Source organism: Streptomyces sp. NPDC004721 (assembly GCF_053601495.1).
In genome coordinates this window covers 52,232-135,993 of the sequence record NZ_JBSGBZ010000024.1, presented here as the reverse complement: position 1 = coordinate 135,993, position 83,762 = coordinate 52,232, and the positions used below count along the sequence as shown (strand labels likewise).

The following is an 83,762-nucleotide window of genomic DNA, read 5'->3' as shown; positions in this document are numbered from 1 at the left end:
CGCCAACTTCGCCCGAGCACGGTTCACTTCATGTGCGTCCACAACGTCCAACATGCCCCAAACAGGGCCGAGAAGACCTAACGGAGCCCTACTAGTGCTGTGACCGGAGACCTGGGGCTAGATCACCGGGACGGTGACCGGGGCCGGCTGCGCCGGGCAACCGGCGCCGCTGGCCGGGGTGGTCGTGCAGGTCGTTTCGTCGAAGGCGATCTACACCCTCAAGACCGACAGGAACGGCCACTACCAATACTGGCTCGACACTCGAAACAGCCCACTCACCGTGATCGCGGCCAAGGAGGGATGGGCGTCGCAGGCCACATCGGCCAAGATAAGCCCACAGAAGACGACCACGGTCGACTTCACCCTCGTACCCGACCACACCTGTAGCTGACCCACGGCCACCTCCCGCCACATGCCCAGCTGAGCGGCCAGCAGCCGCTGCGGCTGTTGCGCCTCAAAACAGGGTGACGGACAACTGCCCGTCCGAGATCATCGCGGCATTACCGGCAGACGCATCACCCACCGCATGGCGGACGGCACTCGCATACCTGGCACCTGGCGCCCCGTGTTCATCCGCAATGGCGACTACTTCCTCACCGATCTCTTCATCTATGCCGACGGCCTCATCGACTGCTGGGGCCTGGTCACCCTGGAGGAATTCGAGGAGAAGCTGCGCTGCGGCTGGGTGGCGACGACCCTGCCGGAGGGTGCATGGGCGTCGGCGCACGACCTGGCCGCCTGGAAGTTCAGCGAACCCCGCGTATGGCACACGCCCGAGCAGTTCCTTGCCGAGGTACGCGACACCATCGACGAGTTGAACGGCCGACCCGACTCCACCGGCCGCTGCCTGGCCGCCGTGGACGCCTTCCTCGCCGACCGTACGGAGCCCAACCGTGCCGCTGCCCGCGAGGCGTACCTCGCCATACCGGCGACCCAGCGGCGCTATGCCCTCGGCGACATGGACCGCAAGGACTGGCCCCTCAAGGTACTGGTTGCCGGCCCCGGCGGCACTGTCGAGGGCCTGCCCGAGCCCGTCACCCAGGACGCCTACGACAGTGCCGTCGCCTACTTCGAGGAACGGAACCGCCTGCACGCCGAATACGCCCAGCGGGTGCCGGCGGACGGCCCCGACAGCCCGTACTCGCCGGCGATCCACCTGTACGAGTCGTATCCGCAGAACGCGTCGGACGATCCGGGCACACGCGCGCTGCGCAACGAATACCCGTCGCCGATCACCGTGGGCCAGGACGACGCCGTCCATCCGACCGTCATCCACGCCTACTTGGCCTTGTCCGTCGCCGAGCCGCACGCCCGGGAGGCCGTGCGCACGGCGGAGTCCGTCTTCGACGCCCGCACCATCGCCGCCCAGGCGTCACGCCGGCCCGACTGGGAACACATCCGTACCGCTGTCATGACCGACCTGCTCCGAGCCAAATTCGGCAGGCACTCCGATCTCGCCGCCGTCCTGCTGGCCACCGGCGACGCCACCTTGGTCTACGACGAAGGCTCTTACTTCTGGGGCGATCGGGGCGGCCGTGGCCGCAACTGGACCGGCCGCCTCCTGGAACTGGTCCGCTCCGAACTCCGAGCCCACCAGGCGGGATGGGAACCCAGCAGACCCTGACGGCAGGCCGGAGGCGGTCGGCCACCATGGCACCGAGCCCCGACGGCCACTCGAAGCTGGCACGCGAGCCTTCGCCGTGGCCCCTTGGCCGACGGTTGGCGATCCGGGTGGCGGCCTGCGGCGGTGCGGATGCCGAGAGTTGGTCGTCGCTGCGATCTGCCCTTTGTCCATCCACGATTTAGGACAGAATCTGACCGCAATGGCTCGTAGTGTGGTCCTTGACCGACGGAACAAACACTGGAAGGCGGAAACCATGACCGTTAACGAGCTGACCAGCCGCGACCTGGCCGGAACCCCGGCCGTCACCGGTGAGCGCGCCGACTTGCTGGAGATGCTGGCCAAGCACCGGCACTTCCTGCGCTTCACCACACGTGACCTCACCGACGAGCAGGCCGGGCTGCGGACCACCGCCAGCGAGCTTTGCCTGGGCGGCCTGATCAAGCACGTCACCGCGGTCGAGCGGACCTGGGTGGACTTCATCCTGAACGGCCCATCGGCGATGGGAGACTTCACGGCCATGACCGAGGCCGACTGGGCCCGGCGGGCCGACGATTTCCGGCTGCTGCCCGGTGAGACGCTGACTGGTGTATTGGCCGACTACGCTGAGGTGGCCCGCCGGACCGACGACCTGGTCGCCACTCTGCCCGACCTGGGGGTCACGCGGCCGCTGCCGAAAGCTCCGTGGTTCGAGTCCGGCGCGCAGTGGTCAGCCCGCCGGGTGCTGATGCACATCATCGCCGAGACCGCTCAGCACGCCGGCCACGCCGACATCATCCGCGAGTCCCTGGACGGCGCCAAAAGCATGGGCTGACCGGAGGCGTCAGGTGGGCCGGCCACTCGCCGGCCCACCTGCAGCATCTGGGCCGTTGCCCTGGCCGAGCTGAACAGTTGCCCCATCGCTGTCACCGGCGATGACGTCTCCGTACGGGTGTGGGACCTGTGCGTCCGGGGCTGTCTGGACCCTGCCCGGCCCACAGGCCATGACGCCCCGCCGGTGGGCCACAGATGCGCCTCTCACAGTGAGAACTCGTCTCATGCCACCAGCCACGTCGACAGCAAACTGATGAACAGGGCCAGTTATAGGCTGTCGGGCCGGCCGGTGCTGGACCGGCCGAAGTTGGATCGGGACGACTGGAGTTGGCATGTCTCGGGAATCAGCGGCGTCGGTGCATGTCCCTCGGCGCAGTCTGCCCGCGGATCAGGCGCTTTTGGGCCTGGATGACGATGCGCGCGCACTCTATGTGCGACTGGCCACCGCTGGTCGGCTGCCGCTGGCCGAGGTGGACGATCGCGTCCTCGAGCCGTTGCTGTGTTCGGGCCTCGTCGCGCGAGCCGAAGGGATGGTCGAAGCGCGGGCGCCGCGTGCCCCGCTCGAGGCAGCCGCGCAGTCGTACACACAGCTGGCAGCGCGCATACGAGAGATCGGCGATGAGCTGACGGATGTGTGGAACGCGTCTCAGCGAGCAGACGTAGGCGTCGACATCTCGACCGGTGCGATCGCGTTGCAGGAGTACGCGGACCTCGTCAGCTCCGCGACGAACCGGATCGACGCGCTGACCATGGCTCCGCGCAACGATCGACCGATCGCGACGGCGGACGGTGTCTTCGAGGTGCTGGCACGCGGGGTCGAGGTCAGGGTCGTGTACGACAGTCGACTGCTCGAGTCTCCCGAGGCGATCGAGGTGGTGGAGACGTGCATGGCGGCCGGCGAACAGGCAAGGGTGTTTCCCGGCGTTCCGATCAATCTCGTCATCGTCGACGACGCAGTGTCCGCCAATGTCACCTCTGATGGCGATGAGGAGGTGCACGTCGCCAACATTCGGAATCGTCGGCTCGTCGCGGGGCTGCGCAGCGTGTTCGAGTCCTACTGGCAGCTGTCGATGCCGCTCGCCGACGAGAGACTCGTGCTGGATGGCTCGAAGGAATTCCGGCATCTCGTGCGCTTGCTGAGCATCGGGCTGACCGACCGGTCGATCGCGCGGGAGCTCGGAGTGTCCGAACGCACCGTGGGCCGCCGGGTCACTCGCCTGCAGGAGCTGCTCGGAGCGGATACCCGCTTCCAGCTGGGACTGCAGATCGCCAGACATGGCTGGGTGTGACCCGACGGCCGACGTACCGTGCCAGAGGTTCCGTCAGCGCGCGTCGGGAGCGACGATCTCGGGCAGCACCTTCTCGAAGGAGTCGGCGACCGTCAGGCTCGGGAGGATGTGCCCTTGGTCGCCGGCACTCTTGACCAGGTCGACAGCCCAGGCGGAGCTGCGGTAGCGCTGGTTGGGCGTGCCGTGGTGCCCGGGATTGGAGAAGCTGCAGTCGCCGACGTTGTAGAACGTCTGGAGATCCTGCAGGGTGTACGCCTTGTTGAGCGACTCGCCGCGCTTGTGGACCGTGAAGTACGTGCCGAGGGCATCGGCCATCAGCTCCGTACGGCGGGTGGCCTCAGCCTCGTCGGTGATGCTGGTCTCGAAGAGATTGTCCGAGTACTGGACCTGATGTCCGAACTCGTGGGCCATCACCGCACGTCCGCCGACCCGGCCGAGGCCGAGTTCGTTCCACATCTGGAGGATGCCCTGTCCCATCGCCACACGGCGGGTGATGCCGAGCGTCTCGAGGGTCGCCTGCGAGTCGCCGGCGTGGGCGGGGTCGATCGCGAACGCGTTGAGCGAGAACATCGGGTTCTCGACGCCGCCCGGGAACCCGTTGAGCTTGCCCGAACTGAGACCGCCCTCGACGCCCCACTGAAGGAAGAGCGCGCCGAGCGGGCTGATCTTGCTGAGGCCGTCGTACACGTACTGACGGTCGGCCGAGGCGTCGGGGCCGAGGACCTTGGCATCGAGCGAGACGAGCCCAACGTTGCTGGTGTCGACGTCCCAGAACCGCTGGAGGTTCGTGAACGTGCGAGCGAGCTCGTCGGTGTTCGCTCCGTTGGGTCCGAGAGCGGTGTTCTGGGGGTTGGTGGGCGTCTTCATCAGGGTCCAGTACTGGATCAGAAGGTCGGGCGACAGACCCAGGAAGCCGTTCTGATACCAGTCCCACGACGCAGGGTCGATCTGCGCGATCTGACCGCGGGCCCACTCGCGGAAGTCCGTGGTCGAGCACTTGTAGTCGTCGGGGTTGATGGCCCCGGAGGTCCACTCGTTGTCGACGCCGGCATCGGTGAGCGCTGCCTTGACCCGGGTCAGGGACTTCGCAGCGGCCGCGACGAGTGCGTCGTCGGATGAGGCCGCCTCCTCGGCGGCCGCTCGAGTGTCGGCATCGAGATCGAGGCCGGCGATGTAGTCGTTGAACTCCTGGCGCAATTGCGAGATATCTGCGGACTCGGCTGCCGCGTTGGGCGCGGCCACGGCGACGGTGGTCGCGGTGGGGGAGATCGCGTTGGCTGTACCTGCGCAGGTGAGTGACATGGTCGCAAGCGAGGCGACGGCCAGGGTTGCCAGGAAGGGGGGCTTCATCAGTACTGACTCCTCAATGTCGCCAGGCTGGGTGTGCGCCTGGGCCTGATCGGCATTCAAACGACGCTGAGCAGGTCAGTGGAAGGCTTTCGGAGTGGCAGGTACCGGACATGTCCGGTCCCGGACATGTCCGGGACCGGACATGTCCGGTCCCGGACAGGGCATGTGGTGGTTCGCGCGAACTGCCTGGCCTTGACGCCGCTTTGCGTGGAGCGCGGTCACGGAGCGGCCGACCGACGGACGATCGGTGCCGCTGTAGGTCAGCGTCGGCCGGGTGCGCACCGGCCCGGCGGCTACTGCCAGAACGGTCCGCACCCGGGGAGCCGTCCGGGCCGCCGGGGTGCCCTCGGTCGACCAGGAGCACCACGTTGCGACGTGGGTTGCGCCCACTGTTGCGCGACCCGAAGAGCCGGTTCCGCATCTATGCGGGCTGAGCCCGCGGCAGTTCGGCAAGTTGGTCACTGCGGTGCGGCGCGAGGGTGCGGACCCGGTGCGCAAGGGCCGGCTGTGGTGCCTGCCCCTGGAGGACCGGATCCCGCTGGGAGCGGGGACGGCACTCTGGTCCCCACGCGGGATCACACGGTTGCCGAGCAGTCGAAGAGCTACCGGTACTCGACCAACCACCAGGTCGTCATCGGCGCCGACCCTCGACTCGTCGTCGCCGTCGGCCGGCCGGTCACCGGTAACCGAAACGACTCCAACGCGTGGGAACTGTCCGATGAGAAAAGCCGCCGTCGGCCGGACCACGGTCATCGCGGACGGCGGCTACCGGGGCACCGGGCCTGAGGGGAAGATCCTTCGCGACTGCCGTCTGCAGGGCGACGGCTCCCCACCTCGCCCTCTCGGAGGATGCTCAGTCGAGACAGAACTCGTTGCCCTCGATGTCCTGCATCACGATGCACGACTCATTGTCGTCATCGGCAAGCAGCAGTCGCACGCGTACCGCGCCGAGCGCGACCAGCCGTGCGCACTCGGCCTCGAGCGTGGCGAGGCGCTCTCCACCCACGAGCCCGGTGCCGACCCGCACGTCAAGATGCAGTCGATTCTTGACGACCTTGCCTTCGGGAACGCGCTGGAAGTACAGCCGCGGGCCCACGCCTGAGGGATCACTGCAGGCGAACGCTGAACCCTGCCGCTCAGGCGGCAGAGAGCGATCGAAATCGTCCCACGTGGCAAACCCCTCCGGTGGCGGCGGTACGACGTACCCCAACACCTCGCACCAAAAGCGAGCGACGCGCTCAGGTTCAGCGCAGTCGAAGGTGACCTGGAACTTCTTGATCGATGACATCGGCGCACCATAGCAGGGGGAGTCTTTTGGCTCATTTCCCGGTGTGAGTCCGCATGTTGTTGGGAGGACGGCCTCTGCGGGCCGCTGCCGTGCCGTACGGTCGCAGGGGGTGAACCGATGTAGAGAAGGCGCCTCCCGAGTGAGGACCGGAACCCCTGAGCCGGCATGGACGTAGTTTCCACGCGCATGAGCCGAGGAGAGCAGGTGCAACCAAATCGAACCGGCCCCCGGCACGCCTTCGAAGGGACGCGCCGGGGGCCGGCCGGATCGCCGGCACCTCTATCGGCGGGCGCCGGCGGAAGTTGCGGGGTCAGCGGCGGCAGTCCCGGTGGGCGGGGTGCCCGACGCGGGTCCAGGTGCCGGCGTGCGAGTGGTGGTGCCGGTCCCGGTATCCCGGGTGTCGCAGCCGTGTCCAGTGGCCCGCCGCCTCCATGCAGTGGCGCGACGCCGTCGGCGCCTGGTGGTGTTGCGGCGTGGCCGATGCGGTGCCGACCGTGCCGACGACCGCGCCCGCAGCCAGGGCCACCGTCGCTGCCCCCAGGGCCGCAGCCCTCTTCAACCCGTTGATCATGTTCAGACCTTTCCGTACGAGTCGGGGCTGATGCCCCGCCATTCCCCGGACCGGTTCGGTCGGGGACGCACTGATCGTCCACCTTGTGACACCCCCAAATACTGAAAAAACTCTGCCTGTCATGAAATGCAAATGGATTTCTCACTCGTTTCAAATATTCATATACATGCGCCAGGTGTAGTGCGTCATGAGCGGACTCCATGGCGATCAGCGAGCGCCCGTGCGCGTGAGGGAGTGGTTGCGACGGCCGACCAGGTCTGCGAGGACGAGGGACCAACTCGGTTGGGTGCTCGGCGTCGACGACTTCGCGCTCAAGCGTCGCCACCGCTACGCCATGATCCTGACCGATGCCGACCCCGGCGAACGGGTCGACGTGCTTCCGGAGCAGCGCGTGGGTCGGCCTCCGGTGCGGGGCGCCGTACGGCTGGAGCGGGTGGAGTTGCCCGGCGTCGGGATGCTGGTGCACAACTGCGGTCACGGCGGCGCCGGAGTCACCGTGGTGTGGCGTTGCGCCCGGGAGGCGGCCCGGCTGGTGCTCGGGGGCCGGGCCGCCTCGGTCTAGTCGAGCGGGTCCCTGTCCTCGTCGTGCGCCCGAAGGGCAAGCACGACGAGGACCCGGCTGCGGTGGGACGTCAGCACTTGTCCACGGGCGTGCCCGCCACGAGCTCGTACTGGGCACGCGCGTCGAGCAGCAGCGGCACCAGCGCGCGCATCGACTGCCGCAGAGGCACGAACGCGCCGTCGCCCTCGGGCCGCACCGTCACGCCGTGCAGGGCGAGTTCGTCCTTGACGTCGGCGTACTGGGCTGCGGTGAGCCGGTAGCCGCAGGGCGCCTTGTCCAGTACCTCGGACGGCTGTGCGGGCTCGTTGTCCGCGCCGCCGAGGTAGACCGGGCCGCGGTCGCTGTAGCCCGCCGCCCTGGCGGAGTGGGTGGCCGACACGATCTGGCCGTGCCGCTCCCTGGTGTAGTCGAACAGGCCGCCGAGAGCGGAGAGGTGGGATTGCACGCGACGACGGCGGTTCAGCGCCGGGTCGGCCTTCTCGGCGTCACTGAGCGCGTCGACGCGGCTTTCGATGAGCAGGCCGACGGAGTGCTTGACCCCCGACATATTGCGCAGGATGCGTTCCTGCCCGTCACCGGCAGTCTGCTTGAGGGGCTCATCGGTGACCGGGTCGGTCCAGATGCCGTACGTGCCGGTCGAGTACCCGGCACCGTTCGCGGCCGGCCGTACATACGAACCCGACAGGGCTTCGGCCGTCTCGTGCACCTTGGGGTCGGTGTTGAGATTGCGCGGCCACAGGTCGAAGAGGTCCTTGTCGTAGTACTTGGGCGTGGCGCCGTACTCGTGCAGGTCGTAGACGACGTCGGGCTTCTGGTCGCGGATCACGGCGGCCATGGCCCGGCCTTCGGCGGTCTGCAGGGCAAGGTGGTCGCGGTTGATGTCGACGCCGTCGGAGTTGCCCCGGGTGTTGGCGGCGCGGCCGTCCGGGTTGGCGGTGGGCACGACGAGGAGAGTGCTGTGGGCGAGCCAGTTGCGGGTCCGCGCGTCCTGCGCGAAGGAGAGGTCGCGGATGGTGGTCAGACAGGCCTCACGTCCGGAGGGCTCGTTGCCGTGCTGAGAACAGACCAGCAACACCGTTTCGGCGGTGCGGTGTTCGCCGATTCGTACGAGCTGGAGCGGGCGCCCCTGCTTGGTGGTGCCGATTTGGGACACGGACATCCGGTCGCTGGCCTTGTCGACGGCGGCGAGGAAGTCCTGCTCCTCGGGCTGGGTCGTCCAGCGCGCACCGCCGGAGGTTTCGAATCCGGTACGGGGCGGGGAGTCGGCGGCCTGCGCGGGCGCCGTCACCAGGGGTGCGGCAAGTGCGGCCGTCGCGATGGCCAGGGCGAGGGTGCGGCTACGCGGTGTCATCAGAGACTACCTCCCGGGATGCGGTGGGCCGGGCGCGGCGGGGCCACGCCCTCGGAACGGGACGCGTGGGGGGTGACGGACGCGGACGGCACGGAGGTGCCCCCTGCTCGAGCGGAGCCGAGAGCTTGGGGGACCTCGGTGGCGCGTACGAAGGCTTCGGCGCCGCCGACGAACGGCACCCGGGCCGAGGTACGGGCCAGGTCGAGGGTGAGGGTCGGGGTGCTGGACGGCGGGTCGATGAGGTCCTGGTCGGTGCCGGCGACGATCAGGGCGAGACGGTGTCCGGCCGGGACGACGTGGTCGCTCGCCGCGAGGGACAGGGTGATCGTGTAGGGCTTGCCGGGGGTGAGGGGCCGGCCCTTTCCGGGGTCGGCGTAGGTGCCGAGGTCGGCCCAGCCGCGGCTGAAGACGGTGTGGTTGACGTCGGTCGTCTTCGTCTTGGTCTCCTTGAAGCAGGAGCTGTCGCCGCTGGTGCTCGCGCCCCAGCAAGTCCGGTCGGCGAGGGTGGTGATGCCTTCGCCGGAGCCCGCGTAGTCGCGGATGGTGGCGGGTCCGAGGTCGACGAGGACGGCCGACAGGTGAGCGGTCGTGGTCGTGGGGGTCGCGGTCAAGGTCACCGTGGACGAGCCGGACAGGCGCAGGTCGTGGGCGAGCGGCGGCGTCACGAATCCGGCCTTGGCGGCGGTCCGTTGGTCGATCCCGGCGGCCCAGTCGTCCTCGCTCAGCTTCGGGTCGTCGGTGAAGGTCTCGGTGGCGCCTGCGGGGGCGCGGTGCAGGCCGAGGGTGCCGACGCCCGGTGTGCTGCCGTTGCCGGGGCGCAGGGTGGTCGCGGCGGTGGAGCGGGGCGGCCAGACGCGGTCGGTGGACCAGTGGTCCGGGGTGCGCTCGATGTCGGCCATGGGTTCGCGGTCGACGCCGTTGTCGTAGCCGAGGAGTTCATGGTCGAACCAGCGGTGCAGGGTGCGGACCCACTCCGCGCGCCGGAAGTCGAAGGGGTCGACATGGCCGGTCTGCGACAGCCAGATCTTGCGCTCGACGCCTGCCTTCGCCAGGGCGTCCCACCACTGTCCGAAGTGCTTGGTGCGCACGTTCAGGTCCTGCATGCCGTGGACGACGAAGACGCTGGCCTTCACCTTGTGAGCGTCCTTGACGTAGTCGCGCTCGTTCCACAGCCGGGTCCAGTCGCCGGTGCGCGGCGCCTCGTCGACCAGGCGCTTCTGCACGGCGGCGCAGCGGGCGCGGGCGGCCGGGCTCTCCACGTAGTCGGACAGCCACTCGGGTCCTGAGTCGTAGAGCGGGGCGCCCTGCGCGAAGTAGTAGTCGTACCAGGAGGAGATGCCGCCGATCGGGACGATCGTCTTGAGGCCCTTGACGCCGGTGGCGGCGACGCCGTTGGCGATGGTGCCGTCGTAGCTCTTGCCGATCATTCCCGTGGCGCCATTGGTCCAGGAGGCGCGGACGCGGTCGCCGCCGGTGCGGGTGGCGTAGCCGTGGGCGCGGCCGCCGAGCCAGTCGACGACGGCCTTCGCGGACTGGATGTCGGAGCGGCCGCCGACGTCGACGCAGCCGTCGGAACGGTTCGTGCCGGCCAGGTCCACCGCGACGAAGGCGTAGCCGCGGGGCACGAAGTAGTTGTCGTAGAAGAGCGGGAACTGGACCGGGTTGCCGTGCGCGTCGTAGGTCTTCTTCTGGCTTTCGTTGCCGCGCCCGCAGCAGGAGTAGTAGGGGCTCGCGTCCATGATCACGGGTATCTTGCGGCCCTGGGCGGCGGGTTCGCGGGGGCGGACGATGTCGACGGCGACGCGGTCGGTGCGGCCGTCGCCGTCGCCGTCGAGCCCGGTGTCGACCCAGACGGTTTCGCGGATCGCGTCGGCGTACGAGTAGACGGGCCGGCTCTCGCGCGGAGCCGCGGCAGCGGGTGCTGCGACTCGCTCGGTACCGGGGGCGCCGTGTGCGGCACCCGGGAACAGGAACACGGTCATTAAGGCGGCGGTGGCCGCGGACGCCAGTGAGCTGCCTCTGAGGCGCGTGCGGCGGGCAAATTTCGGCATGCGGGGAAGGTACATCGGTCAACTGCTGTGCAAAAGAGGGCAATGTGCGATTGCGAAAGGTCCGTGGGGTGGATTTACGCATGTCGGCCGAATGGCGATCGTGTGACGCGTGCGGCCATGGACACGCCAGCGGCGGCCGAGGCTGCAGGGAGTCAAAGGACCACATGTGCCTACGACTTGAAGCTTCAGTGCACCGCAGTCTCATCGCCGCGAGCGTGCTCGTGGCCTGCTTCCTGCCGACGATCCCGGCGTCGGCCGCCGACTGCTCGCCCGGGGCCCTGGGCATCGGGGATCCCCACTACCCGGCCAGCGGCAACGGCGGCACGACGGCTCGCACTACGACCTGCGGCTGAAGGGGCAGCTGAAAACCGACCTGTTGGAGGCCGTCCTATCGCTGACGACAGCCGGAGCGAACTTAAAGAGGAGTGTGCCCACCCGCTGGTCACCGAATCTCATGTTTGTGTCGAAGCAGCGCGGTGAGTGTGCGTGGCCAGTCTGGTGTCACCCAGATCAAGCGGCTGGGGAAGTGCGAGTCGTCCAGCTGACGCCGCCGGGGTGGAGGACATGGGCGCGCCGGGCCGGCCGACCGTCTCCTACGCGGCATTCACCGACCTGGACGGCAACGGCTGGACCTTGCAGCGGTTCCCTCCCATGACAGATCACTGAACCGCCTTGCGGCGGGCGGCGACGCAGAACACCGCGGGCATCCAGCTGACCGTGTGCGGGGCTCAATGGCCGCCGGCCTTGCCGGTGTGCTGCTTCTCCAGCCCGTCAAGGAGGGCGTGGAGGCCGAGTTCGAAGGTCCCGTCGGGGGCGGCGGCGTAGCCGGTCGCCGCAGGGGTCTCCAGGCGGGCGCGCAGGCGCGGGTAGCGCATCGCGATCTCTTGGGCTTGGGTCATGGCGGCCTGGACCTGCTCTTCCGCGGTGGTGCTGCCGTCCCCGAGTTTGCGGGTGAGTGCAGCGGTCGCGGCGGTGCCGGCGGCGTTGCCGAGGACGTAGGTGAAGACGGCGGCCGCGGCCTGGTCGGCCTGGGTGGCGGTGAAGCCGGCGGTCTCGTAGACGGCGAGATGGTGGTCGTCGTGGCGGGCTTTGCCCTCGCCGTAGACGACGTGGGCAGCGAGGACCTGCACCAGCCAGGGGTGCCTGGTGAACATCGCGTACAGGTCGGTGGCCATCGTGGTGGCCGCGGTGCGCCAGTCGACCGTTGCCAGGTCGGGTAGTTCGAGCTCGCTCCAGACCTGGTCGGTGGCGAGCAGCACGAGGTTGTCCTTGTTCTTGACGTGCCAGTACACGGCGGTAGCAGCGGAGTTGAGCCGTTTGCCCAGGGCGCGCATGTTCAGGCCTTCGAGGCCGTCAGTGTCCAGATGCTCGATGGCGGCATGGACGATCTGGTCGCGGGTGAGGGTGTTGCGTGCCATGTCCTCAACGGTACGCGCCGTCTTGCACTAAGTTCAACTTTTCGGCTACGTCCTAGGCGGACTCGATGGTCTCGGCGCGTGTGGAGTGTGAAGCCTGTGAGGCCGGGCAGTTGGCCGGCATCGACAGCGTCAATCCATGTGGGGAGCCTGGGGCCGAGGCGGTCGGTGGGGGTCTCGCCGAAGTCGCGCACGTGCTGGGCGGCGGCATCCATACGCCTCCGGTCCCACCCCGCGTCCCTCTCATGTCCGGCAGCGGTCACCCGCAGTCGGGAGCCTCCTCCAGGGCCGCACCGTCGAGCGCCTTGGTGAGCCGGTCGAGGCGGGCGCGCAGCTCGCGGATCTCGTCGACGGTGAAGCCGGTCGCCGTGCCGATCCGGTGCGGCACCCGGAGCGCCCGCTCGCGCAGTGCCGCGCCCTCCTCGGTGAGCCGCGCCTCGACCGACCGTTCGTCGCGCGCGCTGCGCTCCCGATGCACCAGGCCGGCCGCCTCGAGCCGCTTGAGCAGCGGGGACAGGGTGCCGGAGTCCAGCCGCAGATGCTCCCCGAGCCGCTTCACGGGCGTGTCGCCGTGCTCCCAGAGCACCAGCATCACCAGATATTGCGGGTAGGTCAGCCCGAGCTCCTTGAGGACCACGCGGTAGACGCCGTTGAAGGCACGCGAGGCGGCATGCAGTGAGAAGCAGATCTGGCGGTCCAGACGCAGCCACTCCTCGTCCGGCGGGGCGCTGGGTGGAACCTCGGTAGTCATACGGCCAGGATAACCGGACACCGCGCCATTTGATTGTGCACAACTCAATTGTGTGCTCTACTTACGTCCGCAACCGATACTCGTATCGCTTCGAGAGGACTTGGTCCCCATGGACACGCTCTACACCGCCGTCGCCACCGCCACTCACGGCCGGGACGGCCGCGCAGTCAGCTCCGACGGCAAGCTCGACCTGCAGCTGGCGATCCCGGTGGAGATGGGCGGCAGCGGGCAGGGCACCAACCCCGAGCAACTGTTCGCCGCGGGGTACGCCGCCTGCTTCGCCGGCGCCCTCGGCGTGGTCGGCCGGCAGGCGAAGGTGGATGTCAGTGATGCCGCGGTCACCGGTGAGGTCGGCATCGGCAAGCAGGGCGAGGGTTTCGCGCTCGCCGTCACCCTCCGCATCGAACTGCCCGACAGCATCGACAAGGCCACCGGCCGCAAGCTGGTCGAGCAGGCCCACCAGGTCTGCCCGTACTCCAACGCCACCCGCGGCAACATCCCGGTGGACCTCGTCGTCGAGTAAGAGGTCCTGAAAAAGGCGTTGGACGTGTCGGCGGGTGATCAGCCAGGAATGGCAGGAACAGCCGAAACGGTCCGCCGGACAAACGGACGGACCGTCACGAAACATCGAATTCAAAGAAAGGTTAAAGACCAGAATCGCCCTGCTAACCTTCCCCACGCGAAACGTCAATCCCGCTTTCGACAAGGGACGTGCCTCCATGATGCCCACCGGTTCGGTCTCGGGAAAGGAACACGGGGCCATCGCGGCGGACATCGAGCGGCGCATAGCCGACGGGGTCTACCTCGCCGGGCAGAGGCTGCCCAGCGAGCAGGCCCTTGCGGAGGAGTACGCCACAACCCGGGCCCGGGTCCGCACCGCTCTGGCGTCCCTGGCCCGTCGAGGTGTGCTGGTCTCGCGGCCCAACTCAGGTTGGCTCGTCCAAGTCGGGCATCAGACGCAGACGGTGGGGGAGATGCGCTCGTTCTCGCAGTGGGCCGCGGAGCACGGGCGTGAATTCGGCGGGCGGATTGTGCGCCGCGAGCGCGGTGGCGCGACTGCGCGGGAAGCCTGTCTGCTCGGCATCGGGCTGGGCGAGGAGATCCTGCGTTTCGCCCGGGTGCGCACGCTCGGCGATCGTGCAGTCATGGTCGAACGGTCGACGTGGGCGCCGTGGGTGCTACCGGTGATCGACGCGCTTCCCGACGACGTGCCTTCCCTCTTCGGCGCGCTGGACTTCGCCGGCGTTCGAGCCGTCCTCGGAGACCACCGGATCGAGGCGGTCGCGGCCTCCAGTGAGGATGCCCGGCTGTTGAACCTTCGGCGCTCCAGCCCGTTGTTGCAGGTCAGCCGCACTACCGCGACCTGCGACGGGCAGATGGTCGAAGTCGCGGTCGATCGCTACGTGTCTGATTTGATGGCCGTCGACGTTCGGGCCGGGGACGTCGCGCGGACGTTGCTGTCTCCGCGCGAGTGAGCGCACAAGGCACCGGACGCGGCCCACTGCGCGCAGTCGGCGATCGAATCCGACCGTTTGAGCACCGAACTCACTGGTCGTCGTGACATGTTCATTAGGCATTAATCCGCGGCGCTTCCGATCAGAACTGCATTCACCAGTCAGTTCATGCGTATCAGGAGCGTCCGATGGCCACCGACCCCGAGCTTTCTCAGTCCGATTACTCGCAGCAGGAAGTGATTGTCCCCGACTCGATCCTGCGATCGGGACTCTCGCGGCGAGGCATGCTCAAGGCCATGGGCCTTTTCGGCGGCGCGACCGCGCTCGTCGGTGGCGGCGCTCTCGGTCTGACTGCCACCGGCGGACGCGGGAAGCCGGCAGCCTACGTCCTGCCCGAGGGCTTCACCGGCACGATGGCCGACCTCAAGCACGTGGTGATCCTGATGCAGGAGAACCGTTCCTTCGATCACTACTACGGGGCGATGCCCGGGCTCCGCGGCTTCAACGACAAGCAGGCACTGCGGTTCCAGAACGGCACCACCGTCTTCTCACAGCCCAGCGGCTCGAGCACGGTCAAGCCGAAACACTCACGACCGTTGCCCAATCGACGACCGGCCTCGCCCACGACTACGGCACGGGCGCCTCGGCATGGAACGGCGGCCGGTACAACAACTGGGTGCCGGCCAAGGGCAGCGCGACCATGAACTACCTCACCGGCGACGAGATCCCGTGGCAGTGGTCGCTGGCCAGCAACTACACCGTGTGCGACAACTACCACTGCTCGCTCATGGGGCCGACCACGCCCAACCGGCTCTACCTGTGGACCGGCACGTCCAACGGCGTCACCGGCAACGGCGGCGAGACCTCCGGCAACCGAGCCTGGCAGACCTACCCCGAGGCGCTCCAGGCGGCCGGTGTCTCGTGGCGCGTCTACGTCGACAACAACAACGGCGACGGATGGCGGGGCGATTACCAGGACAACCCGATCCGCGGCTTCGCCACCTTCACCCCGAGTGCGGCGAACCTCGCCGACACCACCAAGACCGCTCCCGGCACCGGCCTGGTGTGGCGCGCCAACTCCTTCCCGTACGCTCCCGACGGCCTGCCCGACAACGACAGCGACACCAACCTCAACGGCGTCCTGGGTGACTTCATCGCCGCCTGCGCCCCCGACGCCGAGTTCCCGCTGCCGCAGGTCTCCTGGATCGTCTCGCCGTACAGGTGGTCCGAGCACCCCTCCGCCAACCCGGAGCACGGCGCTCACTACACGAACCGCGTGATCCAGGCCCTGCAGAGCAACCCGGACATCTGGAACCACACCCTGCTCATCCTGAACTTCGACGAGAACGACGGCTACTTCGACCACGTCCTGCCGCCGTTCCCGGAGCCGGGAACAGCCAACGAGTACTCCGGCGGCACCCCGCTCGGCTACGGCGCCCGCGTCCCGATGACTCTGATCTCGCCGTGGAGCCGGGGCGGCTGGGTCAACTCCGAGGTCATGGACCACACCTCGATCATCCGCTTCCTCGAAGTGTGGACCACCTCGATGGGCACCCCGGCGCTGAGCACCATGATCACACCGTGGCGGCGCACCATCAGTGGCGACCTGACCAGCACAATCGACTTCTCCCGTCCGGTCCTTGACTCCCCGTCGCTGCCGGACACCGCCGCCCTGGTCGCGATCGCCCGAGCCGGCGGCACGATCGCGACGCAGGTGCCCGCCGAGGACCAGTGGAGCGACTACCCGCCGCTGCGCCCGCGTCCGCTGTCCTTCCACGCGCACAGCACCTTCTCCGAAGACCGCGGCACCGGGAAGGTGACCGCGAAGATGAGCCTCTTCGGCGGGCCGGACGGCAAGGGTGTCAGCCTGCAGGCGTTCCCCGACAAGTACAAGGCGTTCACCAACACGCCGTTCACGGTGACCACCGCCGCGCCGCGCTCCTACACCTGGGACGCCTCGGGGTATCAAGGCCGGTACGCGTTCTCGATCTACGGTCCCGACGGATTCGTCCGCTCCCACGCCGGCACGGTCCTGCCCGCCGGGCAGAACAACGCCGGCGTACCGCGCGTCGACGTCGACCTGGTCGCCGGCGCCAAGCCGACCGTCACGATCATGCTGCACAACGACGGCCTCCAGCAGGTCCGCTACACCCTGACCGCGAACGACCACGTCGGCGGCACCCAGGACTACTGGGTCGCGCCGGGCCGGTCGAAGAAGGTCACGTGGCCTACCGCCGACGGCTACTACGACATCGTCATGACCGCCGACACGGGCACCGGCTGGAACCACCGCTACGCCGGGCGCATCGCCCAGATCACCGCTTGATTCCGCTTCCCTTTCTCCGACCCGACCTCTCCCGACCTCGTCTTTCGGAGCACTTTATGGCCGTTTGGCTCCATATACCCCGTCATGCGTCGCGCCGTCTCATGGCTGCCGGTGTCTCGGCAGTCCTTGTGATCCCTGGCCTGGCCTTGTGCCAAGCCCAGCCGGCGGCGGCTGACCCGACCTTCGACCCGAGTGATTCCGTCGTGCCGGTGGTGTCGTACAACTTCGACAACGACTCGGGCACGACTGCCGTCGACAGCTCGGACCGGAAGAACAACGGCACCTGGAGTGGCACGCCTGCCTACGGGGCCGGGGTGTCGGGCAAGGCGCTGCATGTGAGTGCCGGAAAGAACTTCGTGACGTTGCCGAGGGTGGCCGGCCAGACCGACGGCTCGGGCAGCTTCGCCATCGAAACCTGGTGGTACGACAACTCGGAGACAAGTGACGCTCCGATGATCGCCAACCAGAACTTCGCCTCGTGCAGCAACCCCGATTCACGTACTACCACCTCAGCGGCACCTACCAGCAGCGCTCGTGCTTCGGCATCAACGGCACGAAGACCTACACCACCACCCGCACCTCGTCGATCCAGAACGGGTGGCACCACCTCGCGTTGGTGGTGGACAGCACGGAGCACACCTACGACTACTACGTCGACGGCATCCTCTTCTCGTCCACACCGACGATCTCCGGCAGCAGCGTCGCAAACTTCAACTCGGGCCTTCCCATCCGCATCGGCCAGGACGGAACCGGCACCTACAGCGCCACCGACGACGCACTCGTCGACGACTTCAACTTCTACAACCAGGCCATCAGCGCCGATCAGATCGCGGCCGACTACGCGGCGACCAACCCGGCCACCCACTTCCCGGTAACCGTCACCAACGATGGCCACGGCACCGGCACGGCGTCCGTGCTCGCGCCGGCCGCGGGCGAGACCGACAAGCTGACCGCAAAGCCCGACACCGGCTACACGTTCGACTCGTGGGTCCCGGTGACGCCGTCCACGCTGGAGATCAACAGCGACGGCACGTTCACCGCGCCTGCCAGCCCTGTCACCGTCAAAGCCACGTTCAGACCGAACACCTACACAGTCACCTATGACGGCAACGGGGCGGACGGCGGGGCGATGAGCGCGCAGACGCTGGCCTACGACCAGTCCGCCACGCTGACTGCGAACCACTTCACCAACGTGGGCAAGCACTTCATGGGCTGGAGCCTCACCCCGAACGGTGCACTGGCCTACACCGACCAGGACACCGTCAAGAACCTCACCTCCACTGACAACGGCAACGTCACCCTTTACGCCCAGTGGGTGCCGGCAGGCACCTTTCAGGTGACCGAGACCGGCGACAGCCACGTCAAGGTGAGCTCATCCTCCGACTCGACCGGGGGCTGGGTGGTTCCCGGCTCGAAGGTCACACTGACCGCCACCCCTGCGACGGGCTACTCCTCCACCTGGCAGGCCGACTCCCCGGCCGACCTGACGATCGCGGACGACGGCACCTTCACGATGCCCTCGCAGAACGTCGTCATCAAGGCGGTGTCATCGGCCAACAAGTACACGGTCGTCTTCGATGGCAACGGCGCCACCGGCGGGGCCACCGCCACACAGCCGTTCACCTATGACCGGTCCGCCGCGCTGACCGCGAACGGCTTCAAGCACGACGGCTACGGCTTCCTCGGCTGGGCGACCAGCCCGACCGGTAAGCCGGCCTACACCGACGGCCGGAACGTCACCAACCTGACCGCGACCGCCGACGGAAAGGTCACCCTGTACGCAGTCTGGGGTCGCTACCGCGCGGCCGGCGACACCGTCGCGCCGGTGGCCTCCTACGACTTCGACGCCGACAAGAACGGTGCGGTCAGCGACGGCTCCGGCCAGGGCAACAACGCCGTATGGAAGGGCACCCCCGCCTACGCGAAGGGCCTCTCGGGCCGCGCTGCCCACGTCAGCGCCGGAACCAACGTCCTCCAACTGCCGAAGGTGGCCGGCCAGACGGACGGCTCGGGCAGCTTCTCGTTCTCCACATGGTGGGGCGAGTACGGCGAGACCTCCGACTCCCCGCTGGTGAGCAATCAGAACTTCGGCTCGTGCTCCAACGCCGGTGTCTCGCTGCACCACCTCTCCGGCACGTCGACGACCCGGGCCTGCTGGGGCCAGCCGACCGGCAGCACGCGCCAGTACTCGGAGACGAACCCGACCGCGTTGAAGGGCAAGTGGCACTACCTCACCGTGGTGGTCGACCGTAGCGCGCAGAAGATGAGCTACTACGTCGACGGTGCGCTGTTCACCACCTCCTCCGCCTCCCAGATCACCTCGGCGACCAACTTCAACTCCGGCCTTCCGTTCACGATCGGCCAGGACGGCACGGGCACCTACACCGCCTCCGTCGACGCCCTGGTCGACCACTTCGACTTCTACAACCAGCCGCTCACGGCGGCCCAGGTCGCCAACGACTACAACGCCACCAGGCCCGCCGACGCCGCGCTGCCGGACGAGTCGACGGTCGACGTGCCGACCACCCCCGTCGCCACCGTGCCCGAGGGCTTCGTCACCGACACCTTCCACGCCCCGCAGGCCCAAGTGAAGGCCGCGGTCTCGCAGTCGGTGGCTGGCCTGTGGAACGGCAACACCGTCACCTCCTACAAGAAGACCAGCGGTGATTCCTGGCTCAGCGTCGATGCTCACGGCGTCGTGAGCGGTACCGCACCGAGCACAGCGCCCCAGCACCCGGGCACGATCACCGTGCAGGCCACCGACGGGACCACGACCTCCCAGATCACCGTCGAGGTTCCGGTCATCGCCGACGATGACGCCCCACAGGCCGCTGCCGCGACCTGGAACCTCTGGGACGCCGGCAAGCATGTGGACGACTCGCTGCTGAAGAACCTCGCCGTCATCGCCAACAACGGCCTCGACGTCATCGGCGTCCAGGAGGACGGCGGAACCGGCGCGCACCAGCTCGCGAAGGCACTCGGTTGGTACGACTACGAGGGCGCAGGCGGTATCGGCATCGTTTCGGCCTGGCCCATCTCTTCGACCGGGGTTGTCCCCGCGACCGACTCGGCCCCCGCCGTCGGTGTGACCGTCAACGTGGGCGGCCGGAACGTCCGGGTGTGGTCTGCTGCTCTCGACGAGACTGCCTACGGGCCGGAGCAGGCTTGCGCCAAGGCCGGAACCGACGCGTCGGCCGTTGTCGCCGCGGAGAAGGCGGGCACCCGCTACGCCCAGGCTCAGGCCATCGCCGCCGCGATCAAGCCCGAGGTCGACTCGGCCGAGACCACGCCCGTGGTGTTCCTCGGCGACCTCGCCTCCCCGTCGGCCGCCGACTGGACCGAGGCCACCGCTGCCAAGCACTGCAACGTCGGCGCCGTCCACTGGCCGGTGCCCGATGCCCTCACCGGCACGGGCCTGACGGACTCCTTCCGCAAGGCCCACCCCGATCCGACGGCCGATCCCGGGAACACATGGTCGCCCGTCGTGACGACCAATCCGACGACCGGCGCCGCGGAGCCGCACGACCGGGTCGACTACGTCGACTACGCCGGCAGCGACCTCCATATGCTCGGCTCCAACACCCTCGTCGCCGGCTGGCCGTCGGACACCGATGGCAACGCCAACGCCTGGACCAGCGACCACACCGCGGTCGTGACCACCTTCACGCTGGGCACCCCGCTTCCGCCCGCGCCGGCCTCGACCGTCACCGTGGACAAGGACGCGCTGGTCTACCAAGTCGGCCACGGACCGGCCGACGACGCGGCCCTGCGCAGCGCCGTCGGCGTCACGTCCGACTCCGCCGGCGCGACCATCACCGTCGACTCCAGTGACGTCGACTACGGCACGGCGGGCTACTACACCGTGCTGGTCACCGCGAAGAAGGACGGCTACGTCTCCGACCCGGTCGCGGTGACCGTGCACGTGGTGCCAGTCGTCAAGATCACGCTGGTCAAGGACTCCGTCTCCCTCGCCGGCCCCGGCATGACCCGAGCGGAGGTGCTCGACGGTCTCGGCGGGAGGCTCAACGTCCCTGGCTCGATCGACGTCGATCTCTCCCATGTCAACACGTCCATGCCCGGCAGCTACCCGGTGACGGTGACCGGGACCGACGACTACGGGTTCACCGCGACGAAGCAGGCAACGGTCGTGATCATACCAGGGCAAGATGTACATGGCCTCTTGGAGCACGCAGAACCAGAACCCAGGGGACCCGCAAGGCCCGTGGCAGGAGATCGCCATGACGGAGGACGGGACCGCCATCTGGACGGCCTCGCGGATCTTCAACGCGGGCGACGTGGCCGTCCACCAAGGCAAGACCTTCAAGGCGGACTGGCGCACCCGGAATGAGGCCCCCGGTGACCCGACCGGTTCGTGGGAGGAGCAGGCGCCCCCCGGACCGAACGGAATCGCGGCCTGGACACCGACCACGATCTACAACTCCGGCGACCGGGTCACCTATCAGGGCAGCACTTACCAGGCTCAGTGGTACACCCGCAACCAAACCCCGGGTACCCCGAACGGGCCCTGGAAGAAGATCGGCTAGCACCGCGGCAGGCCATGTTTGCCGGCCGGAAGTCCTCGTACTGGACGTACTTGGACTTTCGGCCGGTGCGGTGATGGGAGGACACCGCCCGCTCGAGCGAAGCCGAGCGTGGGAGGCGTAGTTGTAGACGATGCGCGCGTACTTGTCGGACAGCTCTACGAAGACTGCGCCCGCGGCATCAAACGCCACGAAACCGTCGCCCGCCAACTGGACGCCCCGCTGGCTACATCGCCACCTCCGTAGGCTTCCCTCCCGTTGACTGAGGGGAGTTGCAGCGTGGCTCGGTTGCATGGACCTGTTTTGCGCACCCAGCGGCTGGTGGTGGAGCCGATCCGCCGCGAGGACAGCAACGATCTGTTCGAAGCTGTGGTCAGTCAGGACAGCGTGATGCGGTGGCTGGCGACCGGCCGGGCGGACAGCCAATCCGCAGCCGAGGCCATGTGCGACGATCACGTCGCGCATTGGGCCAGGAACGGCTACGGCGACTTCGCGGTCAGGGACGCGACAAGCCATGCTTTCCTCGGACGGGTGGGACTGCGCAATCGAGCCGAGTACGGGGTCGACCTCGGCTTCGCCATCCATCCGCGGGCACAGGGCCGCGGTATCGCGGCGGAGGCAGGCCGTGCCTGCCTGGACCTGGCATTTCGTCGGCTCAAGTTCCCGGCCATCTTCGCGTTCGTCCTGCCTGGCAACATGGCCTCGATCGCGGTGCTGCGCCGCCTGGGTGCCCAGGAGGCCGGGACCGTCCGGTCCAGTGGCCTGCACTGTGTGCGGTACCGGTTCGATCCCACCGTGTACCCGGCCGCGGAAGCGCCTGCGGTGCAGGGCGGTGATGCAGACCTCCGACTGCACTACGCGCCCGGCCCCGGCGACCGGGAGGACACGGCCGCACTCTGCGATGGTCGGCCCGACCCCTTCGGGATCAACGGGCTCGGTCTGGTCTGGTCGGACAAGGAACACACGCTCACGGCTTTCCGTGACAGCCGACTGGTTGCTTCCACGGGGTTGCTGCTGCGGGAGATGGAATTCGACGGGGCACCGCGTCGCGTCGCTGGGCTGGGCAGTGTGCTGGTGCACCCTGCTCATCGGAGCCGGGGCATCGCCAGGACCATGATCAGCGTCGCGATCGAACACGCACGGGAGGCCGGGGCCGAAACGGTGATGCTGCTCTGCCGCCCGGAGCTGGTTCCGCTCTGCACGCAGCTCGGATGGCGCCACATGTTTGTGCCGGTCACCCTCCGACAGCCTGCCGGCCCCCGACCCTGCCCGCTGAGCACCATGACGTACGACCTGGCGGACCTGCCCCAGCCCACCGTCAGCGTGGACCTCCAGGGCCTGCCCTTCTGACGCGCCGGGCAGAGGCTCACCGGCGGCTTCAGACCGCCCCGGCAGCAGGGCGTCCGCCCCAGCGGATGTCGGTCCGGGAAGCGCTGGAGAACCTCCTCGACGCGGTCGAGTTTGGCGTCGTAGACGGGGTCGGAGGATTCCTTCCAGGTCTTGGTGCGTTGGAAGGTGACGCCGCGTCGGGCGAGCAGGCAGCGCAGGGCCTCGCAGCCGATGCGGATGACGCGAGCGTGGACGCGGCGCAGGTAGGCGGCGAGCTTGCGCAGGGACTAGCGGGTGAAGGGCTCGCCGAGCTTGGTCGCTCGGGTGATGGCCGTCTGGATGACGAACTCCTCGTCGTCAGGGCTGAGTCGGCGGGGACGGCCTCCCGCCCAGCGAGGGTCCAGACAGGCCAGGCCGATCTCGTTGAACCGGTGGATCACATCGCTCACCGTGTCCTCGTCGGCGAGATCGTCGGCTGGGCAACGGCGTTCCTCTCATCTCCAGCAGACTTTGGCTTGTTTGAGCAGAAGTTCAGGTCTTTTGCAAAAAACTTTCGCGCATCAGACTCTATCTTTGGCGGATTCGCGCCTATACGATCCGCGCAAGAACTTGGACCGCGTCAGTCGCTCACCAGCGATCCCGGTGAGCGACTGACGCGCAACTCGGCGTAGCCCACGCACTTGCCGTCACTCCATCCCACTCGCACTGCAGCGACCGACCACCCGTTTGCATTTTCCTCTGGACATACCGGCGCATACCACACCCTTCCCGGCCGGACCGTCTCCGCGCGACGGCCCGTTGGTCGGGCGTACCCCCGAGGAGGTTTCATGCGCATAGCCCTCCGCCGCCGCCTCACCGCGTTCGGCGTGCTGCTCGCGCTCGTGGCCAGCGCGCTCATCGGCCTGGCATCGGCGTCCGCCCCGGAGGCGGCCGCGGCCGCGCCGGACAGCCGCGGCATGCAATACAGAGTCTTGGTCTTCACGAAATCCACGGGCGGAGACCCGGCGGCGACCGCCGCAGGTGTCGGCGCCATCAGGCAACTCGGCGATCAACTCCGGTTCGCGGTCCAGGTGACCGACGACGCCCGCAAGTTCGACGAGGAGCACCTCAAGCAGTACCGCGCCGTCGTCTTCCTCAACACCAGCGGCGACTTGCTCACCACCGCCCAGCAGGACGCCTTCGAGGCGTACTACCGTGCGGGCGGCGGCTTCGTCGGCATCGGCTCGGCGATCGAGGCCCAGCCCGGTTGGGACTTCCTGTCCGACGCCCTCGGCACCCGCGCGTCCGGCCGGACCGGCGTGCAGCCCGGCACCATCAAGGTCGCCGACCGCGTCCACGACGCGTCGAAGAACCTGCCGGAGTACTGGACCCGCACCGACGCCTGGTACAACTTCAAGTCCAACGTGCGCGGCAAGAGCCATGTCATCGCCACCGTCGTCGAGGACGCGTTCAAGCAGCAGTCGTGGGGTGGGACGCTCACCGGCATCAGCGGCGGCACGATGGGGCACGACCACCCGGTCACCTGGTGCAAGGACTGGCAGGGCGGCCGCTCGTTCTACACCGCGCTCGGCAACACCGCCGCCAGCTTCGGCGAGACCGACCTGCGCTCGCACCTCGGTGGCGCGATCAAGTGGGCGGCCGGGCAGGCCGACCCGGTGTACTCCGACTGCGGCGCGACGGTGCTGGCCAACTACCAGCAGACGACCGTCGCGGCGCCGCCGAACCTGGGCGAGCCGATCGGCTTCGACGTCTTTCCCGACGGCCGGGTCATCCAGACCGACCGCCGCGGCAGCGTCCGGCTGCACGACCCCAAGTCGAACAAGACCACCGTGCTGGCCCAGATCCCGGTCTACCAGGCCAGCGAGGACGGCATGTACGGGCCGGGGATCGACAACGACTTCAAGACCAACCACTGGGTCTACCTCTACTACGCGCCCCCCACCGTGAAGGACGTGAAGCTGTCCACCGGCGAGATCGTCACGCAGACGACTCCGGAGGCGAACGCGCCGAACACCGGGGACTCACCGGCGGCATGGGACCCCTGGGTCGGGTACTTCCAGCTCTCCCGCTTCAAGTTCGTCGATGCCACCGCGGACAAGCCGGCACACCTCGACGTCGCGTCCGAGCAGGAGATCATGCGCGTTCCGGTCAACCGCGGCGCCTGCTGCCATGTCGCGGGCGACATCGACTTCGACAAGCACAACAACCTGTGGATGGTCACCGGCGATGACACCCCGGCCGGCGGCGGCAACTCCGGGGGCTTCAGTCCCTTCAACGACATGCTGACCACGAACGGACAGTTCAACGCCCCGCACGTCGACGCTCGCCGCTCGGCGCAGAACACCAACGACCTGCGCGGCAAGATCCTGCGCATCACGGTCAAGGACGGCGCCATCGCCGCCGGTGATCAGAACAAGTTCGGCGGCGCCTACACGGTCCCCTCGGGCAACCTCTTCCCCGTCGGCAAGGACAAGACCCGTCCGGAGATCTACGCGATGGGCTTCCGGAACCCGTTCCGGATCCAGGTCGACGAGAACGACGTCGCCTACGTCACCGACTACTCGCCCGACTCGCAGACCCCGCAGAACTTCCGCGGGCCGGCTGGGACCGGCCGGGTCGAGATCGTTCGCAAGCCGGCGAACTACGGCTGGCCGCTGTGCTACCGGACGGACCTGCCGTACTACCGCTGGGACTTCAACACCTCCACGCCGCAGGACAGTCCGCCGCAGCCGTTCGAGTGCGACAACCCCAACCGCGGGCCGCAGAACGACTCCCGGTGGAACCTCTCCGGTGGGCCCACCGTCGAGCCCGGCCTCGAATACGGCCCGCCGATCACCAACCCGGACATCTGGTACTCGTTCACACCCGAGAACCGGGCGGACAACCCGATCGGTACGCCGTGCCTCGCCTACTACAACGGCTCCGGCGCCACCACCTGCCCGCGGCTGTTCCCCGAGCTCGGCACCGGTGGTGTCGGCCCGCACGGCGCGGCCAAGTACCACTTCGACCCGGACAACTCCGATCCGACGAAACTGCCGCCGTACTACGACAACGCGGTCTTCTTCGGTGAGTTCACCCGGGACACCCTGCGAGAGATCCGCCTGGACTCGAAGAACCGGGTGTTCAAGATCAACAACTTGCTCGACTGCGGCGGCCTCTCTGCAAAGCGGGTCCCGGACACGAACAACCCGTTCGAGTGCGACAACCCGATGGACATGCAGTTCGACGGGAACGGTCACTTCTACATGCTCGCCTACGGCGACGGCTTCTTCACCAGCAACAACGATGCCGGCATGTACCGGTGGGACTACGTCAAGGGGCAGCGCGCACCGATCCCGAAGCTCGCGGCGACGCCGACGAACGGCTCCGCACCGCTGACCGTGCAGTTCTCCAGCGACGGTTCGCGGGATCCCGACCCGGGCGACTCGATCCGGTTCGAGTGGGACTTCAACGGTGACGGAGTCGTCGACTCGATCGACCCCGACCCCAAGTACACCTATACGACGCCGGGGCAGTACACCGCGCGACTGACGGTGTTCGACTCGAGCGGCAAGTCCGCCTCGGCCAACACGACCATCACGGTCGGCAACACCGCGCCCACCGTGACCGTCAGTACGCCGGTCGAGGGCGGCCTGTTCTCCTTCGGCGAGAGCATCCCGTTCTCGGTGACGGTCACCGACCCCGAGGACAAGACGATCGACTGCAGCCGGGTCGAGGTGACGTTCGTCCTCGGCCACGACAGTCACGGCCACGCCGAGCAGACCGTCCACGGCTGCACGGGTGTGCTGCCGACCGACCCTGACGACGTGTCCCACGGGGGCAACGTGTTCGGTGTCATCAGCGCCTCATACACCGATCGCGGCGGTGCCGGCGGCGTTCCGGCGCTGACGACGGTCGCTCAGAACGAGATCCGGCAAAAGCGCCAGGAGGTCGAGTTCGCCCTCGAGGAGTCCGGTACCAACGTCGCCACGACGAACGACCCGGACGGCGGCAGCCAGCACCGGGGCAGCCTCGGCAGCGGCGACTGGATCGCCTTGAACGGACCGTTCAACCTGCTGAACAGCGACTCGATGACGTTCCGGGTGGCGAGCACGTCGACGCAGGTGCCGGCGGGTAGCCCGATGGCCGCCGTCGAGGTCCACCTCGACTCGGTCGGCGGGCCGATTCTCACCACGGCGAAGCTCACATCGACCGGTGACACGGCGAAGTGGCAGAGCCAGACGTTCCCGATCACCAACCCGGGCGGCAAGCACAAGGTCTACCTCGTGTTCCGGTCGGTCACGGGCGGCCAGACCGGCGCCAACCTGTTCAACCTCAACTGGGTCGAGTTCGGCGGACGAGGGGTGAGCGCGCCGTAGCACGACCCCGCGGCCGGGCGCCGTGCGATCGGCACGGCGCCCCGGCCCTGGTTTGGTTCAGCCACTTCGAAAGAGGGACCACAATGGCCTTCAACAGCAAGTTCAACCGGCGCCGGTTCATGGTCGGCACGGGCGCGGCGGTGGCCGCGACGTTCAGCCCACTCGGCCCCGCATCCGTGTTCACGCCGGCCCAGGCGAGCGCGGCCAACGGGCGGCTCATCCCTGGCGGCAAGCTGGGCACGATCACCTACAGCCAGCGCGACGTGCCCACGCGGGTCGGCATCGCGGCGAGCGCGGCGCGCGGCGTCTCACCCACCATGGGTCGCCTGGGTGGCCCGAACTTCCCGCAGGACCCCACCGACCTCGGCCCGCTCGTGCCGCTGCCCGGCGGCTGGCTGGAGCTGTTCGAGTTCCTGGCGAACTGCGGCTTCAAGCAGATCGAGTTCGCCGGCTACGGCCAGAACGCCGCGAACCCCGGCGGCGACGTGCCCAACCCGGCCCCCGGCGGCGTCACCACACCGCAGTCGCGAGCGGCGTACCTGGCATACGCCCGTACGCTGCGCGGCTTCCTCGACGCGTACGGTCTGGAGGCGATCGGCAACCACGGGTTCGTACCGAACACGTGGAACGGCCCGAACAGCCCCGGCGGCGCAATGTCCACACAGGACTACGAGCGGCTGCAGACCGAGCTCGAATTCGCGGCAATCCTGGGGATGCCGTACATGGGCACCGGCAACGACCCGACGAACGCGGGCAACCGCAACATCGAGCCGTGGACCGTCGCCGGCGAGAAATGGGAGGCGCTGAACACGATCAGCCTGCAGTCGGGCATCCACATGTACACCCACAACCACTCGCCGGCGTACAACTTCCTGCAGGACGGTCCCATGGTCACCGTGACCGAGGACCGCGTGACAGGTAGGCCGATTCCGCCCACGCAGGTGCGGGGAGAGTCGGGTAAGCGCCTCATGCAGCACTATCTCGACGTCACCGACCCGGCCCTGTGCGTCATCGAGCTGGACGTGTACTGGGCGCACGTCGCCCAGCACCAGTGGCGGTGGCGCTACGACTGGGAGGGCAACCGCGTCGAGGACATCTTCGACCCGGCCGCCCAGGTCGCGAAGCAGCGACAGCGGTACCAGCTGTTCCACGCCAAGGACGGCGACGCCACCGGCGAGGCACCCGGTGTCGGCAACGGCTACAACTTCATCCCGTTCGGCGACCCCCGCAGCGACATCGACTACAAGACCTTCTACAAGTCCATCGGCGCCAAGGGTCACTACAACTCGAACTACGAGCAGGACAACGCCCCGGGCGGCAGCTCGGATCCGGGCCAGTCCCTGCGGTTCGCCAGGATCAGTGCGACCAACATGGCGGCACTCCGCGGCTGACGCCTGGCAGCTCCCCGTCCTGCTTGCGCCGCGGTGGCCACGCGACACGGTGGCGACCGCGGCGCGAGCGGGGTGCGTGCCGGCGAATCCTGTCTGAGACTTTTACGTAGAAGAACAAAAGTTCTAGAGGTAAGGCCCGACGATATAGAACACTCCTGGCAAAAGTCACTATTGTGGTTGAGCGCAGCATGTTGCGCTGATATGAACGCGTCAGAGGTGAACCCGGTGCGAAGCCCAGAACCGCTGCATGTTGAGCTGCTGCGGCTGCTGCGCGATGAAGGCGCGTTGTCGCGTGCTGAGCTGGCCGACCGCCTTGAGGTACCCCGGCGGCGGCTGCTCGCCGAGCTGGAGCGTCTGATCGCGGCAGGCTACGCCGTCGAGGCCGGGCCCGCCACGTCCCGAGGCGGCCGCCGGTCGACGCTCGTCGAGCTGAACCCGGATCTGCGCTTCGCCGCCATCGACCTGGACGCCACCTCGATCGACGTCGAGGTGACCAATGGTCGTCTGGAGCAGATCGCGACGTACCAGGAGTCCGCCGACCTCCGGTCGGGGCCGAAAGCGATCCTCCACCGCGTCGACGAGTTGCTCGCAAAAGCCCGCGCGGAGGGGGCGTACGAGCGGCTGACCGCGGTCGGCATCGGGGTGCCTGGCCCGGTGAGCTTCCGCGACGGTATGCCGGTGTCGCCGCCGATCATGCCGGGCTGGGATCGGTTCCCAGTGCGGGAGTACCTCACCCGTGAGTACAACTGTCCCGCGATCGTCGACAACGACGTGAACATCATGGCGATAGGCGAGCGGCATGGCGGCGCTGCGCACTCGGTCAACGACTTCCTGTTCATCAAGATCGGAACCGGGGTCGGGTGCGGCATCTATCAGGACGGGCACGTCTACCGCGGGACTGACGGCTGCGCCGGCGACATCGGGCACATCCAGGTCGACGCGCATGGGCCGGTCTGTTCCTGCGGCAACGTCGGCTGCCTCGAGGCGCTGTTCAGCGGCGCCGTACTCGCCCGTGAGGCGACCGCGGCGGCGCGCTCGAATGGGTCCCCGGCACTGGCTGAGCGGCTTGCCGCCTCCGGCGCGGTCGGCGCGAAGGATGTGGCCGAGGGCGCGTCCGAGGGCGACGTGACGTGCATCCGGCTCATCCGCGACGGCGGGCGCCACGTCGGCGGCGTGCTCGCCGGCTTGGTCAGCTTCGCCAACCCCTCGATGATCGTGATCGGTGGCGGGCTCGCCCAGCTCGGCAACATCCTGCTCGCCGAGATCCGCAGCGTTGTGTACCACCGGTCGCTGCCGCTTGCGACCAGGAACCTGCCCGTTGTGCTGTCCGACCTGGGGCCGCGAGCCGGTGTGACCGGCGCCGCGGTGCTGGCCAGCGACCTTGCCTTCAAGCAGGCGTCTGCGTGACCTTGGCTGGTGCCGGTGAACCTTTCCGGTCGCAGCACTAGCTCGTCCAGAGGTCGGGGCCGCCGTCTCCCGTGGCCAGTTCCGCCCAGATGGTTTTCCCGTCGTAGCGGTGTCGCGTTCCCCAGCGGCGGGCCAGCTGAGCGACGATGAACAGGCCGCGGCCGCCTTCGTCGAAGGTCCGTGCCCGCCGCAGGTGTGGGGTGGTGGTGCTGCTGTCCGATACTTCGCAGGTGAGGTGGTCGGCTTCGAGGATGAGGCGGAGCTGGATCGGAGGTTGCGCGTAGCGGATGGCGTTGGTCACCAGCTCGCTGACCACGAGCTCAGTGGTGAATTGCGCGTCCTGCACGTGCCAGGCAGCCAGTTGGCGGGATGCGTGTTCGCGGGCGTCGGCCACGGCGGCGGGGTCCGGCGGCAGGTCCCAGGTAGCGACGTGGTCGGCGTCCAGGATCCGGGTGCGTGCCATGAGGAGCGCCACGTCGTCGGTGGGCCGGCCGTCGAGGAGGGCGCCGAGGACAGCCTGGCAGTGCTCCTCCAACGAGGGCTCCGGCCTGCTCAGTGCGTGAAGGAGTTCCCGCAGTCCGCTGTCGGGGGCGCTATGGTGCTCACGCAGGAGGCCGTTGGTGTAAAGGGCCAGCAGGCTGCCCTGTGGTACGTGCACGTCCACCGCCTCGAAGGGCAGATTCCCCAGGCCGAGGAGAGGGCCCGGGGGGACGTCGATGACCCGGGTGCTCCCATCCGGTGCCACCATGACGGGTGACGGGTGGCCTGCGCTGGCGAGCACGCAGCGGCTTGTGACGGGATCGTAGATTGTGTACAGGCAGGTTGCTCCGACCTCGCCCGCCGAGTCGGCGGCGTCGAAGGAATCCTCGGCGTCGCGCGTGGGTGCGTTCTCGGTGCTGAGCCGCAGGACGACATCGTCGAGGTGGGTGAGGAGTTCGTCCGGTTGCAGGTCGATGTCGGCAAGCGTGCGCACGGCCGCCCGCAGCCGGGTCATGGTGGCCGAGGCGTGCAGCCCGTGCCCGACCACGTCACCGACGACCAGCGCGACCCGAGCGCCGGACAGCGGTATCACGTCGAACCAGTCACCACCCACCCCGGCTCCGTGGTTCGCCGGCACGTAACGGCTCGCCACTTCCACCGCCGCGAGTTCGGGCAGGTGTCTGGGCAGAAGGCTGTGCTGCAGGATCAGGGACGTTTCGCGTTCACGGGTATAGAGGCGGGCGTTGTCGAGGCACTCGGCCGCCCGTGCCCCCAACTCCGCGGCCAGGAAGAGATCGTCAGCGTCGAACGAGTAGCGGCGCCCTTGCCGCAGGAGCATCACCGCCCCGAGGACGCTGCCCCGGGCGCACAGCGGGACCGTGATCGCCGCGTACCCGCCGCCGTCGTCCGTCGGGGTGGCGAGACTTCCATCCTGGGCGATCCAGTGCCTCACGTCGACGTCATCCACGGAGCAGGCCTGCACAGGCGGGCACGCGTTCAGGTAACGGGCGGGGAGCGACACCTGCAGGTGTTCCCCCGCACTGCTCCCGTTGCGTCCTGGGCATACGGGCTGCTGCGCGATGAGGCGCAGCGCGACGGGTTCCGCGAATGGTCCGGTCGGGGGCTCCTTGCCCCTCAGCACGCCGTCGAACACACCCACACTGACGAAGTCGGCGAACCGGGGGACGGCGACCTCCGTGATTCCCCGGGCTGTCTGCGTCACGTCCAGGGTGTTGCCGAAGCACTTGCTCGCCTCGCTCAGCAAAGCCAGCCGACGCCGGGAGATCATGAGTCGCAGCCGGATTCGGCAGACGGCGACGCTCAAAACGCACGCCAGCACCGTACCCACGATGACCACGACGCGACCGCCTGGAAGAACGTGGGGCAGTGCGAGGCCGTAGACGATGCCGGCCGCCACGGCGGAGAGCACCCCGATCGCCAGGGTGAGCTTGAACGGCAGCAACGCGGCTGCCACCAGGGGAGCGAACACCGCATAAAGGGCCCACCTGAGGCGGCCACCGCCCGACATCTCGAGCACGAGGGCGGAGAACAACGCGATGTAGCCGACGAGCAGCGTGAAAAGACGTTCGTCCAGTCGATGGGTAGCTGCCATGCCATCTCCCGTGGACAGTCCGGAGATGCTCCGGGTATCGCCCAGGCCAAGCTGCACGGATATCCCGGCAGAACCACCGGAAGGGCGCGTTCGAAACACACACGACAGGCCGCGCTACCGTCGGATCGGTCACTTCTCACAACGTAACAGGCGCCCAACCTGCCGTCCTGCGAGACAGGACTCGGCGACTGGGCGCCGGCCGCCGAGCGGTTCCCGCAGGGGCTGGGTCCCCTCATCGAGGAGATCCACCGGCTCGGCATGCGCTTCGGCCTGTGGGTGGAGCCCGAGATGGTCACCCCGGACAGCGGCCTCTACCGGGCGCACCCGGAGTGGGTTTGCACTTCCCGCGCCGCACCCGCACCGAACTGCGCGACCAACTGGTGCTCAACTTCGCCCGCGACGACGTCGCCGAGTGGGCGTACACATGGCTGACCCGGCTGGTCGCGGACAACGCGATCGACTTCCTCAAGTGGGACATGAACCGAGCCTTCAGCGAGGCCGGCTGGCCCGACCGGGAGGACGGGCAGGACCTGCTGTGGACCCGGTACGTGCACAATCTCTACAGCGTCATCGACCGGCTGCGTGCCGACCACCCCGGGCTGCGCATCGAGACGTGCAGCGGCGGCGACCCAGGGCGCGGAGCTGGTGGCGCAGTACAAGAAGGTCCGCCACATCGTTCAGCACGGCATCCAGCACCGGCTGCGCGGTCCCGTCGACGACGGGCCGACCGCTGTCCAGTACACCACCCCGGACCGCCAGGAGGTCTTCGTGCTCGTGTGGCAGCGGGTACCCCGCTACGGCATGCCGCGCCCTGCCCTCAGGCTCGCCGGGCTGGATCCCGCCGCCTGCTACCGGAACGCCGCCACCGGCGCCGTGCACCACGCGTCCGTACCGACGGGGTACGGGATCACACCCGAGCTGCCGGCCGGTGGCTGGTCCAGCGCGTCCCTGCACCTGATCAGGGCGGACGACGAGGTGGTGGACGACGGCAGCCCATCCGGATCATGAGTCCTGGACAAGAAGCCGTATCCGGTCCGGCCGGTCCCGCGCGGGGGTCTGTCAAGCAAACGGCTCTGTCCGGTGGATCAGGAGCATGGCGATGTCATCGCTGCGCGGTATGCCGTGAGAAGCGTACTGGAGGAGGGCATCGGTGAGGGTGTCCATGTCGTCGTCCCGGGCCTGGGCAAGCTGGTGGGCGAGTTCGGCGATGGCATGGTCGATGTCGATGCCGGGGGCTTCGACGAGGCCGTCGGTGTACAGGACGAGGGTGGTGCCCGGGGGCAGCGGAATCTCCACGCTGGCGTAATCGGCGTCCGGGTTGATCCCGAGCAGGAGGCCGGGAGGCACCTGGAGGATCTCGGTGCGGCCGTCCGGGCGGCGTAGCAGGGGTGGGGGATGTCCGGCGGTGGCCAGGCGGGCGCGGTGCCGGGCCAAGTCGAGGTGGACGTAGAGGCAGCTGGCGAACAGTCCCGGGTTGAGGTCGCACATCAGTCGGTTGGTGCGGGCCAGGAGTTCGCTGGGAGGAGCGCCGGCGGCGGCGTGGGCGTGTACAGCGGTGCGGAGTTGGCCCATGAGGGCGGCGGCCTGCACGTTGTGTCCTTGGACGTCGCCGATGGCCGCGGCGGCGCTGGTGGCGTCGCAGTGGATGAGGTCGTAGAAGTCGCCGCCGATGTCCATGCCGCGGCCTGCGGGCAAGTAGCGGGCGGCGACGTGCAGGCCGGGGATGGCGGGCAGTCTTCGCGGCAGCAGGCCGTTCTGCAGGGTGCGGGCAAGATTGTGCTTGGCGTCGTACAGGCGGGCCCTGTCCAAGGCCTGGGCGATCAGACCGGCCACCGAGATGAGGAGGTTCCGCTCGGTCGGCGGGAAGCGGCGGGCCTCGTTGTAGGACAGCACCAGGAGCCCGACGGGACGGCCGCGGATGACCAGCGGCAGGAAGGCCCATGCGTTCCTGCCGCCATAGCGGACAACGTTCGGGTAGGCGTGCTCGAACTCGTCGAAGCTGGCGAAGAAGAGGGGTCTCTGCATGGTCAGCGCCCGTGCGGGTGGGGCACTGGAGCTCAGGGACTCGCCGTCGAAGCGGGCCATGAAGGCCGGAGGGTACCCGCGGTGACCGACGACCCGCAGCCGTCCGTCGTCCGCCGTCATCAGGGCCAGGCCCGAAACCCCGAAGGCAGGCACGAGTTGGTCGGCGACCCTGTCGGCCACGTCGTCCATCCGCACCATCTCGGTGAGGCTCGCCGCCAGGTGCATCAGGTGGTAGAGCGTCGTGGCCCCGGTCGGCTCCGCAGGAGGCGGGTTGGGTCGCTCAGGCTCGGCGGGCGGTGCGTGCGGGAGTGGAACGATGTGGATGCTGACACCGGAGGCGTCGGGGTAGAGCTGGAAGGAAAGCCGCAGATCCAGTGGGCGCACAGCAGTGAAGTGAGCGGGCCGGCGGCTGATGACCGCGGCACGGAATCGGTCCTCGAAGGTGGGGTCGCCGAGCCACTGCAGGCGCTCCCACGGGCGGGCGCCCAGCAAGTCGGCGGCGCGAGCCCCGAGCAGGTCGGCCGCCGCATCGTTGAGAAAAGTGATCCGGCCTTCCAGATCCAGTGACAGCGCCCCCGGCAGGCGGGCGGCGAAGTCATAGGCGGCCAGGGCTTCGTCTCGGCACAGAGTGTGAGAACGCACCGGTTCCAGCACCCGCGGACGGCCCTCGGGTAAGAGCGGGTGACCGCCTGCCACAGCGCGCTTGAGCACCAGGCCCGCCTGGTGGCAGAAGGTGTCGATTGCCTCACGCTCACCTGGGTCCAGACTCGTGGGATGCCAGGAGGGCCACAGCAGGCAGACCGTACCCCGCACGGCACCACTGGCGATGATCGGGGCGGCTGCCACGGCGTGGTCCGGCACCACGAGAGCGAGCCTTGGGTAGTGCAAGGCCAGCTCCTCTGGGCTGCCGACCCAGACCAGGCGCCTCTCCCGTGTCGCTTCAGCCACCGGGACTGCCTCCTCCACCCTGATCCGGGCCCACGGGGCGACGATGTGCCAGGAAGTCCCATACACCATCGACAACTGCAACGCAGACTCCCGCGGCGGCAGGAGGAACAGCATGCCGCCCGAAGCACCAGCGTCCTGCATCAGGCGGCGGACGAGAGTGGCCAGGTCTTCCCAACCCGAGGCGGGGCCAGGGGCGGTAGACTGCACGCCTTTTCACCGACCTTCTGGAACTGGAGCGAGGCCTCGCATGCGGTGGGCCCGGGACGCCTCGGCCTTGGTAGCGGGGACCACCTCGGTGCGCCTTCGCCCGGTCCCCGGCGCCGGCGTCACTTCCGCGAAAGGCTGCACTCGCCGGTGTAATGCGAGCACCTGATGGACCGCAGCCCGTACCTGTGGCACCGGATCTGCACCCGTCGACGCTGTGGTCGTTCTGCCCACCGGCTGCGGCAACGCAACACCGCACCAGCCGCATCGCGCGTGACCCATACAGGCACCATAGCCTTCCGAACAGGCATAGGCATCCAAAGTCACGCTCACCGCCCAACCGCGGCCGCGGCGCCGGCTTGAAGCCCACTCCGGGGGCTACCGTCGGCGGTCGCCGCCTCGTCCCGGCTCGGACGTGCGGCGGTAGCCTTCGGACAGTCTTGGACAGACCAGGAGGGTGAAGTGGTCCGTCAGGAGGTGGTCGCAAATCGAACATGAGGTCTAATGACGGGCCTGGGCCGCTGACCCTCGCTCAAGATCATCGGTGACATCCTGTCCGTAGCCGTACACGCACCGCCTGCGGCAATCGCCGGTTCGGTGACAGTTCACGTCTGTGGCCGGAGCGTGGTCCCCTGACTTCGCTGCTGGAGTGCCTTCGCACACCGGGCCAAGAAGTTGCACACTGTGGAAGTCATGCGCGTGAGGAATCAACGTGTCGCGGGCCTGGGGCAGCCGTGGTCGAGCCACCTGTTGCTGCTGATACCGGTTGCGCTCATCGTGCTGATCACTGTCCTGGACATCGTGACCCCGGCCGACATTGTCCTCGGCCCCCTGCTGGTGATCGCGCCCGCGCTAACCGCGTGGTTCGCGGGCCCCTGGGTGACCAGCGGGATCGGGGCCCTGGTTGTTATGGCCCAGGGCTTTGCCGGCTGGCGTGATGGCCTGCTGTTGTCTCGGAACGTACTGGTTGAGATGGCCGCTCTGGCGGTGCTGTCGACGGTGGTGGTCGCCTTCTGTGTGGTGCGTGACCGGCACAGGCGTCAGCTGGCCCAGGTGAGGACGGTGGCGGAGGCCGCCCAGCACGTCCTGCTGTGGCCGCTTCCCACCCGGCTGGGACCGCTGCAGCTTGCCTGCCTCTACCTGGCCGCTGAGGAGGAGGCCGAGATCGGCGGCGACCTCTATGCCGCCGCCCGCACCGACAGCGGGGCCCGCGTGATGATCGGTGACGTGCGCGGCAAGGGCCTGCCCGCCGTCGGTGAGGCCGCCCTCCTGCTCGGCGCCTTCCGCGAGGTCGCCCACCAACACGCCTCCCTACCCCAGCTCGCTGCCGCCCTGGAACGCAGCATCGCCCGCTACCTCATCGACTTCGAGCCGCAGGACGAGGCGGGCGAGCGCTTCGTCACCGCTCTTCTGCTGGAGATCCCCGACGACGAGCCCGTGGTCCGGATCACCAACTGCGGCCACCCGGCACCCCTGCTCCTCGGCCCGGACAGCAGGGTGACCGTGCCCGGCCTCGACCCCGCACCGCCGCTTGGTATCGGCTTGACGGACCCCGACGACCACACCCTGGGCGTCCTGCCCTTCGGCCCGGGCGACACCCTGCTTCTGTACACCGACGGTGTCATCGAGGCCCGCGACCAGCACGGCGCCTTCTACCCTTTCGCGGAACGCGCCGCCCAGTGGGCCGACCACGATCCAGACGACCTGCTGCACCAGATCCGTCGTGACCTGATCGCCCACACCGGCGGGCGCCTCGGCGACGATGTCGCCCTCATCGCCATCCGCCGTACCCTCATTCCCCGTCCTGGCCACGAACTGGGATACGCCATCCAGTCCCATCGTGGTCCGCTGCCTCTCCGAACCACCGAACCGAGTCGCCCTCCGGCGGCCGACTGACCCCCTGCAGGTCGGCTGTGATGCCGCGCCTCTCGGGTACTGGAATGGCCTCCAGCACCAGCACGGCCAGGTCGTCGTCCATCGGCTCGGTGCTGAAGTCGTGCACGGCCCGCCGGACCCGCTCCGCCACGGCCTTCGCGCCCAGTCCGACGCATCCGCGCAGTACCTCCGTCAGGCCGTCGTCGTCGTCCAACTGCCGTGTGCCTCTGCGGCGTTCGGTGACGCCATCGGTCACGCACAGCAGTGTCTCACCCGGCGCGAGGGTGAAGGTGTTGGCGTGAAACTCCTCAAGCTTGTCGATTCCGAGGAGCATCTGCGGGGCTGCGGCGGGAGTCACCGAGCCGTTGGTCGACAGCCGCAACGGGAGCGGATGGCCCGCGCTGGCTATCGTGCATCGCGCGCCGCCGGCGACCACATCCGGCTCCAACTCCCCGTACAGCAGGCTCAGGAAGCGGGAGTTTTCGTGCTCGCCACGGAATGCCATGGCCTCGGCGGCCTCCTCCGCCATCGCGAGGTTCAGCCGGTTGAGCAGGGACTCGACGCCGTGGCCCTCCCGTGCCAGCAGCCGTACGAGGTGCCGGGCCAGGCCGGTGACGGACATGGCCTCCAGGTCGTGGCCGCACACGTCGCCGAGCAGGAAGCACCAGCGGTGGTCTCCCATCGGGAACAGGTCGTAGAAGTCTCCGCCGACGGTCTGGCCCTCACCGCAGGGCTCGTAGACGATCGCCGTGTCGACGCCCGGAATGGTGGCGAGGGACGTGGGGAGCTGGCCGCGCTGGAGTGTGCGGCTGATGCTCGCCTGCCGGGTGTAGCGGCGGACGGTGACCACCGCCTGGGCCACCCGCCGGGCCACATCCTCCGCGAGCCGTACGACGGCGTCGGTCATGTGGGGGAGTCCTGCTCGGCCGATCAGGAGCGTGCCGTGGTACTGCCCGCCCGCGATGAGCGGGAACGCCAGCGCGGAGCCGCCCTGCTCGGCTCCTCCAAGCGCGGGCCAGGGCCACGGGGCACTGGTCATCCCCGGCCCGGCAGGCGGACGGTTTCTCTCCAGCGCCAGGCGGAGTGTGCGGATCCGCCGCTCGTCCATGTGCCAGACATGGGAAAGCCGCAACTCGGTGCTGTCGGTGGTCAGCCATACGCCGCACCAGTCGGCGAGCCTGGGGACCAGGAGCTGTCCGGCGAGCGCTGCGACCATGTCCTCGTCCAGCTGTCCGACGAGCAGCTCGCCGGCCTCGGCGAGGAACGACCGTCCTTCACGCTCGGCCCACTCCACGCTGCGGCCCCGGCCGTCGCGCGGCGGCGCGGCCGTATCGGGCTCGGGGGTCGCCGGCTCGCGGGGAATGGATTCGGTGAGGCCCTGCGGTCCGGTATCGAGCGGGGTCTCCATGGCGCACTCCACGCGGAACCAGTCGGCCTTCTCGGTATGCCGGTAGGTCACACCCCACGACTGGGCCAGCGCGCGCATCAGTTGCCGACCGTAGCCGCGTACGTCGCTGTGTATGCCGTTTTCGTCACGGAGGGTGCCGGATGGGCTGTGGTCCAGCACTTCGACCACGACCCCCAGCCGTGCGGCCTCACCCTGCATGGCATCGGCCGGCGAGCCTCGACCGACGTCGAGGCGGCAGACCACTTCGATTTCGAACGCGGCCTGTGTGGCGACGCTGGTGACCAGTTCGCTGACGAGGAGTGCTGCGTCGTCGAGGAGCCGCTCGCTGATCGCCGGCGCTCCCGGGAACTGCAGAGCGGACCGTTCGACGAGCGCGGCGCGCAGGAACTTGCGCGCCGTCGAGGCAGCGAGTTCGTTTGCGGGTACGCGCATCCGCGACACGGATTCACGCGGATCAAGGGATGAGCCCATTGGCGACTCCCGGCCGGTCCGACACACATGGTGAATGTAGCCTAAAAGGGAAGTAATCGGATCCTTTTGCTTGCCGGGAATGGGTTGCCATGGAATCTGTCACCCAGCCTGATCGCGCTTCCCGTGAGCCAGAACTCCGGGACCGGGGGCCCGCTGACACCGGCCCCGAGGCCGCAGGCCGACCCGGCCCCGCGCCGGACGGCGAGTGGATACGCGTCGCCGATCTGCGTCCGCTGCTCGCGGCCATGAACGCGTTCTGCGACGGCGACTTCACCGTACGCACAGAGGGACTGTCCGCAGGGGTCCTCGCCGAGATGGCGGGGGTGCTCAACCAGATCATCGTGCGGAACGCGCATCTGGCCTCGGAGCTCGACCGAGTACGCCGCGAAGTGGTGCGGCGAGGACGGCTGGACGAGCGGCTCGCAGCGAGTCCCGGGCAGGGCGCGTGGACCACGAGCGTGGAAGCGGCCAACACCCTGCTGGAGGCGTTGGCCGTCCCGGCCGTGAACGCCACCCGCGTCCTGACCGCCGTAGCGGACGGTGATCTGACTCAGCGCGTCGAGTTGCACGACGGCAAGCGCCAACTCCGCGGCGATCTGCGACGCCTGGGGCATGGGGTGAACCGAATGGTGGAGCAGTTGTCGCTGTTCACCGGCGAGCTGACCCGCGTCGCCCGGGAGGTCGGTACCGAGGGCCGTCTCGGAGGGCAGGCCACGGTGCAGGGGCTGGTCGGCGACTGGCGTAACGCGACCGAGGCCGTCAACACGATGGCCTCGCGGCTGACCGCACAGGTGCGCGACATCGCGGTAGTGACCACGTCGGTCGCGCGCGGCGATCTGACACGCCAGGTCACGGTCGAGGCGAACGGCGAGCTGCTGGAGCTGAAGCTCACCGTGAACACGATGGTCGATCAGCTGCGCGCGTTCGCCGACGAGGTGACGCGGGTGTCCCGTGAGGTGGGTACGGAGGGCCAACTGGGCGGGCGGGCTCATGTACCGGGCGTCTCGGGGGTGTGGAAGGACCTCACGGACAACGTCAACTTCATGGCGTCGAATCTGACCTCGCAGGTCCGCAACATCGCCCAGGTGACCACGGCGGTCGCCAACGGCGATCTGAGCCAGAAGATCACGGTGGACGCGCGAGGCGAGATCCTGCAGCTGAAGAGCACCGTGAACACGATGGTCGACCAGCTGTCCGCGTTCGCGGACGAGGTCACCCGCGTCGCCCGCGAGGTCGGCACCGAAGGCCGGCTCGGTGGCCGGGCAAAGGTGCGCGGCGTCTCCGGGGTGTGGAAGGACCTCACGGACAACGTCAACTTCATGGCGGAGAACCTCACCTCGCAGGTGCGCAACATCGCCCAGGTCGCCACCGCCGTCGCCCAGGGCGACCTCGGCAAGACGATCACCGTGGAGGCGAAGGGGGAGATCCTGGAGCTGAAGTCGACGATCAACACGATGGTCGACCAGCTGTCGGCGTTCGCCGACGAGGTCACGCGCGTCGCCCGCGAGGTCGGCACCGAGGGCAACCTGGGTGGCCAGGCGCAGGTCCGCGGCGTCTCGGGCGTGTGGAAAGAGCTGACCGACAATGTCAACTTCATGGCGCTGAACCTGACCTCGCAGGTCCGCAACATCGCCCAGGTGACCACGTCCGTAGCCAACGGCGACCTGTCGAAGAAGATCACGGTGGACGCGCGGGGCGAGATCCTGCAGCTGAAGAGCACCGTGAACACGATGGTCGACCAGCTGCGTGCGTTCGCGGACGAGGTCACCCGCGTCGCCCGCGAGGTCGGCACCGAAGGCCGGCTCGGTGGCCGGGCAAAGGTGCGCGGCGTCTCCGGGGTGTGGAAGGACCTCACGGACAACGTCAACTTCATGGCGGAGAACCTCACCTCGCAGGTGCGCAACATCGCCCAGGTCGCCACCGCCGTCGCCCAGGGCGACCTGTCGAAGAAGATCGATGTGGACGCGCGCGGCGAGATCCTGGAGCTGAAGACGACCATCAACACGATGGTCAACACGCTCTCCTCGTTCTCGTCCGAGGTCACCCGCGTCGCCCGCGAGGTCGGCAGTGAGGGGCAGCTGGGCGGTCAGGCCCGGGTGGAGGGCGTCTACGGAACGTGGAAGCGGCTGACCACCAACGTCAACGAGCTCGCCCTGAACCTCACCACCCAGGTGCGGGCGATCGCGGAGGTGGCCAGCGCCGTCACCCAGGGCGACATGTCCCGCGCCATCACGGTCGAAGCCCAGGGCGAGGTCGCCGAACTGAAGAACAACATCAACCTCATGGTCTCCAACCTCCGCGAGACCACCCGCGCCAAGGACTGGCTGGAGTCCAACCTCACCCGTATGGCCGCCCTCATGCAGGGCCACCGCGACCTCGTGGAGGTCGCCGACCTGATCCTGCGCGAGCTGACCCCGCTGGTGAACGCGCAGTTCGGTGCGTTCTTCCTGGCCGAGGCAGGCGCGCCGCACGCCGAGGGCCTGCAGTTCATCGCCGGGTACGGTACCGACCGGGCCGGCGAGAGCAGCCCGCTCCCCGGCGCCGGCACCCTGGGCCGCGGCCTGATCGCACAGGCCGCGCAGGAGAAGCAGCGCATCCTCATCGCCGACGTCCCGCCGGACTACATCACCATCAGCTCCGGGCTCGGCATGGCGTACCCCGCCAGCATCGTCATCCTGCCGATCCTCTTCGAGGATCAGGTGCTCGGCGTGATCGAGTTGGCCTCGCTCAGCAAGTTCAGCGATGTGCACCTGGCCTTCATGGACCAGTTCGCCAACACGATCGGCGTCTCGATCAACACGATCATCGCCAACTCCCGAACGGAGTCCCTGCTCTCGCAGTCCCAGCGCCTCACCTCCGAATTGCGCGAGCGGTCGGACGAACTTCAGCGCTCCAACGCCGAGTTGGAGGAGAAGGCCGCCCTCCTCGCGACCGCCTCGCGGTACAAGTCGGAGTTCCTGGCGAACATGTCCCATGAGCTGCGCACCCCGCTCAACTCGCTGCTGATCCTGGCCAGGCTGCTCGCCGACAACCCCGACGGGAACCTGTCCGAACAGGAGGTGCAGTTCGCGACCACCATCCACCGATCGGGCTCGGACCTGCTCCAGCTGATCAGCGACATCCTCGATCTGTCGAAGATCGAAGCCGGCCGGATGGACGTGCGCCCGAACATACTGCCGCTGGTCAAGCTGCTTGACTACGTCCACGCCACGTTCCGGCCGCTCACCATCGACCGAGGCCTGGGCTTCGATATCGCTGTCGGGGAGAACGTACCGGCCGAGCTGTACTCCGATGAGCAGCGCCTCCAGCAGGTGCTGCGCAACCTGCTGTCCAACGCCCTGAAATTCACCCACGCCGGCAGCGTGGAGCTGCGCGTCGAGCGGGTGCCGGGGGAACAGTTCCAGGAGGCGACACTCAAAAACGCCGAAGCCATCATCGCTTTCTCGGTCAAGGACACCGGGATCGGCATCGCCCCCGAGAAGCTGCCGATGATCTTCGAGGCGTTCCAGCAGGCCGAGGGCACCACCAACCGCAAGTACGGCGGCACCGGGCTCGGCCTGTCCATCAGCCGGGAGATCGCCGGGATGCTCGGCGGCAAAATCGTCGCGGAGAGTGAGCCGGGTGTGGGCTCCCGCTTCACCCTCTACATTCCCTCGCACTACCCAGGCTCCACCACCGGGCAGGGCCCGGCGGAGCTGCGCACCGTCGGCGCCCCGCCCGCGGAGAACCGGGCGCCGGCAACCGCCGCCGAGGACGCAACACCTGAGCGCGTGTTGGACCGGGGGGTGAGCGCCGACATCCTGGATCCGGGCAGCCTGAGCCCGGACGATCTGATGGGCAGGCGAGCCACGGGGACGGCTGACGGCCGCGAGGACGCCTGGCCGGAGACGACTCGGCTCAAGGAATGGCTCATCGGGCGTCCCGGTCGCGTACTGGCAGGCCGTCACATCCTCATCATCGACGACGACATCCGCAATGTTTTCGCCCTCACGCACGTACTGGGCCGCGTCGGCATCACCGTGAAGTACGCGGAGAACGGCCGAGAGGGCCTTGAGGTCCTGGAACGGTCCCCTGACGTGTCCCTGGTCCTGATGGACATCATGATGCCGGAGATCGACGGATATGAGACCACCCGCATCATCCGGGACACCCCCCGCCTCGCGCACCTTCCGATCATCGCGCTCACTGCCAAAGCGATGCCCGGAGACCGCGAGAAAGCGATAGACAGCGGCGCCTCCGACTATGTGCCCAAGCCGGTGAATGTCGACCACCTGCTGTCGGTCATCTGCGATCTGCTCGACCCGCAGAACGGCTCCCCTGAGCCGGCGCAGGATGGGGGCACCGCCGATGAACCGTCCGACGCAGAGGACGGCGCCGACGATCCGCCCAGGGAAGCGCCATGAATACCAGCCCGGCCGACCCATGCAGCATCCTGATCGTGGACGACATGGAGGAGAACCTCATCGCGTTCGAGGCCGTACTCGGCCCGCTCCACCAGCACTTGGTCCACGCGCGTTCGGGGGAGCAAGCGCTGAAGGCGATGCTGCGACAGGAGTTCGCCGTCGTCCTCCTGGACGTCCGGATGCCCGGCATGGACGGCTTCGAGACCGCCGCCAACATCAAGCGCCTCGACCAGACCAAGGACGTGCCCGTCATTCTGGTGACGGGGACCGAGCCGGGCGCTGACTACACCTACCGGGGATACGCGATCGGCGCCGCCGACTTCATCACAAAGCCCATCGACCCGTGGGTGCTGCGCACCAAAGTCAACGTCTTTCTCGATCTGTACCGCAAGAACCGCCAGTTGGCGACACGCGCACAGCCCGCGGACGCAGACCGGCTTGCGGAGATCACCGAGCAACTCACCCAGATCGAGCTACTGCTGCGCAACAAGCCGGAAGCCGAGACGGCCCATCTCGCCGACCGCATCGCGGAGGTGGAACGCGCGGTGGGTACCCTCCTCCCAGGCCGCACCGGCCACTATTCAGCTTGATCGGCGGCTGACCACGTCCCGCACCCCGGGCGCACGATGACCTCGCAGCCTTCGCCGTGCCCGTCGTCCAGAGCGGCCGACGTCCGGCGATGAACGTGGCGCACCCGCTCCATGAGTCCTGGGGGTACGAGTGGTTCGGTGAGGTTGCGCCATTCCCCCCGGCGTGCGCGAGAACGACAACGACTGCTGGCGCTGGCAGTTGCCGGGGCCCCATGGCGGTCAGGGCGCGGTGGGCACGGCGTGGGTCAGAGGTCACTGCCCTCCTTGGGAGGGGCCCCGATGATCTGGTGGTCAGGACTGGGCGGGCAGATCCGGGCGATGAGTAGGGCAACGTCGTCGTGGTCGCCGGGGTCCCGCAGGGCGTGCAGGAGCAGGTCACAGGTTTCTCCCACGGGGCGGCCCTCGGAGCCGTCCAGCAGGCCGAGGAGGGTGTCGAGGCGGTCGTCGATGGGATGGTGGCGCGTTTCGACCAGGCCGTCGGTGTAGAGGACCAGATCGTCACCCGGACCGAGATCGAGCGTGCTGCTGTGGAAGGTGACGCCGCCGACACCCAGCGGCGCGCCGGGGCACAGGTCGAGCAGCTCGGGGGGGCGGCCGGGGTGGACCAGGACGGGGGGCAGGTGTCCGGCGTTGGCGATGTGGCACTCGCCGTGGTGGGGGTCGTAGACGGCGTAGAGGCAGGTGGCGATGTAATGCTCCAGGCCGCTGGTGATCCTGTCCAGGTGCTGGAGCACCTGGGCGGGGTCGAAGTCGAGTTCGGCCAGGGTGCAGGTGGCGGTGCGCAGGCGGCCCATGGTGGCGGCGGCGTCGATGCCGCTGCCCATCACGTCCCCCACGACCAGGGCGGTCTTGTCGTCGGTCAAGGGGATGATGTCGAACCAGTCTCCGCCGACTTCGCTGGTGGCCTGGGCGGGTTGGTAGCGGGAGGCGATCTCCAGGCCTACCAGGTGCGGTGGGTGCTCCGGCAGCAGGCTGCGCTGGAGGGTGACGGCGGCGTTGCGCACGCTCTGGTACCAGCGGGCGTTGTCGATGCTGACCGCGGCACGGTTGGCCAGCTCGCCTGCCAGTACGGCGTCGTCATGGTTGAAGGGCAGGGGGTTGCGTGCGCGTTTGAGGTCCAGGGCGCCGAGCACTATGCCGCGGGCGCTCAGCGGCACCGCCAGGTAGGAGTGGATGCCGGCGCGGGCCAGGAGCGTGGCCGCCTCGGGATTGCGCGCTATACGGGACAGGTCGCGGTCGTTCACGTGCGGTACCAGAACCGGTTTGCCGGTGCGGACGCACTGGGTGACCAGGCGGTCGGCGGCGTAGGCGGCCAAGTCGCCTACCTGGTCGGCGGCGCGGGTGGCCTCGGTGGGGTAGGCGGAGGCCAGGGCGAGGGCGCGGAAGAGTTCTGGGCCGCTGCCCGGCGCGGCGGTGCGGTGGCAGGCCAGGACCGTGTCGAGGACGTCCACCGCCGCGATGTCGGCGAGCTCGGGCACGGTGACCCCAGCCAGCTCGCGGGCGGTCTGGTCCACGTCCAGCACGGTGCCGATGAGAGCCGAGGCATCAGCAATCAGGGTCAGGCGCCGTCGGGCCCGGGCGGCTTCGGTCGCCAGGCGGTGCCGCTCGGTGACGTCCGCGATCGAGGCGGCCACCCCCCGCGCCCGGCCGACGGAGTCCTGCAGCCGGTAGAGGGAAACCGACCATGCATGGTCGTGATCCGCATCGGCCCAGGTGCGGCCGACGACGTTCTGGTCGAGCAGTGGGACTCCCGTCTCCAGAACCCGCCACTGCGCGGACTCGATGGCCGCGGTGTCCACATGCGGCAGGACCTCCGAGACATGGCGGCCGACGTGCTCCTCAGTCGACAGGCCATTGATGCGCTCCAGCGCCGGATTCACGGCCACGTACCGCAGATCTGTGTCCATGACGGCCAGCCCGACCGGGGACTGCGAGACCAGCCTCCCGGACAGCTCATTCAGCAGCCTGCGGGGCTGGGACGTCCTGGGGACATCGTCTTCGGCCCGAAAGGATTCGGATGTGTTCATCCCGGCCATCCCCTCTTGCAACCGTCACCCCAGTTGCCTCCGGGCGCCGTCCTGGGCCGGAGACGCTGGTCCTTCGCAACCTCCATGATGTCCACGAAGCAGCCCGTCATGCATCCCCCCTCGGCCCCAGAAGATCCTGCCTTCCGCGGCCTTGATCGTGCGCCGGCACGGCTGGAGCCCCCGATGAGCGAACAGCCGACCTCCTCCGGTACCGCCCGGCAGCAGCTGGAGCCCCCAGCCGCCGACGCGGTCCGCGCGTACGCAGCCAAGACCCGTGAGAACGCCGGCCAGCTCGCCGCCGTCCTGGAGGACATCGCCACCAACGGCCTGCCGCCGGTGGAGGACTGCACGTCGTGGGGGGAGCTGCGCAGGTGCACCCGCACGGTGCTGCTCGTGCCTCTGGTCCTGCTGCTCGGCTGCTGAGCCGAAGCGCGACGCGTCTTGCACTTAGTTCAACTTGTCGGCTACGGTCTCACTTCATCAGCAAGTTGAACTAAGTGCAAGTCGAGGGAGGGTCCCATGAACATGCTCGCCGCTGTCATGCAGCTGCTCGTCGCCGCCGCCTTCGTCAGCATTCCGATGGTTCGCCACCGCTTCGGTCCCGCCGCGAAGGCCGCCGCCGTGGCCGAGCTCCGCCGCCAGGACGTCCGCCCGGAGGTGCTGGAGGAGAACGGGCTCCGCTTCGACGCCGGCGGCCACGAGACCGCGGCACCGGCGGCCGTCGCCGCGGTGATGACCGCCACCGCCGCCTTCAACTTCGCCGGCGCCGACCTGGCGCAACTACTGACCTGGATCTTCTCCTCCCTGGTCGTGCTGATGAACGCAGGCATCGTCTACAGCAACCTCACCGCGGTGAGGTCGGTGGAGGCCGCTTTCCGTCGCAAGAGCGACCCGGAACTGGCCCGGATCAAGGTCGCGCCCTTCCTCCAGGCCGCCGAGAACGCCTTCCCTCACTGGGTGCGCGCCCAGACCTACCTCCGCAACACCACGGTCTTCGCCGGCTCCGCCGTCGCCCTGATCGCCGTTTCCCTCGGCTGACAGCGACGGTGTCTCCCAAACTCGGTTCTGGCACAGATCTCGGGGCGCGGACGCGGAGGGTCACTGAAGCAGGATCATCTTGCGGAGTAGTTCGAATCCCGCCCGCAGAGTTGCCTTTTGAGCTTCTTGATGTGGTTCACGGCGCTTTCGGTGCCGCCGGAGTGCAGGGTGAGGCCGGCGGTCACGGCGTCGAGGTCTCGGAGCGTGTGGAGTGCGAAGCCTGTGAGGCCGGGACGGGACCAGACACGTACCCGACGGAGCGTCATTCCCGCCCGCCAGACGGGAGGGCGCACGGGGTCTCACGCGACACGTAGCCTCGCAATCGAACACCAACGTTGCCAAGAGGCCGTCCGTCCTCGCCGACGAACGGCGCACGTTCTTCGCCTTCCTGAACTGAGAGGTCAGATGGCCACCACCTCGCCCCAGCCCGCCGACGTACTCGAGCGGCGGGCTCTCAACCGGGCCTTCCTGGCACGCCAGTTGCTACTGACACGACGAACGATGCCGGCGGAGGAGGCGCTCGAGCACCTCGTGGGTCTGCAGGCACAGGCACCCATTCCGCCTTACTACGGCCTGTGGACCCGGCTGGAGGACTTCCGCCCCGCGGAACTGGCCGGCCTGCTCACCGAACGGCGGGCCGTGCGCATCGCATTGATGCGAGGCACCGTCCATCTGGTCACCTCCGCCGACTGCCGCAGGCTTCGGCCCTGTCTCCAGCCGTTCATGGAACGAAGCCTGACCACCACCTTCGGCAAGGACCTGAACGGGCTGGATCCGGCCAAGGTCGCGGCGGCCGGCCGGGAGCTCCTGGAACAGTCTCCTCTCACCGTCGGCGACCTGAGCGCCTCCTTGCGGACGACCTGGCCCGACTACCCCGCCTCCGCACTAGGCAACGTCGTACGCAATCTGCTGCCGGTCGTCCAGGTCCCGCCCCGCGGAGTGTGGGGTCAGAGCGGCCAGACGACGTACGTCACGGCGGAGGACTGGCTCGGCGCCCCGCTGGACCCAGAGCCCGACGTCGACGCCCTGGTCCTGCGCTATCTGGCGGCGTTCGGCCCTGCCACCGTCAAGGACATCCAGGCGTGGTCGGGGCTCACCCGGCTGCGCGTGGTGACCGAGCGCCTGCGCCCGCAGCTGGTCTCCTTCCGTGACGAGGACGGCCGAGAGCTGTGGGATCTGCCCGGCGCACCGCGTCCGGACCCCGACACGCCCGCGCCGGTGCGCTACCTGGCCCCGTACGACAACGCGATCCTCTCCCACGCGGACCGCACCCGGATCATCAGCGACGAGCACCGCAAGGCCATCGCGACGAAGAATGCCGTGATTCCTGGGACGATTCTGGTCGACGGGTTCGTCGCCGGGACGTGGCGGACCGACCGTGCGCGCGGGGTGACGACTCTCAACGTCCAGCTCTTCCACCCGGTGAGCAAGCGCCGGCGCGCCGAACTCGCGGAAGAAGGGGAACGTCTCCTGCTCTTCGCGTCGGACGGCGCGGCAGGGTGTGAACTGCGCATCGCCGACGCCTGACCACGATGCGCCAAGGGGCGGGCCGGCCGGGCCACTCCCACCACTCCACCCGCGAGGGCGGCAGTACACCGTCGACCAGGTCTCTCGCAGTGGGCATTCATCCGCGGCGCTTGCGGCGTGCTCTTGAGGATCTCCATCTTCGGCTGCGAAGACCGCGTCGAAGGTCTCGCCGTACATGTCATCGCGGTCGCGCAGCAGGAAGCGCAGTGAATCCAAGTGCGTGCCCAGGTCGGCGGCGAGATTTCACGCCTGTTGAACAGCTGCGGCCTGGGTCGGGTGGGCGGTGACGCCGGTTATGTGCGACCGGCGGGGGCCGTGCTCGAGGAATGTCGGCGCACCGGCCAGTGGGCCGACCCGGTCGGCGCCCGCGTGACGAGCCCGGTCAGGGACGCCGGTCCGGTCGTGGGCTCGGGCCCGTGCCTGGAGGCGGTGATGAGGCCTCAGCTCGGCGATCGGACGCCGGTGGTGTGGTCTCGGACGCCGCCCCCGCCGTCGGCGGGCTGGTAACCCGCCTACCGCCAGTCGAGGCGCCCATCGATCACGCGCGGCGCGGTATCGTCCCCGAAGCCCCGCCCCTCGCACAGCGCGTCCGCGACCTTGGTCAGGTAGGCGGCGAACGTCGCTTCCCCCGGGCTCGGAAGTTCCGCCTCGGCGTAGTCGCCGAGCAGCCCGTACCCCCGGCCGGGGGTACAGTCGACAAAGCTGCCGTAGAAGCCGTCCGGGTCGATGGTGGTGATCGGCAGGTACCGCTGCCCGGGCTCGTCATCCAGGCGCGCGGCCGCGACCGGACCCTCGAACCACGCTCCCAGGTTCTCCAGGGGGCCGACCCCCTCACCATTGGGCAGGAAGTACCCGGTCGGCTCGGGGGCATCGCGGGATGTGGGCCAGTCGAAATCCGAGGCTGGCCCGGTGCCATGGCGCACCAGGTAGAAGGCGCGTACATCGGCCGGGACGGCCAAGTCGAGATCCTGCTCCAGCGAGCGGAGCTCGCCCTCCGTCGCGGGCGCGGGCAACCTCTGGAAGGTGCGGGGCGCATTCTCCTTCAACCACGTCTCGATCCGCGCCCAGGCGACGAGGGTCTGTTCAGCCCGTATCTGATCATCGGTCATAGCCCGGACCATAGCCCTGAGCGATGACACCGGACCCCTGGCCGTTGACGAGGTCCCACCTGGACCACCTATTGAGCACGACCTCATACGCGCCTTGGACGCGTAGCCGTCGAGGCTGCCGACGGTTCAGCCGAACGGTGCACTCCACGAGCCAGCGCTGGAGACGAGCGCGTCGAATCACCTCAGTTACCTCGAATGCGGCGACGCAGTCGGTGCTGGCTTGTTCGGGCGTCCGGTCGAGGCTGGGTGCCGCCGGCCCAGCCGGGGTGGTGTGGGGCAGCGGGATCTCGTAGTGGGTCGGCCGCAGTGGCATCAGGGGCCCCGACCGCTTCGCGGCCCTCGCCGCGGCGCGCGGCTTGAGCGTGCGCGCGTAGTGAGGGGTGAACCCGGAGTCCGAGTCCACCGCAGGGCAGGTCACGTCTGGGCGATGAACTCCTTCAGGACGGCGGACAGCCGCTCCGGCCGGTCCTCGGCGATCAGGGTCCTCGAATCCTCGATCTCCACCAGCCGTCCCTGCGGGAGGAGTTCGGCCAGGCGCCGACCGTGGGCGCGGGGCATCATCAGGTCCTCGGTGGCCCAGACGACGAGCGCAGGCTTGTCGAACTTCCGCAGCCCTTCGGCCGCTTCGAGCAGTTCGCTCCTGCGGATGTTCGTGTTGTAGTGGCGGAAGTCGCGCCGGATCGCCGGGTCGGTGCGCAGGGGACGCAGCCAGCGGTCGACGATCTCGTCCGGTACGGGGCGCTTGGTGAGGGCGCCGATACCGACGGGCAACCGGCGCAGTGGTTTGAAACCCAGGACGCGGACCATGAGCGGCAGGATGCCGGGCACCCGGCAGGCCGCGCCGATCATCTTGCCGGGCAGGCCGGGCGGATAGTTGTCGAAGGCCTCGCAAGAGATCAGTACCAGCCGGGCCAGCCGCTCGGGGTGTTGGGCGGCGACCGTCTGAGCCCGGCCGCAGTCGCTCTCCACCAGGGTGACGTCCCTCAGGTCGAGCCGGTCGAGGAACTCCACGATCAGGTCGATGACGAGGTCGGGGGTGGGCGGCCGGTCCATGGGGGTGCGGTGGGAGCCGTAGGGCAGCGTGGGCGCGATCACCCGGTTGCCGGCCCGGAGTCCGGCGGTGACGTCGCGCCAGACGGTGGCGTCGTGGACGAGGCCGTGCAGGAGGACTACGACCGGGCCCTCACCACCGGTGTCGTCGTAGGAGATGGTTCCCGCGGTGAGCTCTATCTCCGGCATGGGCAGATCCTAGTGCCGCATCAGACACCTCAGGCGATTAGCAGGTCAAGCGGCGACTGGGAGTTCGGTGGGGAAGGCCGTGCTCTCATCGAACAGTGTGTGGTTCTGAAGGCAGTGGTAGAGCTGGCCGATCATGCGGTTGAACAGGTTGCGCTGTGCGGCGGCATGCCAGTCTCCGTGGTCGTCGCGCCGCCTGCGGTAGTGGGCCTTGGCGCCGGGTGAGGCAGTGATCGCAGAAAAGGCCCACAGGTAGCCGGCGTGGTTGAGTCGGTCGTTCTTCACCCACCGGCGGGTGATGGACGACTTCTTGCCGGAGGCGCGGGTGATGGGTGAGGAGTCGGCGTACGCCTTCAGACCGCGGGCGTCGGCGAACCGCTGTCGGTCGTCTCCGATCTCGGCCAGCACCCGGGCGCCGAGCTGGACGCCGAGACCAGGGAAGCTGAGGATCACGTCAGCGTCCGGGTGCTGAGGGAAAGCCTCCTCGACCGCCTCGGCGAGGTCGTCGGCTGCGGTGCAGGCAGCCTCCAGCTGGATCAGCAGGGCCAGCATCTGCTTGCCGAGCGCGTCCTCGACGAGCGGCGGCTGGTGGGCCCACTCGGCGCGGAAGACCTCGCGAAGCCGTTCGGCCTCGGCTTCGATACCTCGCTTGCGGCCAGCGCGTTTGAGCGCGGCCTGGATCTGCGTGCGGGTCAGCCGGGCGGCCCTGGTGGGGGTGGGGGCGGTCTTGAGGAGTTCGCGGGCCTCGGGTCGGCACAGGCCGTTGTTCCACTTGGCGAAGGCGTCCAGAGCGGCCGGGTAGTACTCACGGAGCAAGGACCGGAGCTGGTTGGCGCACTGTTGCTTGTTCCACGTCGCGTCCTGCTGGGCGCGGGCGAGGACGGCGAGGGCCTGGGCCAGATCGCTGTCCTGGGGCAGGGGGCGGTGGGCGTGCATGTCGGTGCGGAGGATGTTCGCCAGCACGAGGGCGTTGCCGGGGTCCGACTTCTTGCGGGAGACGCTGTGGCGGTCGCGGTAGCGGGCGGCGGCCGTCGGGTTGATCGCGAAGACCCGTCGCTTGCCGGTCCGTAGCACCGCCACCAGCAGGCCCCGGGAAGTCTCGATCGCTTCCGGAATGGGGTTGTCCTCGGTGTCGCCGTATTCGGCGAGCAGGTCCAGCAGGATTTGGTAGCCGGCCGCGTCATCGGTGATGTGCCGCTTGGCCAGCAGCTGGCCGGAGTCGTCGACGAGGGCGACGTCGTGAGTTCGTTCGGCCCAGTCGATTCCGCAGTAGATCAAGTTGCTCCTCCCCTGAGCGTTGACTGTTTGCGCTGGTCACGAGCGCATGCGGGCCACGCAGCGACCTAATTCAAGGACTCGACCCCATGGCCGGTCCGCCACCTCAGCAGCCGTTCGTGGCGCCGGCTCACCCCACGGGCCTCGGTCTAAGCCGGAGCTCGAACGGCTCGGGCGTATCAAGAGGTCACCGTGCGACGGGCTCGCACCACCAACACCAACGAGCGATCACGCGACGGGTGTTGACGTGGTGGCGGCCGCGAAGGCACCGAGCGTCACCGCTCTATGCAGAGGCATCAACGCCGTGTTCGCCGAAGGTATCCGCCCGGTGCCCACGCGACCGTCACCACGAGACCCGCCGGACCGTCCGCCGCTCTGATGCGAGGCGTCAGTCGCCAGGCAACGTTTAGACATCACGGTCCAGTTCGAACAGCACCGCAAGGCTCACGGCTCGTGGCACCGTTAACAAGGAATTAGGCAACGTTCGCCCTGCGGCTGGCCGCCCTCAGCCATGCCTTGCCGAAGCCACCTGGGCTGCGTGGTGGCGTCGACAGCCCTGTCGACGCTGGGCGCGCAGACCTACCGCATCGACCGTGAGCAACTCCTGATGACGGCCACCCGCGCTTACGGCGCCGCCGCGGCCGATGAGCTCGCCCCCGGCCCTGGACGGAACGTCATGACTGCATCCGGCGGTGGTTGTGACCTGTCCTCGACACCGGCTTTTGCGCAGTAGACGCAAGTTGGCGTGTACGCCCCTGTGTTGCCGGTCATGGCCGGCACAGGGGTGCACACGCCCGCGACGTCGCCCGCCGTCCCGTGGTCAGGACGCCTTGCGCTGCCGTCTGATGGGTTCCCCCGCCCGGTGCAGGTGGGTGAGTGCCTCGCGGTAGGAATGGATCAGCCCGGTCTCGTAATAGGGCACGCCGATGTCCGCGCAGTACGCGCGTACGACGACCTGGGCTCGCCGTAGATGAGGAGTGGGCATGCTCGGGAACAGGTGGTGCTCGATCTGGTAGTTGAGCCCGCCGAGCATCAGGTCGGTGAGCCGGCCGCCCCGCACATTGCGGGAGGTGAGCACCTGGCGGCGCAGGAAGTCGGGGCGGTCGTCGCCGGTGAAGGTGGGCATGCCCTTGTGGTTCGGGGCGAAGATGCTGCCGAGATACACACCGAAAAGGCACTGGTGCACGGCGAGGAACGCCACGGCCTTGCCGGGGGAGAGCACCAGGAACAGCGCGGACAAGTATGCCGCCATGTGCAGGAACAGCAGGCCGCCCTCCAGCAGGCGGCTCTTCATGGACGGCGAGCGCAGCGCCCGTACGCTCGCCACGTGCAGGTTGAAGCCCTCCAGTGTCAGCAGCGGGAAGAACAAGAACGCCTGGTGGCCGCCGATGAAGCGGGCCAGACCGCTGCTGTTGCGGGCCTGCTCGGTGGACCACACCAGGATGTCCGGGGCGACATCGGGGTCGAGTTCCTCGTGATTGGGGTTGGCGTGGTGGCGCGTGTGTTTGTTCATCCACCATCCGTAGCTCATGCCGATGCCGAGGTTGCCGAAGAGCCGGCCCGAGATCTCGCTCGCACGGCGTTTCCGAAACACCTGCCGGTGCGCCAGGTCGTGTGCCACAAGCGCGACTTGGCCGAACAACAGGGCCATGATGGCGGCGACCGCCAACTGCCACCAGGTGTCGCCCAGCGCGACGAAGGCCGCCCAGCCCGCCGCCAGCAGTGCGGTCACCAGTCCGAGCCGCACCGTGTAGTAGCCGGGACGTTGCCGCAGCAGACCCGCCTCGGTGATGCGGTGGGACAGCCGGGCGAAGTCGCTGGCGGCGTCGGGGCGGGGTCTGCGGGGACGCACGGCGGCCGGTGCGATCGTGACCGAGGCGTCGGAGGAAGTCGTCATGCAGGCGAGTCTGGCTACGGCCGCCCCACCGTCACCAGCCTGTCAGCCGTAGGCCTCCTGGAGGGCCGAGCCCCCCACCGCCCCATGGGGTTGTCCCCACCCCTATACCCCCTGAACTGGGCCTTCTCCGGGCGGTGAGGTCCGTGGCCGGAGCGCCGGGCCGAGCCGCCTTTGCCCAGAGACTGGGCCGCACAACCTCGGTGGCCGGTCGCTGTCGCCGGCCGTTGGCCCCACCGGGTACCAGGCGCCCCGCCTCGTGAGGGACGATCGGCAGCCACAGCGCGCCCGCCGACGGTGTCGGCGCCGCGCCTGCTCAACACCGCTCCTCCGCAGCCGGCCGGGGCGGGGGGAGACTCAGTGGCGAGCGGTGCCAACTGCGGTGCTCAGTCACACCCGAACGACGTGGACGATGTCGAGCGCCACCCATGCCCGCCGTGCGCGGCCCAGCCCGGATCGCCGTGCCGCTCACGCTCCGGCGCCGTCACCGGCGTTGGGGACCAACGGCTGTACCGCTGGTCCCCAACGCCGGAACAGATGCTTCGAGCACGGGACATCCGGCAGTATGACCCCGTGCCCTCCCTGCCCGGAACCCAGGACCGCGCCGCAGGCGCCGCCGCCCCGGCGCGGATCCGCCTGGCGGCGGCCGCGGCCGCGGTGCTGACCGTCGCCGCGGGGCTGGGACTCAGGGCTGTGACGGCGGGGAGCGCGGGCAAGTACGGCGGAGACGTGCTGTACACCGTCCTGCTTGTGATCCTCGTCGTTCTGGTGGCGCCCAGGGTGACGCCCCTGACGGCCGCCGCAAGCGCGTTGGCCGTCAGTTGGGGGATCGAGTTCCTGCAGCTCAGCGAGGTGCCGGCGGAGCTCTCCCGGCGCAGTGCCGTCGCCCGCCTCGTACTCGGTTCCACCTTCAACCCGCCCGACCTGCTCTGGTACGCGGTTGGCGCGGCAGCGGGCTGGCTCGTCCTCACCGCTGTGAGGAGGGAGGCGTAGGGCCTGCTGGCCTACCGGAGGCTCCGTCGATCGGCCACGGCCCAGGAGGCGAACGCGACCGCCCCCGCGACCGTGAACACGGACGGCCAGGCGCCCATGCTGCCGCGATGCGGCTGAGTCCGTCGTGCCTGGGAGACTCGGGCCGTGATCACCGCCGCCCCTTGGGCACCGGTCTTCGATCCGCTGCCGTGGGCGGCGGCGTCACGGTAGGCGAGCGTGGCGAGCATCGCGCCGACTGCCGCAAGAAGCCCACGGGAGAACGGGGCAGTCCAGATCCCCGTCGCCGAGCCGGTTCAGACCGTGGTGACGACCTGGTCGAACTCCAGACGAGGGGAACGCGGGTACCAGGCGTCCTCGCCCGGCTTGCCGATGTTGACGACCATCAGCGGGGTGTGGTCGTCGTCCAGGAACTCCTTGCGGACGCCCTCGAAGTCCAGACCGGTCATCGGACCGGCGGCGAGGCCCGCGGCCCGGATGCCGATGATGAAGTACGCGGCCTGGAGGGCGGAGTTGAGGGCGGCCTGGCTCTCCCGCACTCCGCGGTCACCGAAGACGGCGTCCTTGGCCTGGGGGAAGTGCGGGAAGAGGTGGGGCAGTTCCTCGTGGAACTCGTTGTCCGCGGAGAGGATCGCGACCAGGGGGGCGGTGGCGGTCTTCGCCTGGTTGCCCTCCGCCATGTGCTGGACGAGACGCTCGCGGGCCTCGGCGGAGCGGACCAGGGTGATGCGCAGCGGCGACTGGTTCATTGAGGTCGGGCCGTACTTGACCAGGTCGTAGATCGCCTGGACCTGCTCCTCGGACACCGGTTCGTCGGTGAAGGTGTTTGCGGTGCGGGCCTCACGGAAGAGAAGGTCCTGGGCGGCGGGGTCAAGAGCGAGCGACATGGGGGAACTTCCTCACAATGGGTGGTTGATCCCAGGGGATCGACTTGCGGCACCGACACTATGCCTTAGAAGTTCAAGCTTCAACCAAAACCGGGCTGACGGTGATCAACTTCACAGGGTGACAGGGCGCCGCGGCCGCCTTGGCTGTCCCGTGCATTGACAGCGCGCGGCCCTGGTCGCTGTCATAAATGGGAGCGCTCCCACATTCCGCGTCCTTCCCTCGGAGGCATACGTGCGCACCCCCCGAATGCGATTACTGCGCCGGTCCTGGACGGCGGCCCTCACGGCTGCCGGCTCCGTCGCCCTGCTGGTGTCCGGATTCATCGCGACACCCACCAGTGCCGCGGAGGCCGGCTGCCGGGTCGACTACACCGTGAACCAGTGGGCCGGCGGCTACACGGCCCAGGTCAAGGTCACCAATCTCGGCCCGGCGGTCAACGGCTGGCGTCTGACCTGGACCCACGCCGACGGTCAGCGGGTGACATCGGCGTGGAACGCGACCGTCACCCAGGCCGGCGCCTCCGTCGTCGCCGTCAACACGGGCTGGAACGGATCGCTGGCCACCGGCGGCTCCGCCGAGTTCGGTGTCCAGGGCACCTGGAGCTCGGCCAACCCCGCCCCGACCGACTTCGCCCTCAACGGTGTGGTTTGCGGCGGAACCGGCACCACCCCGCCGCCCACGACCCCGCCGACCACCCCGCCGCCCACGACCCCGCCGCCCTCCGCCGACTGCGGCAGCGCCGTGGTCTGCTCGGGCTTCGAGGACCAGACCGGAACCACCCCCTCCGGCGCCTGGCAGTTCGCCGCGCCCGACTGCCAGGGCGCACCGGAACCGCAGCCGTCGACACCTCGGTCGCGCACAGCGGCGGCAGGTCGCTGCGGATCGACGGCAGGGCCGGTTACTGCAACCACGCCTTCGTCGCCTCCACGGCGAACCTGTCGTCGGTGGGGCCGGTGATGTATGTGCGCATGTGGGTGCGGCACACCACCGCGCTCCCCGCGGCCCATGTCACCTTCGTCTCCCTGCCCGACAGCTCCCAGGGCGGCCGGGCGCTGCGCGTCGGCGGCCAGAACGGCGCCCTCCAGTGGAACCGGGAGACCGACGACGCCACCCTGCCCGCGCAGAGCCCGGTGGGCGCGGCGCAGAGCAGGCCACTGCCGACCGGGAGCTGGCAGTGCCTGCGCTTCGCGATCGACACGACGGTGCCCAGGCTCGACACCTGGCTCGGCGACGAACAGATCCCGGGCCTGCACGCGGACGGCGTCCCCACCCAGGACATCGACCAGCAGTGGCTTGCCCGCACCACCCCGCCCCGGCCCACCACCCTGCGCCTGGGCTGGGAGAGCTATGGGACGGGCGACGACACACTCTGGTTCGACGATGTGGCCGTCGGCTCGTCCCCCATCGGCTGCTGACGGCCTGCGCGAGACCACCAGCGCGGACGGCGCGCCGGACGGAACCCCCTTCCGCCCCGATGCGCCGTCAGCGCCTTGCGCGGGGAGCCCCGATCACTGCGGCGATCGGCGAGGGCAGAGGACGGGTGCGCTGCCCGGCTGCTCCCGCCCCGGGGAGTTCAGGCCAAAGATGTGGGGGAGTGGGTGCCAGTCTCACTGTGCGGGGCCGGATGGGGCACGACGATCCGCAGTGCGCGATTGTCCGTGTGGGCTCGGGCCGACGGCCCCCTGTCACAACCATCCGTTGCGCTGGGCCTGCAGGGCCAGTTGGAAGCGGTTCGCGGCGCCCAGCCGGGCCATCAGGACCTGCAGGCGGCGGAACAGCGTGCGGCGGCTGATTCCCAGCTCGCGGGCGATGACGTCGTCGCTCGTGCCGCTGGCCAGGAGCCACAGCAGACGGCGGTCGGTGGGAGGCAGACCGCCTGGGCGGGTCGTGCCACCGTGGAAGGGCAGAGCGTGCTGCCACGACTGTTCGAACAGCGCGATGAGGGCGGAGAGCAGACCGCACGGCTGCACGACCAGCATGGTGTTGTGCACGTCGACCTCTTTGATCGACAGTGACACCAGAGCGTATGCCTCGTCGATGATCAGGAGTTTGACGGGGACGGACGGCAGCACTCTGGCCTGTTCACCGGCATTGATGCACGGTTCGATGACTTGTTCGAGGTGGTCCGGGCGTTCCAGCGACTCGCGGGAGTACACGACGCGTTGTGTGACCCCGCGGGCCAGCGTGGCCAGTGCGTCGTCGGCGGCACTGGCCACAGGGAAGTAGGGGGGCGACTCGAACTGCCGGATCTGGTGGCGGGCGCTGGCCCAGGCTTGCCGCATCCTGGGGCCGATGGCGTCGCCGGTGACGATCTCGACGAGGTGGTCGTTGTGGGCCGCGAGCCGCTGGCGCCGGAACGAATCGAAGGCGCCCGCGACCGCGATGCGGGATTTCTCGACCTCGGCGGCACGGCGCCGGGCGAGGACCTCGAGACCGGCCGCCGGAGCCACCGGCGCCACCACGTCCTCGTCCCTCTCGGCGGCACCGGTCAGGCCGGCGTCGACGAGCTCGCCGTACGCCGTGGCCAGGCCCGGGCTGTCCAGACCGGTCGCGGCGGCGATGTCGCTCAGCGGCGCAGGGGCCAGCTCCAGCAGGGTGAGATAGACCCGGGCCGCCGTCTGACCGATGCCCAGGAGCCCCAGTGCATCGCCGAGATTCGCGTTCGTCATGAGCGACATTATCGACGGCCGTGGCGGGCCAGACGTGGCCGATCTGTGCCAGTGGCACCACTGGGCACCATACGTGGGCGCCGCGGGATAACGTCGCCGAGCCGTCGGCAGGTGGCGGCGCTCGACTCCCAGGAAGGCGGACGCAGTGGCGAAAGGCCGCAAGAACGGTTTGTACTCAGGGATCTCCGAGGAACTGTCCGCGTTGATGCGGACGGGGTGGGCGGAGACCGAGAGGCGTGAGCTGACGCTCGAGGAGCAGGCCCCGTACGCGGCCGCGCGCCGGGCCGCGCTCTCCGCGCGCTTCCCGGGTGAACGGCTCGTGATCCCTTCGGGGAACCTCAAAGTCCGGTCGAACGACGACACCTACCCGTTCCGGCCGTACTCCGGCTATGTGCACATGACCGGCGACCAGGCCCGGGACGGTGCCCTTGTCCTCGAACCCCGTGCGGACGACGGCCACGACGCCTACTGCTACCAACTCCCTCGGGACAGCAGGGACGACAACGAGTTCTGGACCGGTGCCACAGCAGAGCTGTGGATGGGCCGGCGCCGCTCCCTCGCCGAGGCGGAGTGCGTGCTCGGCCTGCCGTGCCGGGACGTCCGTACGGCGGCCGGCGACCTGGCAGCCGCCTCCGGCACACCGACTCGCATCGTCCGAGGTATCGACCCGTCCCTGGAGGCCGCCGTCGCCACCGAGGCGGAGCGCGACGCGGAGCTGGAAGAAGCCCTCAGCGATCTGCGCGTCGTCAAGGACGAGTGGGAGATCAAGGAGATCCGCTCGGCCGTGGACTCCACGGTGCGCGGATTCACGGACGTCGTCAGTGAGCTGTCGCGGGCGATCGCGACGTCCGAGCGGTGGATCGAGGGCACCTTCTTCCGTCGCGCCCGCCTTGAGGGCAACGCCGTCGGCTATGGCACGATCTGCGCCGCGGGCGAGCACGCCACGATCATGCACTGGACCGATAACGACGGACCGGTGCGCCCCGGGGAGCTGCTCCTGCTCGACGCGGGCGTGGAGTCGCGCACCCTGTACACCGCCGACGTCACGCGCACTCTGCCGATCGGTGGCACCTTCACTCCTGTCCAGCGCAGGGTCTACGACGCGGTGTACGAGGCCCAGGAGGCGGGCATGGCGGCCGTCAAGCCGGGCGCCGCGTATCGGGACTTTCATGAGGCGGCCCAGCGTTCCCTGGCGGCGCGGCTGGTCGAGTGGGGTTTCATCGAAGGGCCTGCCGACCGCGCGTACGAGCTGGGCCTCCAACGCCGTTTCACGATGGCCGGTACTGGTCACATGCTCGGCCTGGACGTCCACGACTGCGCGCAGGCCCGGACTGAGGAGTACGTCGACGGCGTATTGGAGCCGGGCATGGTGCTCACCGTCGAGCCCGGCCTGTACTTCCAGCCGGACGACCTGACTGTGCCTCAGGAGTGGCGCGGCATCGGCGTGCGCATCGAGGACGACCTGCTCGTCACCGCCGATGGTCACGAGAATCTGTCGGCGGACCTGCCTCGGTCTGCGGATGAGGTCGAGGCGTGGATGGCCCGGTTCGCGGGCTGACCACATCGAGAACCGGGCCAAGGCAGGGCCGCCGTCTGGGGAGCCTGTCCACCGCACGGCGCGGCGACCAGATCGCGGCCTGCCTGGAGGAGTTGGAGCACGGGTACGTCACCGTTGTCGACGGCGACGGCAAGCCGCGGTTCCTGCCCGTGGTCTCCGAGCGGGCCCGCGCCAAGCTGAACCGGATCGCGGTGAAGATGATTCGGCAGCCGAAGCAGAAGGCCCGGCCGCTCGCGCAGTTGCGTGCGTGGTGGAAGACGGGCGCGATCCTCATCTCCGGGGCGGCCGTCGACGTAATCAACTCGCTCCTCGAGCGCGCCCGTGCCGCGGCCGTGGCAATCCAGCCGGGCGTGCCGACGCGGCGCTGCCGATCGGCTGAAGGCCTGTTCGGCGGGCGCCCGTCGGCACGGACTCGGCAGGCTCCGCGTCGGGGCGCGGGCCGAGGTCTCGGCCCGCGCCCGCGAGGTCAGTCGCCGGCCGGTGTGCCCGTCACCTTCAGGTGACGGACGCGGCCCACGTTGTCGAAGGATCCGAAGCCCACCCGGCCCGAGGCGAAGACCGGGTCGGTGGCCGTGATCAGCGGGTTGGGGCTGCCGTCCAGGTAGACGGCGGTCTCACCGGTGTCGGCGCAGTGGGTGAGGCGTACCTTGTGCCACCCCTCGTCCTTGATCGCCGGAGGCGCGCCGAAGGTTCCGTTCCACTGGTCGTCGATGCGCAGCCGGTCGGCGTCGTTGACCGTGAACATACCGTTGTGCGGATAGATGGTGTTGTCGCTCGACAGGTGCGCGTACTGGAATCGAGTGTCCGACTGATAGTCCCAGATGAGAATGACGTCACGGTTGGTGATCTCGACGGGGGTGTCGATCCGAACCTCCGCCTCGATGGTGACGGAGGAGTAGCGCGGGCCCGCGGTCAGGACGGCGTACTCGAAGGGGCGCCGCGGTCCCGGGCGGGCGACGCCCGGCTCGGTCATGATCGTCTCGCGTTCGGTGTACGCCCACTTGGCCGGGGTGACCGGCGCCCAGTTGTCGGGGCCGGTGGTGTGGGTGGTGGGGGTGTTGCCGATCTCGCAGTCGGCGAAGGTGCGGGTCCCGGTCACCTTCCAGACCTTGCCGTTGGCCTTCGAGACGATGTACAGGCCGCCGCTGTGGTCGGAGCCGAAGCGCAGGTCGACACGTTGGTCACCGGCGAGGTCGCGCATGGTGACCGTCTTTCCGGTCGACTTGTCGAAGAGCATCAGCTGCTCGAGCGGCGCGAGGTCGGCGCCGCGGCGCATGTTGCGGGTGTCCGCGGCCAGGATCCGGCCGTCCACGAGGTCGCCGAAGATGTACTTTCCGCGCAGCGCCGGCGCGTCCTTGCCGCGGTAGACGGAGCCTCCGGCGATGGCGCGGCCCACGTCGGACCGGCAGTCCCAGCCGGGTCCCGGGTCATGGTCGTAGGCGGCGACCGGGTAGGTGTAGCGGTACTGGGCGTCGTCGGCGGGAAGGGGGAGGATGCGGGCGCACGGGTCGGTGGTCTTCTTGTCGAATGCGAAGGGACCCTCGCGCTCGCTCCAGCCGAAGTTGTCCCCGGCCTTGACCTCGTACACCGACTCGATGGCGTGCTCGCCTATGTGGCCGAGATACATACGGTGGCTGCCGCCCGCGTCCCAGCTGAAGCGGTGCGGGTCCCGCATGCCTACGGCGTAGATCTCCCCAAGGGCACCGGGCTCACCGACGAACGGGTTGGACGCGGGGATGCCGTACCTGCCGTTGGCGCTGTCGTGGCCCGCGGGATCGATCCGCAGAAGTTTGCCGTGCGGGAGCGCCAGGTTCTGCGGCTCGCTGTTGCCGACGCCCTGCCCTCCGTCGCCCACCGCGAGGTAGAGGAGGCCGTAGTCCTCGTCGTGGGGCTTGGCCGTCGGGTTGAAGTCGATCTGCTGAACGCCGTGCACCTGGCCGGAGAAAGCGATACGCAGCACCTCGCGATGGGTGCCGTGGAAGACGGCCGCGGAGGGGTCGTCGGCGGTCCACTCGGTGATGACGCCGTGATAGGCGGGCGTGCCGGCCTGTCGGTAGTCGGGGGTCTCGGTGGCCTGCGACGCGAGCTCGGTGTGGATGGTGTAGAAGCGCCCGTTCGTGCCGAACTCCGGGTGGAACGCGGCGTACCCGAAGCCCTGACCGAGGCCGCGGCCCGAGAAGAAGTGCGGGAATGCGGCCTTGACGTCCAGGTAGGGGTGCGGGGTGCCACCGGAGGTGCTGGTCGCGGCGCCGGGGTCGGTGAGGTAGAGGGTGCCGTTGAGGTCGGGGGTCGCCATCCGGCCGGAGCCGTCGGGGAGTTCATTGATGGTGTTGATCCGGGCGTGGCGCATCAGGCGCGGATCCGTTGGTGCCGGAACGGGTTCCGACTTGGGGAATTGCGCGAACTCCTCCAGGACGAGGCCTGTCGTGGACTGGACGGGCTTCTGCGGAATGGGGTCGGTCAGGGCGGCTGTCGCCGCGGCGGGCTCGTCTGCGTGGGAAGGGGTGGCAAGACCGCCCAGGGCGAGGGCTGCGCTGACGGCCACAGCCGCCCAGTGCCTTCGATATGTACGTCGTGACGCCATGCGGGTCCCTTCGGGCTGGCGCGACAAGTAGGGAAAAACGATTCAGGACGGGAACGTTCAGCGGCTCTGCGTCATGCGCCGGTACTCCGCCGCCACCGCTCCGGCCGGCACCGGACGGTCCAGGAACAGGAGGTCGTCCATGCGGCAGTCGCAGGCGTTGTTCTCCCGGGTGTTCTGGGGGAAGCTGCCGCCGATCTTGATGCCGCGGGGATCGGTGGGCGAGGCGCGGTGGGGCGCCGGCGTGGTGGCGAGTTCCCAGGGGTCGCCCGGCGTGACGTAGAAGCCGTCCAGGGGCTTGCCGTCGCGGTAGAGCGCGAGGGTGCCGTCGCGGAAGTCGAATGTCGCGGCCAGGTGGACCCATTCACCGCGGGGCAGCAGTTCTTCCCAGGGGGCCTCGGCGGCGAACGTCTGGGAGGCGCCGCTGTCCAGGCGTCTCCCCAGTGCGACCAGCTTCAACTCGCCGTTCACCTGGATGAGTTCGAGCAGCGCACGCACCGCGTGACCGTCAGAGGTTCCGGACAGTATGCCGGCCAGTCCGATCGCGTTGTAACGGTCGTTCGGGTCGGGCGTGTTGGAGTTGAGGGCGGGATTGTCACCCGTCATCTTGAACCAGCCCATGACGGTGGCACCGCGGGCACTGCGGAAGGCCTCGAGGGACGACATGCCCTCGGCGTCCCAGGCCCCGGCCTTCCAGTCGTCGTTGCCCGCGGTGGCCGGGTTCTGCTGGCGCACCTGCAGGGCGGGCGAGGCGCCCGGGTACGCTTCGTCGGCCACGCGCATCGCGGAGCCGCCGTTGATCAGACTGAGCGTGGTGCCGGAGCGTCCGATGTCCTGCTCGCGACCGGGGTCGGCGGGGTCCGGGTGTCCGAAGTCGTACGCCGCCACAGCCTGGGCTCGCAGCGGGGTGTGGGCGGTCGAGGGGCGGGCCGCCTGGGCCGGAAACGTGGCGGCGGCAAGCGAGGCGGTCGCGGCGAGCGCGGCGACGGCGAGTGAGTAGCGTCTGGTGCGGGGCGGTGTCATACAGCCTCCCGGCGGCGGTGAAGGGGCGTTCGATCGGGGTCCCCCGACTGGCAGAAAGCGCTTTCGTCCGCGTGCAGGGACCATGTAACCCTTTCGTCGCGCCCAGGACAATGGGCGTGTACTCGCCAATTTTTGAGCGCCCGGCGGCGGCGGCGCGGTCACGCCCCACGTAACCTCTTCCTGTGCCAGCCTCCCGTCTGCATCGCGTCGCCGTCCTTGTGCTCGAGGGCGCGAAGCCGCTCGATGTCGGAATTCCCGCGCAGGTTTTCACGACCCGCGCGAGCATGCCGTACGAGGTGCGGGTGTGCGGGGCGACACCCGGTCTCGTGACCGGCGGTGATGGCCTCGCGTACTACGTCGCCCACGGCCTCGACGCGCTTGCGTGGGCCGACATCGTCTTCGTCCCCGGCTATCGGTTTCCGGACCGCGACGACCCGCCGCAGGCCGTCGTCGACGCACTGATCACCGCCCATGCTCGGGGCGCGCGGCTCGCCGCCATCTCGACGGGCGCCTTCGCGCTCGCCGCCACGGGCCTGCTCGACGGCAGGCGCGCCACGACGCACTGGCACTACACGCGGGCACTCGTGGCCAGGCATCCGCTCGTCCAGGTCGACGAGAACGTGCTGTTCGTCGACGAGGGCAGTGTGCTCACCTCGGCCGGCGCCGCCTCCGGCATCGACCTGTGCCTGCACATCCTGCGCGGCGACCTCGGGGTGGCCGCGTCCAACCACGCGGCCCGCCGCCTGGTCGCGGCCCCCTACCGCAGCGGCGGCCAGGCCCAGTACGTGCCGCGCAGCGTCCCCGAGCCGCTCGGCGAGCGCTTCGGCGCCACCCGCGAGTGGGCGCTGCACCGGCTCGGCGAGCCCCTCACCCTCGACATACTGGCGCGGCAGGCGGGGGTCTCGCCGCGCACGTTCTCCCGGCGCTTCGTCGAGGAGACCGGCTACACGCCGATGCAGTGGGTGATGCGCGCCCGCATCGACGTGGCCCGTGAACTGCTGGAGCGGTCGCAGCGGAGCGTCGAGCAGATCGCCGCCGATGTCGGTCTCGGCACCGGCGCGAATCTGCGGCTGCACTTCCAGCGCATCCTCGGCACCACCCCGAGCGAGTACCGGCGCACCTTCACCCTGGGCGAGTAACCCGCCCGGCACCGCGTGGCGGGATCCTTTTGAACCGTGGCGATCCCGCCACTGTCAGCGGCGCCAGCCGCGGGCGAGCCTGGTGGCGAAGGGAAGGGACATCACTCATGACTCGCATCGCCATCAACGGATTCGGCCGCATCGGACGCAATGTGCTGCGCGCACTGCTGGAGCGCGACAGCGCCCTCGAGATCGTCGCCGTCAACGACCTCACCGAGCCCGCCACTCTCGCCCGGCTGCTCGCCTACGACAGCACGGCCGGCCGTCTCGGGCGCCCGGTGAGCGTCGACGGGGACGCCCTCGTCGTCGACGGCCGTCGGATCACGGTGCTGGCTGAGCGCGAACCGGCGCAGCTGCCGTGGGCCGAACTCGGCGTCGACATCGTCCTGGAAGCCACCGGCCGCTTCACTTCGGCCAAGGCCGCCCGCGCCCACCTCGACGCGGGCGCGAAGAAGGTGCTCGTCAGCGCGCCGTCGGACGGCGCCGACGTCACGCTCGCGTTCGGGGTCAACACCGACGCCTACGACCCGGACGTGCACACGATCGTCTCGAACGCCTCCTGCACCACCAACGCGCTCGCGCCGCTGGCCGCGGTCCTCGACGAACTCGCCGGTATCGAGCACGGGTTCATGACGACGGTGCACGCCTACACGCAGGAGCAGAACCTGCAGGACGGTCCGCACCGCGACGCCCGTCGCGCCCGGGCCGCCGGCGTCAACATCGTGCCGACCACGACCGGTGCCGCCAAGGCGATCGGCCTGGTGCTGCCGAACCTCGACGGCAAGCTGTCGGGCGACTCGATCCGCGTACCGGTGCCGGTGGGCTCGATCGTCGAACTCAACACGACCGTCGCCCGCGACGTGACACGCGACGACGTGCTGGCGGCGTACCGCGCCGCAGCGGAGGGGCCGCTCGCCGGCATCCTCGAGTACTCGGACGACCCGCTCGTGTCGTCCGACATCACGGGCAATCCCGCCTCGTCGATCTTTGACTCGGCCCTCACCCGCGTCGAGGGCCGCCACGTCAAGGTGGTCGCCTGGTACGACAACGAGTGGGGCTTCTCGAACCGCGTGATCGACACGCTCGAATTCCTCGCCACCCACTGACCGGACGCCGGGGTGGAACCCCGCCTCCGGCGACCGCGCCGGCCAGCACTTCCTTTGGGCGCTTCGACCAGTCGGGCAGCCGGCTCAGTCACAGAAGCGGGTCCGCCCGGCCTCCGGAGGGCGCGGGGGCGGTGGTGAGCTTGTGGAGCCCGTCCCGGCGCCGGTCGGCGATCCGCGTGTGGATACGGGCGACCTTCAGGCGGGCCTTGGCGCGGTTGGCCGAGCCCTTGACCTTCCGGGACAGTTCCCGCTGGGCGCGGGCCAGGCGGGCTGGGTCCCGACGCTCGTGCCGAGGGTTGGCAACCTTCTCCCCGGTCGAGAGAACCAGCAGGTGATCCAGCCCGGCGTCCACGCCGATCGCCGCACCAATAGCAGGGAGCGGCTTGACGGTCTGGTCTTCGACCAGCCTCGAGACGAACCAGCGTCCGGCCGCATCCTGCGACACGGTCACGGTCGACGGCTGTGCACCCTCTGGCAGGGGCGCGGGTACTTCGCTCGCTTGCCCAGGAAGTTGGTGAAGGCTGTCTGCAAGTGCCGCAGGGCCTGCTGAAGGGGGACAGAGGAAACGTCCGCCCGTGGATCACGGGAGCCGCATCGCGGGCGGCACACCGGGGACGGAAACACCAAGGGCCGGAATCCCTGATCGGATTCCGGCCCTCGGCCTTCAGTAGCGGGGACAGGATTTGAACCTGCGACCTCTGGGTTATGAGCCCAGCGAGCTACCGAGCTGCTCCACCCCGCGTCGGTGAAGAGAACACTACGTGACCGACGGGGAAAGAAGCGAATCGCTTCCGCGGAGCGTCATGCCGACAGCTCCTCCCGCAACGTGTCCCTGAGTCGCGCCGCCCACTCCACGACTTCCCAGCGCGGGGCCTCTCCTGCCAGATCCGCGCGCCCACCTGGTCCGCTTTTTTGAGGCGGTGCCTGCCATGCGGGCCTTGGGGACGTCGCGGATCACCGTGTATGCTCGGCAGCCGCGAAGGGGAGTAGCCCTGCAATACCGGTCGTCGACACACTGGAACCCAGCACCTGGTTCCCGGTGGCCGGGCCCGCACTGCGGTGCGAGTGGGCGAGACCTTCGGCCCTTTGTCGACGACGTATGCGTGTTGGCGGGGTCGAAGCTGCCGCCATTCCCCTTTTTACGCGGTTGTCTCGAAGCCCCGCCGGTGCGGGAAGGCTGAGCCGAGACCGTGATCCATTTCGTGTTGTTGATCGTCTGCGCGGTGGCGATCTATCTCTCCTGTGAGTGGTTCGTCAACGCCGTCGAGTGGCTCGGCGAGCGCCTCAACGTGGGCAAGATGGCGGTCGGCACGATCCTGGCCGCCTTCGGCACCGCACTGCCCGAGTCCGTGGTCACGCTCGTCGCGGTGACCACCGGCGCGACTGCTGAGGCCAAGAACATCGGCGTCGGCGCCGCGATGGGCGGGCCGCTGGCGCTGGCCACCGTCGCCTACGGTGTTACCGGCGCCATGCTGCTGCTCAAGCGCCGCAAGGAGCGTGAGCGCACTGCCGCGCTGGTCGCCGCAGGTGGCAGGGGCTCCGACCTGCCCGTCCCGTCGGCCGGTGACACTGAGCAGGCCCTCGGTACTGCGAAGGACATGAAGCGGCTGGCCAAGGACCAGAAGTGGTTCCTGCCGATCTTCATCGTGAAAGTGGCGCTCGGCCTGGTCGCCTTCGCCTTCAAGCCTGTCCTTGGCCTGCTGTTCTTCGCCGCCTACGCGGTCTACTTCTGGCGGGAGATTCGCGGTGGCCAGGACGAGGACGGCGAGGAGGAGGAGCTGGAGCCGCTGAAGTTCCAGCCCAAGGCCGCCTCCCCGGCCACCTGGGCCGTCATCGCCCAGACGCTGGTCACGCTGGTGGTGATCTTCTTCGCGTCGCAGCTGTTCGTGAAGCAGCTGGACGCCATCGGCCCGATGATCGGCCTGTCCGCCTCGGTGACCGCCCTGCTGCTGTCCCCGATCGCCACCGAACTGCCGGAAATCATGAACGCCGTGATCTGGGTCCGTCAGGGCAAGACAAAGCTCGCTTTGGCGAATATCTCCGGCGCGATGATGATCCAGGCCACCGTTCCCTCCGGCCTGGGCCTCCTCTTCACCAGCTGGCACTTCGATGCCGCACTGCTGTGGTCCGGGCTGATCACCATGGCGGCGATCGTCTACCTGCTGCTGACCATGCGCGGGCACAAGCTCACCCCGGCACGGCTCGCAGTCGCGGCCGGCTTCTACGTGGTCTTCGCCCTCGGCCTGATTCCCATCCTCAGCTGAGTGATTGCTGCGCTGCCGCCTGGGCTCGGGCGGCTGCGCAGCGATTGGCGCCGCCGCGCAGGCATTTGCCTGCGTGGCGGCCGGGCCGCTTGTTCATCACCGCGCGAGCAGCGCACGGAAAAAGGGACCTGAGCTGTCATGGCTGGAAGCAGAAGATTCATACCCGCAGAGAACCAGGAGTCGGCCGGGCGGCGTCGGCGCAGGCGTCCCAAACGGCGGACCGGCCGCTGGGTGGCGCTCGCTGCCTCGGTCCTCGTCCTCGGCGTGGCCGGAGTGGGCGGCTGGGCGTACACGCACCTCAACGGCAACATCAAGGGAGCCGATCTGGGCGATGCGCTGGGCGACAACCGGCCCAAGGCCGCCGCCGGCGGTCAGAACATCCTGGTCATCGGCTCCGACAGCCGCAAAGGCCTGGGGGATGCCTACGGCAAGAACCTCACGACGATGCAGTCCGACACCCTGATGCTGCTGCACACCGGCGGCGACGGGAAATGGGCCACCGTCGTCTCCTTCCCCCGCGACTCCTGGGTACAGGTACCCGCCTGCGACCGGGGCAACGGCTCGACGTCCAGCCCGCACCACTTCAAAATCAACGAAGCGTTCGCGATCGGCGGCACCACCGGCGACGCGGCCAAGGCCGCTGCCTGCACCATCAAGACTGTCGAGGCCAACACCCAGGTCCGCATCGACCACTTCCTGATCATGGACTTTCGCGGCTTCACCGGCATGGTCGACGCCCTGGGCGGCGTGGAGGTCTGCCCCCAGCAGGCCATCCACGACAAGAAGGCCCGCCTCGACCTGGAGCCCGGCTGTCAGATCGTCAAGGACGACAAGGCCCTCGGCTACGTCCGCGCCCGCTACAGCATCGGCGACGGCTCCGATATCGGCCGCATCGGACGCCAGCAGGAGTTCATGCAGTCCCTCGCCGACCGCGCGAAATCAAAGCTGTACAACCCCACCGCCCTGTACGGCTTCTTGAACTCCGCGACCAAGTCGCTGACCACCGACCCCGACTTGGCCGGCATCGACCCTCTGTACAGCCTCGCCTCCAGCGTGAAGGGCATAGCCACCGACCGGATCTCGTTCCTGACCGTCCCCAACTACCCGCGAGAGCGCGACGTGCCCACCGACAAGGCCAACGTCACCTGGCAGCAGCCCGCTGCCCGGCAGTTGTTCACCGCCCTCAACCACGACCAGGAGACGACCAAAGCCGACCTGAAGAAGGCGACCGCCCAGCTACCCGCACCCGCGAGCACCGTGCACGTCACCGTCCTCAACGGCACCGGCACCCAGGGCGCAGCACTGAAGGTCGCCGAACAGTTGCGTGCCCTCGGCTTCCAGATCACCGCCACCGGCAACGCCCCCACACGCGTCAGCAAAACCACCCTCACCTACGCCCAAGGCCAGTCGGAGCAGGCCCAAGCCGTCGCCGGCCACCTGCCCGGCGTGACGCCCACACTGTCCGAGCAATCAGCCCCCGCCACGGTCACCCTGACCATCGGCCCCGACATGCCCGCCATCGACGGCTGATATGAATACAGAGCCGGGATACGACAGGCGAGCACACCCGTTCCCACCCGGGCTTCCTCCAACCTGGCAGTCTCCCGGCTCCGTCGTCAGAGAATGTGATCGCCCTCCAGCGCCAGTCTCGGCAGGCGGCGGGACAACGGGGCCGGTAGCCACCATGCCCGGGTGCCGAACAGCTGCATGGCGGCCGGGACGATCAGGCAGCGGATGATCAGCGCATCCACGAGGACAGCCGTCGCCAGGCCCAGGCCGAACTGCTGGAGCATGCGGCTCGGGCTGAGCATGAAGGCCCCGAAGACGACGATCATGATGCTTGCGGCCGCGGTGATGACCTTGCCGGTCGCGGCCAGGCCTTCGCGGACGGCGTGGGCATGGTCCTGGGTGCGTACCCACTCTTCGTGGATGCGGGAGACGAGGAACACCTCGTAGTCCATGGAGAGGCCGAAGACGATTGCGAAGATCATCACGGGGATGAAGGCCTCGACCGGTCCCGGCTGCGCGCCGAACCAGCCGTGCTGGAAGACCACGGTGATCACGCCCAGGGCGGCGGAGATGGACAGGAGGTTCAGGACGGCCGCCTTGAGGGGGATCAGGAGCGACCTGAAGACCGTCATCAACAGGAGGGACGACAGGCCCACCACGATGGCGATGAATAGTGGCATGCGGGCCGAGACCCTGTCGGCGAAGTCCTGTGCGGCCGCCGTCGAACCGCCGACCAGGAAGTCCGCGCCGGTGCGCTTCTCCAGCGGTGGCAGTACGTGGTCGCGCAGTTCGTGGACGAGGTCGGTGGTGCCCTTGTCCTGTGGCGCGGTCGTGGGGAACACCAGGACCGTGGAGAGGGAGCCGTCGGGGGACGGGATCGGCGGGGTCGCCGCCGCCACGCCGTCGGTTGCGGCGAGGGCCGAGTGCAGCTGAGCGCCCGCCGCCTGGTCGCCCTTGCCCACGACGACCAGCGGGCCGTTGAAACCGGGGCCGAAGCCCTCCGCCAGCAGGTCGTAGGCCTGCCGGCTGGTGGACGACGCAGGGTCGTTGCCCGCGTCGGCGAAGCCGAGGCGCAGGCCGAGCGCAGGCGCGGACAGGGCCAGCAGTGCCACGGTGGCGGCCAGCAGCGCGGGCAGCGGCCGGTGCTGTACGGCGTCGGCCAGGGCACGCCAACGGCGGCCCGTCACCCTCCCCTTGGCCTGCGCCTTGGCCGCCTGCCGCAGCACCTGGCGCCGGATGCGTCCACCGAACACTGCCAGCAGCGCCGGCAGCAGGGTGAGCGATGCCGCCATGGTCACGAGGACGGTCAGCGCGACCGCGAGCGCCACGCCCTGCAGCGCACCCAGTCCCAGGGCCACCAGGCCGAGCAGCGCGATGATGACGGTGCAGCCGGCGAAGAAGACGGTACGACCGGCGGCGTCCATCGCCCGGCGGGTGGCCGTGGACGCATCGGCGCCGTCCGTGATCTCGTGACGGTAGCGGTAGAAGATCAGCAGCGCGTAGTCGACGCCGACCGCGAGGCCGACCAGCATCATCACCGGCGGGGTGAAGTCGGCGACCGTGAACACGTGCGAGGCCAGCACGATCAGGCCGATCGCGCCGCCCACCGCGAACAGCGCTGTGACCAGGGGCAGCGCGGCGGCCGCGACCGAGCCGAAGAGCAGCACGAGCACCACCAGCGCGGCGATCAGACCCGCGCCCTCGGCGGCCCCGCTCTTCTGCTCCTGCGCCGCGCGCACCGCCGCACCGCCGAGCTCCACTCTCAGGCCGCTCTTTCCGGACCGTTCTGCGGCCTTCGCTGTGTCGATGATCCTGACGATGTGCGGCTTCGGTACGTCCTGCGCCTTGCCGGCCAGGGTCACGGTGGCATACCCGATGGTGCCGTCCCGGGACATGGCGGCCGAGTCCGCGTACGGGCTGCGGACCGTGACGACGCCCGGCAGGCCGCTGACCTCGTTCAGCATCGACTCGACGCGAGGCCGGATACCGGTGGCCCGCAGCCCGGTCTCGTCCTTGAAAACGATCTGCACGCTGTCGCCGGCCTGTGCCGAGCCATGCTTCTTCAACAGATCGGTGGCGGCTTGGGAGTCCGTGCCGGGCAGCAGGAAATCGTTGTGGTACGTACTGCCGGCCGTCCGTGCTCCGGCGCCGATCACGGCGACCACGGCCACCCACAGGAGCAGGGCGGCCCAGCGGTGGCGCTGCGACCAGAAGGCCAGGCGGGCGAAGACCCCGCCGCGGCCGGGGGCTGCCGGGGTGACTGCGGTCTCGGGCGTCGGGGGTATGCGGACCCCGGTTGTGGGAGGAGTGTTGGTGGCGATGTTGTCGCCGCTTGCGGGTGATGTGTTCATGCGCTGAGCGTGCGGTGGGCGTATGCCCGGGCACGTCCGCCCGGGGCGGACACTTCGCATACCCCGGCGGTTGTGGGTTCGGAGGGGCGCGTACGACTCCGGTTGTCCCGTCCGTGGGGGGGCAGGGCTCGCCGGGCCGTCCTGTGTCGTCCGGCTGTGGTCAGTCGGTCAGCCAGCCGGGGCTGACCATCCCGGACTCGTAGGCGAGCACGACCAGTTGGGCCCGGTCCCGTACCTGCAGCTTGGTCATGATGCGACTGACGTGGGTCTTCGCCGTGGCGGGGCTGAGGACCAGGCGGGAGGCGATCTCATCGTTGCTCAGGCCGGCCGCGACCAGTTGCATGACCTCCCGCTCCCGCTCGGTGAGCGCGTTGAGCCGGGGGCCGGGATTCGGTGCTCTGACCCGGCTTGCGAACTCGGCGATCAGTCGGCGGGTGACGGACGGGCTGATCAGCGCATCCCCGCGGGCGGCCACCCGGACGGCATGGATCAGCTCCTCCGGCTCGGTGTCCTTGAGCAGGAAGCCGGTGACGCCGGCGCGCAGCGCGCCGTAGACATAGTCGTCCAGGTCGAAGGTGGTCAGGATGACAACGCGGACGTCCGCGAGCCGCTCGTCGGCGGCGATTCGCCGGGCGGCCTCGATGCCGTCGGTGCCGGGCATCCGGATGTCCAGCAGGGCCACATCGGGGCGCAGTTCGCGGCAGGCGGTGACGGCCTCGTCGCCGTCGGCCGCCTCCCCGACGACCGTGATGTCGTCCTCGTCCTCCAGGATGGAGCGGAAACCGGCGCGGACGAGTCGCTGGTCGTCGGCGAGCAGCACACTGATCATGGTCGTCTGCCTGCTCCGTTCTCGCGTGACACCTGGGGACCGTCTGGGTGGCCTGGAACGTACGGACCGTAGGGAATCCGCGCTTGCACGGCGAATCCGCCGCCCGGCCGGGGCCCCGCGATGAGCTCACCGCCCAGAGCGCGGGCGCGCTCGCGCATACCGCCCAGGCCGCTGCCGGCCGAGGGGCCCGTGGTGCCGGCGCCGCCGTGCGCTGCCGTGCCGTTCCCGTCGTCCTCGACCTCCACCAGGAGGTCGCGGTCACCATAGCGCAGCCGTATGGTGACCGCCGTGGCGTGGGCGTGCCGCGCGACATTGGTCAGCGACTCCTGGGTGATGCGGTACGCCGCCAGGCCCACCTCGGTGGACAGCGTCCGCTTGGCGCCCTCGGTCCGCATCCGTAGGGCAAGCCCTGTCCGCTCCGCCGCCCGGACCAGTTCGCCCAGTCGGTCCAGCCCGCCCGCGGGGGCCAACGGCGCCGCCTCGTCGGCCTGGCGCAACACGCCGAGAGTCGCGCGCAGTTCGCGCAGTGCCGCCTTGCTGCTGTCCTTGACGGCGGCCAGGGCCTCCTCGGCCTGAGCCGCGGCCTTCGCCGGGTCCTTTCTCAGGCGGTGCAGGGCGGCGCCCGCTTGAACGTTGATGAGCGAGATGTGGTGGCCGATGACATCGTGCAGTTCGCGGGCGATGCGCAGCCGCTCCTCGGTGGCGGCACGCCGCTCGACCTCGCGGGCGTGGGCGAGGCGGCTGTAGCGGACGTATCCGAGCGCGACGACGGCCACGAGCCAGCCGGACAGCAGGAAGACGGCGAGGCCGGTCAGGTCCTCGCTGCCCAGGACACTGACCGTGCCCACACCGAACACGACGACCGAGACGAGCGCCACGGCGACGCGCATGCGGCCCGTCGCAGCGACGGTGTACAGCGCGACGATCAGGGCGATCACCAGGGGGCCGTCAAAGCGCAGCGAATAGAAGGTGCCCGTGAGCACGAGCACCGTCCAGCCCACCGTGACGGGGTAGCGCCTGCGGAAGTACAGCACCCCGCAGGCCAGAACGAGGAGCAGCGCGGCCAGCGCGAGCACCGGGCCGCTCCGTTCGCCCTCGTCCCAGAACGACTGGACGGAGCCCAGCGCCACCACGGTGAACACCACTCCGGCCAACGCCAGATCGGCAGCCCGGCCGTGCGGCAGCCGCGGTCCGCGGCGCTGGCTCGGGGCGGGGTCGAAGACCATATGCGCCAGCGTAGGGGCGGTACGGGAGTGGCGCGCCCATCGCGCGGCGACATCCTGCGGCGCCGGGACGCAACTTCGGGGGTACGGGAGCGGGCGGGGACGCAACCGGTGGAGTACGGCACAGGGCTTCGAGCCACCTCAGCCTGCCCGACACGCCTCGCACGGCGCACCGTTCGAGGTGAGGTCACCGTGCGGACAAGGCTGCGGGCGGCGGTCTCACCGAACGGGCGCCGGTCGGCGTAATCGAGCGCGAGCGGCTGCGCGAGTGCCTCTCCGGCCGAGACACACACGACGCGCGAGGCCTCCCGCGTGCACCGCGTGGACGGGTATCCCGGTCGGTGCTTCCCCGTTCGTGTACGACAGTGCCAGGTGCAGTACGCCCTGGGTGCCCAGCGTGAACACGACGGTCCTGAAAGCGGCGTACCGCTGCCGTGCCAGCGGCCACACCAAGGCGAACTGGACGACACCGGAGACGGTCACCAACAGCCAGGGCACACTTCTCTCAGCGATCGCGTGGTGCCCGAACGTGGCGAGAACAGTGCCGAGCACGGCGAACAGACCGGCCCGCACGCACGTCCCCGCGTGGCTGGCCCGGCCGTCTCCGGCACGCCCGGTCACCTCCTCATGCGGCACGGTGATTTCGCGTCCTCACGAGTGGGCCGGCGGCATGGGCGTTCACCTCGTTGTATACGTCGCGTCGGGCGCAGGCGCTCACTGTGGCAGGAAGCCACCGGCCCCCGGAGCATAGTGGATGGCGGCCTGGGCGACGCCGGCGCGCTCTGTGGCTGCGAGTTCCTCGCTGGACTCGCGAACGGCCGGCGAAGTGCGCTGGATGGCGATCATGGCGGCGTCGTCGGTCAGGCGTCCGCCGACGTGGGCGAGCAGGTCTTCGCTCAGGTGGTGGACCAACTCCGGGGGGCTGCCCTGCGCCCAGGCGGCGACCCGATCGACCAGCGGATAGAAGACGCCGCTTCCGTTCCGGGCCTCCACGACGCCGTCGGTGTGCAGGAGCAGGAGGTCTCCGGGCAGCAGGGTGAAGGTGTCGACGTGGTAGTCGGGGACGGTCAGTTCACCCAGGCCCAGCGGCGGGGCGGGGCTGGTGGCTCGCAGCGGCATGGCCTGCTGGTCGCGCAGCAGCAGGGGAGGCGGGTGTCCGCAGGTGACCATCCGCATCTGCGGCAGTGCGTCCGGGATGTCGATGACGGCGGCGGTGATGAAGCACTCTCCCGCCGCTTCCTGAGCGGTGGGTTCGGCCAGATTCCAGCGCACGCTGTGGTCGAGGTAGGCCACCAGGCCGGGCAGGCTGGACTGGCGGTGCCCGGCCTCCCGAAAGGCGCCGAGCAACAGTGCCGCGTCGCCGACGGCGGTCAGGCCCTTGCCCATGACATCGCCGATGATCAGCCGGGTGGCCCCCTTGGTGCGGACGGCCGCGTACAGATCGCCGCCGATCAGCGCCTGTTCCTCGGCGGCCAGGTACACCGAGGCGACCCACAGCGGGCCGATCCGGTGGGGCAGCGGCCGCAGAAGCGCCCGCTGTGTGGCCTCCGACACGGTCCGTACCTGCGCCAGTTCACGGCCGTGCCGCTCGCGCAGGTACCGGAACAGGGTGACGATCACCGTGACCACCAACAGGGCGATGATCTGCGAATCGAAGTACATCCCGCTCAGGTGGGCGTCCGGGTGGGTGAGGTTGACGGCGAGCAGGGCCACCACCGATATGGCTCCGATCACGCCGGTGAGGAAAGCGCCCGCGAAGGACGCGGTGATCGCGGGCGCGACGATCAGCAGGGGGCCCAGCGGCACACCGTTCGGGGTCAGCGCGTCGACCAGCGCGATAGCCCCGATCAGCCCGAGCGGCAGCGCCAGCAGCGCATCGCTGGTCCGCCACGAGCGCTGGTGGTGAGGAATCGGCCACCGCAGACTCATACCCTCGGCTTACACCTTCCAGGACAGCGCCGCAGATCGTGATGGATCCGCGTGCGCCACCGCTGAGCTTCAGTATCCTCCGGCTCGCTCGGCGGTCCGCTCGCGGCCGCCGCCGTCGGGCCGTAGGAACACACCGGGCGAGGATGGGCTTGCGACGGGCCCCGCGAAGTCGGGGCTTTCGTCCATCGCGACACCGCATCGACCGGTGCGGCTGCCGCGTCCTTGGCCCAGCGTAGGCCGACGACATCGTGGGTGGCTATCACCACCGCGGTGCCACTCTTGGACCGTGTCCTACGTGGTGAGGCGGACGAGGCGCTTGTAGCAGCACAGGGCGAGCGCCAACAGCAGTGCGGGAGGACCTGCTGGAGAGGTCCACCGCCCAGTGATGGCCCTTGCCGGGCCTTCGGAAGAGGGGGAGAGGTGCGACCTGAGACGGTCAGGTGTCGGCTTTGATCTTCTTGATCGTCAGGTGGGACTGAACTCGAAGTACCCCGGGAAGGCCGGTGAGCTTGCCGATGAGGAAGGCTTCGTAGGCGGCTTGATCGGTGACGGCGACACGTAGGAAGTAGTCGGGCTGGCCGAACATCCGACGCAGCTCGACGACCTCCTCATACGACGACAGTGTGTCCTCCAGCGCCTTGATGGTCTGCAGATTGTTGGCGGAGACCTCGATGTCGACACCGTGTGCGGGGGCGTCTCGCCAGGACCTACAGCACTTTCGCCCTGACCGACGAGGCATACGCCCTGTCCACCGGCGAAGAGGCCCGGTCCTGGTCCGGCGCACGCATCGTGTGGCTGCAGGTGTTCATGCACTTGTACTGGGTCGGCGGCGCCACCGCCGGCGCCCTGCTCGGCTCGGTGGTACCCGACTGCGTCACAGGCCTGGACTTCGCGATGACCGCCTTGTTCGCCGTCCTGGCCCTCGACGCCGTCAGGGAACGTTGCGGCGACCTGCCCACCCCTGTTCTCGCGCTGCTCAGCGCCCTGACCGCCCGCCTGGTCCTCCCCGGCCAGATGCTGCTGGCCGCCTTCACCCTGTTCACCGCAGCTCTCCTGGCCCGGCACCTCACCACTCGCAAGAGGCCGAGCGCGAGGACCACCGAGGGGACCTCCCGTGCCTGACACCCGTTACCTGCTCCTGGCCGTCGCAGTCTCGGCTGCCGTCACCTGGGCTCTGCGTGCCCTGCCCTTCACCGTCCTGGCCTCGCTGCGGGCCAGCAGCACAGTCCAGTACCTCGGCGCCCGCATGCCGGCCGGCGTCATGGTGATCCTCTTCGTCTACTGCCTGCGCGACCTTCCACTGACCCAGTCCCGCGCCGCCGCACCCCTGGCCGCCCTGGCAGTCACCGTCGGGCTGCATCTGTGGCGCCGCAACGCCCTGCTGAGCATTCTCGGCGGCGCCGTCGTCAGCGTAGCCCTGGCCAGCAGCCTCTTCGCCGGCTGACCCGCTGCTCCCACGCACGGCCGAGGGCCTGCGGTTCAACGCCGGGGCGCAAGAACGCACAAGACTCAATTCCACCGCGGTGCCGACCAGCGTGCCGCCGGCCAGCTCCACCACGGAGAACGGGACGTGCCGCCCTCCTGCTGATCGCCAAGCGGGGGAGATCACCAGGGCCGCCCGCCGAATGTGCCGCACTGGCAGGGCTTCAGGTCGACGCCGACTTCCACTCTCTTCGTCGTGTGTGTGCGAGCGCAGTGTCGAGGAGGAGGCGCAGGCAGGCCGGGGTGGGTGCAATGGCGGTCGTGAGCAGGGCGCCGCTGTCGGCGAGTGGGGCCAGTACGGCGTAGCCGTCCGCAGGGTTGCCGCCCAGGTGGAGTGGCTCCTCGATGGGATGGGGGTCTGGTGTCACGACGAGGAGTTGGCCGCAGGCCCGGTGGCGGCTCAGGACGGCGGGGCCGTCCCAGGCGGGTGCGGGGGTTCCGTAGGTGGTGTGCTGGTCGAGGATGAGCCGGTGGGCGCGGCGCACGGTGAGGCGGGTGGTGAGGTGTCCGGGTGGCTCCGCGGTACGGCCGAGCAGTTGCTCTTCGCGTAGCAGCAGCCGGGAGGAAGCGGCGAGGCTGACGGTGTATGTCTGGTGCAGGGTGCTGCCGCGGGTGCTGATCAGCGGCTGGGGCAGCCAGTTCAAGGATGCGTACTCGTCCGCTGTGAGCTGTACGTCGTAGCCGGCCGGGTCGGTGGTGGAGCCGCGCAGGGCGATCGTGGCGGCAGCCGTGGTCACCTCCAGTTCGGCCTGCGGGCGTGCGGTGATGTCGAGCGCCAGTCGGTCGCCGCCCAGCGGTGCGCTCATCGCCCCGATCACGCTCACCCGTGCCTGCCTGCCGGATGGCCGTAGTCGCCGTAGGTGGAAGGGCCCATCGCTGTGCAGGAGCGGGAGTGTGGTGGTGCGGCCGTTGTGTTCGGCGCGGATCCGGGCGGTGGCGCGGACGCCGTTGCCGGTCGCAGTGATCGTGCCTGCTTGGTTGCCTTCGTCGCCGGCGGCTGGCACCGCTGCGGTACGTGCGGGTGGGTGGATGGGGGCTGCCGAGCGCGTCGGTGCGGGACTGGTCGCGAGGGTCACGCGGCGGCCCCGGCCCGCCAGGTGGTCAGGCACCCGGTTACCCAGTCGGCGACCGGGCGGATCCCGTCGGCCTGGGTGAGGCTGGTGAAGGCGACGGGCAGGTCTCCGCGCTGGCGCTGCGCGTCGGCGGCCATGGTGTCGAGGTCGGCGTTCACGTACGGCGCGAGGTCGGTTTTGTTGACGACGAGGAGGTCGGCCGTGGTGATGCCGGGTCCGCCCTTGCGGGGGATGTCGTCGCCGCTGGCCACGTCGATGACGAAGATCTGTGTGTCGACGAGGCCCCGGGAGAAGGTCGCGGTGAGGTTGTCGCCGCCCGATTCGACGAGGATCAGGTCCAGTGGCCCGACGGTGGCCTCCAGGTCCTCGACGGCTTCGAGGTTGGCGGAGATGTCATCGCGGATGGCGGTGTGCGGGCAGGCGCCGGTCTCGACAGCGGTGATCCGCTCGGGCGGGAGCACGGCTTCGTGGCGCAGGAACTCGGCGTCCTCGCGGGTGTAGATGTCGTTGGTGACCACGGCGATGGACAGCTGGTCCCGCAGGGCCCGGCACAGTGCGGCCACGGTCGCGGTCTTTCCGGAGCCCACGGGGCCGCCGAGGCCGATGCGCAGCGCACGGCGGCTGCGGTCAGACCGCAGCGGCTCGGCGCTGTGGGTGTGGCGGTGCGGCATGGTCACGGGCTGGTCGAGGTGCACGTCAACTCCCTGTCGGTGAAAGGGTGGTTCAGGAGGCGAAGAGGCGGACGGCCCAGGTGGAGTGCTGCTCGCCGGTGAGGTCCAGCAACGGCGCGGACACGGCCGGGAGGGCGTCGACGCCCTCGTCGGCGACCCGGGTCGTGGCGGCTGCGGCGGCGTCGGCCACGTGGTCGAGTTCGGGAGCCAGGCGCGCCAGCAGCGCGGTCGCGTCGAAGGGGTCGAGGCTGAGCAGCCGTACGGCGGCGGCCGCGGGGCCGCCGACGCTCTCGTACGCGGCTGCCTGTGCGGCATCCAGCGGGCTCAGCCCGGCAGCACGGGCGGTGACCCCGAGGACGACGGGCTGGTGCACGCCCTGCGGCCGGGCGCCGGCGAGCCGGTCCAGGTCGGCCGAGGGCCAGGTGGCACGGGCCGCGCGGAGCAACTGCCGGCCGAGTCGTCGGGCGACCTGACGCAGAGCGGGCATGGGCGTTCGGGCGTCCGCCGCCTCGTCCAGGAGCAGGGCGTCGTAGCCGGTGGCCGCGGCGGCCGCGAGTCCGGCGGCGGTCAACCCGACTGTGTGCAGCCGCCCTCTGCAGAACGCCTCCAGACTCGCGGGGTCGTGTACGCCGCCGGAGGACACCGCGGCCTCCACACCGCCGGAGTGGGCATGCCCCCCGGCGGGAAAGCGGCCGTCGGCCAGGATGAGCAGGGCTGCACGGCTCACGAATGGCCCGCCTTTCGGGAACAGAAGAGGGTACGGGTTCAGGCCGGCCCAGCAGGGGCGCCGGCCGAGAGCCCGGGCCGGCGCCGTCCGCACGGGGCCGTCGGTGTGGGCGCCGGGGGCTTCAGAACAGGAAGTACCGCTGCGCCATGGGAAGTTCCGTCGCGTAGGTGCGGCTCACTGTTTGTCCGTCCACCTTGGTCCGCACGTCGGTGGTGACGGCGCCGCCGATGTTGACGTCGAAGGTATCGGGGTCGATCTTGATCTCTGGGAGCCCGCTGTTGAGTTTCATGTCGGCCTTGGTCACGTCACGGGTGCTGTCGATCCGGGCCGGCGGCTTGATCAGGCCCAGCCCGCCCAGCTCGCCGTCGAGGGCCAGTTGGGGGACGAAGTTGAAGGAGTTGGCCCTAGTGGAGCGGCCGCACGAGCCCCACACCGGGCGCGGCAGGAACGGCTGCGGCGTGGGGATCGACGCATTGGCGTCGCCGATCTGCGCGTACGCGATCTGGCCGCCCTTGATGACCATGTGCGGCTTCACACCGAAGAACTTGGGCTCCCACAGCACCAGGTCCGCGAGCTTGCCCTGCTCCACGGAACCGACGCGGCCGGCGATGCCGTGGGTGATGGCCGGGTTGATGGTGTACTTCGCGACGTACCGCCGCACGCGGAAGTTGTCCGCCCGGGCGGTGTCCTCGTCGAGGTGCCCGTACCGGGTCTTCATCACGTGCGCGGTCTGCCACGTCCGCATGATCATCTCGCCGATGCGGCCCATGGCCTGCGCGTCGGAGGACATCATGGAGATGGCGCCCATGTCGTGCAGCAGGTCTTCGGCGGCCATCGTCGACGGGCGGATCCGGGAGTCGGCGAACGCCATGTCCGCCTCGACCTCCGGGTTCAGATGGTGGCAGACGATCATCATGTCGACGTGTTCCTTGACGGTGTTGACCGTCAGGGGCCGGGTCGGGTTCGTCGAGGCGGGCAGCACGTTCGATTGGCCGACCAGGCTGATCATGTCGGGTGCGTGGCCGCCGCCCGCGCCTTCGACGTGGAAGACGTGGAGGCTGCGGTACCTCTGACCTGTCTTGCCGCGGGACGTGGTGGGGTCCAGGGTCGCTGCGAGGGTGTTCTGCACGAAGCCGGCTTCGTTCAGCGAGTCGGCGTGCAGAGCGATCTGGACACCGGTGTCGTCGCACACGGCGAGGGCCGCGTCGATCACGGCGGGCGTCGCGCCCCAGTCCTCGTGGATCTTGAAGCCGAGAACGCCGGCCCGGACCTGGTTCGTCAGCGCATCCTTGTTGACGGTGCTGCCCTTGCCGAGCAGCCCGACGTTGACCGGGAACTGGTCCAGCGCCTCGAACATCCGGTGGATGTGCCAGGTGCCGGGCGTCACCGTGGTGGCCGTACTGCCCTCGGCGGGCCCGGTACCGCCGCCGATCAGGGTGGTCACGCCGGCCGCGAGCGCCTCGTGGATCTGCTCGGGGCACAGGAAGTGCACGTGAGTGTCGACGCCGCCCGCAGTGAGGATCCGCCCATTGCCTGAGATGACCTCCGTCTCCGGGCCGACGACGAAGTTCGAGGGACGCACGTCCTCGAACACAGGGCAGCCGTCGAACGTCTCGGGGTCCATGGTCTCGGGGTTGTACGCCTTGCCGATCGCGGCGACTTCGCCGTCACGCAGACCCACGTCAGCCTTCACGATGCCCCAGTGGTCGACGATCAGCGCACCGGTGATCACGGTGTCCACGGGAGCGTGGTCGCTGTCGCGCGCGTAGTGCGACTGCCCCATCGACTCGCGGATCACCTTGCCGCCCCCGAAGATCATCTCGTTGCCGCTGCGGCCAGGCCCGCCCGCCCAGTCCGCCTCGACGCGGATGACGAGATCGGTGTCGGCGAGTCGAACCCGGTCGTCCACGGTCGGGCCGTACAGATCGGCGTACTTGGCACGCGTCAGTGGCTCAGCCATCGAGCTCTCCGTTCCCACTCTTGATCTGCAGGCCCTTCACCTGGCGCTCACCTCTGATCGGGACGAGTTCCACGCACCGCTGGTCGCCCGGCTCAAACCGCTCCGACGTACCCGACGGAATGTTCAGCCGCTTCCCGTGCGCCTTCTCGCGGTCGAAGACCAGCCCGGGCACGGCTTCGTCACCGGACACGTATCCGTCGTTCGCCTCGGCGAAGTGGAAGTGCGAGCCGACCTGGACCGGCCGGTCCGACTCATTACTCACGAACAGCCGCGTGACCGGATCACCTTCGTTGAACCTCACCAGATGGGGCTGACCGACCGGCATCGTGTCCACCGGCGCCTCGCCGTGCTCCTCGCACTTCTCCTCCGGATGCGGCTCCGGCTCAGCGACGAACTCGAACTTCCCCGGATGAACAGCCACTTCCTCGCCCGGCTCGTCAAACGGATCGTGGATCGTCACCAGCTTCGTGCCGTCCGGGAAAGTCGCCTCCACCTGGACGTTGTCGATCATCTCCGGAACGCCATCCATGACCTCGCTGCGCTTGAGCACGTGCCGCCCCGACTCCATGACGGAGTCGACGGTGGCGCCTGCCCGCGCCTCCTCGTACACGTGCGCCGACAACAGCGCCATGACCTCGGGATAATTCAGCAGCAGCCCGCGCTCACGGCGCCTCTGGGCGACGTCCGCTGCCACATGGATCAGCAGCCGTTCCTGCTCGTGCGGAGTCAGGTGCATACCGTCCCCTTTCCTGCTCGTCGCATTGACCCAGTGCGGCGAGGCTCACGAGGACCACGGGAACGGTCGGCCGGATGCCGCAGCATGATCATCGACCTCGACGAGAAACGGACATGGGGAAGACACGCCCCCAGCCCACAATGAGGTGAAACCGACGCACACCCCCGCATAGCGACGGCGCCCCTGCACCCCGGCGAGCGCCCCTAGCGCGCCCCTGGGGCTCCGGCCGAACGTGCTGGGCCGGGCCGGCGGCCGGCGCGGCGAGATGACCTTTCCCGCAGTGGCGAGCGAGGGTGGGGCGACGGCCATGTCCACCGCGTGCACGAGCCATTGCTCGTAGTTTCGTGCCGCATGGAAGACGCTTCCCAACTTGCGATCAGGTCAGGCGCGGATCCCGGCCGACGAATGAACAGCAATCCCCGGACAGCTCCCACCCACTGTGGCCGACTCGCCGAACCGGTACGGACGTCGCGTCGCGGTCAACGCGTGAGTCCGTTGGTCGTGTGGGTGACCTGCCGGAGGGCGTGAACGTGCTGGCTCTCGTCCCGACGCATCCCTTGCCCGCGTCGCCCACAGGCCGCAACCGTCTGCCCCGGGCCGTGCCGGTGACGAGTTGCTCATGCACCCTCCCGTCGCCCTCGACCGGTACCCGACGAGCCCGCGTTCAGTGTCTCCGTAAGGTCTCCCCAAACGGTGACAGAACGATATAAATTCCATATGTAGGGAGTTCGTTCGATCAGTCTTTGCGGGAAACCGCTCATCTCGCCAACTAGCCAAGGCACGGGAGATGAACCCATGAGCGATCCTGAACAGGAACGTCCTGTAGCCCAAGAAGCCACTGATGCCACTGAGCCTGAGGCACCAAGTGGCGAGGAGGTTGCGCCGGAGGCCGGATCGGCAGCCGAGGAAGCGGAGGCCGGTACGGAAACGCCCAGTGGCGAGGAGGCCGCGCCGGAGACTGAACCGGCAGCCGAGGAAGCGGAGGCCGGTACGGAAACGCCCAGTGGCGAGGAGGCCGCGCCGGAGACTGAACCGGCAGCCGAGGAAGCGGAGGCCGGTACGGA

General features: G+C 69.1%; 61 protein-coding genes, 1 tRNA gene and 9 pseudogenes. 37 read left to right on the top strand and 34 right to left on the bottom strand.

The features are described 5' to 3' along the window. The first annotated feature begins 133 nt into the window (after positions 1-133). From ACWEK3_RS22970 to ACWEK3_RS22955, 4 genes are all read left to right on the top strand, one after another. Positions 134-391, top strand: a complete 258-nt coding sequence (locus tag ACWEK3_RS22970) for a carboxypeptidase-like regulatory domain-containing protein (protein ID WP_450544058.1) — start codon at positions 134-136, stop codon at positions 389-391. Between the two features lie 108 nt (positions 392-499). Then, a complete protein-coding gene (locus ACWEK3_RS22965) occupies positions 500-1,624 on the top strand; it encodes an NADAR family protein (protein WP_453250483.1) in 1,125 nt (374 codons plus the stop codon). Between the two features lie 253 nt (positions 1,625-1,877). Continuing rightward, on the top strand, positions 1,878-2,435 hold the full coding sequence (locus tag ACWEK3_RS22960; protein WP_453250478.1) for a DinB family protein: 558 nt from the start codon (positions 1,878-1,880) through the stop codon (positions 2,433-2,435). A gap of 331 nt (positions 2,436-2,766) precedes the next feature. Beyond that, a complete protein-coding gene (locus ACWEK3_RS22955; protein ID WP_453250477.1) occupies positions 2,767-3,723 on the top strand; it encodes a hypothetical protein in 957 nt (318 codons plus the stop codon). A gap of 33 nt (positions 3,724-3,756) precedes the next feature. Here ACWEK3_RS22955 and ACWEK3_RS22950 read toward each other — a convergent pair whose 3' ends face one another. Next, positions 3,757-5,073 (bottom strand): hypothetical protein, encoded by a 1,317-nt coding sequence (locus tag ACWEK3_RS22950; RefSeq protein WP_450544064.1) that lies wholly within the window; start codon positions 5,071-5,073, stop codon positions 3,757-3,759. A 340-nt stretch (positions 5,074-5,413) separates the two neighbouring features. Between ACWEK3_RS22950 and ACWEK3_RS22945 the strand changes: the two are divergent. After that, a pseudogene (locus tag ACWEK3_RS22945) lies at positions 5,414-5,920 on the top strand (transposase); the annotation flags it as partial. Positions 5,921-5,926: 6 nt separating this feature from the next. Here ACWEK3_RS22945 and ACWEK3_RS22940 read toward each other — a convergent pair. After that, positions 5,927-6,361, bottom strand: coding sequence for a VOC family protein (locus ACWEK3_RS22940; RefSeq protein ID WP_450544066.1), 435 nt, complete (start codon positions 6,359-6,361; stop codon positions 5,927-5,929). Between the two features lie 310 nt (positions 6,362-6,671). Continuing rightward, entirely contained in the window at positions 6,672-6,932 is a 261-nt protein-coding gene (locus tag ACWEK3_RS22935; RefSeq protein WP_390876702.1) for a hypothetical protein, read from the bottom strand. A 286-nt stretch (positions 6,933-7,218) separates the two neighbouring features. Between ACWEK3_RS22935 and ACWEK3_RS22930 the strand changes: the two genes are divergently transcribed. Beyond that, on the top strand, positions 7,219-7,494 hold the full coding sequence (locus tag ACWEK3_RS22930) for a hypothetical protein (RefSeq protein WP_453250484.1): 276 nt from the start codon (positions 7,219-7,221) through the stop codon (positions 7,492-7,494). Positions 7,495-7,564: 70 nt separating this feature from the next. Here ACWEK3_RS22930 and ACWEK3_RS22925 read toward each other — a convergent pair whose 3' ends face one another. Together ACWEK3_RS22925 and ACWEK3_RS22920 are read right to left on the bottom strand one after the other, a co-directional pair. Next, positions 7,565-8,845, bottom strand: coding sequence for a M14 family metallopeptidase (locus tag ACWEK3_RS22925; RefSeq protein WP_453250476.1), 1,281 nt, complete (start codon positions 8,843-8,845; stop codon positions 7,565-7,567). Further along, positions 8,845-10,896 carry a Xaa-Pro dipeptidyl-peptidase gene (locus ACWEK3_RS22920; protein ID WP_450544069.1) on the bottom strand — a complete coding sequence of 684 codons (2,052 nt, stop codon included), beginning with the start codon at positions 10,894-10,896 and terminating at the stop codon, positions 8,845-8,847. The genes ACWEK3_RS22925 and ACWEK3_RS22920 overlap by 1 nt, the downstream gene beginning before the upstream one ends. A 188-nt stretch (positions 10,897-11,084) precedes the next feature. On the opposite strand from ACWEK3_RS22920, the gene ACWEK3_RS22915 reads away from it, so the two are divergent. Further along, on the top strand, positions 11,085-11,249 hold the full coding sequence (locus tag ACWEK3_RS22915; RefSeq protein ID WP_453250475.1) for a hypothetical protein: 165 nt from the start codon (positions 11,085-11,087) through the stop codon (positions 11,247-11,249). Between the two features lie 375 nt (positions 11,250-11,624). On the opposite strand, the gene ACWEK3_RS22910 is transcribed toward ACWEK3_RS22915, so the two are convergent. Both ACWEK3_RS22910 and ACWEK3_RS22905 read right to left on the bottom strand, forming a co-directional pair. Further along, complete coding sequence (locus ACWEK3_RS22910; protein ID WP_450544071.1) at positions 11,625-12,314, bottom strand: TetR/AcrR family transcriptional regulator; 690 nt, start codon at positions 12,312-12,314, stop codon at positions 11,625-11,627. A 256-nt stretch (positions 12,315-12,570) separates the two neighbouring features. After that, positions 12,571-13,062: a MarR family winged helix-turn-helix transcriptional regulator gene (locus ACWEK3_RS22905; RefSeq protein WP_450544073.1), complete on the bottom strand. Its 492-nt coding sequence runs from the start codon at positions 13,060-13,062 to the stop codon at positions 12,571-12,573. A 109-nt stretch (positions 13,063-13,171) separates the two neighbouring features. Here ACWEK3_RS22905 and ACWEK3_RS22900 point away from each other — a divergent pair, with 109 nt between their 5' ends. From ACWEK3_RS22900 to ACWEK3_RS22870, 7 genes and pseudogenes are all read left to right on the top strand, one after another. Continuing rightward, positions 13,172-13,585 carry an organic hydroperoxide resistance protein gene (locus ACWEK3_RS22900; protein WP_450544075.1) on the top strand — a complete coding sequence of 138 codons (414 nt, stop codon included), beginning with the start codon at positions 13,172-13,174 and terminating at the stop codon, positions 13,583-13,585. A 34-nt stretch (positions 13,586-13,619) separates the two neighbouring features. Continuing rightward, entirely contained in the window at positions 13,620-14,537 is a 918-nt protein-coding gene (locus ACWEK3_RS22895) for a GntR family transcriptional regulator (protein ID WP_453250474.1), read from the top strand. Between the two features lie 167 nt (positions 14,538-14,704). Continuing rightward, positions 14,705-15,987 (top strand): annotated as a pseudogene (locus ACWEK3_RS22890) (phospholipase C); the annotation flags it as partial. After that, on the top strand, positions 15,964-16,842 hold the full coding sequence (locus ACWEK3_RS22885; protein WP_453250482.1) for a phospholipase domain-containing protein: 879 nt from the start codon (positions 15,964-15,966) through the stop codon (positions 16,840-16,842). The pseudogene ACWEK3_RS22890 and the gene ACWEK3_RS22885, both read left to right, overlap by 24 nt. Positions 16,843-17,320: 478 nt before the next feature. Next, entirely contained in the window at positions 17,321-21,190 is a 3,870-nt protein-coding gene (locus ACWEK3_RS22880; RefSeq protein WP_453250473.1) for a LamG-like jellyroll fold domain-containing protein, read from the top strand. Then, positions 21,138-21,386: a carbohydrate-binding protein gene (locus ACWEK3_RS22875; protein WP_453250472.1), complete on the top strand. Its 249-nt coding sequence runs from the start codon at positions 21,138-21,140 to the stop codon at positions 21,384-21,386. Before ACWEK3_RS22880 ends, ACWEK3_RS22875 begins: the two co-directional genes overlap by 53 nt. Positions 21,387-21,704: 318 nt before the next feature. Next, positions 21,705-22,733, top strand: coding sequence for a GNAT family N-acetyltransferase (locus ACWEK3_RS22870; RefSeq protein WP_453250471.1), 1,029 nt, complete (start codon positions 21,705-21,707; stop codon positions 22,731-22,733). 32 nt (positions 22,734-22,765) lie between these two features. Here ACWEK3_RS22870 and ACWEK3_RS22865 read toward each other — a convergent pair. Continuing rightward, positions 22,766-23,176 (bottom strand): annotated as a pseudogene (locus tag ACWEK3_RS22865) (helix-turn-helix domain-containing protein); the annotation flags it as partial. Positions 23,177-23,539: 363 nt separating this feature from the next. On the opposite strand from ACWEK3_RS22865, the gene ACWEK3_RS22860 reads away from it, so the two are divergent. The 3 genes from ACWEK3_RS22860 to ACWEK3_RS22850 all read left to right on the top strand — a co-directional run bounded on the left by ACWEK3_RS22860 (position 23,540) and on the right by ACWEK3_RS22850 (position 29,868). After that, positions 23,540-27,070, top strand: coding sequence for a ThuA domain-containing protein (locus ACWEK3_RS22860; protein WP_450544232.1), 3,531 nt, complete (start codon positions 23,540-23,542; stop codon positions 27,068-27,070). An 83-nt stretch (positions 27,071-27,153) separates the two neighbouring features. Next, positions 27,154-28,461 carry a sugar phosphate isomerase/epimerase family protein gene (locus ACWEK3_RS22855; RefSeq protein ID WP_384435812.1) on the top strand — a complete coding sequence of 436 codons (1,308 nt, stop codon included), beginning with the start codon at positions 27,154-27,156 and terminating at the stop codon, positions 28,459-28,461. 201 nt (positions 28,462-28,662) lie between these two features. Next, positions 28,663-29,868, top strand: a complete 1,206-nt coding sequence (locus tag ACWEK3_RS22850) for an ROK family protein (protein ID WP_453250470.1) — start codon at positions 28,663-28,665, stop codon at positions 29,866-29,868. A 37-nt stretch (positions 29,869-29,905) separates the two neighbouring features. Here ACWEK3_RS22850 and ACWEK3_RS22845 read toward each other — a convergent pair whose 3' ends face one another. Continuing rightward, positions 29,906-31,960, bottom strand: coding sequence for a SpoIIE family protein phosphatase (locus ACWEK3_RS22845; RefSeq protein WP_453250469.1), 2,055 nt, complete (start codon positions 31,958-31,960; stop codon positions 29,906-29,908). A 159-nt stretch (positions 31,961-32,119) separates the two neighbouring features. On the opposite strand from ACWEK3_RS22845, the pseudogene ACWEK3_RS22840 reads away from it, so the two are divergent. Then, positions 32,120-32,538, top strand: a pseudogene (locus ACWEK3_RS22840) (alpha-galactosidase); the annotation flags it as partial. Positions 32,539-32,542: 4 nt separating this feature from the next. Continuing rightward, a complete protein-coding gene (locus ACWEK3_RS22835; RefSeq protein ID WP_453250468.1) occupies positions 32,543-32,968 on the top strand; it encodes a GH36 C-terminal domain-containing protein in 426 nt (141 codons plus the stop codon). 51 nt (positions 32,969-33,019) lie between these two features. Here ACWEK3_RS22835 and ACWEK3_RS22830 read toward each other — a convergent pair whose 3' ends face one another. Then, positions 33,020-35,140, bottom strand: a complete 2,121-nt coding sequence (locus ACWEK3_RS22830) for a SpoIIE family protein phosphatase (RefSeq protein ID WP_453250467.1) — start codon at positions 35,138-35,140, stop codon at positions 33,020-33,022. A gap of 696 nt (positions 35,141-35,836) precedes the next feature. On the opposite strand from ACWEK3_RS22830, the gene ACWEK3_RS22825 reads away from it, so the two are divergent. Then, the gene (locus tag ACWEK3_RS22825; RefSeq protein ID WP_453250466.1) at positions 35,837-37,033 is read left to right on the top strand and encodes a PP2C family protein-serine/threonine phosphatase; all 1,197 of its coding nucleotides are present in this window, start codon (positions 35,837-35,839) and stop codon (positions 37,031-37,033) included. Here ACWEK3_RS22825 and ACWEK3_RS22820 read toward each other — a convergent pair. Continuing rightward, positions 36,930-38,852, bottom strand: coding sequence for a SpoIIE family protein phosphatase (locus ACWEK3_RS22820; RefSeq protein ID WP_453250465.1), 1,923 nt, complete (start codon positions 38,850-38,852; stop codon positions 36,930-36,932). The two genes, ACWEK3_RS22825 and ACWEK3_RS22820, sit on opposite strands and share 104 nt — an antisense overlap. A gap of 128 nt (positions 38,853-38,980) precedes the next feature. Here ACWEK3_RS22820 and ACWEK3_RS22815 point away from each other — a divergent pair, with 128 nt between their 5' ends. Beyond that, a complete protein-coding gene (locus tag ACWEK3_RS22815; protein WP_453250464.1) occupies positions 38,981-43,294 on the top strand; it encodes a HAMP domain-containing protein in 4,314 nt (1,437 codons plus the stop codon). Beyond that, a complete protein-coding gene (locus ACWEK3_RS22810) occupies positions 43,291-43,884 on the top strand; it encodes a response regulator (RefSeq protein ID WP_450544248.1) in 594 nt (197 codons plus the stop codon). Before ACWEK3_RS22815 ends, ACWEK3_RS22810 begins: the two co-directional genes overlap by 4 nt. A gap of 245 nt (positions 43,885-44,129) precedes the next feature. Here the strand turns inward: ACWEK3_RS22810 and ACWEK3_RS22805 are convergent, their stop codons facing one another. Continuing rightward, complete coding sequence (locus ACWEK3_RS22805; protein ID WP_450544250.1) at positions 44,130-45,911, bottom strand: SpoIIE family protein phosphatase; 1,782 nt, start codon at positions 45,909-45,911, stop codon at positions 44,130-44,132. 183 nt (positions 45,912-46,094) lie between these two features. On the opposite strand from ACWEK3_RS22805, the gene ACWEK3_RS22800 reads away from it, so the two are divergent. The 3 genes from ACWEK3_RS22800 to ACWEK3_RS22790 all read left to right on the top strand — a co-directional run bounded on the left by ACWEK3_RS22800 (position 46,095) and on the right by ACWEK3_RS22790 (position 48,476). After that, positions 46,095-46,334 carry a hypothetical protein gene (locus tag ACWEK3_RS22800; RefSeq protein WP_450544252.1) on the top strand — a complete coding sequence of 80 codons (240 nt, stop codon included), beginning with the start codon at positions 46,095-46,097 and terminating at the stop codon, positions 46,332-46,334. Positions 46,335-46,430: 96 nt separating this feature from the next. Further along, positions 46,431-46,949: a hypothetical protein gene (locus tag ACWEK3_RS22795; protein WP_453250463.1), complete on the top strand. Its 519-nt coding sequence runs from the start codon at positions 46,431-46,433 to the stop codon at positions 46,947-46,949. 405 nt (positions 46,950-47,354) lie between these two features. Further along, on the top strand, positions 47,355-48,476 hold the full coding sequence (locus ACWEK3_RS22790) for a winged helix DNA-binding domain-containing protein (protein WP_453250462.1): 1,122 nt from the start codon (positions 47,355-47,357) through the stop codon (positions 48,474-48,476). A 512-nt stretch (positions 48,477-48,988) separates the two neighbouring features. Here the strand turns inward: ACWEK3_RS22790 and ACWEK3_RS22785 are convergent. From ACWEK3_RS22785 to ACWEK3_RS22770, 4 genes are all read right to left on the bottom strand, one after another. Further along, a complete protein-coding gene (locus ACWEK3_RS22785; RefSeq protein WP_453250461.1) occupies positions 48,989-49,585 on the bottom strand; it encodes an SMI1/KNR4 family protein in 597 nt (198 codons plus the stop codon). Between the two features lie 414 nt (positions 49,586-49,999). After that, complete coding sequence (locus ACWEK3_RS22780; protein WP_453250460.1) at positions 50,000-50,824, bottom strand: alpha/beta fold hydrolase; 825 nt, start codon at positions 50,822-50,824, stop codon at positions 50,000-50,002. Between the two features lie 45 nt (positions 50,825-50,869). After that, positions 50,870-52,099 (bottom strand): IS110 family transposase, encoded by a 1,230-nt coding sequence (locus ACWEK3_RS22775; protein ID WP_453250459.1) that lies wholly within the window; start codon positions 52,097-52,099, stop codon positions 50,870-50,872. An 817-nt stretch (positions 52,100-52,916) separates the two neighbouring features. Next, on the bottom strand, positions 52,917-53,993 hold the full coding sequence (locus ACWEK3_RS22770; RefSeq protein WP_450544261.1) for a fatty acid desaturase family protein: 1,077 nt from the start codon (positions 53,991-53,993) through the stop codon (positions 52,917-52,919). Positions 53,994-54,287: 294 nt separating this feature from the next. On the opposite strand from ACWEK3_RS22770, the pseudogene ACWEK3_RS22765 reads away from it, so the two are divergent. Together ACWEK3_RS22765 and ACWEK3_RS22760 are read left to right on the top strand one after the other, a co-directional pair. Further along, positions 54,288-54,488 (top strand): annotated as a pseudogene (locus ACWEK3_RS22765) (hypothetical protein); the annotation flags it as partial. A 75-nt stretch (positions 54,489-54,563) separates the two neighbouring features. After that, on the top strand, positions 54,564-54,983 hold the full coding sequence (locus tag ACWEK3_RS22760; RefSeq protein WP_453250481.1) for a ribosomal maturation YjgA family protein: 420 nt from the start codon (positions 54,564-54,566) through the stop codon (positions 54,981-54,983). Between the two features lie 11 nt (positions 54,984-54,994). Here ACWEK3_RS22760 and ACWEK3_RS22755 read toward each other — a convergent pair whose 3' ends face one another. Together ACWEK3_RS22755 and ACWEK3_RS22750 are read right to left on the bottom strand one after the other, a co-directional pair. Further along, on the bottom strand, positions 54,995-55,210 hold the full coding sequence (locus tag ACWEK3_RS22755; protein WP_453250458.1) for a hypothetical protein: 216 nt from the start codon (positions 55,208-55,210) through the stop codon (positions 54,995-54,997). Positions 55,211-55,276: 66 nt separating this feature from the next. Beyond that, complete coding sequence (locus ACWEK3_RS22750; RefSeq protein WP_390725781.1) at positions 55,277-55,867, bottom strand: malonic semialdehyde reductase; 591 nt, start codon at positions 55,865-55,867, stop codon at positions 55,277-55,279. A gap of 247 nt (positions 55,868-56,114) precedes the next feature. Between ACWEK3_RS22750 and ACWEK3_RS22745 the strand changes: the two are divergent. Further along, positions 56,115-57,283: pseudogene (locus ACWEK3_RS22745) on the top strand (cellulose-binding domain-containing protein). A 270-nt stretch (positions 57,284-57,553) separates the two neighbouring features. On the opposite strand, the gene ACWEK3_RS22740 reads toward ACWEK3_RS22745, so the two are convergent. Next, positions 57,554-58,537 (bottom strand): helix-turn-helix transcriptional regulator, encoded by a 984-nt coding sequence (locus ACWEK3_RS22740; RefSeq protein WP_453250457.1) that lies wholly within the window; start codon positions 58,535-58,537, stop codon positions 57,554-57,556. 145 nt (positions 58,538-58,682) lie between these two features. Here ACWEK3_RS22740 and ACWEK3_RS22735 point away from each other — a divergent pair, with 145 nt between their 5' ends. Both ACWEK3_RS22735 and ACWEK3_RS22730 read left to right on the top strand, forming a co-directional pair. Beyond that, positions 58,683-60,095 carry an aminopeptidase P family protein gene (locus tag ACWEK3_RS22735; protein WP_450544265.1) on the top strand — a complete coding sequence of 471 codons (1,413 nt, stop codon included), beginning with the start codon at positions 58,683-58,685 and terminating at the stop codon, positions 60,093-60,095. Beyond that, positions 60,071-60,598, top strand: coding sequence for a hypothetical protein (locus ACWEK3_RS22730; RefSeq protein WP_453250456.1), 528 nt, complete (start codon positions 60,071-60,073; stop codon positions 60,596-60,598). Before ACWEK3_RS22735 ends, ACWEK3_RS22730 begins: the two co-directional genes overlap by 25 nt. Here ACWEK3_RS22730 and ACWEK3_RS22725 read toward each other — a convergent pair. Both ACWEK3_RS22725 and ACWEK3_RS22720 read right to left on the bottom strand, forming a co-directional pair. Next, the gene (locus ACWEK3_RS22725) at positions 60,562-62,640 is read right to left on the bottom strand and encodes a PQQ-dependent sugar dehydrogenase (RefSeq protein ID WP_450544266.1); all 2,079 of its coding nucleotides are present in this window, start codon (positions 62,638-62,640) and stop codon (positions 60,562-60,564) included. The two genes, ACWEK3_RS22730 and ACWEK3_RS22725, sit on opposite strands and share 37 nt — an antisense overlap. Before the next feature lie 96 nt (positions 62,641-62,736). Then, positions 62,737-63,699, bottom strand: coding sequence for a LamG-like jellyroll fold domain-containing protein (locus ACWEK3_RS22720; protein WP_450544268.1), 963 nt, complete (start codon positions 63,697-63,699; stop codon positions 62,737-62,739). 182 nt (positions 63,700-63,881) lie between these two features. On the opposite strand from ACWEK3_RS22720, the gene ACWEK3_RS22715 reads away from it, so the two are divergent. Both ACWEK3_RS22715 and gap read left to right on the top strand, forming a co-directional pair. Beyond that, complete coding sequence (locus ACWEK3_RS22715) at positions 63,882-64,838, top strand: GlxA family transcriptional regulator (protein WP_450544269.1); 957 nt, start codon at positions 63,882-63,884, stop codon at positions 64,836-64,838. A 107-nt stretch (positions 64,839-64,945) separates the two neighbouring features. Then, on the top strand, positions 64,946-65,944 hold the full coding sequence (gene gap / locus ACWEK3_RS22710) for a type I glyceraldehyde-3-phosphate dehydrogenase (RefSeq protein WP_450544271.1): 999 nt from the start codon (positions 64,946-64,948) through the stop codon (positions 65,942-65,944). A 130-nt stretch (positions 65,945-66,074) separates the two neighbouring features. Here the strand turns inward: gap and ACWEK3_RS22705 are convergent. Beyond that, positions 66,075-66,517: pseudogene (locus ACWEK3_RS22705) on the bottom strand (RNA-guided endonuclease InsQ/TnpB family protein); the annotation flags it as partial. 95 nt (positions 66,518-66,612) lie between these two features. Then, positions 66,613-66,686 (bottom strand) — tRNA-Met (locus ACWEK3_RS22700). Between the two features lie 448 nt (positions 66,687-67,134). Here ACWEK3_RS22700 and ACWEK3_RS22695 point away from each other — a divergent pair. Together ACWEK3_RS22695 and ACWEK3_RS22690 are read left to right on the top strand one after the other, a co-directional pair. Then, positions 67,135-68,208 (top strand): sodium:calcium antiporter, encoded by a 1,074-nt coding sequence (locus ACWEK3_RS22695; protein ID WP_450547409.1) that lies wholly within the window; start codon positions 67,135-67,137, stop codon positions 68,206-68,208. 138 nt (positions 68,209-68,346) lie between these two features. Continuing rightward, complete coding sequence (locus ACWEK3_RS22690; protein WP_453250455.1) at positions 68,347-69,738, top strand: LCP family protein; 1,392 nt, start codon at positions 68,347-68,349, stop codon at positions 69,736-69,738. A gap of 86 nt (positions 69,739-69,824) precedes the next feature. Here the strand turns inward: ACWEK3_RS22690 and ACWEK3_RS22685 are convergent, their stop codons facing one another. From ACWEK3_RS22685 to ACWEK3_RS22665, 5 genes are all read right to left on the bottom strand, one after another. Next, positions 69,825-72,068 (bottom strand): MMPL family transporter, encoded by a 2,244-nt coding sequence (locus ACWEK3_RS22685; protein WP_450547407.1) that lies wholly within the window; start codon positions 72,066-72,068, stop codon positions 69,825-69,827. Between the two features lie 160 nt (positions 72,069-72,228). Then, entirely contained in the window at positions 72,229-72,897 is a 669-nt protein-coding gene (locus ACWEK3_RS22680) for a response regulator (RefSeq protein ID WP_450547406.1), read from the bottom strand. Further along, positions 72,894-74,123, bottom strand: coding sequence for a sensor histidine kinase (locus tag ACWEK3_RS22675; RefSeq protein WP_450547405.1), 1,230 nt, complete (start codon positions 74,121-74,123; stop codon positions 72,894-72,896). The genes ACWEK3_RS22680 and ACWEK3_RS22675 overlap by 4 nt, the downstream gene beginning before the upstream one ends. Before the next feature lie 711 nt (positions 74,124-74,834). After that, positions 74,835-76,049 (bottom strand): PP2C family protein-serine/threonine phosphatase, encoded by a 1,215-nt coding sequence (locus ACWEK3_RS22670; RefSeq protein WP_450547404.1) that lies wholly within the window; start codon positions 76,047-76,049, stop codon positions 74,835-74,837. Between the two features lie 436 nt (positions 76,050-76,485). Continuing rightward, positions 76,486-76,788 (bottom strand): Lrp/AsnC ligand binding domain-containing protein, encoded by a 303-nt coding sequence (locus tag ACWEK3_RS22665; RefSeq protein ID WP_450547403.1) that lies wholly within the window; start codon positions 76,786-76,788, stop codon positions 76,486-76,488. Between ACWEK3_RS22665 and ACWEK3_RS22660 the strand changes: the two genes are divergently transcribed. Beyond that, entirely contained in the window at positions 76,734-77,171 is a 438-nt protein-coding gene (locus ACWEK3_RS22660) for an AzlC family ABC transporter permease (RefSeq protein ID WP_453250454.1), read from the top strand. The genes ACWEK3_RS22665 and ACWEK3_RS22660 overlap by 55 nt on opposite strands. Continuing rightward, positions 77,164-77,493 carry a branched-chain amino acid transporter permease gene (locus ACWEK3_RS22655; protein ID WP_453250453.1) on the top strand — a complete coding sequence of 110 codons (330 nt, stop codon included), beginning with the start codon at positions 77,164-77,166 and terminating at the stop codon, positions 77,491-77,493. The genes ACWEK3_RS22660 and ACWEK3_RS22655 overlap by 8 nt, the downstream gene beginning before the upstream one ends. Before the next feature lie 202 nt (positions 77,494-77,695). Here ACWEK3_RS22655 and ACWEK3_RS22650 read toward each other — a convergent pair whose 3' ends face one another. The 6 genes and pseudogenes from ACWEK3_RS22650 to ACWEK3_RS22625 all read right to left on the bottom strand — a co-directional run. Beyond that, positions 77,696-78,337: an urease accessory protein UreD gene (locus tag ACWEK3_RS22650; RefSeq protein WP_390878914.1), complete on the bottom strand. Its 642-nt coding sequence runs from the start codon at positions 78,335-78,337 to the stop codon at positions 77,696-77,698. A 266-nt stretch (positions 78,338-78,603) separates the two neighbouring features. After that, the gene (gene ureG, locus ACWEK3_RS22645; RefSeq protein ID WP_453250452.1) at positions 78,604-79,299 is read right to left on the bottom strand and encodes an urease accessory protein UreG; all 696 of its coding nucleotides are present in this window, start codon (positions 79,297-79,299) and stop codon (positions 78,604-78,606) included. Between the two features lie 28 nt (positions 79,300-79,327). After that, positions 79,328-80,002 (bottom strand): urease accessory protein UreF, encoded by a 675-nt coding sequence (locus ACWEK3_RS22640; protein WP_450547629.1) that lies wholly within the window; start codon positions 80,000-80,002, stop codon positions 79,328-79,330. Between the two features lie 121 nt (positions 80,003-80,123). Continuing rightward, entirely contained in the window at positions 80,124-81,962 is a 1,839-nt protein-coding gene (locus tag ACWEK3_RS22635) for an urease subunit alpha (RefSeq protein WP_453250451.1), read from the bottom strand. Beyond that, complete coding sequence (gene ureB, locus ACWEK3_RS22630) at positions 81,955-82,425, bottom strand: urease subunit beta (protein WP_453250480.1); 471 nt, start codon at positions 82,423-82,425, stop codon at positions 81,955-81,957. Before ureB ends, ACWEK3_RS22635 begins: the two co-directional genes overlap by 8 nt. Then, a pseudogene (locus ACWEK3_RS22625) lies at positions 82,405-82,698 on the bottom strand (urease subunit gamma); the annotation flags it as partial. The gene ureB and the pseudogene ACWEK3_RS22625, both read right to left, overlap by 21 nt. A 795-nt stretch (positions 82,699-83,493) precedes the next feature. Between ACWEK3_RS22625 and ACWEK3_RS22620 the strand changes: the two are divergent. Then, positions 83,494-83,762 (top strand): annotated as a pseudogene (locus ACWEK3_RS22620) (hypothetical protein); the annotation flags it as partial.

What these genes read in the sequence shown, in the direction of transcription:
- ACWEK3_RS22960 (WP_453250478.1), top strand. Translation starts at nt 1,878, where the DNA reads ATGACCGTTAACGAGCTGACCAGCCGCGACCTGGCCGGAACCCCGGCC.
- ACWEK3_RS22955 (WP_453250477.1), top strand. Translation starts at nt 2,767, where the DNA reads ATGTCTCGGGAATCAGCGGCGTCGGTGCATGTCCCTCGGCGCAGTCTG.
- ACWEK3_RS22950 (WP_450544064.1), bottom strand. Translation starts at nt 5,073, where the DNA reads ATGAAGCCCCCCTTCCTGGCAACCCTGGCCGTCGCCTCGCTTGCGACC.
- ACWEK3_RS22940 (WP_450544066.1), bottom strand. Translation starts at nt 6,361, where the DNA reads ATGTCATCGATCAAGAAGTTCCAGGTCACCTTCGACTGCGCTGAACCT.
- ACWEK3_RS22935 (WP_390876702.1), bottom strand. Translation starts at nt 6,932, where the DNA reads ATGATCAACGGGTTGAAGAGGGCTGCGGCCCTGGGGGCAGCGACGGTG.
- ACWEK3_RS22925 (WP_453250476.1), bottom strand. Translation starts at nt 8,845, where the DNA reads ATGACACCGCGTAGCCGCACCCTCGCCCTGGCCATCGCGACGGCCGCA.
- ACWEK3_RS22920 (WP_450544069.1), bottom strand. Translation starts at nt 10,896, where the DNA reads ATGCCGAAATTTGCCCGCCGCACGCGCCTCAGAGGCAGCTCACTGGCG.
- ACWEK3_RS22910 (WP_450544071.1), bottom strand. Translation starts at nt 12,314, where the DNA reads ATGGCACGCAACACCCTCACCCGCGACCAGATCGTCCATGCCGCCATC.
- ACWEK3_RS22905 (WP_450544073.1), bottom strand. Translation starts at nt 13,062, where the DNA reads ATGACTACCGAGGTTCCACCCAGCGCCCCGCCGGACGAGGAGTGGCTG.
- ACWEK3_RS22900 (WP_450544075.1), top strand. Translation starts at nt 13,172, where the DNA reads ATGGACACGCTCTACACCGCCGTCGCCACCGCCACTCACGGCCGGGAC.
- ACWEK3_RS22885 (WP_453250482.1), top strand. Translation starts at nt 15,964, where the DNA reads ATGACTCTGATCTCGCCGTGGAGCCGGGGCGGCTGGGTCAACTCCGAG.
- ACWEK3_RS22860 (WP_450544232.1), top strand. Translation starts at nt 23,540, where the DNA reads ATGCGCATAGCCCTCCGCCGCCGCCTCACCGCGTTCGGCGTGCTGCTC.
- ACWEK3_RS22855 (WP_384435812.1), top strand. Translation starts at nt 27,154, where the DNA reads ATGGCCTTCAACAGCAAGTTCAACCGGCGCCGGTTCATGGTCGGCACG.
- ACWEK3_RS22850 (WP_453250470.1), top strand. Translation starts at nt 28,663, where the DNA reads ATGAACGCGTCAGAGGTGAACCCGGTGCGAAGCCCAGAACCGCTGCAT.
- ACWEK3_RS22845 (WP_453250469.1), bottom strand. Translation starts at nt 31,960, where the DNA reads ATGGCAGCTACCCATCGACTGGACGAACGTCTTTTCACGCTGCTCGTC.
- ACWEK3_RS22820 (WP_453250465.1), bottom strand. Translation starts at nt 38,852, where the DNA reads ATGCGCGTACCCGCAAACGAACTCGCTGCCTCGACGGCGCGCAAGTTC.
- ACWEK3_RS22815 (WP_453250464.1), top strand. Translation starts at nt 38,981, where the DNA reads ATGGAATCTGTCACCCAGCCTGATCGCGCTTCCCGTGAGCCAGAACTC.
- ACWEK3_RS22810 (WP_450544248.1), top strand. Translation starts at nt 43,291, where the DNA reads ATGAATACCAGCCCGGCCGACCCATGCAGCATCCTGATCGTGGACGAC.
- ACWEK3_RS22805 (WP_450544250.1), bottom strand. Translation starts at nt 45,911, where the DNA reads ATGAACACATCCGAATCCTTTCGGGCCGAAGACGATGTCCCCAGGACG.
- ACWEK3_RS22800 (WP_450544252.1), top strand. Translation starts at nt 46,095, where the DNA reads ATGAGCGAACAGCCGACCTCCTCCGGTACCGCCCGGCAGCAGCTGGAG.
- ACWEK3_RS22795 (WP_453250463.1), top strand. Translation starts at nt 46,431, where the DNA reads ATGAACATGCTCGCCGCTGTCATGCAGCTGCTCGTCGCCGCCGCCTTC.
- ACWEK3_RS22790 (WP_453250462.1), top strand. Translation starts at nt 47,355, where the DNA reads ATGGCCACCACCTCGCCCCAGCCCGCCGACGTACTCGAGCGGCGGGCT.
- ACWEK3_RS22785 (WP_453250461.1), bottom strand. Translation starts at nt 49,585, where the DNA reads ATGACCGATGATCAGATACGGGCTGAACAGACCCTCGTCGCCTGGGCG.
- ACWEK3_RS22780 (WP_453250460.1), bottom strand. Translation starts at nt 50,824, where the DNA reads ATGCCGGAGATAGAGCTCACCGCGGGAACCATCTCCTACGACGACACC.
- ACWEK3_RS22770 (WP_450544261.1), bottom strand. Translation starts at nt 53,993, where the DNA reads ATGACGACTTCCTCCGACGCCTCGGTCACGATCGCACCGGCCGCCGTG.
- ACWEK3_RS22755 (WP_453250458.1), bottom strand. Translation starts at nt 55,210, where the DNA reads ATGCTCGCCACGCTCGCCTACCGTGACGCCGCCGCCCACGGCAGCGGA.
- ACWEK3_RS22750 (WP_390725781.1), bottom strand. Translation starts at nt 55,867, where the DNA reads ATGTCGCTCGCTCTTGACCCCGCCGCCCAGGACCTTCTCTTCCGTGAG.
- ACWEK3_RS22740 (WP_453250457.1), bottom strand. Translation starts at nt 58,537, where the DNA reads ATGACGAACGCGAATCTCGGCGATGCACTGGGGCTCCTGGGCATCGGT.
- ACWEK3_RS22720 (WP_450544268.1), bottom strand. Translation starts at nt 63,699, where the DNA reads ATGACACCGCCCCGCACCAGACGCTACTCACTCGCCGTCGCCGCGCTC.
- gap (WP_450544271.1), top strand. Translation starts at nt 64,946, where the DNA reads ATGACTCGCATCGCCATCAACGGATTCGGCCGCATCGGACGCAATGTG.
- ACWEK3_RS22690 (WP_453250455.1), top strand. Translation starts at nt 68,347, where the DNA reads ATGGCTGGAAGCAGAAGATTCATACCCGCAGAGAACCAGGAGTCGGCC.
- ACWEK3_RS22685 (WP_450547407.1), bottom strand. Translation starts at nt 72,068, where the DNA reads ATGAACACATCACCCGCAAGCGGCGACAACATCGCCACCAACACTCCT.
- ACWEK3_RS22680 (WP_450547406.1), bottom strand. Translation starts at nt 72,897, where the DNA reads ATGATCAGTGTGCTGCTCGCCGACGACCAGCGACTCGTCCGCGCCGGT.
- ACWEK3_RS22675 (WP_450547405.1), bottom strand. Translation starts at nt 74,123, where the DNA reads ATGGTCTTCGACCCCGCCCCGAGCCAGCGCCGCGGACCGCGGCTGCCG.
- ACWEK3_RS22670 (WP_450547404.1), bottom strand. Translation starts at nt 76,049, where the DNA reads ATGAGTCTGCGGTGGCCGATTCCTCACCACCAGCGCTCGTGGCGGACC.
- ACWEK3_RS22665 (WP_450547403.1), bottom strand. Translation starts at nt 76,788, where the DNA reads ATGCCTCGTCGGTCAGGGCGAAAGTGCTGTAGGTCCTGGCGAGACGCC.
- ACWEK3_RS22650 (WP_390878914.1), bottom strand. Translation starts at nt 78,337, where the DNA reads ATGAGCGCACCGCTGGGCGGCGACCGACTGGCGCTCGACATCACCGCA.
- ACWEK3_RS22635 (WP_453250451.1), bottom strand. Translation starts at nt 81,962, where the DNA reads ATGGCTGAGCCACTGACGCGTGCCAAGTACGCCGATCTGTACGGCCCG.